At 63.9% G+C, this 109,871-nt stretch carries 114 protein-coding genes, 1 tRNA gene and 1 pseudogene (2 of these 116 cut by a window edge); 32 read left to right on the plus strand and 84 right to left on the minus strand.

The window, feature by feature from the left end; translation table 11 throughout:
• Nucleotides 1-60, plus strand: partial view of a hypothetical protein gene (locus GGR00_RS05595; protein WP_055978476.1) — the 3' end only. The gene continues 135 nt to the left of window position 1, outside the view; only the last 60 of its 195 coding nucleotides appear in the window; the start codon falls outside the window, past its left edge; it ends in the stop codon at nucleotides 58-60.
• A 67-nt stretch (nucleotides 61-127) separates the two neighbouring features.
• Complete coding sequence (locus GGR00_RS05600; RefSeq protein WP_055978475.1) at nucleotides 128-1,630, plus strand: AMP nucleosidase; 1,503 nt, start codon at nucleotides 128-130, stop codon at nucleotides 1,628-1,630.
• Between the two features lie 48 nt (nucleotides 1,631-1,678).
• Here the strand turns inward: GGR00_RS05600 and GGR00_RS05605 are convergent, their stop codons facing one another.
• Nucleotides 1,679-2,281 (minus strand): DUF922 domain-containing Zn-dependent protease, encoded by a 603-nt coding sequence (locus GGR00_RS05605; protein ID WP_055978474.1) that lies wholly within the window; start codon nucleotides 2,279-2,281, stop codon nucleotides 1,679-1,681.
• Between the two features lie 210 nt (nucleotides 2,282-2,491).
• On the opposite strand from GGR00_RS05605, the gene GGR00_RS05610 reads away from it, so the two are divergent.
• Nucleotides 2,492-3,535, plus strand: coding sequence for an endonuclease/exonuclease/phosphatase family protein (locus GGR00_RS05610; RefSeq protein WP_377863269.1), 1,044 nt, complete (start codon nucleotides 2,492-2,494; stop codon nucleotides 3,533-3,535).
• 84 nt (nucleotides 3,536-3,619) lie between these two features.
• Here the strand turns inward: GGR00_RS05610 and GGR00_RS05615 are convergent, their stop codons facing one another.
• Nucleotides 3,620-5,302, minus strand: coding sequence for an electron transfer flavoprotein-ubiquinone oxidoreductase (locus GGR00_RS05615; RefSeq protein WP_184698405.1), 1,683 nt, complete (start codon nucleotides 5,300-5,302; stop codon nucleotides 3,620-3,622).
• A gap of 246 nt (nucleotides 5,303-5,548) precedes the next feature.
• Here GGR00_RS05615 and GGR00_RS05620 point away from each other — a divergent pair, with 246 nt between their 5' ends.
• Both GGR00_RS05620 and GGR00_RS05625 read left to right on the plus strand, forming a co-directional pair.
• Entirely contained in the window at nucleotides 5,549-6,202 is a 654-nt protein-coding gene (locus GGR00_RS05620; protein ID WP_246441284.1) for a hypothetical protein, read from the plus strand.
• A gap of 36 nt (nucleotides 6,203-6,238) precedes the next feature.
• Nucleotides 6,239-7,099 (plus strand): uracil-DNA glycosylase, encoded by an 861-nt coding sequence (locus GGR00_RS05625; protein WP_184698407.1) that lies wholly within the window; start codon nucleotides 6,239-6,241, stop codon nucleotides 7,097-7,099.
• Here GGR00_RS05625 and GGR00_RS05630 read toward each other — a convergent pair whose 3' ends face one another.
• Nucleotides 7,100-7,501: a hypothetical protein gene (locus tag GGR00_RS05630; RefSeq protein ID WP_184698409.1), complete on the minus strand. Its 402-nt coding sequence runs from the start codon at nucleotides 7,499-7,501 to the stop codon at nucleotides 7,100-7,102.
• A 132-nt stretch (nucleotides 7,502-7,633) separates the two neighbouring features.
• Here GGR00_RS05630 and GGR00_RS05635 point away from each other — a divergent pair, with 132 nt between their 5' ends.
• Nucleotides 7,634-8,431: a helix-turn-helix domain-containing protein gene (locus tag GGR00_RS05635; RefSeq protein WP_184698411.1), complete on the plus strand. Its 798-nt coding sequence runs from the start codon at nucleotides 7,634-7,636 to the stop codon at nucleotides 8,429-8,431.
• A 1-nt stretch (nucleotide 8,432) separates the two neighbouring features.
• Here the strand turns inward: GGR00_RS05635 and GGR00_RS05640 are convergent, their stop codons facing one another.
• A complete protein-coding gene (locus GGR00_RS05640; RefSeq protein ID WP_184698413.1) occupies nucleotides 8,433-9,380 on the minus strand; it encodes an EamA family transporter in 948 nt (315 codons plus the stop codon).
• Nucleotides 9,377-11,686, minus strand: coding sequence for a xanthine dehydrogenase family protein molybdopterin-binding subunit (locus tag GGR00_RS05645; protein ID WP_055978415.1), 2,310 nt, complete (start codon nucleotides 11,684-11,686; stop codon nucleotides 9,377-9,379). Before GGR00_RS05645 ends, GGR00_RS05640 begins: the two co-directional genes overlap by 4 nt.
• Nucleotides 11,687-11,838: 152 nt before the next feature.
• On the opposite strand from GGR00_RS05645, the gene pepN reads away from it, so the two are divergent.
• Together pepN and GGR00_RS05655 are read left to right on the plus strand one after the other, a co-directional pair.
• Entirely contained in the window at nucleotides 11,839-14,484 is a 2,646-nt protein-coding gene (gene pepN, locus GGR00_RS05650) for an aminopeptidase N (RefSeq protein ID WP_184698415.1), read from the plus strand.
• Nucleotides 14,485-14,740: 256 nt separating this feature from the next.
• On the plus strand, nucleotides 14,741-17,071 hold the full coding sequence (locus GGR00_RS05655) for a PAS domain-containing sensor histidine kinase (protein ID WP_184698417.1): 2,331 nt from the start codon (nucleotides 14,741-14,743) through the stop codon (nucleotides 17,069-17,071).
• A gap of 42 nt (nucleotides 17,072-17,113) precedes the next feature.
• Here GGR00_RS05655 and GGR00_RS05660 read toward each other — a convergent pair whose 3' ends face one another.
• The 32 genes and pseudogenes from GGR00_RS05660 to GGR00_RS05815 all read right to left on the minus strand — a co-directional run bounded on the left by GGR00_RS05660 (nucleotide 17,114) and on the right by GGR00_RS05815 (nucleotide 46,335).
• Nucleotides 17,114-17,563, minus strand: coding sequence for an EF-hand domain-containing protein (locus tag GGR00_RS05660; protein ID WP_055978412.1), 450 nt, complete (start codon nucleotides 17,561-17,563; stop codon nucleotides 17,114-17,116).
• A 66-nt stretch (nucleotides 17,564-17,629) separates the two neighbouring features.
• Entirely contained in the window at nucleotides 17,630-20,590 is a 2,961-nt protein-coding gene (locus GGR00_RS05665) for a bifunctional [glutamine synthetase] adenylyltransferase/[glutamine synthetase]-adenylyl-L-tyrosine phosphorylase (RefSeq protein ID WP_184698420.1), read from the minus strand.
• On the minus strand, nucleotides 20,591-22,042 hold the full coding sequence (locus tag GGR00_RS05670) for an ATP-binding protein (RefSeq protein ID WP_184698422.1): 1,452 nt from the start codon (nucleotides 22,040-22,042) through the stop codon (nucleotides 20,591-20,593).
• Nucleotides 22,042-22,716 (minus strand): response regulator transcription factor, encoded by a 675-nt coding sequence (locus tag GGR00_RS05675; RefSeq protein WP_055978471.1) that lies wholly within the window; start codon nucleotides 22,714-22,716, stop codon nucleotides 22,042-22,044. Before GGR00_RS05675 ends, GGR00_RS05670 begins: the two co-directional genes overlap by 1 nt.
• Before the next feature lie 191 nt (nucleotides 22,717-22,907).
• Entirely contained in the window at nucleotides 22,908-24,443 is a 1,536-nt protein-coding gene (locus GGR00_RS05680; RefSeq protein ID WP_055978409.1) for a Do family serine endopeptidase, read from the minus strand.
• A gap of 117 nt (nucleotides 24,444-24,560) precedes the next feature.
• Complete coding sequence (locus tag GGR00_RS05685; RefSeq protein ID WP_184698423.1) at nucleotides 24,561-25,028, minus strand: cytochrome c-type biogenesis protein; 468 nt, start codon at nucleotides 25,026-25,028, stop codon at nucleotides 24,561-24,563.
• On the minus strand, nucleotides 25,025-27,019 hold the full coding sequence (locus GGR00_RS05690; RefSeq protein ID WP_055978407.1) for a heme lyase CcmF/NrfE family subunit: 1,995 nt from the start codon (nucleotides 27,017-27,019) through the stop codon (nucleotides 25,025-25,027). The genes GGR00_RS05685 and GGR00_RS05690 overlap by 4 nt, the downstream gene beginning before the upstream one ends.
• A gap of 18 nt (nucleotides 27,020-27,037) precedes the next feature.
• The gene (gene ccmE / locus GGR00_RS05695; RefSeq protein ID WP_055978406.1) at nucleotides 27,038-27,478 is read right to left on the minus strand and encodes a cytochrome c maturation protein CcmE; all 441 of its coding nucleotides are present in this window, start codon (nucleotides 27,476-27,478) and stop codon (nucleotides 27,038-27,040) included.
• A 3-nt stretch (nucleotides 27,479-27,481) separates the two neighbouring features.
• Nucleotides 27,482-28,618 (minus strand): c-type cytochrome biogenesis protein CcmI, encoded by a 1,137-nt coding sequence (gene ccmI / locus GGR00_RS05700; RefSeq protein WP_184698425.1) that lies wholly within the window; start codon nucleotides 28,616-28,618, stop codon nucleotides 27,482-27,484.
• A 97-nt stretch (nucleotides 28,619-28,715) separates the two neighbouring features.
• Nucleotides 28,716-29,162: a hypothetical protein gene (locus GGR00_RS05705; protein ID WP_246441285.1), complete on the minus strand. Its 447-nt coding sequence runs from the start codon at nucleotides 29,160-29,162 to the stop codon at nucleotides 28,716-28,718.
• A 92-nt stretch (nucleotides 29,163-29,254) separates the two neighbouring features.
• Nucleotides 29,255-30,631, minus strand: coding sequence for an ATP-binding protein (locus GGR00_RS05710; protein ID WP_244487874.1), 1,377 nt, complete (start codon nucleotides 30,629-30,631; stop codon nucleotides 29,255-29,257).
• 46 nt (nucleotides 30,632-30,677) lie between these two features.
• Nucleotides 30,678-31,343 carry a response regulator transcription factor gene (locus GGR00_RS05715; RefSeq protein ID WP_055978403.1) on the minus strand — a complete coding sequence of 222 codons (666 nt, stop codon included), beginning with the start codon at nucleotides 31,341-31,343 and terminating at the stop codon, nucleotides 30,678-30,680.
• Between the two features lie 67 nt (nucleotides 31,344-31,410).
• Nucleotides 31,411-31,707 (minus strand): hypothetical protein, encoded by a 297-nt coding sequence (locus GGR00_RS05720; protein ID WP_055978402.1) that lies wholly within the window; start codon nucleotides 31,705-31,707, stop codon nucleotides 31,411-31,413.
• Nucleotides 31,708-31,783: 76 nt separating this feature from the next.
• Complete coding sequence (locus GGR00_RS05725; protein ID WP_055978469.1) at nucleotides 31,784-31,996, minus strand: hypothetical protein; 213 nt, start codon at nucleotides 31,994-31,996, stop codon at nucleotides 31,784-31,786.
• 32 nt (nucleotides 31,997-32,028) lie between these two features.
• Nucleotides 32,029-35,928, minus strand: coding sequence for a baseplate multidomain protein megatron (locus tag GGR00_RS05730; RefSeq protein ID WP_184698427.1), 3,900 nt, complete (start codon nucleotides 35,926-35,928; stop codon nucleotides 32,029-32,031).
• A gap of 20 nt (nucleotides 35,929-35,948) precedes the next feature.
• A complete protein-coding gene (locus GGR00_RS05735; RefSeq protein WP_184698428.1) occupies nucleotides 35,949-36,401 on the minus strand; it encodes an NlpC/P60 family protein in 453 nt (150 codons plus the stop codon).
• On the minus strand, nucleotides 36,398-37,279 hold the full coding sequence (locus GGR00_RS05740; protein ID WP_184698945.1) for a DUF2163 domain-containing protein: 882 nt from the start codon (nucleotides 37,277-37,279) through the stop codon (nucleotides 36,398-36,400). The genes GGR00_RS05735 and GGR00_RS05740 overlap by 4 nt, the downstream gene beginning before the upstream one ends.
• Before the next feature lie 2 nt (nucleotides 37,280-37,281).
• A complete protein-coding gene (locus GGR00_RS05745; RefSeq protein ID WP_184698947.1) occupies nucleotides 37,282-37,920 on the minus strand; it encodes a DUF2460 domain-containing protein in 639 nt (212 codons plus the stop codon).
• A gap of 19 nt (nucleotides 37,921-37,939) precedes the next feature.
• On the minus strand, nucleotides 37,940-38,515 hold the full coding sequence (locus tag GGR00_RS05750; protein ID WP_184698430.1) for a phage tail tape measure protein: 576 nt from the start codon (nucleotides 38,513-38,515) through the stop codon (nucleotides 37,940-37,942).
• Nucleotides 38,508-38,693: pseudogene (locus tag GGR00_RS05755) on the minus strand (phage tail assembly chaperone); the annotation flags it as partial. The gene GGR00_RS05750 and the pseudogene GGR00_RS05755, both read right to left, overlap by 8 nt.
• Before the next feature lie 38 nt (nucleotides 38,694-38,731).
• A complete protein-coding gene (locus GGR00_RS05760) occupies nucleotides 38,732-39,073 on the minus strand; it encodes a gene transfer agent family protein (RefSeq protein ID WP_184698434.1) in 342 nt (113 codons plus the stop codon).
• Nucleotides 39,070-39,486, minus strand: a complete 417-nt coding sequence (locus GGR00_RS05765) for a phage major tail protein, TP901-1 family (RefSeq protein WP_184698436.1) — start codon at nucleotides 39,484-39,486, stop codon at nucleotides 39,070-39,072. The genes GGR00_RS05760 and GGR00_RS05765 overlap by 4 nt, the downstream gene beginning before the upstream one ends.
• A 49-nt stretch (nucleotides 39,487-39,535) precedes the next feature.
• Nucleotides 39,536-39,949, minus strand: a complete 414-nt coding sequence (locus GGR00_RS05770; protein WP_055978395.1) for a DUF3168 domain-containing protein — start codon at nucleotides 39,947-39,949, stop codon at nucleotides 39,536-39,538.
• Entirely contained in the window at nucleotides 39,930-40,121 is a 192-nt protein-coding gene (locus GGR00_RS05775) for a hypothetical protein (RefSeq protein ID WP_184698438.1), read from the minus strand. The genes GGR00_RS05770 and GGR00_RS05775 overlap by 20 nt, the downstream gene beginning before the upstream one ends.
• A complete protein-coding gene (locus GGR00_RS05780) occupies nucleotides 40,118-40,453 on the minus strand; it encodes a phage head closure protein (protein WP_184698440.1) in 336 nt (111 codons plus the stop codon). The genes GGR00_RS05775 and GGR00_RS05780 overlap by 4 nt, the downstream gene beginning before the upstream one ends.
• Nucleotides 40,453-41,022 carry a head-tail connector protein gene (locus GGR00_RS05785; RefSeq protein ID WP_184698442.1) on the minus strand — a complete coding sequence of 190 codons (570 nt, stop codon included), beginning with the start codon at nucleotides 41,020-41,022 and terminating at the stop codon, nucleotides 40,453-40,455. The genes GGR00_RS05780 and GGR00_RS05785 overlap by 1 nt, the downstream gene beginning before the upstream one ends.
• A 109-nt stretch (nucleotides 41,023-41,131) precedes the next feature.
• Nucleotides 41,132-42,388: a phage major capsid protein gene (locus GGR00_RS05790; RefSeq protein ID WP_184698444.1), complete on the minus strand. Its 1,257-nt coding sequence runs from the start codon at nucleotides 42,386-42,388 to the stop codon at nucleotides 41,132-41,134.
• On the minus strand, nucleotides 42,385-43,074 hold the full coding sequence (locus GGR00_RS05795) for an HK97 family phage prohead protease (protein WP_377863268.1): 690 nt from the start codon (nucleotides 43,072-43,074) through the stop codon (nucleotides 42,385-42,387). The genes GGR00_RS05790 and GGR00_RS05795 overlap by 4 nt, the downstream gene beginning before the upstream one ends.
• A complete protein-coding gene (locus GGR00_RS05800) occupies nucleotides 43,064-43,420 on the minus strand; it encodes a DUF6107 family protein (protein WP_184698446.1) in 357 nt (118 codons plus the stop codon). The genes GGR00_RS05795 and GGR00_RS05800 overlap by 11 nt, the downstream gene beginning before the upstream one ends.
• Nucleotides 43,421-43,439: 19 nt before the next feature.
• Nucleotides 43,440-44,609, minus strand: coding sequence for a phage portal protein (locus tag GGR00_RS05805; protein ID WP_377863272.1), 1,170 nt, complete (start codon nucleotides 44,607-44,609; stop codon nucleotides 43,440-43,442).
• Between the two features lie 18 nt (nucleotides 44,610-44,627).
• Nucleotides 44,628-45,908, minus strand: coding sequence for a DNA-packaging protein (locus GGR00_RS05810; RefSeq protein ID WP_184698450.1), 1,281 nt, complete (start codon nucleotides 45,906-45,908; stop codon nucleotides 44,628-44,630).
• Nucleotides 45,838-46,335 (minus strand): hypothetical protein, encoded by a 498-nt coding sequence (locus tag GGR00_RS05815; protein WP_055978386.1) that lies wholly within the window; start codon nucleotides 46,333-46,335, stop codon nucleotides 45,838-45,840. The genes GGR00_RS05810 and GGR00_RS05815 overlap by 71 nt, the downstream gene beginning before the upstream one ends.
• A gap of 260 nt (nucleotides 46,336-46,595) precedes the next feature.
• On the opposite strand from GGR00_RS05815, the gene GGR00_RS05820 reads away from it, so the two are divergent.
• The 4 genes from GGR00_RS05820 (at nucleotide 46,596) to GGR00_RS05835 (ending at nucleotide 51,640) form a co-directional block, all read left to right on the plus strand.
• Complete coding sequence (locus tag GGR00_RS05820) at nucleotides 46,596-48,752, plus strand: transglycosylase domain-containing protein (protein WP_055978385.1); 2,157 nt, start codon at nucleotides 46,596-46,598, stop codon at nucleotides 48,750-48,752.
• A gap of 114 nt (nucleotides 48,753-48,866) precedes the next feature.
• Nucleotides 48,867-49,451 (plus strand): DUF1214 domain-containing protein, encoded by a 585-nt coding sequence (locus tag GGR00_RS05825; RefSeq protein WP_055978466.1) that lies wholly within the window; start codon nucleotides 48,867-48,869, stop codon nucleotides 49,449-49,451.
• Nucleotides 49,444-49,986 (plus strand): DUF1254 domain-containing protein, encoded by a 543-nt coding sequence (locus GGR00_RS05830; RefSeq protein WP_055978384.1) that lies wholly within the window; start codon nucleotides 49,444-49,446, stop codon nucleotides 49,984-49,986. The genes GGR00_RS05825 and GGR00_RS05830 overlap by 8 nt, the downstream gene beginning before the upstream one ends.
• Before the next feature lie 637 nt (nucleotides 49,987-50,623).
• Nucleotides 50,624-51,640, plus strand: coding sequence for a hypothetical protein (locus GGR00_RS05835; protein ID WP_184698452.1), 1,017 nt, complete (start codon nucleotides 50,624-50,626; stop codon nucleotides 51,638-51,640).
• Here the strand turns inward: GGR00_RS05835 and GGR00_RS05840 are convergent.
• The 3 genes from GGR00_RS05840 to GGR00_RS05850 all read right to left on the minus strand — a co-directional run bounded on the left by GGR00_RS05840 (nucleotide 51,627) and on the right by GGR00_RS05850 (nucleotide 54,598).
• Nucleotides 51,627-51,974, minus strand: coding sequence for a DUF1491 family protein (locus tag GGR00_RS05840; protein ID WP_055978383.1), 348 nt, complete (start codon nucleotides 51,972-51,974; stop codon nucleotides 51,627-51,629). The two genes, GGR00_RS05835 and GGR00_RS05840, sit on opposite strands and share 14 nt — an antisense overlap.
• An 82-nt stretch (nucleotides 51,975-52,056) precedes the next feature.
• Entirely contained in the window at nucleotides 52,057-52,851 is a 795-nt protein-coding gene (locus tag GGR00_RS05845; protein WP_055978382.1) for a peptidoglycan-binding domain-containing protein, read from the minus strand.
• Nucleotides 52,826-54,598 (minus strand): sensor histidine kinase, encoded by a 1,773-nt coding sequence (locus tag GGR00_RS05850; protein ID WP_246441286.1) that lies wholly within the window; start codon nucleotides 54,596-54,598, stop codon nucleotides 52,826-52,828. The genes GGR00_RS05845 and GGR00_RS05850 overlap by 26 nt, the downstream gene beginning before the upstream one ends.
• Before the next feature lie 451 nt (nucleotides 54,599-55,049).
• Here GGR00_RS05850 and GGR00_RS05855 point away from each other — a divergent pair, with 451 nt between their 5' ends.
• Together GGR00_RS05855 and GGR00_RS05860 are read left to right on the plus strand one after the other, a co-directional pair.
• Complete coding sequence (locus GGR00_RS05855; RefSeq protein WP_055978381.1) at nucleotides 55,050-55,388, plus strand: DUF5330 domain-containing protein; 339 nt, start codon at nucleotides 55,050-55,052, stop codon at nucleotides 55,386-55,388.
• A 112-nt stretch (nucleotides 55,389-55,500) separates the two neighbouring features.
• Nucleotides 55,501-55,929 carry a SufE family protein gene (locus tag GGR00_RS05860; protein WP_055978463.1) on the plus strand — a complete coding sequence of 143 codons (429 nt, stop codon included), beginning with the start codon at nucleotides 55,501-55,503 and terminating at the stop codon, nucleotides 55,927-55,929.
• On the opposite strand, the gene GGR00_RS05865 is transcribed toward GGR00_RS05860, so the two are convergent.
• On the minus strand, nucleotides 55,917-56,729 hold the full coding sequence (locus GGR00_RS05865; RefSeq protein WP_184698455.1) for a DUF6456 domain-containing protein: 813 nt from the start codon (nucleotides 56,727-56,729) through the stop codon (nucleotides 55,917-55,919). The genes GGR00_RS05860 and GGR00_RS05865 overlap by 13 nt on opposite strands.
• A gap of 1 nt (nucleotide 56,730) precedes the next feature.
• Nucleotides 56,731-57,153, minus strand: coding sequence for a helix-turn-helix domain-containing protein (locus GGR00_RS05870; protein ID WP_343065523.1), 423 nt, complete (start codon nucleotides 57,151-57,153; stop codon nucleotides 56,731-56,733).
• Between the two features lie 216 nt (nucleotides 57,154-57,369).
• Here GGR00_RS05870 and GGR00_RS05875 point away from each other — a divergent pair, with 216 nt between their 5' ends.
• The gene (locus GGR00_RS05875; protein WP_246441287.1) at nucleotides 57,370-57,726 is read left to right on the plus strand and encodes a cytoplasmic protein; all 357 of its coding nucleotides are present in this window, start codon (nucleotides 57,370-57,372) and stop codon (nucleotides 57,724-57,726) included.
• 19 nt (nucleotides 57,727-57,745) lie between these two features.
• On the opposite strand, the gene GGR00_RS05880 is transcribed toward GGR00_RS05875, so the two are convergent.
• Together GGR00_RS05880 and GGR00_RS05885 are read right to left on the minus strand one after the other, a co-directional pair.
• Nucleotides 57,746-58,171: a Ros/MucR family transcriptional regulator gene (locus GGR00_RS05880; protein ID WP_055978379.1), complete on the minus strand. Its 426-nt coding sequence runs from the start codon at nucleotides 58,169-58,171 to the stop codon at nucleotides 57,746-57,748.
• 776 nt (nucleotides 58,172-58,947) lie between these two features.
• Nucleotides 58,948-59,316: an SH3 domain-containing protein gene (locus GGR00_RS05885; protein WP_055978378.1), complete on the minus strand. Its 369-nt coding sequence runs from the start codon at nucleotides 59,314-59,316 to the stop codon at nucleotides 58,948-58,950.
• A gap of 119 nt (nucleotides 59,317-59,435) precedes the next feature.
• Between GGR00_RS05885 and GGR00_RS05890 the strand changes: the two genes are divergently transcribed.
• Nucleotides 59,436-61,535: a S9 family peptidase gene (locus tag GGR00_RS05890; RefSeq protein WP_184698457.1), complete on the plus strand. Its 2,100-nt coding sequence runs from the start codon at nucleotides 59,436-59,438 to the stop codon at nucleotides 61,533-61,535.
• Nucleotides 61,536-61,571: 36 nt separating this feature from the next.
• Here the strand turns inward: GGR00_RS05890 and GGR00_RS05895 are convergent, their stop codons facing one another.
• The 4 genes from GGR00_RS05895 to GGR00_RS05910 form a co-directional block, all read right to left on the minus strand.
• Nucleotides 61,572-62,525 (minus strand): cytochrome c, encoded by a 954-nt coding sequence (locus GGR00_RS05895; protein WP_184698459.1) that lies wholly within the window; start codon nucleotides 62,523-62,525, stop codon nucleotides 61,572-61,574.
• Between the two features lie 9 nt (nucleotides 62,526-62,534).
• A complete protein-coding gene (locus tag GGR00_RS05900) occupies nucleotides 62,535-62,972 on the minus strand; it encodes a c-type cytochrome (protein ID WP_055978375.1) in 438 nt (145 codons plus the stop codon).
• Nucleotides 62,973-63,186: 214 nt separating this feature from the next.
• Nucleotides 63,187-63,783, minus strand: coding sequence for a superoxide dismutase (locus tag GGR00_RS05905; RefSeq protein WP_055978374.1), 597 nt, complete (start codon nucleotides 63,781-63,783; stop codon nucleotides 63,187-63,189).
• Nucleotides 63,784-63,891: 108 nt separating this feature from the next.
• Nucleotides 63,892-64,770: a branched-chain amino acid aminotransferase gene (locus GGR00_RS05910; RefSeq protein WP_055978461.1), complete on the minus strand. Its 879-nt coding sequence runs from the start codon at nucleotides 64,768-64,770 to the stop codon at nucleotides 63,892-63,894.
• A 139-nt stretch (nucleotides 64,771-64,909) separates the two neighbouring features.
• On the opposite strand from GGR00_RS05910, the gene GGR00_RS05915 reads away from it, so the two are divergent.
• Together GGR00_RS05915 and GGR00_RS05920 are read left to right on the plus strand one after the other, a co-directional pair.
• On the plus strand, nucleotides 64,910-65,572 hold the full coding sequence (locus GGR00_RS05915) for a haloacid dehalogenase type II (RefSeq protein WP_184698461.1): 663 nt from the start codon (nucleotides 64,910-64,912) through the stop codon (nucleotides 65,570-65,572).
• A 182-nt stretch (nucleotides 65,573-65,754) separates the two neighbouring features.
• Nucleotides 65,755-66,492: a L,D-transpeptidase gene (locus tag GGR00_RS05920; RefSeq protein ID WP_055978372.1), complete on the plus strand. Its 738-nt coding sequence runs from the start codon at nucleotides 65,755-65,757 to the stop codon at nucleotides 66,490-66,492.
• A gap of 74 nt (nucleotides 66,493-66,566) precedes the next feature.
• On the opposite strand, the gene GGR00_RS05925 is transcribed toward GGR00_RS05920, so the two are convergent.
• A complete protein-coding gene (locus tag GGR00_RS05925) occupies nucleotides 66,567-68,126 on the minus strand; it encodes a helicase HerA-like C-terminal domain-containing protein (protein WP_184698463.1) in 1,560 nt (519 codons plus the stop codon).
• Between the two features lie 139 nt (nucleotides 68,127-68,265).
• Between GGR00_RS05925 and GGR00_RS05930 the strand changes: the two genes are divergently transcribed.
• Both GGR00_RS05930 and GGR00_RS05935 read left to right on the plus strand, forming a co-directional pair.
• The gene (locus GGR00_RS05930) at nucleotides 68,266-68,487 is read left to right on the plus strand and encodes an AbrB/MazE/SpoVT family DNA-binding domain-containing protein (RefSeq protein ID WP_055978370.1); all 222 of its coding nucleotides are present in this window, start codon (nucleotides 68,266-68,268) and stop codon (nucleotides 68,485-68,487) included.
• Nucleotides 68,484-68,873, plus strand: coding sequence for a type II toxin-antitoxin system death-on-curing family toxin (locus GGR00_RS05935; RefSeq protein WP_184698465.1), 390 nt, complete (start codon nucleotides 68,484-68,486; stop codon nucleotides 68,871-68,873). Before GGR00_RS05930 ends, GGR00_RS05935 begins: the two co-directional genes overlap by 4 nt.
• On the opposite strand, the gene greA is transcribed toward GGR00_RS05935, so the two are convergent.
• The 4 genes from greA to GGR00_RS05955 form a co-directional block, all read right to left on the minus strand.
• Nucleotides 68,870-69,340, minus strand: coding sequence for a transcription elongation factor GreA (gene greA, locus GGR00_RS05940; RefSeq protein ID WP_055978368.1), 471 nt, complete (start codon nucleotides 69,338-69,340; stop codon nucleotides 68,870-68,872). The genes GGR00_RS05935 and greA overlap by 4 nt on opposite strands.
• A gap of 64 nt (nucleotides 69,341-69,404) precedes the next feature.
• The gene (locus tag GGR00_RS05945; protein WP_055978367.1) at nucleotides 69,405-70,409 is read right to left on the minus strand and encodes an asparaginase; all 1,005 of its coding nucleotides are present in this window, start codon (nucleotides 70,407-70,409) and stop codon (nucleotides 69,405-69,407) included.
• A gap of 60 nt (nucleotides 70,410-70,469) precedes the next feature.
• Nucleotides 70,470-71,198 carry an SDR family NAD(P)-dependent oxidoreductase gene (locus tag GGR00_RS05950; RefSeq protein ID WP_184698467.1) on the minus strand — a complete coding sequence of 243 codons (729 nt, stop codon included), beginning with the start codon at nucleotides 71,196-71,198 and terminating at the stop codon, nucleotides 70,470-70,472.
• Entirely contained in the window at nucleotides 71,195-72,358 is a 1,164-nt protein-coding gene (locus GGR00_RS05955) for an acetyl-CoA acetyltransferase (protein WP_055978460.1), read from the minus strand. The genes GGR00_RS05950 and GGR00_RS05955 overlap by 4 nt, the downstream gene beginning before the upstream one ends.
• Before the next feature lie 181 nt (nucleotides 72,359-72,539).
• Here GGR00_RS05955 and betI point away from each other — a divergent pair, with 181 nt between their 5' ends.
• From betI to betB, 5 genes are read left to right on the plus strand one after another with little or no spacing between them, the layout of a single operon-like run.
• Nucleotides 72,540-73,133 carry a transcriptional regulator BetI gene (gene betI / locus GGR00_RS05960; RefSeq protein ID WP_184698469.1) on the plus strand — a complete coding sequence of 198 codons (594 nt, stop codon included), beginning with the start codon at nucleotides 72,540-72,542 and terminating at the stop codon, nucleotides 73,131-73,133.
• Complete coding sequence (gene betC, locus GGR00_RS05965; RefSeq protein ID WP_184698471.1) at nucleotides 73,130-74,656, plus strand: choline-sulfatase; 1,527 nt, start codon at nucleotides 73,130-73,132, stop codon at nucleotides 74,654-74,656. Before betI ends, betC begins: the two co-directional genes overlap by 4 nt.
• On the plus strand, nucleotides 74,653-75,654 hold the full coding sequence (locus GGR00_RS05970; protein ID WP_184698474.1) for a threonine/serine dehydratase family protein: 1,002 nt from the start codon (nucleotides 74,653-74,655) through the stop codon (nucleotides 75,652-75,654). Before betC ends, GGR00_RS05970 begins: the two co-directional genes overlap by 4 nt.
• Nucleotides 75,647-77,299 (plus strand): choline dehydrogenase, encoded by a 1,653-nt coding sequence (gene betA, locus GGR00_RS05975; protein WP_184698476.1) that lies wholly within the window; start codon nucleotides 75,647-75,649, stop codon nucleotides 77,297-77,299. Before GGR00_RS05970 ends, betA begins: the two co-directional genes overlap by 8 nt.
• Nucleotides 77,300-77,351: 52 nt before the next feature.
• The gene (betB, locus tag GGR00_RS05980) at nucleotides 77,352-78,815 is read left to right on the plus strand and encodes a betaine-aldehyde dehydrogenase (RefSeq protein ID WP_184698478.1); all 1,464 of its coding nucleotides are present in this window, start codon (nucleotides 77,352-77,354) and stop codon (nucleotides 78,813-78,815) included.
• A 58-nt stretch (nucleotides 78,816-78,873) separates the two neighbouring features.
• On the opposite strand, the gene GGR00_RS05985 is transcribed toward betB, so the two are convergent.
• Both GGR00_RS05985 and GGR00_RS05990 read right to left on the minus strand, forming a co-directional pair.
• Entirely contained in the window at nucleotides 78,874-81,114 is a 2,241-nt protein-coding gene (locus GGR00_RS05985; RefSeq protein WP_184698480.1) for a mannose-1-phosphate guanylyltransferase/mannose-6-phosphate isomerase, read from the minus strand.
• Nucleotides 81,115-81,125: 11 nt separating this feature from the next.
• A complete protein-coding gene (locus GGR00_RS05990) occupies nucleotides 81,126-82,646 on the minus strand; it encodes a phosphohexomutase domain-containing protein (RefSeq protein WP_184698482.1) in 1,521 nt (506 codons plus the stop codon).
• Between the two features lie 204 nt (nucleotides 82,647-82,850).
• On the opposite strand from GGR00_RS05990, the gene GGR00_RS05995 reads away from it, so the two are divergent.
• Nucleotides 82,851-82,927: transfer RNA gene (locus tag GGR00_RS05995), tRNA-Pro, on the plus strand.
• A gap of 70 nt (nucleotides 82,928-82,997) precedes the next feature.
• On the opposite strand, the gene GGR00_RS06000 is transcribed toward GGR00_RS05995, so the two are convergent.
• Nucleotides 82,998-83,267 carry a hypothetical protein gene (locus GGR00_RS06000; protein WP_184698484.1) on the minus strand — a complete coding sequence of 90 codons (270 nt, stop codon included), beginning with the start codon at nucleotides 83,265-83,267 and terminating at the stop codon, nucleotides 82,998-83,000.
• Between the two features lie 75 nt (nucleotides 83,268-83,342).
• Between GGR00_RS06000 and ligD the strand changes: the two genes are divergently transcribed.
• From ligD to GGR00_RS06020, 4 genes are all read left to right on the plus strand, one after another.
• Nucleotides 83,343-84,221, plus strand: coding sequence for a non-homologous end-joining DNA ligase (gene ligD / locus GGR00_RS06005; RefSeq protein ID WP_184698486.1), 879 nt, complete (start codon nucleotides 83,343-83,345; stop codon nucleotides 84,219-84,221).
• A 31-nt stretch (nucleotides 84,222-84,252) separates the two neighbouring features.
• On the plus strand, nucleotides 84,253-84,546 hold the full coding sequence (locus tag GGR00_RS06010) for a ribbon-helix-helix protein, CopG family (RefSeq protein WP_184698488.1): 294 nt from the start codon (nucleotides 84,253-84,255) through the stop codon (nucleotides 84,544-84,546).
• A gap of 204 nt (nucleotides 84,547-84,750) precedes the next feature.
• Nucleotides 84,751-84,954, plus strand: coding sequence for a hypothetical protein (locus tag GGR00_RS06015; protein WP_184698490.1), 204 nt, complete (start codon nucleotides 84,751-84,753; stop codon nucleotides 84,952-84,954).
• Nucleotides 84,944-85,483, plus strand: coding sequence for a GNAT family N-acetyltransferase (locus GGR00_RS06020; protein WP_184698492.1), 540 nt, complete (start codon nucleotides 84,944-84,946; stop codon nucleotides 85,481-85,483). Before GGR00_RS06015 ends, GGR00_RS06020 begins: the two co-directional genes overlap by 11 nt.
• Before the next feature lie 182 nt (nucleotides 85,484-85,665).
• On the opposite strand, the gene GGR00_RS06025 is transcribed toward GGR00_RS06020, so the two are convergent.
• The 4 genes from GGR00_RS06025 to GGR00_RS06040 all read right to left on the minus strand — a co-directional run bounded on the left by GGR00_RS06025 (nucleotide 85,666) and on the right by GGR00_RS06040 (nucleotide 87,513).
• Complete coding sequence (locus GGR00_RS06025) at nucleotides 85,666-85,917, minus strand: hypothetical protein (protein WP_184698494.1); 252 nt, start codon at nucleotides 85,915-85,917, stop codon at nucleotides 85,666-85,668.
• A 90-nt stretch (nucleotides 85,918-86,007) separates the two neighbouring features.
• Nucleotides 86,008-86,298: a hypothetical protein gene (locus GGR00_RS06030; protein WP_184698496.1), complete on the minus strand. Its 291-nt coding sequence runs from the start codon at nucleotides 86,296-86,298 to the stop codon at nucleotides 86,008-86,010.
• The gene (locus GGR00_RS06035) at nucleotides 86,261-86,659 is read right to left on the minus strand and encodes a hypothetical protein (RefSeq protein ID WP_184698498.1); all 399 of its coding nucleotides are present in this window, start codon (nucleotides 86,657-86,659) and stop codon (nucleotides 86,261-86,263) included. The genes GGR00_RS06030 and GGR00_RS06035 overlap by 38 nt, the downstream gene beginning before the upstream one ends.
• A complete protein-coding gene (locus GGR00_RS06040) occupies nucleotides 86,659-87,513 on the minus strand; it encodes a glycoside hydrolase family 19 protein (RefSeq protein ID WP_184698500.1) in 855 nt (284 codons plus the stop codon). Before GGR00_RS06040 ends, GGR00_RS06035 begins: the two co-directional genes overlap by 1 nt.
• A gap of 72 nt (nucleotides 87,514-87,585) precedes the next feature.
• Here GGR00_RS06040 and GGR00_RS06045 point away from each other — a divergent pair, with 72 nt between their 5' ends.
• A complete protein-coding gene (locus GGR00_RS06045) occupies nucleotides 87,586-87,897 on the plus strand; it encodes a hypothetical protein (protein ID WP_184698503.1) in 312 nt (103 codons plus the stop codon).
• Here the strand turns inward: GGR00_RS06045 and GGR00_RS06050 are convergent.
• From GGR00_RS06050 to GGR00_RS06060, 3 genes are read right to left on the minus strand one after another with little or no spacing between them, the layout of a single operon-like run.
• Complete coding sequence (locus GGR00_RS06050) at nucleotides 87,836-89,545, minus strand: hypothetical protein (protein ID WP_184698505.1); 1,710 nt, start codon at nucleotides 89,543-89,545, stop codon at nucleotides 87,836-87,838. The two genes, GGR00_RS06045 and GGR00_RS06050, sit on opposite strands and share 62 nt — an antisense overlap.
• On the minus strand, nucleotides 89,545-90,618 hold the full coding sequence (locus tag GGR00_RS06055; RefSeq protein ID WP_184698507.1) for a hypothetical protein: 1,074 nt from the start codon (nucleotides 90,616-90,618) through the stop codon (nucleotides 89,545-89,547). Before GGR00_RS06055 ends, GGR00_RS06050 begins: the two co-directional genes overlap by 1 nt.
• Entirely contained in the window at nucleotides 90,618-91,247 is a 630-nt protein-coding gene (locus tag GGR00_RS06060; RefSeq protein WP_184698509.1) for a hypothetical protein, read from the minus strand. The genes GGR00_RS06055 and GGR00_RS06060 overlap by 1 nt, the downstream gene beginning before the upstream one ends.
• A gap of 52 nt (nucleotides 91,248-91,299) precedes the next feature.
• Between GGR00_RS06060 and GGR00_RS06065 the strand changes: the two genes are divergently transcribed.
• The gene (locus tag GGR00_RS06065) at nucleotides 91,300-91,617 is read left to right on the plus strand and encodes a hypothetical protein (RefSeq protein ID WP_184698510.1); all 318 of its coding nucleotides are present in this window, start codon (nucleotides 91,300-91,302) and stop codon (nucleotides 91,615-91,617) included.
• Here the strand turns inward: GGR00_RS06065 and GGR00_RS06070 are convergent.
• The 21 genes from GGR00_RS06070 to GGR00_RS06170 all read right to left on the minus strand — a co-directional run.
• Nucleotides 91,614-93,332: a lysozyme family protein gene (locus GGR00_RS06070; protein WP_184698512.1), complete on the minus strand. Its 1,719-nt coding sequence runs from the start codon at nucleotides 93,330-93,332 to the stop codon at nucleotides 91,614-91,616. The two genes, GGR00_RS06065 and GGR00_RS06070, sit on opposite strands and share 4 nt — an antisense overlap.
• Nucleotides 93,332-93,973, minus strand: a complete 642-nt coding sequence (locus GGR00_RS06075) for a hypothetical protein (protein WP_184698514.1) — start codon at nucleotides 93,971-93,973, stop codon at nucleotides 93,332-93,334. Before GGR00_RS06075 ends, GGR00_RS06070 begins: the two co-directional genes overlap by 1 nt.
• A 700-nt stretch (nucleotides 93,974-94,673) precedes the next feature.
• The gene (locus tag GGR00_RS06080) at nucleotides 94,674-95,162 is read right to left on the minus strand and encodes a GNAT family N-acetyltransferase (protein WP_184698516.1); all 489 of its coding nucleotides are present in this window, start codon (nucleotides 95,160-95,162) and stop codon (nucleotides 94,674-94,676) included.
• A 4-nt stretch (nucleotides 95,163-95,166) separates the two neighbouring features.
• Complete coding sequence (locus GGR00_RS06085; protein ID WP_184698518.1) at nucleotides 95,167-95,991, minus strand: hypothetical protein; 825 nt, start codon at nucleotides 95,989-95,991, stop codon at nucleotides 95,167-95,169.
• Nucleotides 95,992-96,771: 780 nt separating this feature from the next.
• Nucleotides 96,772-96,939, minus strand: coding sequence for a hypothetical protein (locus tag GGR00_RS06090; protein WP_184698520.1), 168 nt, complete (start codon nucleotides 96,937-96,939; stop codon nucleotides 96,772-96,774).
• Between the two features lie 438 nt (nucleotides 96,940-97,377).
• Nucleotides 97,378-97,629, minus strand: a complete 252-nt coding sequence (locus GGR00_RS06095) for a hypothetical protein (protein WP_184698522.1) — start codon at nucleotides 97,627-97,629, stop codon at nucleotides 97,378-97,380.
• A gap of 419 nt (nucleotides 97,630-98,048) precedes the next feature.
• Nucleotides 98,049-99,239: a hypothetical protein gene (locus GGR00_RS06100; RefSeq protein WP_184698524.1), complete on the minus strand. Its 1,191-nt coding sequence runs from the start codon at nucleotides 99,237-99,239 to the stop codon at nucleotides 98,049-98,051.
• A 98-nt stretch (nucleotides 99,240-99,337) separates the two neighbouring features.
• Nucleotides 99,338-99,769: a hypothetical protein gene (locus GGR00_RS06105; RefSeq protein ID WP_184698526.1), complete on the minus strand. Its 432-nt coding sequence runs from the start codon at nucleotides 99,767-99,769 to the stop codon at nucleotides 99,338-99,340.
• The gene (locus tag GGR00_RS06110) at nucleotides 99,762-101,090 is read right to left on the minus strand and encodes a right-handed parallel beta-helix repeat-containing protein (RefSeq protein WP_184698528.1); all 1,329 of its coding nucleotides are present in this window, start codon (nucleotides 101,088-101,090) and stop codon (nucleotides 99,762-99,764) included. Before GGR00_RS06110 ends, GGR00_RS06105 begins: the two co-directional genes overlap by 8 nt.
• Entirely contained in the window at nucleotides 101,091-102,956 is a 1,866-nt protein-coding gene (locus tag GGR00_RS06115; protein WP_184698530.1) for a hypothetical protein, read from the minus strand.
• Entirely contained in the window at nucleotides 102,956-103,669 is a 714-nt protein-coding gene (locus GGR00_RS06120; RefSeq protein WP_184698532.1) for a phage adaptor protein, read from the minus strand. Before GGR00_RS06120 ends, GGR00_RS06115 begins: the two co-directional genes overlap by 1 nt.
• A gap of 6 nt (nucleotides 103,670-103,675) precedes the next feature.
• Nucleotides 103,676-104,134 carry a hypothetical protein gene (locus GGR00_RS06125; protein WP_184698534.1) on the minus strand — a complete coding sequence of 153 codons (459 nt, stop codon included), beginning with the start codon at nucleotides 104,132-104,134 and terminating at the stop codon, nucleotides 103,676-103,678.
• Nucleotides 104,131-104,343, minus strand: a complete 213-nt coding sequence (locus GGR00_RS06130; protein WP_184698536.1) for a hypothetical protein — start codon at nucleotides 104,341-104,343, stop codon at nucleotides 104,131-104,133. The genes GGR00_RS06125 and GGR00_RS06130 overlap by 4 nt, the downstream gene beginning before the upstream one ends.
• A gap of 87 nt (nucleotides 104,344-104,430) precedes the next feature.
• Nucleotides 104,431-104,904, minus strand: coding sequence for a hypothetical protein (locus GGR00_RS06135; RefSeq protein ID WP_184698538.1), 474 nt, complete (start codon nucleotides 104,902-104,904; stop codon nucleotides 104,431-104,433).
• A 15-nt stretch (nucleotides 104,905-104,919) separates the two neighbouring features.
• Entirely contained in the window at nucleotides 104,920-105,474 is a 555-nt protein-coding gene (locus GGR00_RS06140) for a hypothetical protein (RefSeq protein WP_184698540.1), read from the minus strand.
• 60 nt (nucleotides 105,475-105,534) lie between these two features.
• Complete coding sequence (locus GGR00_RS06145) at nucleotides 105,535-106,536, minus strand: N4-gp56 family major capsid protein (protein WP_210314954.1); 1,002 nt, start codon at nucleotides 106,534-106,536, stop codon at nucleotides 105,535-105,537.
• Between the two features lie 25 nt (nucleotides 106,537-106,561).
• On the minus strand, nucleotides 106,562-107,560 hold the full coding sequence (locus tag GGR00_RS06150; RefSeq protein ID WP_184698542.1) for a hypothetical protein: 999 nt from the start codon (nucleotides 107,558-107,560) through the stop codon (nucleotides 106,562-106,564).
• Nucleotides 107,557-107,742 (minus strand): hypothetical protein, encoded by a 186-nt coding sequence (locus tag GGR00_RS06155; RefSeq protein ID WP_184698544.1) that lies wholly within the window; start codon nucleotides 107,740-107,742, stop codon nucleotides 107,557-107,559. Before GGR00_RS06155 ends, GGR00_RS06150 begins: the two co-directional genes overlap by 4 nt.
• A gap of 14 nt (nucleotides 107,743-107,756) precedes the next feature.
• On the minus strand, nucleotides 107,757-107,966 hold the full coding sequence (locus GGR00_RS06160) for a hypothetical protein (protein WP_184698546.1): 210 nt from the start codon (nucleotides 107,964-107,966) through the stop codon (nucleotides 107,757-107,759).
• Nucleotides 107,967-107,972: 6 nt separating this feature from the next.
• Nucleotides 107,973-108,191 carry a hypothetical protein gene (locus tag GGR00_RS06165; protein ID WP_184698548.1) on the minus strand — a complete coding sequence of 73 codons (219 nt, stop codon included), beginning with the start codon at nucleotides 108,189-108,191 and terminating at the stop codon, nucleotides 107,973-107,975.
• 26 nt (nucleotides 108,192-108,217) lie between these two features.
• A protein-coding gene (locus GGR00_RS06170; RefSeq protein WP_184698550.1) for a hypothetical protein crosses the window boundary here: on the minus strand, nucleotides 108,218-109,871 show its 3' portion. It continues 722 nt past the right edge of the window; 1,654 of the gene's 2,376 nt are visible here — the last part of the coding sequence; its start codon lies beyond the right edge, outside the window; it ends in the stop codon at nucleotides 108,218-108,220.

Below are 109,871 nucleotides of genomic sequence, written 5' to 3' on the forward strand. Positions count from 1 at the left end.
CCCGCGGCACGCAAGGGCGGCGTCGGCTTCGTGCTGCTGGTCAGCCTGCAGCGGAGCTGAGCGTGGATTTGACGGGAGCCGCCATCGGCCCCCTCCCCACTGTCATGATTGGTCTCTATAATGGGTCATGGAAAAGCGAATCTATCCTGAGCCCATCGAATCCATCTCCTCGCCGCTGCCGTTTCCCAAGCAGAGCTTCAGCGATGCCGGCAAGGCGGTGGCCGCCCTGCAGCAGCTTTACGAACGCAACACCGCCTTCCTGCGCGAGGCCTTCGCTTCGCTTGCCGCGGGCGCCGACACCAATGTGCGCTTCCGCGCCTTCTACCCCGAGGTCGGGGTCACCACGACGTCCTATTCGCAGGTCGATTCCCGGCAGGCCTATGGCCATATGCCGACGCCAGGCCATTTCTCGACGACGATCACCCGGCCCGACCTGTTCCAGAACTACCTGACCGAGCAACTGAAGCTGATCATGCGCAACCATGGCGGACCGGTCACCGTGTCGGAATCGTCGACGCCGATCCCGCTGCATTTCGCCTTCCTCGAAGGCACCCATGTCGACGGCGCCGCCGCCGACCGCATCCAGCGGCCGATCCGCGACCTGTTCGACGTGCCCGACCTCGACGGCACCGACGATCACATCGCCAACGGCACGTTCGAGATCATGCCCGGCGAAGCGCGGCCGCTGGCCGTCTTCACCGCCCAGCGCATCGACTATTCGCTGCACCGGCTGGCGCACTACACCGCGACCACGCCGCATCACTTCCAGAACTTCGTGCTGTTCACCAACTACCAGTTCTACATCGACGAATTCGTCCTGCTGGCCCGCGAGCTGATGGCCAAGGGCGGCGGCGGCTACACCGAGTTCGTCGAACCGGGCGGCGTGGTGACCAAGGCAGGCGCCAGCGCACCGTCCGAAGGCACGCCGCTTGGCCGGCTGCCGCAGATGCCGGCCTATCACCTGAAGAAGCCCGGCCATGGCGGCATCACCATGGTCAATATTGGCGTCGGCCCGTCCAACGCCAAGACCATCACCGACCACATCGCCGTGCTGAGGCCGCATGCCTGGCTGATGCTCGGCCACTGCGCCGGCCTGCGCAACACCCAGGCGCTGGGCGACTACGTGCTGGCGCATGCCTATGTCCGCGAGGACCACGTGCTCGACGACGATTTGCCGGTATGGGTGCCGATCCCGCCGCTGGCCGAGGTGCAGGTGGCGCTGCAGGAGGCGGTGGCCGAGGTGACCGGGCTTTCCGGCTACGACCTCAAGCGCATCATGCGCACCGGCACTGTCGCCACCATCGACAACCGCAACTGGGAGCTGCGCGACCAGCGCGGGCCGGTGCAGCGGCTGTCGCAGTCGCGGGCGATTGCACTCGACATGGAATCGGCGACGATCGCCGCCAACGGCTTCCGCTTCCGGGTGCCCTATGGCACGCTCCTGTGCGTTTCCGACAAGCCGCTGCATGGCGAGCTCAAGCTGCCCGGCATGGCGACGGAATTCTACAAGCGGCAGGTGGCGCAGCACCTGACCATCGGCATCCGCGCCATGGAAAAGCTGGCCGAGATGCCCAACGAGCGGTTGCACTCGCGCAAGCTGCGCAGCTTTGCCGAGACGGCCTTCCAGTAGCCCAGCCGCGCCCGTGAATTTGCGGGCGCGAATGCCTTGGCGCGCCAGCTATTGGCCGTTGACGAAGGTCAGGATCAGGCGGTGGACGTTGCCGCCATCGCCGAGTTCGACGCGGTCGAAGTCGCTGCTTTGCCGGCGCTGGGCGAGCGAAGCTTCGGACAGCGGCCTGATGATCTCCTGCCTGATCTTCTTGCAGCCGGGATCGCCCGGCACCGAGAGGCCGATGGTGGTCTTTTCGATGGTCGCCACCATCTGCTTGATCATCTCGCCATGCACCAGCTCGTGGCGCCTGACGCCTTCGTAGAACACGTCCCAGCGCTGCTGCAGCGCTGCCGGCAAGCGGCCGGCCGGCTTGGGCAAGGTGTAGGTGATGATGAGCTTGGGCCTGGCCGCGACCAGGGTGCAGGCATCGCCCTGCGGCTCGTACTTGCGCTGCCAGGTGAGCTTGAAATTGGTGTGTGCGATGGCGCGGCCGACGCTGGCCTTGGGGCCGCGCTCGCCGATCGAGGCATAGAGCTCGGGCGCCGTGCTCCCCGAGATGGCGTAGGTCTTCGTCTGCTCGACGACCTGACCGTTGGCGCGGGCGTCGGCCGTCGTCGCCAGAAGCAGGACCGCACAAGCCCGCAGCCAGTGATGGGCGGCTGTTTTCATTCCATTCTCCGCAAGGCAGTTGCAGCGTCGAGCAAACCGCCACGAAGGCCGGCGGGTGCGGTCCATCGGTCTCACGGTTCGCCACGGATTTCAACCGGGGCGGGCGATTGCGACCGATGCAAGGGGCTTGTCAACGAAGCCTTGCGGCAAGATACAGGAGGCCCATAATCGATCATCAATGGGCCGCATTTGTCGCGACATGAAGCGGACATGACGACCATGGCTTTTTACAAATTCGGCAGGATCGCCTGCTTCCTGGCGATGATGCTGCTTTCGGTGCCGCTGGTCGCCGGGTTCTTCGGCGCCTGGCATCCGGCGCTCGATTCCTTCGCCCATTTCAGGGTGCATCTGGCGGTGCTGATGATGCTGGCGGCGTTGCCGCTGCTGTTCGGCTCGCTGCGCTGGCAGGCGATTGCCGCGCTGGCCTTTGGCGCCGCAGCACTGTCCACAACGTCGAGTGCGCTGCCGCTGCCCGGCCTGGGACCGGTGCATGCCGCAATCCAGCCGCGCGCCAGCGACCGTCCCGTCTACAAGATGCTGCAGCTGAACCTGCGCTTCAACAGCACCGAGCCGGGCAAGGCGCTGTCGCTGATCGGGCGGACCCAGCCAGACGTCATCACGCTCGAGGAAGTGTCGGCGCAGTGGAACAAGAGCCTCGAGCCGCTGCTTGCCCGCTACCCCCACCGCATCCTGTGCCCCTACCCCAACCGCATCTTCGGCGTGGCGATCCTGTCGCGCCGGCCGTTTGCCGAAGGCAGCGAGCCGCAGTGCTTCGGCGGCGGCGCGCTGGCCATCGCCAAGGTCGATTTCGGCGGCCGGACGGGCGACGTGGCCGCCCTGCATCTCGGCTGGCCGTGGCCGTTCGAGCAATCGCAACAGATCGGCGAGTTGAGCAGCGACCTCGCCTCGCTCGGCGACAGTGCGATCCTGGGCGGCGACTTCAACGCGACACCGTGGAGCGCTGCGGTCAGGCGCATCGCCGAGGCCGGCGGCCTGACGCTGATGCCCTCGGCCGGGCGGACCTGGCTGACCTTCATGCTGCCCGACTTCATGCGCTTTGCCGGCCTGACCATCGACCATGTCATGGCCAAGGGCGACGTGACCGTGCATTCGGTGACCATGGGCGAGGACGCCGGGTCCGATCACCGGCCGCTGCTGGTGGAATTCTCGTTCAAGGACAGCGCCCCCCAGCCCGAAGACAGCGAGTCGCAGACGGTGGTGCTCGAAGCGCCCCCGTCGCCACGCGGCAGCTGAAACCATTCGCCCCAAGGAAACGGCCCGGAAGTCGCGAGGACTTCCGGGCCATTTCCTTGTTACCGCATTGCTGTGCAGCAGAAATCACATATTCGGATAGACGGGCCCCTCGCCGCCCTGGGGCGGGACCCAGTTGATGTTCTGGTTGGGGTCCTTGATGTCGCAGGTCTTGCAGTGGACGCAGTTCTGCGCGTTGATGACGAACTTGGCATCGGCATGGCCGGGATCGCCGGCGATCGAATTGCCGTCGGCATCGACCCATTCGTAGACGCCGGCCGGGCAGTAGCGGCTCGACGGGCCGGCAAAGACGCCGTATTCCGAGCGCTTCTGCAGCTCCATGTCCCTGACCTGGAGGTGAACCGGCTGGTTCTCCTCGTGGTTGGTGTTGGACAAGAACACCGAGGACAGGCGGTCGAAGGTCAAGACACCGTCGGGCTTGGGATAGTCGATCTTGCTGTGCTTGGCCGCCGGCTCGAGCGACTGGGCGTCGGTCTTGCCGTGCTTGAGCGTGCCGAAGGGCGAGACGCCGAACAGCGTGTTGAGCCACATGTCGAGGCCGCCGAGGCCGACGCCGAGGATGGTGCCGAAGCGCGACCACAAAGGCTTGACGTTGCGGACCTTCTTCAGGTCCTTGCCGATGTCGGTCGAGCGCCAGGCCGCCTCGTAAGCGACGAGCTCGTCATTGGCGCGGCCGGCGGCGATGGCGTCGGCGACGTGCTCGGCGGCGAGCATGCCCGACAGCACGGCGTTGTGCGACCCCTTGATGCGGGGCACGTTGACCAGGCCGGCCGAGCAGCCCATCAAGACGCCGCCGGGGAACGACAGCTTCGGCACCGACTGGTAGCCGCCCTCGGTGATGGCGCGGGCGCCATAAGACAGGCGCTTGCCGCCCTCGAAGGTGGCGCGGATCGCCGGATGGGTCTTGAAACGCTGGAACTCCTCGAAGGGCGCGAGATAGGGGTTCTTGTAGTTGAGGTGGACGACGAAGCCGACCGCCACCATGTTGTCTTCGAGGTGGTAGAGGAACGAGCCGCCGCCGGTCTTGAAGTCGAGCGGCCAGCCGAAGGAATGCTGGACCAGGCCCGGCTTGTGCTTCTCCGGCGCGACCTGCCACAGCTCCTTCAGGCCGATGCCGAACTTCTGCGGCTCCTTGCCGGCGCCGAGGTCGTACTTTGCGATCAGCTGCTTGGCGAGCGAACCGCGGGCGCCCTCGCCGATCAGCACGTATTTGCCCATCAGCGCCATGCCGGGCGCAAAGCCAGCACCGCGGCTGCCGTCGCGCTCGACGCCCATGTCGCCGGTGACGACGCCGGTGACGGCACCGTCGTCATTGTAGAGCAGGCCGGCTGCGGCAAAGCCGGGATAGATCTCGACGCCGAGCGCCTCGGCCCTGGTCGCGAGCCAGCGGCAGACATTGCCGAGCGAGACGATGTAGTTGCCGTGGTTGCCCATCAGCGGCGGCATCAGGATGTTGGGCAGCCTGACCGAGCCGGCCGGCCCGAGCACCAGGAAATGGTCGTCGGTGACCGGTGTCCTGAACGGATGGTCGGCATCGTCGCGCCAGTCGGGCAACAGCCGGTCAATGCCGATCGGGTCGACGACAGCGCCCGACAGGATATGGGCGCCGACCTCGCCGCCCTTCTCCAGCACCACCACCGAAAGCTCGGGACTGACCTGCTTGAGCCGGATCGCCGCCGCCAGACCCGCCGGCCCGGCGCCGACGATGACAACGTCGAATTCCATGCTCTCGCGTTCGATATCGCTCATCTGTCCCTCCGCGTTGGCTGGCCCCGTCCCAAGGGCGAAATCTGGCTAAGCGCTGCATAACGCATCATTGGCAAACGTCAAATCGTACCGGTTGCACATCGGCCTTTTGGCAATGACGTCTCTCCCGCACGATGAATTATCTTACGTTAACGTAAAGGTCAAAAGATTTCACCTATCGGCTCCATTCCTCGCCCCGTACTGTCGGATTGCAGGTGTGTTCCACAGCTACTCGTCCATTGATTCTTCATGCGCCCATACGTGCCTTGCAGGACCGGACCGAAGCGCCGTCACCCTAGACGCCACATCCTGGCCGGGGCCGCCCTTCTTATTGCGACATGGCTGAGCAATGAGAGTCGCTCTCAAGAGACCGAAGCAGACCAGAAGGTATGGAACGCCGGCGCCTATTCGTTCTCCGACGAACTGGGCGGCTTTCGCATCACCTCGGTCTCGGGCACCGGAACGCGCAAAGACCCCTTCATCATCCGGGAAGAGCTGCTGTCGGCGACACCGGTGACGCTGACGATCAGGACGACCCGGCCGATCAGGCCCTTCGACAGCTCGGGATTTTACGCCAGCGGGATCATGTTCGTGCGCGTCGAAGCGCTGAACAACAGCGGCCAGGCCTGGGTGGAATTCGAATTCGAGCTGCAGGAGCTGCAAGGACAGGCCAGCGTGTTCGGCGACGGGCTGTCCTTCGACCAGCGCCGGACCGACAACGCCAACATTTCATCGGACAGCTTTGCGCAGTACAGCCGCGACTTCGAGCCCTATGACCGCCTGCGCTACACCGATGGCAAGGTCGACCCTGGCGCTGTGGTCGGTTTCAGCTTCCTGGTGACCGACTACACGCCGCGCTGGCGCTTTTATCTGGTGCAGGACCCGCGCATTCCGTCGTCGTGAACTTGCAAACCGGCGGCGTAACGTCGACAAAGGACCATGGCCTCCATTTCGGGAAACGAACGTCCGGATCTGCGCGATCTGCTCGCCTTCTATGCGGCGGCGGGCGTTGACGATGCCATCCTGGACGAACCCATCGACAGATTTGCCGAAAGCGCGCAGCGCCAGGCAGCCGCGGTGCAAGGGGCAGGGCAGCAAAGTGCGGTTCGCTCCGAGCCGACGCGACCTGACAGGGGCGCACCGCCCCCGCCGCCGCGGCCGGCCGCTTCCGCGGCCGTGCCAGACGAAGCGCAGGCTGCCGCAGCCCGCGAGCTTGCGTCCAAGGCCGCGACGCTCGACGAGCTCAAGCAGATCATGGAGAGTTTCGAGGGCTGCAACCTCAAGGCCACGGCCAAGAGCATGGTGTTTGCCGACGGCAACCCCGAAGCGGACCTGATGCTGGTGGGCGAAGCGCCCGGACGCGACGAGGATCTCGAAGGCCTGCCGTTTGTCGGCCGTTCGGGGCAGTTGCTCGACCGCATTCTCGAGGCGATCGGGCTCGACAGGAAATCCGCCTACATTGCCAATGTGATTCCGTGGCGCCCGCCGGGCAACCGCACGCCGACGCCGCATGAAACGGAAATCTGCCGGCCCTTCATCGAGCGCCAGATAGCACTTGCCAAGCCCAAGGTGCTGGTGACGCTGGGCGGGCCTTCGGCGAAACTGCTCGTCGGCACGCAGGACGGAATCTTGAGGCTGCGCGGCGGTTGGAAGAGCCATGTCACGGCGGATGGCACGGATATCCCTGTCATGCCAACGCTGCACCCGGCCTATCTGCTGAGAAATCCCGCCCACAAGAAACTTGCGTGGCGGGACTTCCTGGAGGTCAAGGCGAAGCTGCGGGAACTGGGCAGCCTCTAGTCAGACAGCGGCGGCGGCAGCAGCGCGGCGGATGCCGATGAACTGCAGTTCGGCGAAGACCGCGACCGCCAGCGCCTGGGCAACCACGAAGGCGATGCCGAGCGCATTCGGCGCCACCAGCCCGCTGATCAGCAAGCCGAAGCTGGCCACCACCCACAGGGCGTTGATGACGATGATGTCGATCATCAGCAGCCTCGACACCGTGACGCGGCGGGCAAGAACCACCAGCATGGCGACAAAGGGCACCAGCACGAGCCCAGCCCAGAACAGCAATTCGCCCGGCAAGCCGAGCAGCGGCGACAGCAACGGCGCGCCGAGCATCATCAGGATGCCCGCGGCGCCGCTGATCAGCGCATCGGCATGGAGAACCTTGCGGAGGAAAGGCGTGACGACGATGGACATGGGAAGCTCCTGTCTGGTTGTGGAGGCTGTCTGCGACCGCCTTCCTGACACCGAACATCTCATCGCCGCTGAGCCAATTCGATTACGCTTGAGGTAATAGCAATCAGAATTCTTCCTGCCTAATGTAAGGCCATGGCAACGACACAAAATCCCGTAGGCGACCTGATCCGCGAATGGCGCACCAGAAGGCGCATGAGCCAGCTCGACCTGGCGATGGAAGCGGAAATCTCGCAACGGCACCTGAGCTTCATGGAAAGCGGGCGCTCGGCTCCCTCGCGCGACATGGTCCTTCACCTCGCCGAACAGCTGTCGATCCCGCTGCGGCAGCGCAACCAGCTGCTGCTGGCAGCCGGATACGCGCCGAGTTTCGGCGAACGGCCGCTCGACCATCCGTCGCTGGCGCCGGCCATGGACGCCGTGCGCATGGTGCTGAAGGGCCACGAGCCCTACCCCGCCATCGCCGTCGACCGGCATTGGAACCTGATCGAGGGCAATGCGGCGCTGGCGCCGATGCTCGCCGGGGTGGAGGACGCCTCGCTTCTGGCGCCACCCGTCAACGTGCTGAGGCTCAGCCTGCATCCGAAAGGTGTCGCGCGCAACATCGTCAACCTGCACGAATGGCGCTCGCACCTGATCGAGCGGCTGAAACACCAGAACGACATAGCGGGCGACCCGGTGCTGAAGGCACTGGAGACCGAGTTGCTCGGCTATCCCGACGGGCCGCGCACGGGCCGGCCGATGCAGGCCGATCCGCTGTCGATCGCCCATCCGCTGAAGCTGCGCACGGGCGATGCCGTGCTGACCTTCATCAGCACGATCACCGTGTTCGGCACGCCGCTGGACGTGACGTTGTCGGAACTGGCGATCGAATCGTTCTTCCCGGCCGACGAGGAAACCGCAGCCCGCCTGCGGGCACTGGCCCAGCAGTGAGCTATTGCGGCGAGGCAGCCTTCTTGGCCGCCTGGCGCTCGATGCCGAGACGTCGCTCGCGCCAGACGATGAAGATGCCGGCGCCGATGACGATGACACCGCCAACAAGCGTGTAGAGCGTCGGCAGGTCGCCGAAGACGAGATAGCCGGCAACGATGCCGAGCAGCAGGGAGGTGTATTCGAAGGGTGCCACCGTCGAGGCCTCGGCGTGGCGGTAGGCCTCGGTCATGAACAGCTGGGCGACGCCGCCGCAGAAACCGCCGGTGACGAGCAGCGCCGTCTGCTCCCAGTTGAGCGACTGCCAGCCGAACGGGATGCTGAACAGGGCCATGACGCTGGCGGTGAGCGAGAACCACAGGACGATCGTCGCCGTGCGCTCGGTGTGGACCAGGTTGCGGACCAGAAGCATGGCGATGGCCGACAGGGCCGCACCGACAAGGGCGGCCACCGCGCCCATCGCCGCCTTGTCGCTCACGCCTCCGGGCGAGGTGAACATCGTCAGGTTGGGCCATGACACGATAAGCACGCCGACGAGACCGATGGCGACCGCGGTCCAGCGGTAGGCGCGGACGTTTTCACCGAGGATGAGGGCGCTGAAGACGACAACCAGCAGCGGCTGGGCATAGTTGAGCGTGATCGCCTCGGGCAGCGGCAGCTGTGTCAGCGCGAAGAAGCCGAAGCCCATCGCCGTCACCCCGGCGAGCCCGCGCATGATGTGCCCGAACGGCCGTTCGGTGACGACCGCCGTGCGCAATTCGCCGCGAAAGGCGAGGAAGACGAGGATCGGAAAGATGGCGAAGAAGGAGCGGAAGAAGACGATCTGGCCGGCGGGGACCTGGCCGGCCAGCTTGATGCTGGTCGACATGCCGACGAAGATCGCCACCGAAATGACCTTGAGCGCGATACCCGTGAGCGGCGAGGAAGCCTGCTGAACGACTTGATGCTTCACTTCACCCGGGCCGCCTCTATCGCTGCCCAGACACGCGCGGGGGTGGCAGGCATTTCAATATGACCGATGCCGTAGGCCCGGTGGAGCGCATCGGTGACCGCATTGAGGGCGGCCGGCGTGGCGCCGATGGTGCCTGCCTCGCCGGCGCCCTTCATGCCCATGGCATTGGTGGTCGAGGGCACGTTGCGCGTCTCGAAATGGAAAGACGGCACGCTGTCGGCGCGCGGCATGGTGTAGTCCATGAAGCTCGCCGACAGAAGCTGGCCGTCCTCGCCATAGACCGCCTCTTCCGACAGCGCCTGGCCGATGCCCTGGACGACACCGCCATGGACCTGGCCCGCCAGCAGAAGCGGGTTCACCGTCATGCCGAAATCGTCGACGATGGTGTAGGCAACGACGTCGGTGGCCCCGGTCTCGGGATCGATCTCGACCTCGCAGATGTGCGTGCCGTTGGGATAGGTCGCCTCGTGCTGGACGAACTCGCCCATCGCCTTGAGATCGCCGGGGTCTTTCGCGGCCGCATGAAGCGCGGCGAAGCCGATGGCACGGTCGGTGCCGACGATGCGCGCCTCGCCGTCTTCCAGCTCGATGTCGGCGGCGGCTGCCTCCAGCTCGTCGGCGGCGAGTTTCTTCAGCTTCTCGGCCAGTGCCGCCCCGGCGCGCGACGCCGAGACGCCGCCGAGCGGGATCGAGCGAGATCCGCCGGTACCGCCGCCGCTGGCAAGCTGGTCGGTATCGCCCTGGTGAACGTGGATCCTGGCGATGTCGAGATTGAGCTTTTCGGCGACGAACTGGGCGTAGGCGGTGGCGTGGCCCTGGCCGTTGGACTGGGTGCCGATGAAGATCGAGACCGAGCCGTCGGCATTGAGTTCGACGCGCGCCGGCTCGGAGCCGGCGAAGGCGCAGGCCTCGATGTAGGTCGCCATGCCGAGGCCGCGGATCCTGCCGCGCTGCTTCGCCTCCGAGAGACGGTCGGGAAAGCTGTCCCAGCCGGCGCGCTGCATCGACAGGTCCATGTGCGCGGCGAATTCGCCGACGTCGTAGAGCCGGCCGGTCTGGGTCCGGTAGGGGAACTGCTCGGGCCGGATGAAATTGCGGCGGCGGATCTCGTCGACCGTCAGGCCGCGGTCGCGGGCACAGGCATCGACCAACTTCTCGACCAGAAGTGCAGCTTCCGGGCGCCCAGCGCCGCGATAGGCGTCGACCGGGCAGGTGTTGGTGTAGACACCCGAGATCGTCACGTCGAGCGCCTGGATGTCGTAGACGCCGGTCGACATGCTGGCGCCGACATGGGCGATGACCGGACCGTATTGCGAGACATAGGCGCCGACATTGGAGAGCAGTTCGACGCGCAGGCCGAGAAAGCGGCCGTTGCCGTCCATCGCCATTTCGGCGGTGACGACGTTGTCGCGCCCTTGCGCGTCGGTGAGGAAATGCTCGGTACGGTCGCTCGCCCATTTGACCGGCCGGCCGAGCCGCCTTGCGGCCTCCAGCACCAGAGCATGCTCGCGATAGACGAACGACTTGGTGCCGAAGCCGCCGCCGACGTCGGGGGTGATGACGCGCAATTTGTCGGCCGAGATGCCGAAGACCTGGCCGGCAAGGATGCTGCGCATGGAATGCACGCCCTGCGACCCGGTGGTCAGCACGAAGCGGTCCTCGTCGGCGCGCCACTCGCCGATGGCCGAGCGCGGCTCCATGTAGTTGCAGATCAGGCGGTTATTGACGAACTCGATGCGGGTGACATGGTCGGCCGCGGCGAAAGCCTTGTCGGCCTTGTCCTTGTCGCCGAGGTGGTAGGTGAAGGCCCGGTTGGAGCCCAGTTCGGGCCAGACCAGCGGCGTCCCCTCGTCAAGCGCCGTACCTGTGCTCGCCGCGGCGTCCTCGCCGTCATATTCGACCTCGATCAGTTCGGCCGCGTCCTGGGCGAGCGCCCTGGCGTCGGCGACGACGAAGGCGATGGCATCGCCGACATAATTGACCCGGTCGCGGCACAGGATCGGGATGTCGCGGGTCGGCGCGCGGGTGCCGTCGGGTTGCTTCTGCATGACCATCGACTTAAGGTCACCGAGATGGGCGACATCGGCGCCGGTCAGCACCAGGCGGACTCCGGGAGCCGCACGCGCATCGTCGACCGAGCCGACCTTGAAGCTGCCCTTGGCGACCGGCGAACGCAAGACATAGCCATGAAGCTGCGATGCCGGGGCGATGTCGTCGGTGTAGCGGCCCGTGCCGGTGATGAATGCCGCATCTTCGAGGCGCAAAACGGATGCGCCCATCCCGAATTTCGGCGTGACGATTGTCATCTCTGCCCCGTGAGGATTGGTGAAGGGAGCGCAGCAAATGTGCGGTCCCCAACAGTTTTGCCGAGGGGGCGTTTCGTGTAAAGAGCAGCGGCCGCATATTTGTTCTACCAGCATGCAGCCAGCGTTCGGACGTCGACAGGAAGGCCCACCACATGCGCACTGATACCGGACAGGTGTTTCGTCTCGAGGATTACCGGCCGAGCGACTACCTGATCCCCAGGACCGAACTCGACTTCCGCCTCGGCGCAGACAACACACGGGTGGTGGCAAGGCTGACGATCGAGCGGCGCACCGGTGTCGACAAGCCGGTGCAACTGGAACTCGACGGCGACGGACTGACGCTGCGCCGCATCGAGATCGACGGCGAGCCCGTCGATGCGGCCGATTTCGATGCCACGCCCGACAGGCTGGTGATCTACACCCCGCCCGCCTCCGGCCGGTTCACGCTGCTGATCGAGACCGAACTTGACCCGTCGCGCAACGAAGCGCTGATGGGTCTCTACCGGTCGAGCAAGGTCTATTGCACCCAGTGCGAGGCGGAGGGCTTCCGCCGCATCACCTATTTCCTCGACCGGCCTGACATCCTGTCGGTCTACACGGTGCGCATGGAGGCGCTTCGTTCGGAAGCGCCTCTGCTGCTTGCCAACGGCAATCCGGTCGAGCATGGCGACCTCGCCGACGGCTGGCACTATGCCGTCTGGCACGACCCCTTCCCCAAGCCGTCCTACCTGTTTGCGCTCGTTGCCGGCGACCTCGGCTGCATCAAGGACCGCTTCGTCACCGCCTCCGGCAAGGATGTGGAACTCGGCATCTATGTCGAGCACGGCAAGGAGAACCAGGCGGGCTATGCGATGGACGCGCTGCGCCGGTCGATGAAATGGGACGAAGAGGTGTTCGGCTGCGAATACGACCTCGACGTTTTCAACATCGTCGCCGTGTCCGATTTCAACATGGGCGCGATGGAGAACAAGGGGCTCAACATCTTCAACGACAAGTACGTGCTTGCCGACGAGGAGACCGCGACCGACGCCGACTTCGCCAACATCGAGGCGATCATCGCGCATGAGTATTTCCACAATTGGACAGGCAACAGAATCACTTGCCGCGACTGGTTCCAGCTCTGCCTCAAGGAAGGGCTGACCGTTTTCCGCGACCACGAGTTCTCCGCCGACCAGCGCTCGCGGCCGGTCAAGCGCATTGCCGAGGTGCGTACGCTGCGCGCCCACCAGTTCCCCGAGGACCAGGGACCGCTGGCCCACCCCGTCCGGCCGAGGCGCTATCGCGAGATCAACAATTTCTACACGGCGACCGTCTACGAGAAGGGCTCGGAAGTGGTGCGCATGATCCGCACCGTGCTGGGCGCCGAGACCTTCCGAAAGGGCATGGACCTCTATTTCGAGCGCCATGACGGCGACGCCGCCACCATCGAGGACTTCCTCAAGGTGTTCGAGGACGTGTCGGGCCGCGACCTGTCGCAGTTCGCGCTCTGGTATCATCAGGCAGGTACGCCGAACCTTAGCGTGACGGCCTCGCACAATGCGGCGGCGGCCGAATTCACCATCGAGATCGAGCAGTCGGTGCCGCCGACACCGTCGGAAAGCCGCAAGCGGCTGATGCACATCCCCCTCGCCTTCGGCCTGGTCGGCGCCGACGGCAAGGATCTCGCCCATGGCGGCGCCGAGGGCGCGACCGTCGAGAACGGGGTCATCCATGTCCGCAAGCGCAAGCATGTGGTGAGGTTCTCCGATGTTGCCGAACGGCCGGTGCTGTCACTCAACCGCGGTTTCTCGGCGCCGATCACGCTGAGCGTCGAGCAGCGCACGGAAGACCAGATCTTCCTCGCCTCGCACGACAGCGACGCGTTCTCGCGCTGGCAGGCGTTCAACACGCTCCTGACCGACGCCACCATCGGCGCCTTCCGCAACATCCTGGGCGGCAAGCGGCCCGCCTTCAGCGCCGACCTTGCCGCACTGGCCGGGCGCATCGCCGGCGACGGCGCGCTCGAACATGCGTTCCGGGCGCTGGCGCTGGCGCTGCCCGGCGAGGCCGACATCGCCCGCGAGATCGGCAAGAACATCGACCCCGATGCCATCTTCACCGGGCGCGAAGCACTGGCCAAGTCGATCGCAGAGGCGAATAGCGGAGTCTTTGCGCAGCTTTACGACGATCTGCGCATCCAGGGCAGCTTCTCGCCGGATGCCGCCAGCGCCGGCCGCCGGGCCCTGCGCAACACGCTGCTCGACTATCTGGCCATCCTGCCGGGCGGTGCTGCGCGTGCGGCAGCGCACTTCACCGCCGCGACCAACATGACGGACCGTGCCGCCGCCCTTTCGGTGCTGGCGCATCGCCATGCCGGCAGCGAGGAAGCAAAGGAGGCGCTGGCCGAATTCGACAAGCGCTACCGCAGCGATCCACTGGTCATGGACAAGTGGTTCATGATCCAGGCGACGGCCCCCGGCGCCGGCGCGGTCGATGCCGTCAAGGCTCTGACCGAACACCCGGCCTTCTCGATCGCCAACCCGAACCGGGTGCGCTCGCTGATCGGCGGCTTTGCCAGCGCCAACCAGACCGGCTTCCACCGCGCCGACGGCGCCGGCTACACCTTCTTCGCCGAAACCGTGCTGACGGTGGAAAAGCGCAATCCGCAGGTCGCCGCACGCCTTGCCACCGCGCTCAGGTCATGGCGATCGCTGGAGCCCAAGCGCCAGGCAAAGGCGCGTGCGGCGCTGGTGACGATCCAGGCCAAGGAAGGGCTGTCGGCCGACCTTCGCGACATCATCGAGCGCACGCTGGCCTGATCCAGGCCGCGTGGAATTCAGGTGGGGCCGGCCTATCCTGAAAATTCGCCTGCCAAGGCAATGCTCCAAACGGCGGCCTCCGAAAACGGAGCCGCCATTTTGCCGCGCCGCCCATTGCGCCGACTTTTAGCCGAATTTTAATCTTTTTCGCCCGGCCCACTGGACAAGGCGAATCAGCTTTGATTCTTTAAGGACGATTCGGAAGTTCGGTGTATGCCGGATCATCTACCAGGAAACGGGATTTGGGGAGCCATTTATGGCCAAGGCGGACGCGTGGGGCGCGCCCGATGAGACTGCTTTTGGCCGTCGCAGGCAGGCGCGTGGCGCTGGCCTGTCGGGCAATGCACGTCTGATCGCGGAGCCCGCGTACCGCCGGCTCCTTGCCGCCGAACCGCTGCTTCGCCGCTCCATTCCGACGCTGATCGTCATCTTCCTGATCGTCGTTGCAGGCGCACGCTTCCTGTCGATGATGGCGCTGCGCGACGACGTCGAACGCAACGCCAAGGCGATCCTGGCGCTGTCGGCCGGCGAACTGGTCAACTCGCTGATGGCAGGTGCCACGGCCGACGTGCCCTTCGCCACGGCCAGCCAGGACCTGCTCGAACGCACGAGCCAGCAGGGCACGCTGAGCCGCAGCCATGTGATCGCGCTGACCGACGGCAATTTCCGCATCGTCGCGGCGAGCCCGCAATCGACCGGCTGGCAGGGCCAGTCGCTCGACGCCATCATCTCGGGCGGACAACCCCTGTTCATGTTCGGCGACCGGGCCGGCGTGATGGACATCCGCATCGGCGGACAGGACTGGCTGGCAGCCGTCAGCCTCGCCGACGACAAGCGGGCGGCAGCGGCCGCCATGGTGCCGATGGATGCCGTGTTCGCCGACTGGCGCAAGACTGTGTCGCTCAATGTCGCGCTGTTCGTGATGACGGCCGGCATCCTGATCGTCATCCTCTACGCCTATTTCAGCCAGGCGGCGCGCGCCCAGGCCGCCGACGGCATCTACCTCGAGGCGCATGAGCGCATCGACCTCGCCCTTGTCCGCGGCAAGTGCGGGCTGTGGGACTGGGACATGGTGCGGGGCAAGATGTACTGGTCGGGCTCGATGTACCAGTTGCTCGGCTACGAGGCCTGCGAGGCGATGCTGTCGTTCGGCGAAGTGGCGCGCATCATCCACCCCGAGGACGGCGACCTGTTCGAACTGGCCAACCAGGTGGTGGCCCGCGAAGTCGACCATATCGACCGGGTCTTCCGCATGCGCCATGCCGACGGCCGCTGGGTGTGGATGCGTGCCCGTGCCCAGGTCGTCGATCCCGAAGCACCCGAAATCCAGATGACCGGCATCGCCGTCGACATTACCGAGCAGCGGCACCTGGCGCTGCGCTCGGAGGCCGCGGACCAGCGGCTGCGGGCGGCGATCGAGAACATCACCGAATCCTTCGTGCTGTGGGACGCCAGCGACAGGCTGGTGATGTGCAATTCGAAATACCAGCATGACAACGGCCTGAGCGACCGCGACGTGCTGCCGGGCACTGCCCGCGAAGACCTCGAAGAGCGCATGGTGGCCTTCGCTTCCGAACGGCGGCTGGCCAACGTCAACGGCCCGCGTGCCGGCGCGACCTATGAGCGCCAGCTCGCCGACGGCCGCTGGCTGCAGGTCAACGAGCTCAAGACCCGCGACGGCGGCATGGTGTCGGTCGGCTCCGACATCACCCAGATCAAGCAGCACCAGGACAAGCTGATGGAGAGCGAGCGCCGGCTGATGGCGACGATCCACGACCTCAGCCTGGCCCGCCGCTCGGAAGAGGAGCGCTCGGGCGAACTGGTCGAGCTGAACCGCAAATACATGAAGGAAACCGAGCGCGCCGAAGCGGCCAATCGCGCCAAGTCGGAGTTCCTCGCCAACATGTCGCACGAGCTGCGCACGCCGCTCAACGCGGTCATCGGCTTTTCGGAACTGATGGAGGGCCGGCTGTTCGGACCGCTCGGCTCGCCGCGCTACGAGGAATATGCCCGCGACATCAATTCCAGCGGCAAGTACCTGCTGGGCGTCATCAACGACATCCTCGACATGTCGAAGATCGAGGCCGGCCAGTTCTCGATGGACCGCGAGGAGATCGACCTGTGCCCGCTGATCCGCGAGACGGTCCGGGTCGTCTCGCTGCAGGCGGCGCAGAAATCGATCACTGTCGAGACCCAGATCGCCGAGCAGATGACGCTGTTCGCCGACCGCCGCGCGATCAAGCAGATCGTCATCAACCTGCTGTCGAACGCGGTGAAGTTCACCGGCCAGGGCGGGCGCATCACCGTGCGGGCACGCAACGCCTCGGGGGCGCTGACGCTGAGTCTCGAGGACAATGGCTGCGGCATCCCCAAGCACGCGCTGGGCAAGCTCGGCCGGCCTTTCGAGCAGGTGCAGAACCAGTTCTCCAAGAACCACGAAGGCTCCGGCCTCGGCCTCGCCATTTCGCGGTCGCTGGCCGAACTGCATGGCGGCGCGCTGAAGATCCGTTCGACCGAAGGCGTCGGCACGATCGTTTCGGTGCGCATACCGGTGCGCCGCATCGAGCGCCTGGCCAAGGCGGCATAAGGCCAGCCCCGGAGGCCAGAGCCCCCGGGACGGCAGGCTGCGTTACTGCTGGAAGCGCTTGCCGTGGCCATTGCGGCCCGGCATCTCGTCCTTGACGATCTTGCCGTCGTCGTTGCGATCCATCAGTGCAAACATCTTCTTCTGGCGCGATTCGATCTCGGCCTTGGTCAGTTCGCCGTCGCCATTGGCATCGAAACGCTTGATGAGACGCTCGGCCATGCGCTCGGCGCGCATGCGCTGGATCTGGTCGGCCACCTCGGCGACGGTGATCTTGCCGTCCGTGTTGCCGTCGGCGTTCACCAGCCGCTCGTTCATCGCAGCCGCGAACTCCTCGAAGGTGACGTCACCGCTCTTGTCGGCATCGGCCCGCTCGAAGCGCATCTGCGGCTTCATGCCCTGGCCGCGCGACGGCTGTGCGACGGCAAAGGCGGAGGTGCCGGCCGTGCCCGCGAGGGCGAGAAAGGCGATGGCGATCTTCGTTGACTTGCTCATGGGGTTTCTCCTGTTGCATCGACACCCCCGATGCTGATCGAAGCCCAAGCGTGGCGTCCCACCGCCTCACTTGCGCTTCGCCCGAAGCAAACGGTCGAAATGCGTCCTGACCGTTTGCGACGTCTCCTTGAGATGGGCCTCCAGCACGCTGAAATCGGGAAGGTCGGTTGCCGCAAGCAGCAAGTCCGACAGCCCTGGCGGAACGTCGTTCCGCTCGAACGCACCGGTGAGGCACAGCCTCGTCATCTGTGTAATGGCCGCATAAAGCCCATAGGCCTCGACCAGATCCTGTCGCACCTGCGCGTCGGCAAAGCCGGGCGCGAGACGGTGAAGCGTATCGGCCGTGCCGGTGGCATGGCGCTCGCCTTCGATCCTGCCGGTCAACACCGCCACCTGGGCGATGAATTCCAGGTCGATCAGGCCGCCAGGCACAAGCTTGATGTCCCAGAGGTCATGCGGCGGCTTTTCGTCCTCGATCATCTGGCGCATGTCGCGCGCCTCGGCGGCAACCTTGGCGGCATCGCGCGGCAGGGCGATGATGGAGGCCACCTCGGCCTCGACTTCGGCGCACAGGGAGGCATTGCCGGCAATGGGCCGCGCGCGCGTCAGCGCCATGTGTTCCCAGGTCCAGGCTTCTTCGCGCTGGTACTTGCGGAATGACGAGATGTGGGTTGCGACCGGCCCCTTGTTGCCGGATGGGCGCAGCCGGAGATCCAGCTCGTAGAGCACGCCTTCGGCGGTCGGGGCGGAGACTGCCGCGATCAGGCGCTGGGTCATGCGGGCATAGTAGTGCGACGGGGCAAGCGGCTTGTCGCCGTCGGATTCCTCGGCCTGCTCGTGGTGGTCGTAGAGCAGGATCAGGTCGACGTCGGAACCTGCGGTCAGTTCGCGGCTGCCGAGCTTGCCCATGCCAAGGATGGCCACGCGGGCGCCGGCGACCTTGCCATGGCGGCGGGCGAACTCGGCCTCGACAGCCTCCAGCGCTGCACCAACAGTCAGGTCGGCGAGGTCGGAGAAGGCCTTGCCGGCGCGGGCCGGATCGATCGCGCCGGCAAGCAAGCGCACGCCGATCAGGAACTTCTGCTCGGCGGCGAAGATGCGCAGGCGGTCGAGCACTTCCTCGTAAAGCCTGGTGCTTTCGAGGAAGGCCGAGAGACGGGTTGCGAGATAGGCGCGGTTGGGCAGTTCGGACAGCAATGCGGGATCGAGCAGGCCGTCGAAGACATGCGGCCGGCGCGTGATGATGCCAGCAAGCCGAGGCGCCGCGCCCATGATGGTGGCGAGCAGCTTGAGCAGCGCCGGGTTCGACTGGAGCAGCGAAAACAGCTGGATGCCGGCAGGTAGGCCGGCCAGGAACTCGTCGAAGCGCATCAGCGCCTCGTCGGCCCGGCGGGTCTTGCCGAAGGCTTCGAGCAGCGCCGGGGTGAGTTCGGTCAGGCGCTCGCGGGCTTCGGCCGACTGGGTGGCGCGATAGCGGCCGAAATGCCAGCTGCGGATGACCCGGCAGATGTCCGAGGGCCGCTGGAACCCGAGCTGGCGCAGCGTGTGCAGGGTGTCGGGATCGTCGACGTCGCCGGTGAAGACGAGATTGCCGATGCCGGCGGAAAGCTCGGGCGCTGCCTCGAACAGCGCCGCATAATGCCGCTCGACCTCCTGGAGCGAGGCACGAAAGGTTTTGGAGAAGGCTTCTGCGTCGGCAAAGCCGAGCATGTGGGCGATGCGCTCCAGCCCCTCGTCGTCCTCGGGCAGAGTGTGGGTCTGTTCGTCGGCGACCATCTGGATGGCGTGCTCGACGCGGCGCAGGAACCAGTATTGCCGTTCGAGCGCGTCGCGGGCTTCCATGGTGATCCAGCCGCGCACGGCGAGCTGGTCGAGCATCGGCACGGTGGCGCGGCCGCGCAATTCGGGAAAGCGGCCGCCGGCAATCAGCTGCTGGGTCTGGACGAAGAACTCGATCTCGCGAATGCCGCCCCGGCCGAGCTTGACGTTGTGGCCTTTGACGGCGACCTCGCCGTGGCCCTTGTGGGCGTGGATCTGGCGCTTGATCGAATGGACGTCGGCGATGGCCGCGTAGTCCATGTATTTGCGCCAGACATAGGGCTGCAGCTCTTTCAGGAAGGCTTCGCCGGCCGCGATGTCGCCCGCCACCGGGCGCGCCTTGATCATGGCGGCGCGTTCCCAGTTCTGGCCGCGGCTTTCGTAGTAGTGCAGCGCGGCATGGACCGAGATCGCCAGCGGCGTCGAACCCGGGTCGGGGCGCAGGCGCAGGTCGGTGCGGAAGACATAGCCGTGCTCGGTGCGGTCCTGCATGATGCGGACCAGGCGGCGCGTCAAGCGCGCGAACAGTTCGGTCGCTTCGAGCGGATCGACGATCGCCGGCGCCTCGGGGTCGAAGAACACGACGAGATCAATGTCGGAGGAGAAATTGAGCTCGTGGGCGCCGAGCTTGCCCATGCCGAGCAGGATCCAGCCGGAGCCGACGGTCGGGTTTTCGGGATCGGGCAGCTTGAGCTTGCCCTGGTCATGCGCATCCCTGAGCAGGAAGTTCACCGCCGCGCTGGTGCACAGGTCGGCCAACTCGCTCAGGCGGTAGACGCTGGCCGCCGCGGTTGCCTCGCCGGAGAGATCCGCAAGCGCGATGAGGAAATGCGCCTCGGCCTTCAACCGGCGCAGCCGCATCATCAGCGTTGCCTCGGTCACCCCCTCTTCACGGGCGGATGCCGCAATCGCCTCGCCGATCTCCTGAAGCCGCTCCTCGATCGTGAGGTCAAACAGCCGGTCGAGCATTTCCGGTTGGCGCCTGGCGCTGTGACGCATGAAATCCGACAGGTCGAAGACCGCTGCAAGCAGGCCCTGGGCCGGGCCCCTGACGTTCAGCGACGTTGCGAGCCTGTCGAGGCCCTCTTCCCTGGCCACGACCGCGAGGTCGGCAAGCTCCTGCCAGGCACGTTCGGGATCGAGAGGCGCGAGGTCGATCTTGGGGTCGAGCCGCCATTCGGTCGCTTTCTGTCCGGCAGCAGTTTTCATCTATTCGTCCTTCGGTCCGGGGAAGCCCATCAGGACCGATAATCCGGGATTGCCGGGCTGGAGATCAAGCCGGCCGTTGTGAAACTTCATCACGGCCTTGGCGAGACTGAGGCCGAGGCCGGAGCCGGGCTGCGACCGACTCTTCTCCAGCCTGACGAAACGCTCGGTGGCGCGGTTGCGGTCGCCTTCGTCGGGAATGCCTTCGCCATTGTCGGCAACCTGGAGCCGTATCTCGTCGCCCTCGCGCCGCAAGGTGACGTCGACATGCGGCTTTTCAACCGCGCCGGCGGAATATTTGATGGCATTGTCGACGATGTTCGAAAGGGCCTGGGCGACAAGCTCACGATTGCCGCTGACGACAAAGTCGCCCGAGATCGTCGCTTTAAGACCGACGCCAAGCTCTTCGGCGACAGGTTCATAGAGCTCGACGACATCGCGAACGACGGCGGCGAGGTCGACCTTGGCCACGCTCTCGGCGGAATAACCCGCCTCGAGCCGCGAAATCATCAGGATGGCGTTGAAGGTGCGGATCAGCTGGTCGGATTCGGCGATCGTGCCTTCCAGCGCCTCGCGATAGTCGGCTCCGGTCTTCTTGCCCGACAGGGCCGCCTCGGCGCGGTTGCGCAGGCGCGTCAGCGGCGTCTTGAGATCGTGGGCGATGTTGTCGGAAACCTGCTTCAGCCCGTCGTTGAGATGGGCGATGCGGGCCAGCATGGCGTTCAGGTTCTCGGACAGCCGGTCGAACTCGTCGCCCGCGCCGGTGACCGGCAGGCGGCCTGTCAGGTCGCCGCCCATGATGCGCCGGCTGGCTTCGGAAACGCCATCGATGTGCTTCAAGGCGCGGCGGCCGACGAAATACCAGATCAGCAGGCCGCCAAACGCCATCATGCCGAGCGCCAGCATCAGCGAACGCTGGATGACGTCGCGGAAACGCTCGGGCTCGCCGAGGTCGCGGCCGACCATCAGGATCATCTGGTTGGGCAGCCGCAGCACCACGGCAATGGCATTGTGCCCGACTTCGGTGGCGGCTTCCGCTTCACCCTGCTCGCCCGCGCCCTGGGAACGCCTGCCGGACGCCTCGCCATAGCGCTCGTAGGAGAACGGCAGCGCGGTCCAGCCCTCGCGCTGCAGGACACCAGGCTGGATGCTCTGGACATTGCCCGACAGGATGCGGCCGTTGGGATCGGCCAGAAGATAGAGATTGGCCCCGGGCTGGCGCGAACGCTGTTCGACCACCCGCACGAGAACCGGGATGCCGCCGCGCTGGTAGCCGCGGCCAAGGCCCTGGACTTCCTCGTTGATGGTCTCCTGCGACTGGGCCATCAGCATGCGCGCCGACAGCGAAGTCATGTAGAAGACCAGCAGCACCGCGCACAGCGCGAACAGCAAAAGATAGAGCGCCGAAAGGCGCGCCGCCGTGGTCTTCATGATGGCCGGCAGCCTGAACGCCATCAGCCGGCCTTGAGCATGTAGCCGGCACCACGGATGGTGTGCAGGATCGGCTTGTCGAAGCCCTTCTCGATCTTGCCGCGCAGCCGCGAGACATGGACATCGATGACGTTGGTCTGCGGATCGAAATGATAGTCCCAGACGTTTTCGAGCAGCATCGTGCGCGTGACGACCTGGCCGGCATGGCGCATCAGGTATTCAAGCAGGCGGTATTCGCGCGGCTGGAGAGTAATCTCCTGCGAAGAGCGGCGGACCGAATGGGAAAGCCGGTCGAGTTCGAGGTCGCCAACCCGGTAAAGCGTCTCGGATTCGCGCGCCGGGGCGCGGCGATTGAGCACCTCGACGCGGGCGAGCAGTTCGGAAAAGGCGTAGGGCTTGGTCAAATAGTCGTCGCCGCCGGCGCGCAGGCCGGTGACGCGGTCATCGACCTCGCCCAAGGCCGACAAGATCAGGACAGGGGTGGTGTTGCCGCGCGAGCGCAGGCCGGCGATGACCGACAGGCCGTCGCGGCGGGGCAGCATACGGTCGACGACCATGACGTCGTATTCGCCGGCATCGGCAAGCGCGAAGCCGGAATCGCCGTCGCCCGCCACATGGGCCGTATGTCCTGCCTCGGCGAAGGCTTTCTGCAGATAATCCGCCGCCTCGCGGTCATCTTCGATGACGAGAATCTTCATGCCGCCGTTATACGCGATTTTGCCGGAGATCAGAGGCGCCATGTCATACTCCTCTTGCATGCGAAAGCGGCAGCGGGCGATGGGAAGTCCGCTGCCGCCGGGGCCGGAACTAACACTGACAAACTATCCGGCACCGTCAGCTCCCACCGGGCGGCTCGGGGGTGATGAAACCGCCCGACGGGAACTACCGTTCAGCCCTGGCCGACAGGCAGGGCGACGAAGCGGTTGGTGTCTTCGCGGCTGATCTGGAAGAGCACCGCCTTGCGGCCGGCTTTCGCCGCCTGCTCGATGGCAGCCGAGACGTCCGCCGCGCCCTTGACCTCGACCGCGTTGACCGAGGTGATGACGTCGCCGGCCTGGATGCCGCGATCCGCGGCATCGCTCGACGGATCGACATCGGTGACCACGAGACCCTTGCCGTCCTCGGACGGCGTGACGGTCAGGCCGAGATCTGCCAGCGAGGTCGGCTCGCCGGGTTCAGCCTGCTGGTCGGCAGAGGCCTGCTTGTCGCCGCCCGGAATCTCGCCCAGTCCGACCTTGATCGTTTCGGCCTTGCCATTGCGCCAGACGGTAATGTCGACCGACTTTCCGGGCGTGATGCCGGCGATCAGGCGCGACAGCTCCTTGGGCGAGGCAACGTCCTGACCGTCGACGGCAGTGATGATGTCGCCGGCGGCGATGCCCGCCTTCTTGGCCGGGCCGGTGTCCTGGGCGCTGGCAACCAGGGCACCCTTGTCACTCTTCAGGCCGAGGGACTCGGCGATGTCGGACGTGACGGGCTGAATTTCCACGCCGAGCCAGCCGCGCTGGACACTGCCGCTCTTCATCAGGTCCTGGACCACTTGCTTGGCGGTCGAGGCCGGAATGGCGAAGGCAATGCCGACATTGCCGCCCGACGGCGAGAAGATGGCGGTGTTGATGCCGACGACCTCGCCATTCAGGTTGAAGGCCGGGCCGCCTGAATTGCCGCGGTTGACCGCAGCGTCGATCTGCAGGAAGTCGTCATAGGGACCGGCGCCGATGTCACGGCCGCGGGCCGAGACGATGCCGGCGGTGACGGTGCCGCCGAGGCCGAACGGATTGCCGACGGCCACCACCCAGTCACCGACGCGCACCTTGGCGTCATCGGCAAAGCCGACATAGGTGAACTTGGCGTCGGCATCGACCTTGAGCACGGCAAGATCGGTGCGCGGGTCGGTGCCGATCAGCTTGGCGTCGTATTCCTTGCCGTCGTCGGTGACCACCGTGTAGGCGCTGCCGTCTTCGACGACGTGGTTGTTGGTGACGAGATAGCCGTCCTCGGAGATGAAGAAGCCCGAGCCCTGGGCAACCGGACGCGGCTTCATCTGGCCACGGTCACCCCGATTGGAGCGCGGACCGCGATTCTGGCTGCCGTCTTCGCCAAACTGGCGGAAGAAGCGCTTGAGCGGATGATTGTCGGGAAGGTTGTCGAAATCACCCGGGTTCGCGAAAGGCGAGTCGCCGCGGTCGGAGGCCGGCGCGATCTTGGCCTTGACCTGGACGCTGACGACCGCAGGCGAAACCTGGGAAACGACATCGGCAAAGCCTGGCGCCTGGGGCGCCTCGACACGCACGGCTTCGGCGAAAACCGGTGCGGTTCCGCCGGCAACGGCGCCAATGCCGATCGCGCCAGCGAGGGCAACGGAAGCGGCGGCGGCCATGAAACGCTTGCGCGAACGCGAAAGGGAGGTGGGAGCGTTGCTCATTGTCTCTGATCCTCTTGAACGGGATGCCTTGGATTCGCATCCGATGGCTCAAGAGATAGAGAGGCTCACATTACGGTACCATTTCCGAAGCATGAAACTTTCGTAATGTTGGCGGCGTCAGGCGTCCTTGCGCAGGATGGCGTCGAGCGCTTCCTGCTCGTCCTTGCTGAGAGCTGCCGGTTCCTGCCTGCGCCGCGAGCGGGCCGACAGGAGAACAAAAGTCCCGCCGCCGAGCAGCAGCAGCAGCGGCGTGGCCCAGAGCAAGGCGTTGCGAAGGTTGAACTGCGGCTTGAGCAGCACGAACTCGCCATAGCGCGAGACGATGTAGTCCATCACCTGTTCGTCGCTGTCGCCGGCGACGAGCCTCTCGCGCAGCAGCACGCGCAGGTCGGCTGCCAGTTCGGCGTCGGATTCGTCGATGGACTGGTTCTGGCAGACCATGCAGCGCAGCTCTTCCGACAGCAGGCGCGCCCGCGCCTCGAGCTTCGGATCGGCAAGCATCTCGCTGGGCTTCACGGCGAGCGCTGTGCCCGCGACAAGGAAGGCGGCGAGGAAGCCCGCAATGGCCGGCAGTTTGGTCTTCATGTCGCAACCGGGCTCGGTTTCTTGTCGGTGGCCTTGCGCTTCGCCGGCGCACCGACGCGCAGGCGACGGTCCATCAGCGATACGAAGCCGCCCGCCATCATCACCAGCGTACCGCCCCAGATCAAGGTGACCAGCGGCTTCCACCAGACACGCACGACCACCGATCCCGATCCGTCGGTCGTTTCATCGCCCAGCGAGACGTAGAGCTGGCTGAGACCGATCGTCTTGATGCCGGCTTCCGTCGTCGGCATCTGCCGGACGGGATAGAAGCGCTTGGCCGACATGATCTCGGCGAACGGCTGCCCGGCAGGGCTCAGCAGCGAAAAGCGCCCCTGGTCTTCGGTAAAATTGGGTCCGCGCACGGGTTGAAGGCCCTCGAAACGGAGGCGATGGCTGGAGATTTCCAGCACCTGCCCCGGCTTCATGACGAGGATCGCCTCTTTCTCGAACGACAGCACCCCGACAATGCCGAGCAAGGTCAGGCCGAGGCCGAGATGAGCGAGCGCCGTGCCGAACACCGATCGCGGCAGGCCGAGGAAGCGGCGCAGCGCAACCTTCGGCGCCACGTTGCCGATGCCGGCCTTGAGGGCGAGGTCGGTGAGCGCACCCAGCACCAGCCAGGCGGCCAGGCCCGATCCGAGGGCGGCAAAGACCGACGCGCCGTCGATGAACAGGAAGGTGACGAGGACGACCAGCAGGGCCGCGCCGAAGGCGAACATCAGCCTTTGCGCCACCGCGGCAACGTCGCCGCGCTTCCAGGCAAGCAACGGCCCGAACGGAACGAGCGCCAGAAGCGGCAGCATCAGCGGTCCGAAGGTGAGGTTGAAGAACGGCTCGCCGACCGAGATCTTCTCGCCGAACAGCGCCTCGACCACCAGCGGGTAGAGCGTGCCGATCAGCACTGTGGCGGTGGCGGTGGTCAGGAACAGGTTGTTGAGCACCAGCGCGCCTTCGCGCGAGATGGGATGGAAGATGCCGCCCGCGGTCAACGACGAGGCGCGCAGCGCAAACAGCGCCAGCGAACCGCCGATGAAGACGGTCAGGATGCCCAGGATGAAGACGCCACGGCTCGGATCGCTGGCAAAGGCATGGACCGAGGTCAGCACGCCAGAACGCACCAGGAAGGTGCCGAGCAGCGACAGCGAGAAGGTCAGGATGGCGAGCAGCAGGGTCCAGATCTTCAGCGCCGAACGCTTTTCCATGACGATGGCCGAATGCAGCAGCGCGGTGCCGGCAAGCCAGGGCATGAAGGACGCGTTTTCGACCGGATCCCAGAACCAGAAGCCGCCCCAGCCGAGTTCGTAGTAGGCCCAGTAGGAACCCATTGAGATACCGCCGGTGAGGAACACCCAGGCGGCGAGCGTCCACGGACGCACCCAGCGCGCCCATGCGGCGTCGATGCGGCCCTCGATCAGTGCCGCGACGGCAAAGGAGAAGCAGACCGAAAAACCGACATAGCCGAGATAGAGCAGCGGCGGATGCACGGCGAGGCCGATGTCCTGAAGGATCGGGTTGAGGTCCTTGCCTTCGATCGGTGCCGGAACCAGGCGCGCGAAGGGGTTGGAGGTGATCAGGATGAAGAGCAGGAAGGCGGTGCCGATCCAGCCCTGGACGGCCAGCACATTGGCCTTCAGCGTGGCCGGGAGGTTGCCGCCAAAGGCCGCGACCAGGGCGCCGAAGAAGCTGAGGATCAGCACCCAAAGCAGCATCGAGCCTTCGTGATTGCCCCATGTGCCGGTGAACTTGTAGATCATCGGCTTGAGGGAGTGCGAATTCTCCCAGACATTGACCAGCGAAAAGTCGGACTGGACATAGGCGATGGTGAGCACCGTAAAGGACAGCCCGATCATCGCAAATCCGGTGACCGTCACCGGTCCGCCGACCGCCATCAGCCGGGCATCGCCCTTGTGTGCGCCGTAGAGCGGCACCAGCGACTGCACCAGCGACAAGACCAGCGCCAAAACCAGCGCGAAGTGACCCATTTCGACCATGTCAGCGCCGTCCGCGGTTCATTGCGTGGTTTCCTGCCAGACGCCCTTTTCCTTCAGGCTGTCGGCGACTTCCTTGGGCATGTAGTTTTCGTCGTGCTTGGCAAGCACGCTGTCGGCGACGAACACGCCGTCGGCACCGAACGTACCCTCGGTGATCACGCCCTGCCCTTCCCGAAACAGGTCGGGCAAAATGCCAGTGTAGCGCACTTTGACCGTTTCCTCGGAATCGGTCACCCCGAACGCGACCTCGGTGCCCTGGCCGCGCACGATGCTTCCGTTCTCGACGAGGCCGCCGAGACGAATGCGCTGCCCTGGTTCCAGGGTTGCCGCCTGCAGGTCGGCGGGCATGTAGAAATAGGATGCCTTCTGGCCAAGCGCATAGAAGGTCAGTGCTGTCGCCGCGCCGAGAAAGACCAGCGCACCAGCGATGACCGACAGGCGTTTCTGCTTGCGCGTCATGGGTTACTCCGTGACCTTCAATCCGAGCGAGCCAGCCAGTTCGGTGAGCTTGCGGCCGTCCTCGCTGTCGCGGCCGAGTGCGGTGTAGGCACGCCCCAGCGCGTCCTGGGCCAGGTCGGTCTTGCCGAGCACCTGATACGAACGCACCAGCCGCAGCCAGCCTTCCGGATCGCGCGGATTCTGGCGCAGTTTCTCGTCCAGCGTCGCCACCATGCCTTCGATCATCGCCGTGCGATCATCCGTCGACATGGAAGCGGCGGCATCAATGTCACCCTGGTTCGGTCCGGGTGCTGCCGCCGTTGCGTCGGCGGGGGCGCCACGCGCCTCGGCCTGGGCAACGGCCTGTTCGGCGACCGAACGCCACGGCGAATCCGTCGGCACGCTTGCGGCCAGCTGACGCCAGGCAATGGCGGCCTCGGCAAACTTGCCTTCCTGCGCCAGGGCGACGCCGAGGAAATAATGCGCCTTTGGATTTGCCGGCTCGAGCTTCAGCGCCGCCTCGAATGCCACGCGCGCATCCGACGTGACGATGCCATCCGATACGCCGGCAATCGCCTCGCCAAGACCGGACTGGCGCGCCGCGGTGGAGCCTTCCAGGCGGATCGCGTTGCGATAGGCGGTGACTGCGTCGTCGGCGCGGCCCATGCGCTGGTAGATGGGCGCCAGCACGTCCCATCCGCGGCCGTCGGAGGGGTTGGCGACCAGATGCGCCTCGGCCCGGGCGATCAACTCGTCGACTGAACTGTCGGCCGGCTTCTGCTCGAGACGCGCCTTCAAGGGCTGCGACGGGACATCGGGCGAACCTATCGAGGTGTAGATGCTCCAGCTCAGCACGGGAATCGCCAGCACGGCAACGACGCCGACCAGCCGCGGCGCGAACTGCGAAGCGCCCTTCATCTTTGCCCCGCCTTCCGCATCGAGCTTGATGATGCGGCGCGCGATTTCGGCGCGTGCCTGCTCGGCGTCGACGGGCGCGATCAGCCCGCGCGCGGCATCCCTGTCGAGCTCGGCCAGCTGGTCGCGGTAGACTTCGAGGTCGTGGCTGGTGTCGGATTCGCCTTCGACCTGTCGCGTCAATGGCAACAGAACCGCAAGGCTCGCACCGAGTGTCAGAAGAGCGGCTATGACCCAGAACAGCATGGCACCTAAATAGCCAGCAGCCGCCGGGCTGCCAACATCCCCGTCCTGCGGCTTATTGACGGTCCGCGTCGTTGACAAAGCAACAACGCGTGAGAATTCAGGTCAGAGGCGTCCAGCTGCCATCCGCATTGCGGCAAGCGGTCCCGCGGGCGACCAGTGGCGTCCCTGTCGTAAACACGGTCTGCGAATACTGGCGGCAGTCCTGCGAGCCGACACGATATGGCTGTGCAGCGACGACCTCACCGGAACGGCCGTCTCCCTTCCAGGCGACAGCTTGTCCGCCCTGACCATATTCCAGCGCGCGGTACTCGGCTTCAAGCGCCTTGCGCCGGTCGCTGCCGCTCAGCCCATTGCCGACCGTGCCGCCGATCAGGCCGCCATCCATCGCGTTGATGATGCGTGCCGCGACCTTGCCGTTGGAAGCACCGCTGTCGCCGCCGCCGAGCGCCGGCACGATCCCACCGCCGCTGCTCAGGCCCGACGTCGTGCATCCAGAGACGGCAAGCAATCCCGCAACCAGTGCCACCCGAAGTCTCATGCTCATCACCGGTTCCGAATTTGCGTCCGCTTACAAGGGCTTGGCGCCGCGTTAGATTGCATCTTTGGCCGAAATGGGGCCGATTCGGCCAGCCATTTCTATTGCACGCCGCGCAACTCGATGACGGCCTTCAATCCGCCCATCGCTGATCGCTCCAATCGAAGCGTTCCGCCATACTCCTTGACCAGATCGGCGACGATGGCGAGGCCGAGGCCCGTGCCCGGTTTTGTTTCGTCGAGGCGCTTCCCGCGCTGCAGTGCTTCGCGCGCCTTGTCCTCCGGAATTCCCGGGCCGTCGTCCTCGATCCGGAGCAGGAAACGCGGCGGCTCCTCGCCGGCTGGCGGCACCGGCTCAACCGAAACCTTGACGGCACTGTGCGCCCATTTCATCGCGTTTTCGAGCAAATTACCGACCACCTCCTCGAGATCCTCCCGTTCGCCGGCGAAGACCACTTCGGTTTCCGGCAGGGAGAGGGTGATCCTGGTGCCGCGGGTCAGCTTTTCCATCACCCGTACCATGCGCTGCAACAGAGGCGTGACGGGGGTGCGGTAGACGACGCTCTCGCGTTGTGCCGCCACCCGCGCCCGCTGGAGATAGTGGTCGATCTGCTTTTGCATCGCCGTCGCATGGTCGGCAATGAGTTGCCCCTTGGTCCCGCCAAGCGCACGCCCCTCGTTGAGCATCACCGCAAGCGGCGTCTTCAGCGAATGCGCCAGATTGCCGACCTGGGTGCGCGACCGCTCGACGATGCGGCGGTTGTTTTCGATCAGCGCATTGGTCTCGTTGGCGAGCGGCTGGATTTCGGCGGGAAAACGCCCGGTCAGGCGTTGCGCCGTGCCCTCGCGGACCATGGCGAGCGCGTTGCGGACCCGCGTCAGCGGCTGCAGGCCGAGAAGGATGGCAATGGCGTTGATAGCGATCATGCCCAGGCCGAACAGCGTCAGGTAGGTGAACAGGCGCCATTCGAAGCCGCTGATCTCGTCCTCGAGCTCGGTGCGGTTGCCCATGACGCGGAAGCGCGCGATGCGGTTCTGCGAATCCAGCACGAACTCGGTCTCGAAAACCTCGAGTTCCTCGCCGACGATGCCGTCGACCCGGTAGTGGCGTTGGAACTCGGCATCGAACGGCGCGTCATTGACGCTCGGCGACGCCACCGGCTCGGTCATCGACGACGAACGCAACTGCCCGACAAGCCCCTTGGAGACCGGCTCGACAGACCAGTACCAGCCCGATTCCGGCTCCGAGAACCTGAGGTCGCCGAGATCGGGACCTCCGGTCAGCGTGCCGCTGTCCGACACGCCGACGGAGCCGATGAGGTTAAAGAGGTGCGCCGACAGCAGGCTGTCGAAACCGCGCTCGCTGGTCTGGCGGTAGAGCGAACTGATGACCGTGAAGATCAGCGCAAAAGCCAGGATCGCCCACACGGTCGAAAACGCGATGACGCGGAATGCCAGCGAACGCGGGCCAAGGCCCAGCACGTAGCGCTTCCACCGCCCCAGTCGTTTGCGAAGCTGTTCCGCCTTACGCCTCCGGCTCGCGCATGCGGTAGCCCATGCCGCGGACGGTTTCGATCATGTCGATACCCATCTTCTTGCGGAGGCGACCGACGAAGACCTCGATCGTGTTGGAATCCCTGTCGAAATCCTGGTCGTAGAGATGCTCGACCAGTTCGGTGCGGGAGACCACCTCGCCCATGTGGTGCATGAGATAGGCGAGCAGGCGGAATTCGTGCGAGGTCAGCTTCAGCGGCACGCCGTTGACGTCGGCCTTGGACGCTTTGGTGTCGAGCCTGACCGGCCCGCACGACAGTTCCGACGAGGCGTGGCCGGCGGCGCGGCGTATCAGCGCCCTCACCCGCGCCAGGACTTCCTCGATGTGGAACGGCTTGGTGACGTAGTCATCGGCACCGGCGTCGATGCCGGCAACCTTGTCGCTCCAGCGGTCGCGCGCCGTCAGCATCAGCACCGGCATCTTGCGGCCTTCACGGCGCCAGCGTTCGACGACGCTGATGCCGTCCATCTGCGGCAGGCCGATATCGAGCACGATCGCGTCGTAGGGCTCGGTATCGCCGAGAAAATGCCCCTCCTCGCCGTCAAAGGCCTTGTCGACGACATAGCCGGCGTCGGTCAGCGCCTCGGAGATCTGGCGGTTCAGGTCCTTGTCATCTTCGACGACGAGTATGCGCATGCGATTTTGCGACCAGTGGAACGATGGCAGAAGATATAGGCGATTCCGGGCGTGCGGGAAATCCGGGCTAGTTGGCCGGCACCACGACCTCGACGCGGCGTGGGCGCTGGCCATCCTTTGCAGGCACCAGCACCACGATCACGCAGACCGACTGTCCGCCCTGATTGGATTCGGACGCCCGTGCCAGGGTGCCGCCCTGCTGGTCGGCCACCTGCTGGCCGATCGAATAACAATCTGCGGCCGCCACCAGGATTTCCCCGCCTTCCGCCGTGCGCAGGGGCGCGGCGTTCGCCGACACGGCGAAAAGGCCGGCGGCGCAGAGCGCTGCAATCGTTGGCCGGAATATGGAGCGAAGCGTTTTCATGTCGTGGTTTCTAATACGCCAGTGCTGAACGTGGAATGAACGATGAATTCATGCAATCGACGCCATTGCAAGTCTGCTAGCCTTTGCCAATGCGTTGCTTGGCCGCCAGCCTGCCAAAGATCGCAACCAGTCCAGAAAGGGCGGTGATCGCCTGCAGGATGGTGTCGGTCAAGGCGGAGTTGTCGATGCCGTCGAGCGGCAAGCCGGCAAGCCCGGCTCCGCCCACCAGCATGGTCACCACCGAGGCCCAGATCGTTCGCGAGAGATACCAGGGTTTCAGGTTCAACATGTCTGCTCCTTTCAACTGCATGAGCGCCCGCCTCAGGCGAGCGAAAACCGTCCTGAGGTGGGCAGGCCCGGGCCGGCGGCAACGCTCAATTGGCGCACGGTAATGTCGAGCGCTGGCGGCGGGCTGCCGAAATCGGCGACGATATCCGCCGCTGCGTAGATCCAGGCCGCTGTCGACACGGTTGCCGACCGGCGCAGCCCGCCGCCCACAGCCGACACCTCGACGCGATATTCCTCCCGCTCCTCGCCGAGCGGAATGTCGCTGGCTTCCCAACTGTCGGCATCGATGCGTCCGCGCCTGGTCCACGTCAGCGAAAGATCGCCACCTTCGGCCCTCGCCCTGAGGTGAACGGGAGAAAGCGGCATCAGCGCGCGCTTGCCGCCTGTCTCCGTCGACGCAGCGAAACTGGCGCTGGAGAAATCCGCGCCAAGCGGGCCGACGCGCCAATTGAGTTGCAAGCCGGCTTCGCCGGCCAACAGACCCGCGGACACCACGCCTTCGTCGAGGACGACAAGGTCTGCGCCGAGCGCGGCGCCGGCGGATGCGGCATCGCCAGTCCCGAACTGCCCGCGCAACAATCCGCGCAATCGCCATATCTCGGGTGCAATTTCCTCCGCCGTCTCGAACTGCAGCACTTCCCATGCCCCGATGGCAGACCGCACAGCCACGAGGTTCGCGCCGTTGAGCAGTTGCAGTCGGCTGACACTTGCCAGTTCGCCTTCGTAAAGCTCGGCGGTCACGGTAGCCGCCCGATCGAGCCTGCCTTCCATCCCCGGCGCCAGCGCAGCGGTGAGCACGCCCATGTCGGCACGACGGCCGACCGAGCCGCGCAGCGCAAAGCCGGTCTCCTCCGGCGATACGAACAGCGCCTGGCTTTTCCACGGCGTCTGCGTCACCGCTACACGAAATTGCAGATGCGGATTTGCCGTAGTCCCATCCATCATCGGCAGGTCGAGGAACACGGCGTGAGGCTGTCCGGCAACCACCGGAGCGGTGGCTGCAACACCAGGATTCGATGACCGCCATGGCGTTGGCACCGATCGCGCCATCTGCCGCGCGGCAACCTTGCGCACCAGCCCCTGTTCGATCTCGGTGACGAGGAATTCAGACGTGCTGCCGGAAGCTGGAAGCTTGATGATCGTGCCAGGCTCGACATCGGCCCGCGGCTCGGCAAGGGCGAAGCTGACAATCTCGCGCTCTTGCCAGGCCCTTCGCATCCAGTCATCGGCAAGCATGCGCGCCTGTCCTGCGTCCAGAACGCCGGGAAAAGACAGGAGATGCTGGCGGCTGCCCGTCGCAGCAAATCTCCTGCTCCTGACCGATGCCGATTGATAGTCGGCAACCGGGTCGCGGAATCCGAGTATCGCCTCCGCCGGCAGGTCGTGATCGGGGCTGCGTGCAGTCTCGGTCACGGCGTTCTCGCCGTCGAATGCCAAGTCAGTCAGCTCGATTGCGGTGGCGTTCGATGTCGTTGCGCGCCTGAATGCCAGTCCCTCCGGTCGCTGGCTGGCGGAAATGCCAAACATGTCGATAAGCGGTTCGAGCGAGCCCCGTGCCGAGGCCGGGTCGGCGATCACATAGCCGGTCACCGTTCCGTCGACGCCGTCCACATCGGCCGGAGGCAGTCCGTGATCGTGCAGGATGGCATTGACGAGATCGGCCACCGTCGGACTGCCGAATCGGCCGTTCAGCCAGTGGCCGCGATGCCAGCCGGCACCATCCGACCAGACCCGCGACTGCAGCGGGAAGACCGGATAGGGACGCGCGTCCCACGCCCAGACATAGCTGCGCGCCGCGTCGACCATGCGACCGCCATAGACCGGCGACAGCGGATTGTGCGCCCCTTCGAAGCCGGCGGCGGCCGGATCCCAATGCATGGCGTGTGCCTCGAGCAAGCGGCGCTGTGCAATATCCGACCGGCCGCCGTTGGAAAAATGGGGCGTTCCATTCTCGGACGATTTGACGTCCGGAAACATGTTGGGCTGGTTGGGGCCCTTGTCGATCGCCGGGCCTCCCAACTCGGTGAACCAGATCGGCTTGCTGCGCGGCACCCACGCCGTCGGGGTCGCCGCTTCCACGCCGCCGGGGCGATTGTGGTGCTGATTGCTCCACCAGCCGACCAGGTCCTTGTATCGAAACACCCAAGGCTTGCCATGGGTGCCATCGCTGATCGGCGTTCTCGATCGCGACAGCCTGGCCGCGAAGTCCGCATAATACCAGTCGAAGCCCTCGCCGCCGGCGATCATCGCACCCAGCGCCGCCGGATCGTAGGGCGAAGCAAATCCGTCTGGATTTCCGCCGGCATAGTCGGCGTCGCGCCAGTCCGACAGCGGCATGTAGTTGTCGATGCCGACCGCGTCGATCGCCGGATGCGCCCAAAGCTGATCGAGATGGAAGTAGACGTCGCCACTGCCGTCGCCGGGCTGGTGGCCGTAATATTCGCTCCAATCGGCGCCATAGGTGATACGGCATGCCGGTCCCAGCACCGCGCGAGCATCAGCAGCCAGAGTGCAAAGCTCCTCGACGAACGGAAACGCGTTGCCGCCATCGCGCAATGTCGTCAGGCCCCGCAACTCGGTGCCGATGAGGAACGCATCGACCCCACCCGCAACCGCTGCGAGGTGTGCGTAATGCAGGATGAAACGCCGGTAGCCCCAGTCGTTCGGGTTGCCCCAGTAGGCGATCGTGTCGGCGGCAGCGGCAAACTGGGTCCGCAGTGCGGCTCCCGCGAAGGCATCTACCTGGCTCCGCGCCGCCGCCGTGCGATCCACGGTGCCGGGGAGCAAAGGCGCCGGGGTGCAGGTGATGCGCCCGCGCCACGGATAGCTTGGCTGGCTGGCATGGCCATAAGGATCGGGCAGGCTGTTGCCCTCGGCAATGTCCATCATCACGAACGGATAGACCGTCACCTTCAGGCCGCGTGCCTTGATCTCGGCGATCGCCTCCCTGACGCTCTTGTCAGATGGCGTCCCGCCATAGGCCGGGCCGCCGTCGTGGCTCGACACCACCAAGGCTTGCGGACGGGTCACGCCGGAAACCAGCCAGTCCGACGACAGGCCGGATGGCGATGATTGCGTGACGCCGGGCCGGATCAGGCATTGCCCTGCCCGCAGATCGGTGCCGAACCAGGCGACGACAAGCGCCACGTTCTCCAAGTTTGGGCACAGCATCTGCAGTTCGTCGAGCGAAGCGGCAATGTCGGTGCCGGCGTAGAGCACGTGGCGATTGACCGCCTCGGTGTCGCCGGGCCGCCTCTGGCGCCGGACCAGGCTTGTCGACAGGCCATATTCGGTGGCCCCCGGTATCAGCGAGATCGCGCGCACTTGATTGCGCAATTGGCCGATCGGACGGATCACCTCGAACTGCATCTGGGGAATGCGGTTGCCGTATTCGCCGATGTCCAGGTTCTCGACCACGGCATAGGCCACGCCGCGATAGGCTGGCGCGTTGCCGGTGCCCTGCTTGGCCGCAATCAGCGGATCGACGACCTGGTTTTCAGCGCCAAGGTGGATGCGCAGTTCGATCGTGTTGCGGTCGATCTCGCGGCCGTCGGCCCAGACCCGGCGAACTCCGGCGATCTCGCCTTCGCAAAGCGCAAAGGCGGCATTGCCGTAATAGGCATACTCGGTAACCTTGGGGCCCATCTTGCCCTGGCGCCGCGTCGTACGCGTCTCCCGGAAGCGCGTCACCCAGATCAGCGTGCCTCCGACACGCGCCGTGCCGTAGATCCGCGGAAGCGAGGCGCCCTCTTCGGCTGTGAACGGCCGCGCTCCCGCAAGGCGCGGACCTTCGATGCGCCTCGTGCCGTCGATCAGCGCGCGGTCGACGACATAACCCGCCAGCGCGCCCGCGGCCGTGCCGATGGCGGTGCCGATCGGCCCGAGCATGCCGCCGAGAAATGCCCCGGCAGCCTGCAATAGAATGGTCGCCATCGGCGGTCTCCGCTAATCGGCTATGTCAGACATGGAAAGGCAAAGGCAGCGGCGATGCGGCGGCGCCACTGCGGCACCAGCCGTGTCAGCGTCACGCCGTGGTCCTGATAGGCATGCACGAAGTTATCCGGTTCGATCAGGATCGCCGCGTGCTTGGCCGGCAGATGCGGCCGCCAGCGGAACACGATGAGATCGCCGGCAGCCATGGCCGAGATCGGCTTGTCCTCGAAATGCCGGCGCAAGCCCTCGAGCAAGCGCTCCTGTCCGGTGGCTTCGGCCCAGTCGGGCGCATAAGGTCCCGGCGGCTCCAGTTCGCGCCCGTAGATGTCACGCCACACGCCCTGCACCAGTCCCAGGCAATCGCAGGCCACGCCCTTGCGGCTGCCCTGATGCCTGTAGGGCGTGCCGACCCATTCCAACGCCGCCGAAACGACAGACGCGGCAATACGGTCCCTGCCAGCATTCCCGCTCATGACACGACCGGCCCGCCATCGAAATTGCCGCCCTCCGTGACGTAGGCATAACCGGCATCATTGCCAGGCAGATGCGGAAACCCGCGGAAACTCAGCGCGTTGGAGAATTTCGCCTTGCAGGTCGCGAACGTCTTGTCGCAACCGGCGCGAACCGAGAAGCCATCTCCCGCCGACGCCGGGGAACCGGCATGCGACCCCATGACGAGCGTCACGCCCAAACCATCCCGACGATGGTCGACGATCCTTTCGCTGCGGCCGGCTCTGGTCCCGCTGGTCCAGGTCAACGTGCCGTGCCCGAACCATCCCGGCGCAAAACCATTCAATCCCGAAACGGTCAGCATGTCCGGCTCGGCAGCGGCCAAGACCGTCCCGCTGCCCGAAAACTGAGGCTGGTTCAGCGCCACGCCGCAGCGCTGGTCGCCTAATTCGGCGTCGCATGAGCGGCTGACATAGCGCCCCCGCACCTGGTCGACCGCGTGCGTGGCGCTCTCCAGTTCGGCAACGAAGCGCTGGTCGCTCCGGGTGATCTTGCCCACGGTCGCCGTCCGCAGCAGTGCAAATTGCCCGGGGGCTATCCAGTTGACCAGGAACGTCTCGACGGTCGCGCTGTCGTACAGTCCGGCTGCGATGTCATCATCGCGGATCCGGTCCGAACTCAGTGCGCCCTCGACATCGACCGTGTCGACCGCAAGGCCGAGTGAGCTGCGCGCTTCGCTGGCGCTCAACCCGGATCCAGGCTCAAAGGTCGTGCCGTCGAATGCAAGCGGCCGATCGTGGTCGGTGTAACCGCTGACGACACCATCTTTCCTGGTCAGTCGCCAACAATGGCAGACGCTGGTCACGGCTCGGCCGAGATGATCGGCCAGTTCCACGGGCATGGTCACAGGCGCACCTCCACCAGCGGGATCGACGGGATCTGCCCTGCCTTGAAAGCCGTCAGGCTCAGCGACAAACGCTCGACATCGAAGCGCACGGGCACATGGAATTCGAAACCTGCCGTGACCAGGGTGCCGGTGCCCGGGATGGATCCAGGCGAAAACACGACATCACCGGTCGCGCCATCGAACGAGAACTCAGGCGAAAATCGTTCGACGCCCGCGACAGCGACACGAAGACTGGCCAGGACCGGTTTGGCGATAAGGCGCTTGTACGCATCGACGCCGGAACCGTAGGCTTTCACCAGGCCGAAGCGTGCCCTGGTTCCGTCTCCCGAACCAAGCAACTGGTCGAGCATGGTCGGCTGGTCTCCAGGCCGGCACGACTTCATGTCGAAGGGATCGCGGAAACGAAATGCATGCAGCGATCCGCGCCGCGCCTCGAAAAACGACAGCACGTCGTGCAGATCGTCCAGCGACTTCACGCCGCTGCCGACGTCGTAGTGATGGCGCGACTGCGAAAGACGCAGGTTGCGCTTCTCCCGCCCCGAGGTCAGCGAAACGATCTCGTTGCGCCGCTCGGGTCCGCCTGTCGCGCCGAAAGACACGGCGAGCGGAAAGATCTCATCATGAAAACTGGCCAGTTCCGACACGATCCCTCCCTCAGAACGTTCTCGCGCCGCGCGAAACAGCCCGCGCCAGCATGCCTGTGATCTGTGCTTCGGATTTGCGGAACGATGCAGCGTCCTGCGCCGTGACGTTGAAGACGACGTTGACGGCGCCACCGCCGCCGGGTGCCGCGACGCCGAGGCTGCCGTCAGCCCCCCGGCGCAGCGGCAGGATGGCCTCGGGACCAGCTTCGCCCATCAGTCCGATGTTCCTGCCGGCCGGAAAATAGGTAGGCGATGACACCACCCCGCCGGAGGCAAACGGCGTCACGCCGCCAGTCACCCCGCCTTTCGCGAAGGGAAGAACGTTTTGCAGGCCTTTCAACAAGTTCTCGAACAGAGACGCGCCCTGTGCCTGAAGCGGCTTCAGGCCGTGCCCCAACGCCATGCCAGCGAGATTCATTCCCAGGTTTCGCAGCACGTCCTCGAGTTCGCGGCCGCCGACGGTTGCCATCCTCAGCGCGCTGGTAAGATGAGCACCAAAGCTGTCGGATAGCTTTTCCAGCGACTTCAACGTCTCCACGAACGAACTGTCGTCCGCCTCTATCCTGACCTCGACCTTCTCAGCCAATTTGGCTCTCCGTTTGATCCGGAAACCGGTTCATCAATTCAATCAGTTGCGCCTTGCCCGGCGCTCCGGTTCTGGCTGTCGCGATAGTGCTCATCGCCCGCTCCAGTTCGCGCGGCGTCATTGCCCAAAAATCTTTCGGCGATAGCCGCAGCAGGCCGAACCCCGTGGCCATCGCGCGGTCCCAGGGAAATTCGGCAGCTGTGCCCGCTGCGGCGGCTAAGGGTTTGGACCATCCTCGGCCTTGGGCGCAGCGCCGAAGGTCGTGGTCAGGAGGTCCGAAACGATCGCGGCAAAGCCGGCGACGCCACCTTCGGCCCGCATGCTGCCCACCTCGTCGTCGGAAAGCTGATGTCCGGCACCGCGCAAGCCGGCGCCGATGATACGGATCATGTCGGTGGCGGACAGCCTGCCGGAGGAAAAGCGCTGCACCAGCGCAGTCAAATCATCGGCGGCATAGCTCGCCTCGAGCTCGGCCAGGGCGCCCAGTGTCAGGCACAGCCGGTGGCTCTTGCCGTCCAGTTCGGCGGCAATCTCGCCGCGTCGCCTGTTCACCGTCATGGCGCCACCGTGAAGCCAACGACGCCGGCAGACTCCAGCGCTACCTCGAACGTCACCTCGCCGTCGTGGTTGCCGGTGTATTCCAGCGCGGTGATCTGGAACGGCCCGTCGACGACGCCGAAATCCGGCACGGCCAATTGCCACCTCACGATCTCACTGCCAAAGAAGCAGGTGCGGATCCTGGCATCGGACTGCTGGTCCTTGAAGATGCCCGAGCCGCTCACCGCCGCCCGCTGCACGCCGCTCCCGGCCAGCAGTTCGCGCCAGCGCCCGGCCGACTCGGCATCGGTGATGTCGACCGTCTCGCTATTGAAGGCGATGCGTTTTGAGCGCAGCCCAGCAACGGTGACGAAGCTGCCAAGACCGTTGGTGTCGATCTTGAGCAGAAGGTCCTTGCCCTTCTGTGCGACCATTCGTTGGTCTCCTGAAATGTCTTGAGAAAGATACTGGAGAGGCCGCGCGTCAGGCAGCCACCGGCTCGGTCACGGCGCGAAAGCGCAACAGGCCGTGCTGCACCGACAGCCGGTCGTCGAACCGGGCCTCGGAGAATTCGAGCCGCATGCTGACCAGATGCTGCGTGCCCAGGTTGAGCGTCGCGTCGTCGAGCAGGCCACGCACCGCTTCCATGATGTCGAGCGCTTCGCGCTTGCCTTGCGACTTCGACCAGACATGGACCGAAAACAGCTGTTCGGTGCCGCTTTCGGTGTCGGTGCTCCAGTCGTAGACGCTCGTCCGCCCGAAGGTCAGGTAGGGAAAGCCGACATTGGCGGGCGCCTGATCGTGTATCTTCGGGCCGCCCAGGAGCGCCACCAGCGCGGCGTTGCCGCGGAGCGCCGCAAACACCGCCTTCTGCAACTCAGCGGCCGGGGCGGTCATCGTTTCGCTCCCTCTTGCTTCTCGCTCGTGCCCGCAAGGACGGCACATCGGCCAGCCTTTTGGCGGGCGTTGCGTCACGGTAGCCCTGTTCGGCGTTCTCCGCCAGTTCATGCGCCTTCCAGCGCAACGCCCGCTTCAGCCCATCCAGCGTCAGCTTCATCGTCACGTTCATGCACCTTGCTCCCTTGTGCGGCAAACGAGGTAACGCTGTGTTTCGTCGGGGTCGTGCACGGTCACGATGTCCAGCACGCGCGTGCCCCGGCGCAGGCGCATCCCGCTTTTCAAGCCGACCCGCCACCGCACCGTCACTCGATGCGTCGCCGTCTCCAGCGATTGGTCGGCGCCGAACAGGCTGTGCGCCGAAACCGGCTCGACCCGCGCAAACAGGGTCGCCAGTTCGACCCAGCTTTCCGCATGGCCGCCCATGCTATCCGGCGTCGTCACGCATTCTTCGAGCGCAAACTCGCTGCGCAGCGCGCCGGGGTCGATGAAGCTCGCGCGCATCAGAGCCTCCGGGCCCGATAGCCGGACAGCAGCCGGTCATATCCACCGGGGTAGGAAACCGGCTGGTCGACAGGACCGAAGCTGCTGCGGAACTCGTAACAGTGCGCCACGAGCAGGAGCATCGCCCGTTTGAGCAGATCGGGCACGTCGGTCCCCGCCTCGCCGAAACCGGTGCGAAAATCGATCTCGACGCCATTCATCGTGCGCAACCGCTGCGGTGCGCGCTCGAAGTGGATGCGCGCCGGCCGCGACAGCGTGTCCAGTTGGTAGTCGCCGGGATTGACGACCGACGCCTCGCCCTCGCTGCCGAAGGTCGTCACCGAAATCACCTGGCGCACCGGGTGCCGCGTCAGCATCACGAAGTTGTCGGCCGGCCAGCGATCGAGCACCAGCCGCCAGGTCTGGTCGATCAGGGCCATACCCGTCGTGCGCTCGACATCCTCGCGCGCGGCGCGGATCAGGCCGCTCATCAGCGCGTCCTCGCTGGTGTGCGATATGCGCAGATGTGACTTGGCGTCGACCAGCGTCACGGGCTCGACCGCCGGCGCGACGGTTCTGATCAAGGTCATTCATCACCTGTGTCTGGCATGGAAAGGGAGCGGCCCCGGAGCGGGGTGGGACACCGGGGCCGCAACGGCACTGAGCGGTCGACGCGAGGGATATCCCGGTCTGGCCGGCTTACGCGGTGCCGTATTTGAGCAGCTTGATCGCGCTGAAGTCCTGGACGCCGCCGCCGACGCGCTTGGTCGTGTAGAAAAGCACGTAGGGCTTGGCGGAATAGGGATCGCGCAGCACGCGCACGCCAGTGCGGTCGACGACCAGATAGCCGCGCCCGAAATCACCAAAGGCGATCGGCGTCGCGTTAGCCGCCGCATCCGGCATGTCTTCGGCCTCGACAAGCGGGAAGCCCATCAGCATGGCCCGCTGTCCGGGTGCCGAAGGCGGCTGCCAGAGATAGTTGCCGTCGGCATCCTTCAGCTTGCGGATCGATGCCTGGGTCTTGCGGTTCATCACCCAGCTGCCGTTCTGCCGGTACCCTGCCTTCAGCGTGTAGACGAGGTCGATCAGGATGTCCGAAGGGCTCGACGCGGGTAGCGCGCCCGATACGCCGGTCACCAGGTAGCCGATATCGCCCCAGGCCCAGCTCGCCTCGGCCACCTTGTTGTAGTCGAGGAAACCCTTGGGCCTGTTGACGCCGTTGCCATTGACGAATGCGGTGCCTTCCTGCTCGGCAAAGGCCGTCTCCACCTCGGAGGCGATCCACTGGTCGAGATCGACGACGCTGTCTTCGAGCAGCGACGCCGTGGCCGCCGGCATGGCGTAGAGCTCCATCGTTGGGAACTGCAGCTCGGCCAGGACAGGCGTCGCCGTCTGCGGCCGCGCAGCCGTCTCGGCAACCCAGCCGACGGCCGGTCCCGTGGTGGTGAACGGCTTTTTCAGCACGGCGGCCGAAACCTGCCTCACCGAGGCGATCGAACGCAGCGGCGACAATGTCGAGAGCCGGCGGCCGATCTCGGTTTCCGTCTCGTTCGGCACCAGATAGCCGCCGTCCTGGCCGGAGCCATACGACATCGCCTTGGTGTCGAGGGCGCGTAGCTGACGGTCGTCGCCGTTGCGCATGTAGGCATCGAATGCATCCTTGTGCTCGCTCGGCATCGACCGGCCATCGCGCCCAAGTGCCGGCCGCAGCCGCTTCAGCGACAAGCCGTCGAGCGTGCGCTTCTGTTCCTCGAGCGCACGCGAGATGCGATCGACCTTGTCGCTGGTCACCACGTCGGCGCCGAGCTTGCCTTCCAGCTGCGCCAGGCGCTCATCATTGCTGTCCTTGAAGGCTTCGAAAGTGGTCATGAACTCGCCGAAGGCATCCTTCAGGTCGAGGTTGTCGCCGGCAGCCGTCTTGATTTCGGGGGCGCGCGGCGCGTTGGTCTCGTTCATACGCTGCTTCCTTTTTGCTTGATCATGCGCGTGGCCTCGCGGATGCGTTCGGCGAGGCCGCTCTCAGGTCCCCATGCGGCGTCCCGCTTGCGCACGAGGCTGGCAAAACCCTCGGCGATGACCGCCCGGGCGTCGCTCCTGGTCAGCCCCGCATCCCGCGTGAGCCAGCCTTCGAATTGTCGAGTGGTGGGCAGCCGCCCCCTGCCCTTGACCGTGTCGATGCGCGCTTCGGGCAGCATCGGGAAGGTGACGATCGAGATCTCCCAAAGATCCGCCTCGAGGATATGGCGGACACCGCTCGCCTGTTCCTTTCGTGCCTTCACGGCGCGAAAACCGATCGACAGGCCGTCGAGCGCACCGCCGCGCAGCAGGTTGTGCACGTCGCGGGCCCGCGCCACGTCCTTGGCCAGCCGGCCACGCACGAACAGACCGCGGCTGTCTTCCTTCAGCTCGGTCCAGGTGCCGATCGGCTGGTTGGGATCATGCTGAAACAGCATTCGGATGCCCGCCGCGCCGCGTGTCCGAAGCGATTTGGCGAAGGCGCCGCGCTCGACAACGTCCTTGCCGAGATCAACCCGCCCAAACAGGCTGGCATAGCCCGAGAAATTGCCGTCGACGGCGACTTCGTCGAGCACCAGGTCGACGAGCTTCCGCTCGCCGTGCCGCATTGCTGCCTCATGCACCATCAGCGCCGTTCCTCTTCCGTCGGTCGTCGAGCCACCGGCCGACGCGGTTGCCTTCAAAGGCGCGCATGACAAAGCCGAGCGCCCACCAGGCACACAGGCTTGCGGCTGCTGCTCCCATCATCGTCATCTCGGTCGGGCTGATCAGTTCTTCGATGCCCAGTTCGGCGGCGATCTTCAGGCCGACGGTACCGCCGAACACCAGGCCGCAGACCACGCCCACGGCAAAGCGCGCCGCGGCCTCGCGCCGGCCTTGCGGCAGAATGTAGGCAAGCGAGATCGCCGAACCGGCAATCGCGCCACCGCCCTTGGCCAGCCACAGCCAGCCGGGGTTGGATATGTCGGTCATCGTTCAGGTCCCAGATTGTTCAGCCGCGCGGCGGATAACCCACCGCCTCGCGCTTTTCGTCCTCGCTGAGGAAATCGGCGGCCCTGAGCCGGGTCCACAGGGCATCGCGCTCTCCAGCGAGCCCCTCGACCTGATCGGCGTCGTACCAAAGCCGCAGGCCGCTGCCGAAGGCCGGCGCCAGCCATGCCGACAGGTCCTTCGCCGTCCGTGCCACCAGCGGCAGCACCGTCAAGCGATAGAAGGCGCGGTTCGCCTCCTGGTAGTTCGCATAGGTGTTGTCACCCGGGATGCCGAGCAGCATCGGCGGCACGCCGAAGGCGAGCGCGATGTCGCGGCTCGCCGAGTGCTTCGCCTCGATGAAATCCATGTCCTTCGGCGTCAGCCCCATCGCCTTCCAGTCAAGACCGCCCTCGAGCAGAAGCGGCCGGCCGGCGCGGGTCGCTCCGGAATAGCCCTCTTCCAGCTCGGCCTTCAGCCGGTCGAACTGGTCGTCGCTCAGGTTGCCGCCGTCCTTAGGCGCATAGACCAGCGCCCCGGATGGTCGCGCCGAATTGTCGAGTAGCGCCTTGTTCCAGCGCCCGGCCGCGTTGTGCGTGTCGAGGGCGATCAGCGCCGCTTCGAGCGGCGGGAAGCCGTAATGATCGTCGAGCGGATGAAACAGCGTCAGATGTGCAGCGCCACCCTGGTCCGACAGGCCGAGCGCGATGCGTCGGCGCGCGCCACCTTCGCGATAGTCCAAGGCCGTCGGCCAACCGCTTGCGTCGCTTGCCACGGCGACCCGGTCGGGCCGCAGCAGATGCAGTTCACGCGCACCGCCACCGGCCTCGACCATTTCGACATAGGCGTTTCCCGACAGCAGCAGGTGACCATAAAGCGCTTCCATGAAACTGCCGCCGGCCTGGCGCTCGTTCGGCCGCTCGAACAGGTCGAGCAAGGCGTGGTCGCCCAGTTCGGTGGCGCCCTCGTAGAGCAGCCAGGGTATCGCCGACGCCGTTTCCGAGATCAGGCGCACCGAACGATGCACGATCGGATTGCGCATGAAACCTTCACGCGCCAGCCCGGCATAGTCGCGCCGTGTCCAGCGCGCCTCGCCCTGGGCATGGAGGGCGACAAACCCGGTCGGTCCGCCGCTCTTGCGTTCGGGCACGACGCTTCCCTTCCCGGTCCGCCAGAACCAAGGCCAAGTCACAGCCATATCGCTTCCTGTTCAGAGAAAATCGCGGATTCGCGGTTCGGTCGACCAGTCCGGCATCAGTTCGCCGATCGCCCAGACCAGCGCATCGACGCGGTCGGGAGAGCGGCCATTCGACAGCCCGTTCGGGCCGAAGTCGCACATTTCGTCTTCCAGGGCCGGAAAACGCCCTGCATGCAAGACCTTGCCTTGCGGATAGAGCGCAGCGATCGGTTCGGCGCGCAGCCATTTCGACCGCTTCGCCCGCACCGCCTTTACCGGCACCGCCGGATCGACGGTTCGGATCACCGCCGTCACCATCTCGCCGCCCTGGTTGGTCTCGGCGACGATGCAGTCAGCCTCCAGCCGATGAAACAGCCGTACTGCCGCGCCGGCCCAATCCTGCGGTTTCGCTGCCTGGACCGTGGCATCCGCCAGGACCACTGCCCGGCCGGCCGCATCGAGCCCGACCGCGACGATGCCGCAGGCATCCGATGTCTTGCGCGAACTCGCCGGCGGGTCGACCGCCACCACGATACGACGCAAGTCGGCGGCTTCCGCGACGAAGGCCGCTTCGAGCATGTCGCGCGACCACAACGCGTCGGCGCGGTCCTCGATCAGTTCGCCATCCAGTTCCTGCCGTCCGAGCACACTGCCGCCATAGCGGCCGCGGATCGCGCCCAGAAAACCCGGCGCCAGGTTAGCGATGTTGTCGTCCGACCGCATGCGCGTTACCGCAACACCAGGATCGGCGAGCAGACGCTTCAGCAGCGGTACGGGTCGCGGCGTCGTGGTGATGACCTGGCGCGGCCTGTCGCCGAGCCTCAGCCCGAACTGCAGCATGTCGAAACAGGCATCGGCATGTTTCCACTTCGCGAGCTCGTCGCACCATGCCGCCTCGAACTGAGGCCCACGCAGGCTGTCGGGATCTTCGGAAGAAAATATCTGCGCCACCGCGCCACTGTCCCAGACCAGCCTCTTGCGGCTCGGTTCGAAACGGGGCCTGTCATGGCGCGAAATCGTTGCGATGCCCGACGGCCCTTCGATCATCACCTCGCGCACGTCGGCAAGGGTTTCGCCGACCAGGGCTATCTGCGAATGCCGCCTCGATGCAAAGGGAGAAAAACCGCGCACCAGGCTGTTGACCCATTCCGCCCCGAGCCGGGTCTTGCCGGCGCCGCGTCCCCCCATCACCAGCCAGGTCGCCGGTTCGGCCTCGAGCAGGTATTGCTGGATCCGCGCCGACCTAAACCACTCCTTCGCGATCAACCTGCCTTGGCGCAGGGTCAGTCCCTGCTGCGCAAAGCACTCGCGCATAGTCTCTGGCAAGTTCGACGATGCGTTGGTCGATCCTTGCGAGCACGTCTGCCATTTCTGCATCTCTGTCCGTCTGGCTCACTTTCGCTGCCTCGCCTCCCCGCATCAATTCGGTAATCTTCTCGACCGTCCTGATGATCGAACCCACCATCTCCACCTGCGCCTTGTCGAAACCGTCCTCGTTCTCCAGGCGCAATGTCTCGACCTGAGCGACAAGTGAATCGGCCAGCCGTGCCAACCGCTCGGCGAAGTCGCCCGGGGCGGCAGCAATCCAGCCTTCCCGCGCCGACCGCCTTTCGATCGAAGCGACCGCATAGCCGCTTGCCACCGAGAGGAGTTCGACGTCCGCCGTCGCACCCTCATGGAGCGCGCGCAGCGCCCGCCATCGCTCGTCCGCTATCGCGACCAACGAAACCTCCAGCTTCATGATTGGGAAAACCGCCCGCCGTGTGCCCGTTTGGCTACACTTCTTTGACGATATCCGGACACTATCAAAGCACCGTCACGCTGTCAAGAATATATTCCTATGTCGATGCTTTTTCTCTTCCCGGGATGCTGTCCGCCACCCTCTTGTCGCGGCGTCGAAAATCGGGGACAAGTCAGTCATGGGCCGAGGGACGCGCGCCCTGAATTCGCCAGCAATCCCATTTTGATATAAGCTGCAGTCACGCGCCGGACCCGTCTCGAATGGAAAATCCCGTAGAACCACGCAAGAAAAGAGGCCGCCTGGCTGCGGGCCTGCTCGCCCTCGATGCCTGGCTCGACTCCTCGCTCTACGAACTGCGTTTCCGCGCGCAGCAATTCTGGGAAAACGCCACGATTTTCTTCCGCCGCTTCCGCGTCAAGGGCTGGCGCCGCGGCATCATCGAGGTCCTGAGCGAAGGGTTCACCATGGCCGCCGGCGGCTCGGTGGTGATGCTCGCGCTCGCCATGCCGGCCTTCCAGGAGACAACCGGCAACTGGCGCAACCAGGACGACTTCGCAGTCACCTTCCTCGACCGCTACGGCAACGAAATCGGCCAGCGCGGCATCATCCAGCGCGACTCGGTTCCCGTCGACGAAATGCCCGACCACGTCATCAAGGCCGTGCTGGCGACCGAAGATCGGCGCTTCTTCGACCATTACGGCATCGATTTCCTCGGCCTGATCCGCGCCATGTCGGAAAACGTGCGCGCCAACTCGGTCGTCCAGGGCGGATCGAGCCTCACCCAGCAGCTCGCCAAGAACCTGTTCCTCACCAACGAGCGCACGGTCGAGCGCAAGGTCAAGGAAGCGTTCCTGTCGCTCTGGCTCGAATCGAACCTGTCGAAGAAAGAGATCCTGCAGCTCTACCTCGACCGCGCCTATATGGGCGGCGGCACGTTCGGCATCGCGGCCGCAGCCGATTTCTATTTCGACAAGCAGGTCAAGGACCTCAACCTCGCCGAGGCGGCGATGCTGGCCGGCCTGTTCAAGGCCCCGACCAAATACGCCCCGCACATCAACCTTCCGGCCGCCCGCGCCCGTGCCAACGTCGTTCTCAGCAACCTCGTGCAGGCAGGGTTCATGACCGAGGGCCAGGTGCTGTCGGCGCGGCTGCGTCCCGCAGACATCGTCGACCGCGGCGACCGCAAGAGCCCCGACTATTTCCTCGACTGGGCCTTCGACGAGGTCAAGAAGATCGCGGCCAAATCGGGCATCCATTCGCTCGTCGCGCGTACCACGATAGACATGAACATCCAGAAGGCGGCGGAAGAATCCGTCGAATTCCATCTCCGCCAGTTCGGCAAGGAGTACCACGTCACCGAAGGTGCAGTCGTGGTGATCGAGACCAACGGCGCCGTGCGCGCCATCGTCGGCGGCCGCGACTACGGCGCCAGCCAGTTCAACCGCGCCACACGGGCGCAGCGCCAGACCGGTTCGTCCTTCAAGCCCTATGTCTACGCCACCGCTATGGAAAACGGCTTCACGCCGGAATCGGTCATCTCGGACGGCCCGATCAGCTGGGGCGCCTGGTCGCCCAAGAACTACACGCGCGGCTATTCCGGCCGCATGTCGCTGACGACCGCGCTGGTCAAGTCGATCAACACCGTGCCGGTGCGCCTCGCCAAGGATCATTTGTCGATACCGCCGATCAAGGCGATGACCGAGGCGATGGGCGTCGAGTCTCCCGTCAGCTCGCACAAGACCATGGTGCTCGGCACGTCGGGCCTGACGGTCATGGACCAGGCGACCGGCTACAGCGTGCTTGCCCAGGACGGCATCGTCGGCACCCGCCACGGCATCACCCAGCTGGTCACGCATTCCGGCCAGCTCATCTACGACTACAGCAAGGACGCCCCGCCGCCCCACCGGGTGCTGTCCGAGCAGGCGGTGGCGTCGATGAACTCGATTATGGTGCAGATCCCCGAGGTCGGCACGGCCCGCCGGGCCGCACTTCCCAACATCCGCTCCGCCGGCAAGACCGGAACCACCCAGTCCTATCGCGACGCCTGGTATGTCGGCTACACCGGCAACTATACGGCCGCCGTCTGGCTCGGAAACGACGACTTCTCGCCGACCAACAACATGACCGGCGGTTCGCTGCCGGCCATGGTCTGGCAGCGTTTCATGGCCTACGCCCACCAGAACATCGACCTGAAGCCCATCCCCGGCATCAAGAACCCCTTCGTCGATCCGGCGACCATCGCCAAGGCCGAGGAAGCGGCCAAGAGTGGAACCCAGCAGCCGGCAGCCGACACCGTCGACAGGCCTCCGGTCCTGTCGAGCACGACGACGCGGGCATTGCGTGCGATCGCGGACGTCTTCCGTCAGGCGCCCGCCATCTCCCCGCCGGCCGAACCCGAGACGCTTTCAGCGCTGTGATTGCTTGAAATTGACGGGTCAGCGATCATTCCCGCACCGGCTGCAGCCCTTCCCGGCTTGCCTTCGGGTCGCATGGCGGGATATTCCTCCGCCAACTCCATCCTGCGGCGGCTCATGCTGAAACAATCGCTCCTGATAGTTATCGCCCTCGCGGTTGCGGTCGGCGGCGGTGCCGCCAGCGTGGCGATGGTGCTCGATTCGCAGGAAGGCATCGGCGCCGTCGCGGTCGGCCCATGGACCGCCTTTCCCGACATAGGCACCCCTGACGCAGATCCCTATTCGAAAGCCCGTGTCGCGCGCGATGGCATGCTTGCGCTGGGCCGCGCCGAGGGCCTCAGTTTCGTCGCGGACCGGGACTCGGGCGGGGTCACCTTGAGAAGCGAATGCAGCTATCGCGTCGAGGGATCGTTGCCGGTTGCCAGGTTCTGGACCTTCTACGCAACCGACAAGGCGCAGATGACGCTCAAGTCGGGGATGCGCCGTGATCCGTCGATGCATTCTCTTGAAATTCTGCACCAACCCGACAATTCCATCGAGATTGCGGTCGGCGCGCGGCCGCACCCCGGCAACTGGCTGCCGGTATCGGGCGCCGGCGAAATGAACCTGGTGCTGACCCTCTACGACACGCCCGTCGCCAGCAGCACCGGCCTGTCGGGCATCGAGATGCCACGCATCGTCAGGGTCCAGTGCAATGCGTAGGCTGTTCCACGCCCTCGCCATCGGGCTGGTCGGCGCCGGCATCGCCCATATCGCCATTCTGCTGCTGGTTCCCAGCTTTTCCGAACGGGATGCCTGGTCGCGCCTGGCCATGGTCGCCGGTCCCAACAAGGTTGTCCGCCTCGACCAGGAAATTGGCGGCGCACCGGTGGTGAAATCGCTCGATCCGTCTTTCTACGAAGCCGCCTGCCGCTTCGATCTGGGCGAAGGCGTCGTCCGCATCGACAACGCCGGCAGGGTCCCCTACTGGTCGGCTTCGGTCTATGATCGCAGCGGCCAGAACATCTACAGCTTCAACGATCGCACCGCGACTGACGGCAATCTCGACTTCGTCGTGCTCACGCCGGCGCAGATGATCGACCTGCGCAAGGAGCTGCCGCCTGAGTTCGAAAAATCGATCTTCGTGGAAACGCCGATCGACGAAGGCATTGTCGTCGTGCGCGCATTTGTTCCCGACGACAGCTGGAAACCGATCGTGTCGCGCTTCCTCGACGGCGTCAGTTGTGAAATCCAGTAGACGCGCAGCCCGTCGGAAGCGTCAACCACGTTGCCTGTGACCGGTTCGGCTCCGCGTCAATGCCGCGGCAACGGATCCTTGCGGCGATTGCTGCCTTCCGCCCGGTGTCCAGGCGGCGAAGCCGTGTCGACGGTGCGCTCATAGCGCACGCCGGGGAAGATGATGATGGATGCCGATGTATCCGCCGTATGTTGGGACCGGCGGGTGGCCGCTGGACGCGGCATGAATGAAACTATGCTGCCCATGGTTCGCGATTCCCTCTCGGTTGAACCGGAGTAAGCACGCAACGCCTCCATCTCGATAAGGCCAGTAGAGGGTTAACAGCCGGTTACTTCATTGCATTTGCTTCAATTGAGGACTGCCGTTTCGCTTTCGACAGTGCATTCATACCCATGCGGCGTGAGCGGTCTGTGAATGCAGCAGCATTGCCACGTCACGGATGCCCGGCTGAAAACGGGCAATTCGGACCTTGCGTCACGATTTGACTATAAGCCTTTGTTAATACACGACTTCCTTAACGCCAAAGTTAACAGTCCGCTAACAAATCTTCGCTAAGTTTATGTTCACCTTCGGGAGCACGGATGCAGCAGCGTTCGCATCCCAGGGCAGTGCAAGGTTGTGTCAGGCGTATCCGTTCGTGTCAGCATCGGACTTCAGGCAAATCGCCATCGGTCGCGAAACCGGAAAGCCCGAGCGGCTCTTCCGGGCAGCGGTTTCCGCCTTCTGCGCGCTGCCCCGCCCCTCGCGCCGCGAAATCGCACAACTTGAAGACCTCACCCTTCCACTTTTCGACAAGGTGTCGGTGGAGGCGCGCCGCTATGTCTCCGCTGCGCTTTCAGAAACCGAATATGCGCCGCCCGGCCTCGTTCGCCGCCTGAGCGACGAAAGCGTCGATATTGCCGCGCCGCTGCTGATCCGTTCGCCCATGTTGTCGGATGTCGCACTCATCGCGTTGATCGGGCGCCACGGCCTGCCGCATGCGCGCGCGATTGCCCGTCGCCCCAGCCTCAACCAGACGATCGCCGACCTGATCCGCGTGCTCGAACGGCCACGACTGGTGTACCCCGAGATGACGGAACAGGATCAAGCATCGGCCACTGCGGCAACCGCTCCGACGACAATCGAGGCGGCACAGGACGCGTCGAACATCCCAGCCCCGGGCGAACTGGCCGAGAACGTACGCCGCCGCCTTCGCTCGATGATGGCCCCTAACACAGCGCACCAATCGGCGCCGGGCGAAGGACAGACGCGTGGGCCGGCCTACGAACGGCTCAAGTCGACTGCCCTTACCGGCAACGGCACCTTCTTCCAGACCGCCCTCGCCGACGCGCTGGAGATCGACTTCCAGACGGCCCGTGCGATCACGGAAAAGTCGGGCTACTCCTCGCTTATCGATGCGCTCAAGGCGCTCGACCTGTCGGAAGAACAGGCCTTCCTGCTGGCGGCGACGACGTTTCCCAGCCAGTTCGCCCATGCCGAAGCCGTCAGGCTTTTCCTTGAGCGCTATCGTCTGTTGCATCGCGACGTAGCGCTCGACCGGGTGCGCGACTGGAAGGCAGCCGCAGTTGGCGCCAGCATCCGCGGCAATGCCGAGAGACTTCAGCCGAAGTCAGGGGCAGCCGGATCAAAGAGCGACCAGCTCAGGGCGTCGTAAGCGACACCAGATCCTTGATCTCGGTCTGGCCCGGCTCGATCTCGACCACCCAAATGTCCGGATCGAACCGCCGCTCGCGCTCGAGCCGCTTGTCGATCGCCGCTCCGTCGTCGTCGCTTTCAAGCAGGCTGAACTGGCGCTCATCAGGCCGCGCCATGTCGTAGCTGGTCTGCGGCGCGGGTCCGTACAGGCTGGTGCGGCCGAAACGATCGCGGGTCAGGATGAAGACGGCGCCGGCTTCTAGTGCGCCCCGGCTGAGGATCGCGCCAAAGCCGCCTTCGCCGAAAATCCGGCGCAGCAGGGCAGATACCCAGAAATCAGTGGTTACGCGCATTGCCCGGCCCGATCGCAATTTCGATCCGGCCTCTATAGCGGCTAGTTCGGAAGGCGCACAGGCCAAACGATACCGGTCAGGCTCAGTTGGTCAGGCCGATCTCACGCATCTTGACGTAGACGGCGGGGTCGGGCTCGCCCGTTTCAGGCAGGCCGAACAAAGCCTGGAACTCGCGGATGGCCGCCTTGGTCCTGGCGCCTGGAACGCCATCGATGTCGATGCCGTCGTTGCCGAAGGCCTTCAGTCCGGCCTGGATCTTCATGATGCGCGCGCTGGGATCGGCGTTGACCGCAGGTTCGGCGCGCACAGGTGCAGGCGTGGCCGCGCCGGTGCGCGGGCTCGACGCCGGCGTCGCCTGCGCACGCGGCGTCGGTGTCGGCGCAATTCCGGCGGTGGTTTCGGAAGCGCCAAGCTGTTCAAGCAGCGCGCCGTCGACATCGCCCGTGGCCGTCAGTCCTACCTTCTTCTGATAAGCCTGGATGGCACTGCGCGTCGCCGGTCCGTTCAGCCCGTCGACCGCGCCGTCATAAAAGGCAAGATCCTTCAGGATGCTCTGTATCTGTTCGATCTGCGGGTCGCCGCTGGGGCGCACGACTTCGGCCTGCGGCCGCTCGATCTTGATCGTGGTTTCTGCCTCGCTCTCGCCCATGTCGGGGAACTCGACTGCCTCGCGAGTGGAGAAGAAGGCACCCTTGTGCGCATATGGCTGATACCACAACGCATTCGCGGAGACGTAGAACAGCGCCACCAGAAAGGCGGTCGAACCGCCGACCAGCATCGGATTGCGAGCAATCATCCCGCCGAGCGCCACCGCGCCATCCTGCAGCGGGCTGCGCTCTTCGACGACCCGCTTAGCTTGCTTTGCGGAGCGGGCCATTGCGCATCTCCCTGATCCTGTCCGCCGGCAGTCGCATCACTTCGCCCTTCGTAGGCTCCGGACGGAATGCCGGTCCTTCTATCGGCAGGCTGATGGTAACCGTGGTCCCCTCGCCCGGCGCGCTCTCGATCGACATCGTGCCGTCGTGCAACGCGACCAGTCCCTTGACCAGCGAGAGCCCAAGGCCCGTGCCTTCGAAACGTCGGGTGTAATCGTTCTGGATCTGCGTGAATGGCGTGCCCAGCCGCGACAAATCTTCCTGGGCAATGCCGATGCCGGTGTCCGACACCCAGAAATGCAGCCGCGAGCCAAGACGCTTGGCACCGATCTCGACCCGACCACCGTCGGGGGTGAACTTTGCCGCATTGGACAGAAGGTTGATCAGCATCTGCTGCACCGCGCGACGGTCGGCCTTGACCTCGCCCGTGCCGGCTGCAACTTCGACAGCCAGATCAAGCGCCTTGGCCTCGATCTGCAGCGCCATCATCGAAGCGCACATGTCCACCGCCTCGCGGAACCTGAACGGCTCCGGATTGATCGCATAGCAGCCCGACTCGATCTTGGTGACATCGAGGATCGAGTTCACCACATCGAGCAGGTGCTGGCCGGACTCGCGGACGATGCCGACATATTCCTTCTGGCGTGGCTCCTGGAACTTGCCGAACATCTCGTGCAGCAGCATGTCGGAAAAGCCGATGATCGCGTTGAGCGGCGTCCTGAGTTCATGGCTCACCGCTGCCAGGAAATTGCTCTTGGCGAGTTCCGCGCTCTTCACGGCGTCCGTGGCCTTGGCCAGTTCGCTGCGCAGTTCGGCGACGGTGTCGTTGTTGCGGACGATCGCAATGAACTCGACACCGGTCCTGATGAATTCGAGTGCGAAGGGCCGGAAGTTGTCGCCCGCGTCGTTCTCGGTCTGCCTGGGCAGGCGCAGAAGCAGCTCGACCTGACGCGATTCGGCTCCATCGCGCATGTCTGCCAGCGCGCAGAGATAACCGACACGGTCGGCGACGTGGATGCGCTCGAACAGGGCAGTGCCCAGGAGCAATTCCGGCTGCAGGCGCAACAGCGTCCGCGCCTGCTCGGAGACATCGACGACATCGCCATTCTGCGCGACGCGCAGCACGACAGCCTTGAGAACCTGCTCCAGCGGAGCGGCCGGCAGAGCCGCCTGTTCGGCGCCATGGCTGGCAAATTGCACCGCACGAACGACGAAGGTCGCCAGCCAGGCGACAGGCAGCAACCAATGCCATGCCGATGCAGTCGCATTTTCGGCAAATGGCATGACGCCGAGTAAACCTTGCAGCAGCAGTGCAGCAACGGCGGCGATCGCGCCGAACATGGCCGCCTTCCGCGTCCGCCAGACCCACAGCGCCTCGAGCGGAAGGGCTGCTGCGAGAAGCGCAGCCGGCGAGGTCAGGCCGCCTGCGGCAGCAATGATGGCGCCAGCCGTGGCGGCGCCGACGCCAAGCGATGCGACACCGATCAACGCGCCCCTGCCGGTCGCGGCAACCAGCAGCGCCGCCAGCCAGCTCAGGCTGAAGGCGGCGAAGATGACGGCAAAGGTCGGAGCCGCGCCAAGATTGGCCGACACGAGAACCACACCAGCACCGGCAACGAGGAAAGGTGCCGCCAGCATCAGGCCGACGAGGCGCCGTTGGCGCGACCGTTCGGAACCATCGATCGACGGATGGACCAGCCGGTCACAGCCGCCGGCGACCGCGCCGGAAAACTCACCGTATCTGGTCATGACAAAACTCAACGCTACGCACTCTTCCGTGGCTCGCTTTGCGGCTCTTCTCTGGTTGGTCTCCAAACTCGCACCGAGCCTTTAATGAAGGAATAAAGCCAGCCGACCGAAACCCCGGCTCATGGCGAATATCGGGATCGCGGCGCCGACATTCGACAACAGTTCTCGCCATGGTAAATGGAGAGTTATTTGCCTACTTCGGCTGCCCGAATCTGCGCGAAATGCGCGATCTCGCAGTTTCGCAATTTAAATCAATTGCTTACGAGTTTCGTGAGAGATTGCCTCTGCGCACCGGCCCGCAAGCCGGACCAGTCGGTTAAACTTTGGTGAAAAGCCTTCGCGAAATGCCACCTTTTGCAGCAAGCGCTCCTTTGCTCGTTCATGCCATTGTCGGCCTGGCAAGATACGTGGCCGCATAAATTCGGCCGCGACAGACCACACGAGGCTTCCCATGGGCTTTCTCTTCAGAACCGCTTTCTGGTTCTCACTCGTCCTGCTCCTCCTGCCGCTCGGCACGGGTCCCGACGGCGAGAACAGCGTGAGCCCGCTGCAGGCCATTTTTGCCGCGCGCGAGGCCGTTGGCGACCTCGCCGGCATCTGCGAACGCAAGCCCGATGTTTGCGAAACCGGCAAGGCGGCGATGCAGACCATCGGTGTCAGGGCGCGCGAGAGCGCCCGTATCGCCTATGAGGCGCTCGACCAGCAGTTCGGGCAGCCCGACACGGCGACCCAGACCGGCAGCGTTCCCGCAACGGACGACGAACCGGCCGTCGAGGCCCCGGCACACTGATTGCGACTTTCGGGCAGATACCAATGCCCCGCCGCAGAGCCCGCCTCCGGCACCTGCGGCGTATTTCTTTTTTCGTGACGGGCCGCAGCGCTGGCACTATATCCAGATCACCATGACGACCTCGATAGACACCATCCGCGACGACTTCTCCTTCCTTGACGAGTGGGAGGACCGCTACCGCTATGTCATCGAGTTGGGCGAGGCACTTCCCAGCTTCCCGGAGAGCGCGCAGACCGACACCAACAAGGTGCAGGGTTGCGTCAGCCAGGTCTGGCTCGTTACCCACAAGGACGAAGGCGCCGATCCGGTCATCCGCTTCGAGGGCTATTCCGACGCCCATATCGTCCGCGGGCTCGTCGCCATCATGCTCGCCCTGTTTTCGGGTCATCGCGCCAGCGAGATCATGGCGACCGATGCCGAAGCCACGCTCAAGTCGCTGGGCCTCAACGAGCACCTTTCGCCGCAACGCGCCAATGGCTTGCGCTCGATGGTCAAGCGCATCAAGCGCGACGCCGAAGCTGCCCTGCATCAGGTCGCCTGAGTTCCGCTCATGCGCGGACGATAATCCTCGGCCCCCCAATGCAGGACCTTGCGGCCAGCGGAAGCGGGGTGAGGATTGTAGTGCCTGGCCAGCACGCCAAGTGCCGACTTGAGCATGACCTTGGCCGACCGCACCGGCCAGCCGCGCTCGGTTTCGACACGTTCCAGCCCCTTAAGGAAGCAGCAGACGTCGATCAGGACGCCGGAGAGTTCCGGCCCGACCGCATCGATGGCCCTGTTGACGCGCTGCCGTGCGGCGAGCGCCGCATCCGTCAGTTCAGCCACGCCGCCGCCGGCACTGCGCTTGCCACAAGAGACGCTTGCCACCCAGTTGGCGCCCATGCGCGGCATGATCTGGCCGCGCGTATAGTCGGAACGCAGCCGCTCGCCAGCCACGAACTCGCTATTGTTCAGGAACGGCTGGCCCGCCTTGCTCTTGCGTCGGGCGAGTTGGCCGAGTGGCGACTCCGAAAGATTGATCAGCGCGGCTTGTCGCCCGGTAGCGGTGTCGACCATCGCCGTGTCGAGGTCGCGGTGCTGGCTCTGGAACGGATCGGTCGGGCTCTCCTGTCGGCGCGCGGCGGCTTGTCCGTCCGGCGTCAGCCGCAACGTGCGGCCAGCGCAAACGACAAGCCCTTGCCGGGATAGCACCGCAAGCACGTCGGCGCCGACAGCGATCCTGTCACTCCTGTCGTTCTCCAGCACCATCTTGCCGCCGGTCGCGGCCGGTTCGCATTCTGCAGCGCCCTTGGCCAGCAGTGCGAGCACGCGTTTCTGTGCCTTTTCGCCATCGATGCTCATGTCATCCCTCCAGCCGGTCGCGAAATGCTGCGATAGCCACCCGCTCCGCCAGCGCCACGATCCGGTCGAACTCGGCGTCGTCGCGCAGGTCCTCGACAGTATGGCAGGCGTAAAGCACCGTGGTCCGGTCGCGCCCGAAACCACGGCCGACCTCGCGCATGCTGAGGCGAAACACGACATGGGCGACATACATGGCAATCTGCCGGAGCCGGCTGATGTCGTTGCCGGTTCGGCCAACGCGGCGAATCTCCCTGCTCGGCACGCCGAAAAGCGCCGCCATGAGGTCGATCATCGCATCGCAACGCTCCACCACCTGGTCACGACGCCGGCCGGCGATCAGCTCTTCAGCGGATCGCTCTTCCCTGGCGGCAGCGGCGCGCGCCTCCTTCTGCCGTTTAACCAATGTTGCCGACGTGGATCCCACCGAACTCTTCCCCTCTCAATATAGGAATAAGTTCTTATATCCGCCGTGCCGCAGGGTGTGAACAAAAAAAGAACAAGCGAATGAAGGGGAAAACTTCAACACGCTGTAATCATTGTTTTATTTATTCCGCCCTGATGAATTCTTGGCGCAGTTTCTCCCCACCCCTCGAGGTGGCTGCATCATCGCACGATCACAGTCACATCAGGCAGGATCGCGATGCGGGATTTTTCGAATGAGATTGCAGCCTTCAAGCAGAACAAGCTGTCCGAGTTCACCGACGCCCGGCAACGGGCAGCGCTGCAAATCTGTTGCGGGATCGAGCTTTCACATGCGTTGTCCGCCGAGCCGACATCGACATTGGCGCTGCTCAAACGCCTCGAACGGGCGATCGAGCGTGAACGGCTCAGGGGCGTCAACCGCCACTGGAGCTACGATCTCAACCGCCACATCGCGCTCAAGCAGGTGCGCGACCGGCTGAAAGGCGTCTTCCCCGACCAGCCTGGGCGACTGTCGCTCAGGCCGCGCCGGCGTCGGCCCAAAAGCAATACGGCGCCCGAAGGCGCCGCTCGCTGAACGTCTGTCAAAGGGAGTATTACTTGCCCTTGCGCTTGCGGCCCAGGCCCATTTTCTTGGCCAGTTGCGAGCGAGCTGCCGCATAGTTGGGCGCGACCATCGGATAGCTGGCGTCGAGGCCCCACTTCTCGCGATACTGGTCGGGCGTCATGTTGTAGTGCGTCATCAGGTGACGCTTGAGCGATTTGAACTTCTTACCGTCTTCCAGGCAGATGATGTAGTCGTCATGTACCGAGCGCTTCGGATTGACGGCTGGCTTCTGCTTGTCGGCGGGCGGTGTGTCGGCGACGTTGCCGACGCGGCCGAGGGCGGCGTGAACGTCGGCGATAAGCCCCGGAAGTTCTCCCACCGGGACCGGATTGTTGCTGACATAAGCGGCCACCACGTCGGCGGTCAGCTCGATCAGCGTTTCGCTATTTGATGCAGGCGTTTCGGAAGTATCCATATGCTTCAGGCCCCAATGTGACTGGTTGTTTTTTGCCCGATATTGCGACCGGGATGCGGCGCGATCTTGTATCGTAATTTGCCATTACGAGTCGCGTTCCATCACTTTAATGAGCCTGCAGCGATAACAAGTCAATTCACTATTCTTTGCAACTTCAAGAACAATGCATTCATCACTTCTCTAACAAATGAGCGTTTTTGACAGGGCAATGTCATCACACGAGATTAAGTTACACAACGCTAAAAGCTTCTCATCGGGGTCATTGTCGGCGTTAGGTGGCGATATCGCGGTTGTTCTTGTCCCCCGCCACAGTTTCAGGAGAATCGTCGCCGGGTTTCCCCTGCCACGGCGAAATCCGGCCGAATAAGTCGCGCTGGCAAGAAAATCGACCGAAATCGGCGCCGTCAGCACCAATAACGCTGCTTCGACCAGCCTCGCAGTGCCGTGGAAAGTTCGCCGACATACGTGGCAAGAACGAATGACGTGAGCCATGAATCAGGTGTCAGATATCGCGCAGGTGCAGCAGTCCCGAAGGCCGCTCAAGGCAAGCAACGCACCCGTCGCGATCAGGCCTCCAGCAAGATAATCACCAGCACGGCCGTTCACGACAGGTCTTCTTCAGTCTCTTGCTCGGGAATGGAAGCCGCCGCCGGTCAAAAGAGAGGGAAGGCAACAAGAGCGAGAAAGCCGACGAGCAACGCGCCGTAGCCTCAATCATCACCAGGCAATCGAGGTCGAGCCTGAACCGATACGACGTGACGGGCAGTATCGCTCGTTCAATACGGCGTGATGTACTTGCCGTAGACCCAACCGGTGGCAAATTGCCCGTTCTGGGCCGGATCATGCCAGACCTGGCACCAGCGATAGCGCACACGCTGTGCCTGCTTCCATTCCGGCAAATGCGTAATGTCGAACAGATCGAGCCCGCCAGTGCATTTTCCCGTCATCTGCAGCACGGTGCCATTGGGATAGGCAGCCTGCTTCTGCGACCCGCTGGACGGATACTTGCGGATGTTCAGCGTGTCGCCGAACGGCACATCGCTCACCTGCCAGGCAGCAAAGGCAGATGCCTGGACCTGACCGGCGAACACCGCAACGGTCGAGGCGACAGCGAGGGCGGCGGCAGTCTTCAACAACGTACTCATTTCTCTCCTCCGGGCTCGCCGGTCATTCGGAACGTTGACGCACAATGCAACTCAGCCCTTGAACCCGCCCTGATCGCCGTGTTCATTCGCCATTCAAGATTCACGCCCTGCGAGACCCAATGACCCGACCTGCCATTTTCGCCGACATCGCCCCGCCGTCGACCGAGCGTCGCCCCGTTTCCGACACCCGGCACGGCATCACCCGCATCGACGAATATGCCTGGCTGCGCGCCGACAACTGGCAGGAGGTCGTCCGCGACCCGAGCCTGCTCGATCCGGTAATCCGCACGCATCTCGAAGCAGAGAACAGCTACCAGGCCGAACTGATGGCCGGCACGGCAGACCTGCGCAAGAAACTGTTCGATGAAATGAAGGGACGCATCAAGGAAGACGATTCCTCGGTGCCGATGAAGGACGGCCCCTTCGCCTACGGCTCGTCCTACAAGAAGGGCGGCGAGCAGCCGCGCTATTTCCGCCTGCCGAGCGAAGGCGGCGCGGAAGAGATCATCCTCGACGGCGACAAGGAAGCCGAGGGTCACGCCTATTTCCGTCTCGGTGGCATCGACCACTCCTCCGATCATGCCCGCCTGATCTGGGCGTTCGATGACAAGGGATCGGAGTTCTACACCTTGCGCGTCCGCGACCTGGCAAGCGGTGCCGAGCTCGCCGACATCGTCGGCGATACTGGCGGCTCGGGCGAGTGGGATGCGGCCAATGCCGGCTTCTTCTACACCCGCCTCGACCCCAACCACCGGCCCTCGAAGGTGTTCTACCATGCGCTCGGCAGCGACGTTTCGGCCGACCGCCTGATCTACGAGGAGACCGATCCCGGCTTCTTCATGAGCGTCGGCGGCACCCGCAGCAATGACTGGATCATGATCTCGATCAGCGACCATGAGACCTCGGAGTACCGGCTGCTTCCCGCCAGCAATCCCCTCGCCTCGCCGGCTCTCGTTGCGGCGCGCGAAACCGGCCTGCAATACGACCTCGAGGAAGGCGGCGACATCTTCTTCGTACTGACCAATGCCGACGGCGCCAAGGACTTCAAGATCATGACCACGCCCGCGGCAAATCCGGAGCGCGCCAACTGGAAGGAACTGGTCGCGCACGAGCCAGGCCGGCTGATCCTGTCGGTCATCGGCTTCAGGGATTTCATGGTTCGCCTGGAACGCAAGGAAGGCCTGCCGCGCATCGTCGTGCACGAACGGTCCACCGGTGCGGAGCATGTCATCTCCTTTCCGGAAGAAGCATTTTCGCTCGGCCTGTCGGGATCTTATGAATACGACACCGAAACCATGCGGTTTTCCTATTCGTCGATGACGACACCGACGCAGCTGTTCGACTACAACATGCGCACGCGCGACCGCGTCCTGCTCAAGACGCAGGAGGTTCCCTCCGGCCACAATGCCGAGGACTACGTCACGCGGCGGCTGATGGCGCCGGCGCCCGATGGCGAACTGGTGCCGATCTCGCTGATCCACCATCGCGACACCCCGTTGGACGGCACGGCACCATGCCTGCTCTATGGCTATGGCTCCTATGGCATGACCATTCCGGCCTCGTTCAACACCAACTGCCTGTCACTGGTCGATCGCGGTTTCGTCTATGCCATCGCCCACATCCGTGGCGGCAAGGACAAGGGCTACGCCTGGTATGACGACGGCAAGCGCACGGCGAAGACCAACACTTTCACCGATTTCATCGCCTGCGCCCACCATCTCGTCGCCGAGCGCTACACGGCGCATGACCGCATCGTTGCCCAAGGCGGCTCGGCCGGCGGCATGCTGATGGGCGCCATCGCCAACATGGCGCCGGAAGCCTTTGCCGGCATCATCGCCGAAGTGCCTTTCGTCGATGTCTTGACCACGATGCTCGACGACGCCCTGCCGCTGACGCCGCCAGAATGGCCGGAATGGGGCAACCCGATCGCCTCGGAAGACGATTACAAGACCATCGCCGCCTATTCGCCCTACGACAATGTGGCGGCGCTCGACTATCCGCCAATCCTGGCCGTGGCCGGACTGACCGATCCGCGCGTCACCTACTGGGAGCCGGCCAAATGGGCCGCGCGCCTGCGCGACCGCAAGTCGGGCAGCAGTCCGGTGCTGTTCAAGATCAACATGGATTCGGGCCACGCCGGCGCCTCGGGCCGCTTCTCCAGGCTGGAGGAGATCGCCTTCAACTACGCCTTCGCATTGAAGGTTGCCGGGCGCGCTTGACCGCCACAGACCGGCGGCCATTGGCCGCCGGTTTCCTCAACCAGCCGGCTTGGGCTGTGGCGCGGGGTAGCCGTTGGGATGGGGCGGCGTTGCCTTGAGATAGGCGGCAATCGCCTCGCGGTCTTCGGCGCTCAGCCGTGCCATGTTCTTCTGCACCTCGACCATGGTGCCGCCGACAGAATCGAACTCCGGCGTAAAGCCGGTTTCGAGGTAGCTGGCGATGTCGCTCTCCGACCAGCCGCTGATCCCGCTGCCTTCCGGCGTGATGTTGGGCACGATGCCTTGGCCCTCGGCGGCCGCGGCCCCGGCAAGCCACCGGGTCCTGTCGGCCCCGCCCGCAGGGCTGCGCGGCGTGTGGCATTCGCCACAATGCCCTGCCCCTTCCACGAGGTCACGACCGCGCAGGACCTTGTCCGGCGTGCCGTCGGCAAAGGCGACCACGGGCTGGTCGCTCAGGTAGAGCAGCTTCCACAGCCCAACGCCCGACCGGATGCTGACCGGAAATGGCAGCGTGTGGTCTGGCGCACTGCCCGCGACAGACGGCAGCGTTTTCATGAAGGCGTAGAGATCAGCGACCTCCGCGGGCTTCATGCGGGCATAGGAGGCGTAGGGAAACGCCGGGTAGAGGTGCTGTCCCTCTCGCGACACGCCCCTGAGCATGGCATTGGCGAAGTCTTCCAACGACCATGCGCCGATGCCGTCGTTCGGGTCGGTGGAAATGTTCGGCGCCACGAAGGTACCGAACCCTGTCTTCAGTTCAACGCCGCCGGCAAGCAGAAGCCGGGCTTCGCCATCGGATTTCGGCTTGGCGTGGCAGGAGGCACAACCGCCGGCGTCGAAGATGCGCTGTCCCCGTGCCGCGTCGCCGGTTCCCAGGGCAGCCACGGCATTAGGGCTCAGCCGTTCCGGCAGCGCCAGCCACCAGAGAGCCGCGGCTCCGGCGCCGCCAAGCGCCAGAGCCGCCACTGCGAACTTTTTGAAAGCTCCCATGCGAAGGGATCAGCCCTTCTTGACGCGGAACGCCTCATGGCAGGTGCCGCACGTCTGCCCGATGGTGCCGACCTGCGCCTTCAAGGCATCCAGGTCCTGGGCCGGGGCAGCGACTGCGGAAGCCGTCACCGCCTTGAACTTGTCGACCTCAGCCTGGAACCCGGCGGCGTCCTCCCAGATCTTGGGCGAAGCGGTGGTGTCGCCCTGGTCACTTCCGGCAGGGAAGGATGCGGCAACGTCGATCTTCTGGACATTGTCATTGAGTGCCGTCAGAGCCGCTAGGACAGCGGCAGCGTCGAAAGCAGATTCGCCCTTGACCATCTTGACGAGTGTTCCGACTTGCCTTGCGTTCTCCTTCATTACCGCCTGACGGTCGGTAATCACATCGGCGAATGCCGCAGTGGTAGCGAGTGCGATCGCTGCGACGGCGAGTACAAACTTTCTCATCAGGTCTCCTCTCGGTTGCAATAAGCTGCCTAGCGCGAACGGCGAAACTGGCCCAATTCGTCCCGGAATTCTCTTCACGCTTGCGTGACTGTTAGTCTTTTTCAAACATTGCCACGCAAATGCAAAAACCCCGGCCATGGCCGGGGTTCCTGGAAAAGTCGCGTTGTTGCCGCGCGCTGCATCGGGAGATGCGGCCGGCCACGATTGATGGGGCTCAGGCCTTTTCGTAGAGCTCGAGCACATAGTCCCAGTTGATCAGGCTGTCGACGAACGCCTCGAGATACTTCGGACGGGCGTTGCGGTAGTCGATGTAATAGGAGTGCTCCCAGACGTCGACGCCGAGGATCGGGGTTGCGCCGTGAACCAGCGGGTTCTCGCCGTTCGGGGTCTTGGAGATGGCGAGCTTGCCATCCTTGACCGACAGCCAGGCCCAGCCCGAGCCGAACTGCGTCGTGCCGGCGGCGATGAAATCGGCCTTGAACTTGTCGTAGCCGCCCAGGTCGGCATCGATTGCCTTCTGCAGCGCACCCGGCAGCTTGTTGCCGCCGCCGCCCTTCTTCATCCACTTCCAGAAGTGGACGTGGTTGTAGTGCTGGGCCGCGTTGTTGAACAGGCCGGCGTTCTTGCCGAACGACTGCTTCACAACCTCTTCCAGCGACAGCTTGTCCATGCCCGCTTCCGCAGCCAGCTTGTTGCCGTTGTCGACATAGGCCTTGTGGTGCTTGTCGTGATGATACTCGAGCGTCTCCTTCGACATGAAGGGCTGCAGCGCCTCGTAGTCGTAGGGCAATTCGGGCAATTCAAAAGCCATGGATCATACTCCCTTGCTGGCAATTTCGCGGCATGACTATGCCGTCTACAGATAGGTCGTCATCATCGTGTGACAACAGACGAAAGACGCTGTTTTTCTTCGCTACACTCAAGCCTTGCCGGTCGAGTGCGCCCACTCCCAATATAGCTCGCGAGACTTTTTTGCTACCGGTCCCGGCTGCAGAATTCGATCCTCGATGCGGGTGACCGGAACAACCTTGGAATGGTTGCCGGTGGAGAAGATTTCATCGGCCTCCAGGAACTCGCGCACCGAAAGCGTCTTCTCGACGACTGACATGCCGCTTTCGGCAAGAAGCGAGATCGTGCGGCTTCGGGTGATCCCGGAAAGGAACGTTCCATTGGCAGCCGGGGTATACACCTGCCCATTCTTGACCAGGAAGATGTTGGACGAAGCGGTTTCGGCAACGTTGCCCAGCATGTCGAGCACCAGGGCGTTGTCGAACCCGCGCATCTTGGCTTCGAGAATGGCCCTGCCATTGTTTGGATACAGGCAGCCGGCCTTGGCATTGGTGGGCATGGTTTCGAGGGTTGGCCGGCGGAACGGTGACAATCCGATCGAAAAGCCGGTGGGCGGAAGCATCGGTGATTCGTAGAGGCACAGGCAGAACCGGGTCGATGCCGGGTCGGCCGGCACACCCATGTAGCCCCCGTGCTCGGCCCAATACATTGGGCGGATATAGACCGCCGTCTTGCCGTCAAACTTCTTGAGCCCGTCCCAGGTCAGCCCAACGATCTGCTCGGGACTCATGGTCGGCTTCATGCCCAATGCGATGGCCGAGGAATTGACCCGGCGCGAATGCGCCTCGAGGTCGGGGGCGACGCCTTCGAACCAGCGGCCGCCATCGAAGACGGTCGAGCCGAGCCACATGGCATGGCTTCGCGGGCCAATGATCGCAACGTTGCCCTCGTGCCAGTCGCCATCGACAAAGCTCCAGGTCGTGGATTGTGCAGCCGCCGCGAGCGTCATGGTGTTTCCCATCCATCTTGTTGATCGCCGGTATGGAAGAGGCTTTGGCGCGCCCCGTCAATCGGCAGCACGGCGAAATGTTGGAGCCAGCCGATAGTTGCGCTTGCGCTCGGCGCCAAGCCGTTGGAAAACCACAGGCATGCGCCACGCCGCCTACATATTCGACGCCTATGGCACGCTATTCGACGTCCATGCGGCCGTCCGCCGCCATTCGGCCGACATCGGCCCCGAAGGCCAGCTTCTGTCCGAGATCTGGCGGGCCAAGCAGCTCGAATATTCCTGGGTGCGGACGCTCATGGGCTCCTATGCCGACTTCTGGCAACTGACCGAGCAGGCGCTGGACTTTGCCTTCCGCAAGGTGCCTTCGGTCGATCCCGCGATACGCAGCAAGCTGCTCGACGCCTATTGGCGTCTCGACTGCTATCCCGAGGTTCCGGGGGTGCTGCGCAACCTGAAAGAAAACGGCGCCCGGCTCGCCATTCTCTCCAACGGCTCTCCAGCCATGCTGGAAGCAGCCGTACGTTCGGCCGGGCTGGACCTTATCCTCGACGAAGTGTTTTCGGTCGACAGCGTCCGCCGTTTCAAGACGGACCAGTCGGTGTACGACCTCGTCGCCAGCAGTTGGCGGCTTTATCCGGAAGCGATGTCGTTTCAGTCGTCCAATCGGTGGGACATTGCAGGGGCGGCGAAATTCGGCTGCCGCACCGTCTGGATCAACCGCAGCGACCAGCCGGACGAGTATCGCGATTTGCCGCCATCGCTCATCCTGCCGTCGCTGGAAGGTTTAGTTACAATTGGTTAGCTATCCTTGGGTCAGTATTGTTGCCATAACGCAACAGTGATTGGCCTGTCACAGCTTCGCCATGCTTTGTCCACCCTAAGGTCTGAATTTGACCCGCCTATCTCCGCGAGCGTTAAGGGGCGACGCAGTTCGTTTCCTCTCAATTCACCATTTCTTTCGAACTGGAACTCTAGATCGCAGTCATGTCCACATTCACAGAATCACGTCCGCTCAGCCGTCGCGGCTTCTTGAACCTGGCGGCAGCGGGCGCCGCGTCGGCAGCGCTTTCTGCCTGCTCTACCGTTGGCGGAGGCGGTCAGATCGTCGATGCCCGCCCGATCGCGCCGCCGCCGGTCAGCGTAGATCCCGCCTTCGGCGACTTTGCTAACATGTATGCCCCCGTCACAGACGAGGGTTATGAAATCCCCGGCATCCCGCTCAAGAAGGTGAAGCCGCAGTTCCTGCGCCAGATCGTCCGCGATCCCACCGGCGAGCGGCCCGGCACCGTGGTCGTCGACACCTCGACGCACTTCCTCTATCTCGTCCGCGAAAACGGCGAAGCGATGCGCTATGGCGTCGGCCTCGGCCGCGCCGGATTTGCCTGGCAGGGCCGTGCTGTCATCCAGTGGAAGCGCAAGTGGCCCAAGTGGACCCCGCCGGACGAAATGATCGGCCGCCAGCCCGAACTCGAAAAATACAGCGTCAGGAATGGCGGCATGGCACCGGGCCTCAACAACCCGCTCGGCGCGCGCGCCCTCTACATCTTCCAGAACAACGAGGACACGCTCTATCGCGTCCACGGTTCGCCGGAATGGTGGACGATCGGCAAGTCGGTTTCGTCGGGCTGCGTGCGCCTGATGAACCAGGACATCATCGACCTCTACGATCGCGTCCCCGGCAAGACACCGATCCTGGTCACCAGCGGTCTCGGCACGGCCTGACCCTGAGCTTGGTCACCAACGAAAAACGGCGCGTCGATGACGCGCCGTTTTTCGTATTGCCATGGCTTTCCTGTTCAGAAGCCTTTCTTCAGGCTCCCGAGAATTCCGCGCACCAGCGCGCGGCCGACCGACGATCCCACGGAGCGCACGACCGACTTCAGTGCCGCTTCGGTCACAGTCTGCCGGTTTGAAGTTCGCGGCCTCGGCGCGTTGCCGGTGTTGCGGCCGCCCGAAGCCGGCGGCGCATCATTGCCAAAGCCCGGAATGGTCCAACCGCCGCCACCGCCACCGGTGTTCGCCTGCTGGGCCTGCTCCTGTGCCTTCTGTGCTTCGAGCGCCTTCTTCTGCAGCATTTCGAACGCCGATTCGCGGTCGACCGTCTCATCGTACTGCCCGGCGACCGGACTCTCGTTAATCAGCTTCTGGCGCTCCTGCGGCGTGATCGGGCCAAGCCGCGAGGCCGGCGGGCGTATCAGCGTCCGCTGCACCATCGACGGAACGCCCTTGGCTTCGAGCGTCGAGACCAGCGCCTCGCCGGTTCCGAGCTGGGTGATGGCCTTGGCGCAATCGAAATCGGGATTGGGGCGGAAGGTATCGGCTGCCGTCTTGACCGCCTTCTGCTCGCGCGGGGTGTATGCCCGCAGGGCATGCTGGACGCGGTTGCCGAGTTGGGCCAGCACGGTTTCCGGGACGTCGAGCGGGTTCTGGGTGACGAAATAGACGCCGACGCCCTTGGAGCGGATCAGGCGCACGACCTGCTCGACCCGGTCGACGACGATCTTCGGCGCCTCGTCGAACAGCAGATGCGCCTCGTCGAAGAAGAACACCAGCTTGGGCTTGTCCGGGTCGCCGACCTCGGGCAGCACCTCGAACAGCTCCGACAGCAGCCAGAGCAGGAACGTCGCGTAAAGCCTGGGGTTCATCATCAGCTTGTCGGCGGCGAGCACGTTGATGGCGCCGCGACCGTCGCGCGTGGTGCGCATGATGTCGGCAATCTTCAGCGCGGGCTCGCCGAAGAAGTTGTTGCCGCCCTGCTGCTCCAGAACCAGAAGCGAGCGCTGGATGGCGCCCACCGACGGCTTGGTGACATTGCCGTAGCGCGCACCGATCTCGTCGGCCCGCTCGGCGACATTGGCCAGCAATGCCTGCAGGTCCTTCATGTCGAGGAGCAGCATTCCTTCTTCGTCAGCGATGCGGAAGGCGATGTTGAGCACGCCTTCCTGCGCCTCGCTGAGGTTCATCAGCCGCGACAGCAGCAGCGGTCCCATTTCCGAGATGGTCGCGCGGATCGGATGGCCCTGTTCTCCGAACAGATCCCAGAAGATGACCGGGAATTCCTGGAAGTCGTACGGGTCGAGCTTGATCGCCTCGGCACGGGCAGTGAGAAAATCCTTGGCCTCACCCATCATCGCGATGCCGGACAGGTCGCCCTTGATGTCGGCGCAGAACACCGGCACGCCAGCATTCGAGAAGCCCTCGGCGAGTATCTGCAGCGTCACCGTCTTGCCGGTACCGGTGGCGCCGGTGACGAGACCGTGGCGGTTGCCGTATTTCAACAGCAGTTCCTCGGGCCTTTGGTAACTGTCGTCGGGCTTGCGGCTGGCACCAATGAAAATGCTGTCGTCCTGCGCCATGGGCGTTGTCTCCGGCAATGCTATTTCCCGACCGCGACGCGGCCACCTGCAAGGTATAGTGGCCGCCCGCCCGAGCGACAATGGCTTGGTTCGAGCGTCGGCCCATGTTATACATGAGTTATAACATGGAGACTGGGCCATGAATGTGACGGTTCGCAAGATCGGAAATTCGGAAGGCGTAATCCTGCCGAAGGAAGTGCTCGACCGCCATAATCTGCGGGCTGGAGATACGCTGGAGATTGTCGAGACCAAGGACGGTTTGACACTGAAGCCAACCGACGACGTGTTCGAGCGGCAAATGGAAGCCGCCAGCAAATTCATGGACAAGTACAAGGTAGCGCTTCAGAAGCTGGCCGAATGAGCGCGCTCTTCCTGTCCCGGCGTGTTGTCGAAGCGATGCACGCCGAGCAGCTCAGACGCCATGGCGGCGCCCAAGGGCTTCGCGACGAAAATGCGCTTGAGTCGGCCTTGGCACGAGCAGAGAACAAGGCCGCCTACGGCGAGCCCACGATCATCGAACTCGCCGCGGCATATCTCTTCGGCATTGCCCGCAACCATGCCTTCGTCGATGGCAACAAACGGACGGCCATCGTAGCTGCCGGCACCTTCCTCGCCGTCAATGGCTACGAATTGACCGCCGACGATGGCGCGCTCTACCTATTTGTCATGGGTATCGCCGCAGGCGAAATCGATGAAGCAGGTGCGGCCGCGTTCTTCCGCGACCACACGGTTGCCGTTGAAGACTAGACCTGGATTTCGACGATTTCCCAGTCGCGGCCGTTGACGGTGGCGACTTCGCCGACCGCCTTGCCGAACATGGCCTGGGCCATGGGCGAGACATGCGAAATGCTGCCCTTGGCCGCGTTGGCCTCGTCCTCGCCGACGATGCGCCAGGCGTGACGCTTGCCGTCATCGTCCTCGATGCTCACCTTCATGCCAAAACGGACGACCGACGTGTCGGGTTCGGGCACCGAAACCTCGGCGTTTTCGCGCCGTGCCTGCCAATAGCGCAGGTCGCGCGATACAGTCGCGATCCGTTCGCGGTCGGCATCGGCCTCGGCCTTTGCCAGATCCTCGCGCAGGTTCGCGAGTTGGGCTTCGATATGGACGAGGCCTTGTTCGGTCACGAGATTTCGCGACGAACTGACCGGCCGCTCGCCGATATCGGCAATGACGTTTTCGCTGTCATCTTCGCGGGTGAAAGCTCTGCTCATGAATTGAACCTAGGTGTTCATAGCTCCGATAACAAGCCAGCCAAACTGACCGACCATTTATGCTTCAGGCAAACGCAGAAGTGGGGCGAAGCGATGCGACTTCGATCCCGTTCCAGTTCTTCAGCACCGGCCTCGCCGCCTTGGCCAGGGTCGAGGACAACGCCTCGTCGCCAGCCAAAAGCCTGGCAAGGACCGCCGCGATCATAGCCTCGGCAGCCCTGCCCGCGCCGTCGTCGCATTTGAGCGCGATGCCGAGCCCAAGTTCCGGCACAGCCGCGCAGAAAACGCCTTCGGCGCCGACCTTGACGAAGATTCGTCCTGGTGCAGCCTGCATCAACTCCGTGTCTGCCCTGTCGGTTCCAGCGACCTGGAAAGGTTCTGCCATGCAGGCCGACATCAGCCGCCGCGCAGCCTTGGCCCTTTCCGCATCCAGGCCATTGCCGGTGACCATGCGCGCAAAGCCCCGCGCCAGGTTCTGCAACGGCACGGCAAAGGTCGGGATGGAGCAGCCGTCGGTTCCCCGGTTCGTTTCATTGTGGGGCGCACCGGTGACGGCTTCCATCGTCTCGCGGATCATTTGCTGGAAGCGGTGCTCCGGCCTGACGTAGCCGAGATGGGCGATGCCGAGGTGACGGCAGGTACAGACAAAGGCCGAGTGCTTGCCCGAACAATTGTTGTGCAAGGCGCTCGGCGATGCGCCGCTGCGCGCGAGCGCTATCGTGGCCGCATGGTTGGAAGGCCAGTGAGCTCCGCACTCCAGCGCGTCCGGCCCGAGGCCGGCCCTGGCAAGCATTGCATTCGCCAGTTCGGCATGAGCCGGCTCGCCCGAATGCGAGGCGCAGGCGAGGGCCAGTTCCCGATCGCCGAAGCCATAGGCATCGGCCGCACCGCTTTCGACGAAGGGCAACGCCTGGATCGCCTTGACCGCCGAGCGCGGAAATACCGGCTGGTCGGCATCGCCGGCGGCAAAAACGGTCTTGCCATCGCCATCGACAACGATGACTGCGCCACGATGTGCGCTTTCAACGAGGTCGCCGCGCAGCACCTCGACCAGAACCGGATTCGTCATTGTTTGCGTGCCTTCTTGCGAATCGAGGTTGGGCCACGTCCGCCACCAGTCAGCCAGGCGTCATGACCTGTCCCCCGATAACCCACCGGCGAGAAATCCGCCATCCACGGCGAGCGTGTGGCCATTGATGTAGCTGGCTTCCGGCGACAGCAAGAAAGCGGCGGCGGCGGCAATCTCATCCGGCTCGGCACCGCGGCCTTGCGGCACATGATGCCGTGCGATGCCGCCATTGCCTGCAACGTCCATATCCGCAGGCCCAGCGGCGATGGCGTTCACGCGCACCCCGCGGCCGGCATATTCCAGCGCCAGCACTTCCGACATGAGCTTGAGCCCTGCCTGCGACGCGGCGACGGCCAATTGCCCGTGATGGGCCCGAAGCCCGGCCACCGTGCCGATGCTGACGATCGAGAGCGAGGCGCCCATCCGCTCGAGCGCTGCCCGTGCCGCGATGAAGGGGGCAACGAGGTTGACGTCGAGCGCCTCCCGCAGCATTTCGGCGCTGGTGTCCTCGATGGCAGCACTGCGGGCGAAACCCGCCATCGAGACAAGCCCGCCAACGAGGCCAAGCCTGTCGACCACTTGGTCGAACGCCTCGGCGATGTCGTCCTCGTCGGTCGGGTCGGCTTCGATGAAGACGACGTCGTCGTTGTCGATCTGGTCCTCGGCCGCTTCGAGAGCGCCGCCGTCGTCATCGATCACCGCCACCGGCCATCCGTCCGCTATCAGGCGCTCGGCCACTGCAAGGCCGACGCCCGACGCGCCGCCGATGACCACGGCGGAATGCCTCATCTGATGCGATCCAGGATCGAGACATAGTTGGCGACAGCCGCGCCGCCCATGTTGAAGATGCCACCGAGCTTGGCATCCTTGACCTGGATGCCGCCCGCCTCGCCGGCAAGCTGCATGGCGGTCAACACGTGCATCGACACGCCGGTGGCGCCGATCGGATGGCCCTTTGACTTGAGGCCACCGGAGGGGTTGACCGGCAGGCGGCCGCCCTTGGCGGTGATGCCCTCCATGGCGAGGCGGGCGCCCTCGCCGCGCGGCGCAAGGCCCATCGCTTCATATTCGATCAGTTCAGCGATGGTGAAGCAGTCATGCGTCTCGACGAAGGACAGGTCGTCGAGCGCAACGCCCGCCGATCTCAGCGCCTGGTTCCATGCCAACTCGCACCCTTCGAACTGGAGGATGTCGCGCTTGGACATCGGCAGGAAGTCCTGCACATGCTCGTTGGCACGGAAGGCGATCGCACGGCGCATCCTCAGCGCGGTCCTGCTGTCGGTCAAGACGAGCGCCGCAGCCCCATCCGACACCAGCGAGCAGTCGGTCCGCTTCAGCGGGCCGGCGACAAACGGGTTCTTCTCGCTTTCCTGGCGGCAGAAGTCGAAGCCGAAATCCTTGCGCATTTGGGCGTAGGGATTGTCGACGCCGTTCTTGTGGTTCTTGGCGGCGATCATCGCCAGCGCGTCCGACTGGTCGCCATAACGCTGGAAATAGGCCTGGGCGATCTTGCCGAACACGCCGGCAAACCCCGCCGGGGTGTCGCCATCCTCAGGCAGGTAGGAGGCGCGGAGCAGGTTTTTACCTATTTCCGGCCCCGGCGTCGTGGTCATCTGCTCGGCACCGACCACCAGCACGATGCGCTGTCCGGCGTTGACTGCGCGAATGCCCTGGCGCACCGCAGCCGAACCCGTCGCGCAGGCATTCTCGACACGCGTCGCCGGCTTGAAACGCAGGCGGTCGTCGGCCTGCAGGACCAGGCTCGCAGTAAAATCCTGGGCGGAAAAACCGGCGTTGAAATGGCCGAGCACGATTTCGTCGACATCGTCGGGCCCGATGCCGGCATGCGCCAGCGCCTCGGTGGCAACCTGCGTGATCAGGCTTTCCAGCGTCTCGCCTTCCAGCTTGCCGAAGCGCGAATGCGCCCAGCCCACGATGCATGCGGTCATCTTCGTCTCCATCGCCATTGGCATGTTGCGCCATTTGCCGGGCGATTCCAACGCCCTTCAATTCCGTTCAAATATGAACAATTACCGGCCACTTTCAATGGCGCATTCGAGACGAAATGCGCCGTGTTTTTTATTGATTGATGCGTCAATTAAAAATACCCTGAACATTGGAGGAGCTTGCATGCCCAAGGTCGGAATGGAGCCGTTGCGCCGCAAGGCGCTGATCGACGCGACGATCTCGGCGATCGGCGAACGCGGCAGCCTTGACGTGACCATGTCGGAAATCGCCGGCCGTGCTGGCGTGTCTTCCGCCCTCGCCCACCACTATTTCGGCGCCAAGGAAGACCTGCTCGCCGCCACCATGCGACATCTCCTGTCCGAACTGCTGATCGACACGACTGCGGCACTGCGCGTTGCCGAGACCCCGCGTGCGCGCGTTTCGGCCGTCATCTCGGTCAATTTCTCCGAAAAGCAGTTCCGCGCCGAGACCATCGCCGCCTGGCTTGCCTTCTATGTCGAGGCGCAGAAGTCGCCGGCCCTGCGCCGCCTGCTGCGGATCTACGCCCACCGCCTGCAATCGAACCTGATGAGCGGGCTGACACGGCTGCTGCCCCGCACGGACGCCGAACACGTCGCCGAGGCGACAGCCGCGCTGATCGACGGGCTCTACATTCGCCGGGCCCTGCGCGACGGCATCCCCAACGCCGCGTCTGCGATCGCACTGGTCGAGGACTATCTGGAAACCAAGCTCTCGCAGGCGGCCCGCGCACGATGACCAGGAAGCCCAACATTCTCATCGTCATGGTCGACCAACTGGCCGGAACCTTCTTCCCCGACGGTCCCGCCGGCTTCCTGCATGCCCCGCACCTCAAGGCGCTGGCGGCGCGGGCGGCACGGTTCAGGAACAACTACACCGCCTCGCCGCTCTGCGCGCCAGGCCGCGCCGCCTTCATGAGCGGACAGCTGCCGTCGCGCACCGGGGTCTACGACAACGCCGCCGAATTCACGTCATCGGTCCCGACCTTCGCCCACCATTTGCGCGCCGCCGGCTATCACACCGTGCTGTCGGGCAAGATGCATTTCGTCGGGCCGGACCAGATGCACGGCTTCGAGGAGCGGCTGACGACGGACATCTACCCCGCCGATTTCGGCTGGACGCCCGACTACCGCAAGCCGGGCGAGCGCATCGACTGGTGGTACCACAATCTCGGCTCGGTCACCGGCGCCGGCACGGCCGAGATTTCCAACCAGATGGAGTATGACGACGAGGTTGCCTTCCTGGCCACCCAGAAGCTCTACGACTTCGCCCGCGTCTCCGATCAGGCCGAGCCTCGCCCGTGGTGCCTCACCGTCTCCTTCACCCACCCGCACGACCCCTATGTCGCGCGCCGCCAGTACTGGGACCTCTACGAGGATTGCCCTGCCCTCGAACCGGAGATCGGCTTCATCCCCGAAGACAAGCAGGACCCGCATTCGCAGCGGCTGTACCTCGCCAGCGACTACGCCAGCTTCGACATCACGCCCGAGCAGGTGCGCCGCTCGCGCCGAGGCTACTTCGCCAACATCACCTACATGGACGACAAGGTCGGCGAGCTTCTGTCGGTGCTCGAGCGCACCAACATGCTCGACGACACCGTCATCCTGTTCTGTTCCGACCACGGCGACATGCTCGGCGAGCGCGGCCTGTGGTTCAAGATGTGCTTCTACGAGGGCTCCGCGCGGGTGCCCCTCATGGTCGCCGGCAAGGGGGTCACGGCTGGATTGATCGAGGCGCCGACGTCCAATCTCGACGTTCTGCCGACGCTGTGCGACCTCGCCGGCATCGACCTCTCGGCCATTGCACCCTGGACCGACGGCCAGTCGCTGCTGCCGCTGGCGCGCGGCGAACAGCGTACCGCTCCGGTGCTGATGGAATACGCAGCCGAAGGTTCCTACGCACCGCTGGTCGCCATCCGCGACGGCCGCTTCAAGTTCGTCCATTGCGAGATCGACCCGCTGCAACTGTTTGATCTGGAATCGGATCCCCGCGAACTCGACAACCTCGCCGCAGATCCCGCTCACGCCGATCTTGTGGCCGGCTTCATGGCCAAGGTCCGCGCCCGCTGGGACATGGCGGCGTTCGACGCTGCCGTGCGCGAAAGCCAGGCGCGCCGCTGGGTGATCTATCCCGCGCTGCGCAACGGCGCCTACTACCCGTGGGATTTCCAGCCGCTGCAAAAAGCATCCGAACGCTACATGCGCAACCACATGGACCTGAACGTGCTCGAAGAGAGCAAGCGTTTCCCGAGAGGCGAATGATGACCACCACAGTTCCGAGCCTGGACAGGCTGCGCCAGGCCTATGCCGAAACATCGCGCGCGACGCAGCTGACGCCGCTGCTCGAATCCGCCGCGCTCGCCCGCGAGACGGGTGCTGCGCGCGTCTTCGTCAAGGCCGAGTCGCTGCAATGGGCAGGCTCCTTCAAGGCGCGCGGCGCCTATTGGCGGCTGAAGCAGCTCACGCCTGACGAAGCGCAGCGCGGCGTGGTCGCCTACTCCTCCGGCAACTTCGCCCAGGGCCTTGCCGCCGCCGGCCAGGCGCTGGGCATTCCCGTCACCATCGTCATGCCCATCGACGCTCCCGCAGCCAAGCGCGAGGCGACCAAGGGCTACGGCGCCCGCGTCGTGCTGACCGACCATGGCGAGCGCGCCCGAGAAGAAGTCGCCGCCGCAAAGGCACGAGAGATCTCGGAGACCGAAGGCCTCGCCTTGCTCCATCCGTTCGACGATCCGGAGATCGTCGCCGGCCAGGCCGGTGCAGGCCTCGAAGCACTCGACCAGCTGGCGGCAAAGGGCGTTGCCGCCGACGTCGTGCTCTGCCCGGTCGGCGGCGGCGGGCTCATCGGCGGCGTGGCGCTGGCCTTCCACTACCTCTCGCCATCGACGCAGGTGTTCGCGGTGGAACCGCAAGGCTTCAACGGGATGGGCTCGTCGCTGGCCCATGGCGCGATCGAAACCATGCCGCTGGGTCCGAAGTCGATCTGCGACGGCCTGATGGCACGCAAGCCGGGCGAAGCGCCCTATGCCGCGGTCACGACGACCAATGTGCGCGGGTTGACGGTCGAGGACGCAGCCGTCCGCGGCGCGATGAAGGTGGCCTTCGAGCGCCTGAAGCTCGTGCTCGAGCCATCGGGTGCCTCGTCGCTCGCGGCACTTCTGGGAGGAAAGGTCGACGTGGCCGGCAAAACCGTGCTCGTCGTCGCAACCGGCGGCAATGTCTCGCTCGCCGATTTCATGGTCCATGTGAACAATGCTTGAAGCAGATTTCGTAATCGTCGGCTCCGGCTCCGCCGGCTCGGCCATGGCCTATCGCCTGTCGGAAGACGGCAAAAACTCGGTGATCGTCATCGAATATGGCGGCACCGACTTCGGCCCGCTGATCCAGATGCCGTCGGCGCTATCGATCCCACTCAACATGAGCCGCTACGACTGGGGCTATTCGAGCGAACCCGAACCGCATCTCGGCGGCCGCGTGCTCGCCACCCCGCGCGGCAAGGTGCTCGGCGGCTCGTCGTCGATCAATGGCATGGTCTATGTCCGCGGCCATGCCCACGACTTCGACCATTGGGCCGAACAGGGTGCCACCGGCTGGGGTTATGCCGACGTGCTGCCCTACTTCAAGCGCATGGAGCATTCGAACGGCGGCGAGGACGGCTGGCGTGGCACTTCGGGTCCGCTCAATGTGCAGCGCGGCCCGCGCAGGAACCCGCTCTACCAGGCCTTCGTCGAGGCGGGCCATCAGGCCGGCTTCGAACTGACCGACGACTACAACGGCTCCAAGCAGGAAGGCTTCGGCGCCATGGAGCAGACCATCCATGGCGGGCGCCGCTGGTCGGTCGCCAACGCCTATCTGCGGCCGGCGCTGAAGCGCGGAAATGTCCGAGTCGTCAATGGCTTCGCCCGGCGCGTGGTGATCGAGAATCAACGCGCCGTCGGCGTCGAGATCGAAGCCCGCAAGAAGATCCAGGTCGTCAAGGCACGACGCGAGGTGATCGTTGCCGCGTCCTCGATCAACTCGCCCAAGCTGCTGATGCTGTCGGGCATCGGCCCCGCCGAACACCTGAAGCAGCACGGCATATCAGTCGTGGCCGACCGGCGCGGCGTCGGCCAGAACCTGCAAGACCATATGGAGCTCTACATCCAGCAGGAGGCGACCCAGCCGATCACCCTGCATTCGGTCTTCAATCCGTTCTCCAAGGCGCTGATCGGTGCCGAATGGCTGCTGTTCAAGACCGGCCTCGGCGCCACCAATCATTTCGAGGCGGCAGCCTTCGTCCGCTCGAAAGCCGGTGTCGACTATCCGGACATCCAGTTCCACTTCCTGCCCGCCGCCGTGCGCTACGACGGCAAGGCAGCCGCCAAGTCGCATGGCTTCCAGGCGCATGTCGGGCCGATGCGCTCGAAGTCGCGCGGCACGATCACGCTGCGGTCGAACGACCCGTGGGCCAAGCCGGAGATACGTTTCAATTACATGTCGCATCCCGACGACTGGGAGGATTTCCGCCACTGCATCCGCCTCACCCGCGAGATCTTCGGCCAGTCCGCCTTCGATCCGTTCCGCGGCAGCGAGATTTCGCCCGGCAGCCACGTGCAGTCCGACGACGAGTTCGACGCGTTCATCCGCGAACATTCGGAGAGCGCCTACCACCCCTGCGGCACCTGCCGCATGGGCCGCGCCGACGACCCGACAAGCGTGGTCGATCCGGAATGCCGGGTGATCGGCGTCGAGGGCCTGCGCGTCGCCGACTCCTCGATCTTCCCGCGCGTGACCAACGGCAACCTCAACGGCCCGTCGATCATGACCGGCGAGAAAGCCGCCGACCACATTCTGGGCCGGACGCCACTCGCGCCGTCGAACCAGGAGCCGTGGATCAATCCGCGCTGGCAGGTCTCCGACAGATAGAGCATCATCCGGCCACCCGTCCGGACACTGAAAATACAACTGGAGCAAACGCATGCGCGCCCAGCCAAAAGCCTCGCATTATGTCAACGGCCGCTACATCGACGACGATCGCGGAGCCCTGATCCCCGTCATCTATCCGGCGACGGGCGAAGCTATCGCCGAGTTGCGGTCGGCAACGCAGAACATCGTCGAGTTGGCGATCGAGGCCGCGCGCGAGGCGCAGCCGGCCTGGGCGCGGCTGAAGCCCATCGAGCGCGGCCGCATACTGCGCCGTGCCTCGGACATCCTGCGCGCCCGCAACGAGGAGCTGTCGCGGCTGGAAACCCTCGACACCGGCAAGGCGATCCAGGAGACGCTGGTGGCGGACGCGGCTTCGGCCGCCGACTGCCTCGAATTCTTCGCCGGCGCGATTGCCGCCTTCAACGGCGACTATGTCGATCTCGGCGGCCCCTTTGCCTACACCAAGCGCGAGGCGCTCGGTGTTTGCGTCGGCATCGGCGCTTGGAATTATCCGATCCAGATCGCCGGCTGGAAGTCGGCACCCGCGCTCGCCATGGGCAACGCCATGGTATTCAAGCCCTCGGAGAACACGCCGCTGTCGGCGCTGGCGCTGGCAGAAATCTACACCGAGGCTGGCCTGCCGGACGGGCTGTTCAACGTCGTCCAGGGTTACGGCGACGTGGGGGCGGCACTCGCCTCGCATCCGGTGGTCGACAAGATCTCGCTCACCGGGTCGGTGCCCACCGGCAAGAAGGTGCTGGCGCTCGCTGGCTCGCACATGAAGCACGCGACGATGGAGCTCGGCGGCAAGTCGCCGATCATCGTCTTCGACGACGCCGACCTCGAAAATGCCGTCGGCGGCGCCATGCTCGGCAATTTCTACTCGACCGGCCAGGTCTGTTCCAACGGCACCCGCGTCTTCGTCCAGAATGGCCTGCACGACCGCTTCGTCGAACGGCTGGTCGAACGCACCAAGTCGATCCGCATCGGCGATCCGCTCGACCCCGAGACGCAGATGGGCCCGCTGGTCAGCAAGGCCCAGCACGACAAGGTCCTGGACTACATTTCCATTGGCATGAACGAAGGCGCAGAATTGCGTTGCGGTGGTGGGGTGCCGTCGCTGCAGGGCTTCGAAGGCGGCTCCTTCGTCGAGCCGACTGTCTTCACCGGCGTGACCGACAACATGCGCATCGCCCGCGAGGAGATATTTGGCCCGGTGATGAGCGTGCTCTCCTTCGACAGCGAGGACGAGGTCATTGCCCGTGCCAACGACACCGAATTCGGCCTTGCTGCCGGCGTGTTCACCAACGACATCATGCGGGGCCATCGCGTCATCGGCGAACTCAAGGCCGGCACCTGCTGGATCAACGCCTACAATCTGACGCCTGTCGAAATCCCCTTCGGCGGCGCCAGGCAGTCTGGCATCGGCCGCGAGAACTCGCTTGCCGCCCTGTCGCACTACTCGCAGCTCAAGACGGTTTATGTCGAGACAGGCGACGTCGCCAGCCCCTACTGACTGCGCACAGCCTGAAGAGAAAAGCCGGCCAATTGGCCGGCTTTTCGTTGGTTCGGAGTTAGTGCGCGACGTCCTCTGTCTTGTCGAGATACTGCGTCAGTGCAGTCACAAGATGATAGAAGATGCTGGCCGGCACTTCCTTGGCCAGCGAGCGGCCGCGCTCGTCGATCTGGTCGATCCACAAGCCCTCCGGCGCGGGGTCGATGTGCCAGCGGAACAGCCGCCCGACACGCGCCTCGATCTCCGGCTTGAGGTCCGGACCGCCGGTTCCGTCGAGCGCGACAGCTGCCTTGACGGCTTCTGTCTGCGGCCAGCTGCGCGAGATGCGGTCGAGTGGCAGGCCGTGCCGCGAGACTGCACCGTAGGCCAGCCCCGTTGCACGGTTGAGCCCGTTGGCCACCGCCGAGGCATAGAGCTTGCGCCCGAAGGCAACGAGGTCCTTCTGGCCGCTCTTGTCGGCGAAGTCGACCAGCAACGACGCCCATTCGAAATGATGTCCCGGCTCGGTCCATTGCCCTTTATCGTCGGGCGCTGGATGCCAGTCGCGGTCGAAGAATTCGCCCAGCGTCCAGCTGTCGACCTCGAAGAAATGACTGCGGAACAGGTCGATGATGCGGGCGGCACGGCGCAGGTAGGTCCGGTCGCCCGTCACCGCGTGCCAGGCCAGAAACGCCTCCAGGAGGTGCATGTGCGGATTGGACCGCCGCACGCCCTCGACACCGGGGCTTTCCATGAAGCCGGTCATGCGCTCGTCCTCGAGATGCTTGTCGAGGAAGGCGAAGGTCTCTTCGGCAAGGCCCAGCGCTTCGACATTGCCGACGCGATGGGCATGCGCCAGCGCCAACAGCACGCAGGCGTGGTCGTAGGCATCCTCGACCGGGTCGACGACGCTGCCATCCGGGTTCAGCGCCCGGACCCAGCCGCCACGGTCGGTGCGGCCCTTGTCGGCCATGAAACGGATGCCGTGATCGATCAGCCGGTCGGCACTGCCGTCCCAGCCGCGCTGCTTGGCAACCGCAAAGGCATAGATCTGGCGCGCCATGGTGCGCATGCGCTTGGGTTTGGCGAGCGGCCGCGCATCGAATCCCAGCGCCTCGTGGAAACCGCCGAACTGCTCGTCCACACCTGCCGTGGACCACAGCGGCAATGTCTCTTCCATCAACCAGTGCTGCACCCGCCGGCGCCAGGCGCCATTGGCGAGAACACGGCCATGCGCCGGCGTGAACTTGGTCTCCAGACGCCCGCTCTTTTCGAGCTGCTCTACGATCTTCTTGACGTTCTGGCTGTGGCTGACAGGCGCCACGAACGTCGCGTCCGAGGTCGAGACGATGGCGACGTCCTTGAGGCCGATGGCGGAAAGCAGCCGCCCCTCGCCTCGCAAGTAGGAGTTCTCGCAGTCGATGGCGACGACGTCGCCGACGATAACGTTACCGTCCTTGTCGGAATGGCTGACATCAAGCAGCGACTGCCAAGAGCCGAGGTCGTTCCAGCGGAAACTCGCCGGTACCATGGCAATGCCGTCGACACGCTCCATGATGGCATAGTCGATCGAATTGGACGGAATGGCCTGGTAGAGCTCCAGGGGCATGTAGACGCCCGAGAGGTCTCTGGTAGCCACCTTGAATGCAGACTCTGCCTTCTGCCAGATTTCCGGCTGGTGCTTCATGAAGGCGTCGCGCATGGCGCTCGCCTTGAACAGGAAGATGCCGGCGTTCCAGAAGAAGTTGCCGGCGGCGAGATAGCCCTCAGCCTTCTTGAGATCCGGCTTCTCGACAAAGCGCGTCACGTCGGAAATACCGCCAGTCTCGGCACCGGCCTCGATATAGCCGTAACCCGTCTCAGGCGCGGTTGGGCGGATGCCGAACACCACCATGCGGTCGGCCTTGGCCGCAGGCACGCCGCGTTCGACGGTTTCCCAGAACTGGCGCTGCGTCGAAATCTCGTGATCCGACGGCACCACCAGCACGATGCCGTCGCCATAGGCCTTGATCGTCTGCAGTGCGGCGATCGCCACAGCCGCGGCCGTGTTGCGGCCGGTCGGCTCGAAGATCGCGCCGCCGCCTGCGAGATCGATCGTGGCCAGATCGGCGCGCACGCGTTCGGCATGGCGCTCCGACGCGATCAGGTAGATCGGTGTTTCGCCCTCGTCGCGCGCGGCAAGCCGCTTCAGCGTCTTGACCAGCATCGAGCCGTCGCCCGACAGATCGTGGAACTGCTTGGGGTTGTCCTCGCGCGACAGCGGCCAGAGCCGCGAGCCCACGCCGCCGCTCATGACAAAACTGACGATCCTCTCGGCCATGCCCATGCCCCTCAGAAGGTCTGGTTATAAGCGCCAACGGATGGATTGCGCCTCAACACTTCGTCAACCGCCTCGAACATCTCGCGTCGTCGTTCGGATGATACCGGGCTTTCGACCACCACGACCAGTTCCGGCTTGTTGGAGGAAGCCCGGACCAGACCCCAGGTGCCGTCCTCGGCAACGACACGCACGCCATTGACGGTCACCAGATCGACGATCTTCTGGCCGGCGAAGACCTCGCCATTGCGCTTCATCGCCTCAAAGTCGGCAACCACCTTGTCGACGACGCCATATTTCAGCTCGTCGTCGCAATGCGGCGACATGGTCGGCGTGCCATAGGTCAGCGGCAGGTCGCGATAGAGGTCAGCCATCGACTTCCCAGGGCTGCGGTCGAGCATCTGGCAAACGGCGATGGCCGTAACGATGCCATCGTCATAACCCCGGCCGATCGGCGGGTTGAAGAAGAAATGGCCGGACTTCTCGAAGCCGGCGATGGCCCCGAGTTCGGCGACCCGCCGCTTGAGATAGGAGTGGCCGGTCTTCCAGTAGTCGGTCCTCGCACCGTTGGCAGCCAACACCTTGTCGGTATTGAACAGGCCCGTCGACTTCACGTCGACGACGAAGGTCGAGTCCGGGTAGAGCGCGGAGATGTCTCGCGCGAGCATGACGCCCACCTTGTCGGCGAAGATCTCGTTGCCTTCATTATCCACCACGCCGCAGCGGTCGCCGTCGCCGTCGAAGCCAAGCCCGACATCGGCGCCGGTTTCCAGCACCTTGTCCCGGATGGCATGCAGCATCTGCATGTCCTCGGGGTTGGGGTTGTAGCGCGGAAACGAGTGGTCGAGCTCGACGTCGAGCGGGATGACCTCGCAGCCGATGCGCTCCAGTGCTTCCGGCGCAAAGGCCCCCGCGGTGCCGTTGCCACAGGCCGCAACGACGCGCAGCTTGCGGGCAATGCGCTTTTCCGCCACCAGATCGTCGAGATAGGTCTTGCGGAAATCCGGCACGAAATCGTAGGAGCCGCCGCCGATCAGATCGAAGTCGCCGTTGAGAACGATCTCCCTCAGCGCCGACATCTCATCAGGCCCGAAGGTCAGCGGCCGCTGCGCGCCCATCTTCACGCCGGTCCAGCCGTTTTCATTGTGCGAGGCCGTCACCATGGCGACCGACGGCGTGTCGAGCGCGAACTGGGCGAAATAGGCCATCGGCGATAGCGCAAGACCGATATCCTTGACGCGTGCGCCCGCCGCCAGCATGCCCGACACCAACGCCAGCTTGATGGACAGCGAATAGGAGCGGAAATCGTGGCCGGTGACGATATCGGGGCCGGCGCCGAGACGGCGAATCAACGTGCCGATGCCCATGCCGAGCGCCTGCACGCCGATCAGGTTCAGCTCCGGCTCCTTGTCCGAACTCGGATGGCCAAACCACCAGCGCGCGTCGTATTCGCGAAAACCGGTAGGCTTTACCAGCGCGCGCGTCTCGAATTCGAACGTATTGGGCGAGAGATGCCCGACTGGCTTAATGTTCACAACGTCACTCCGAGCATTCGCAAGATGGCGAACCGATGGCTTTCGAACGGTCTATCGCAAGTTCGGAGCGGTGTCCTCAGCCGCAGCACAGGAACAAAGCCGAAAAAGCTCAATAAGATAACTCACTTGCGAAAAATTACGCCAGCCAATCCTTTGCCGCTTGCAGGAAGCGGAAGTGGCGGCTATAAGCCCGCCGACTGGTCACGGAGTGTAGCGCAGCCTGGTAGCGCACATCGTTCGGGACGATGGGGTCGCAGGTTCAAATCCTGCCACTCCGACCAGTGAAATCAAAGGCTTGAGCAGCAAGCCAATCCCGAACCCCACAGATTTCCCCACAGATTGAGTCGGTGTCTACCGCCGCCCATTCGCATTGTTCTTGAACGGGTTCGGCTGATCCTTCGGTGTACCGTGGCTGAGCGTCAGACCGATATCCTTGCCAGCGCATTTCTCACACTTGAGCTTCGGCACGAGGTCGTTGTGCAGGGTGGAATGATCGAAGCCCAGCCGCTCGCCTAGCTTCTGCAGGTCCAGCACAGTGTGATGCCGGCAGCCGTTGCAGTGCGCCCGCAGCGTGTGCGGGTGATCGATCAGGGCTTGGATATGGTCGAGGCTGATGGTCATGAGAACGGACTAAGAACAAACGCACAGCCCGTCAAATCACATTGACGCCCCGCCGGGCTGTGCCACGCTAGGGCCATGGGCCAGTTCATCCCACCATGCATCCCCACGCTGACCGACAAGCCACCCGAAGGCGATGCCTGGACGCACGAGATCAAATACGACGGCTACCGCACCCAGATCCATCTCAGCGCCGGCAAGGTGCGGGCGTTCACCCGCAACGGGCACGACTGGTCAAAGAAGTACCTGTCTGTGCTCTCCGACGCGCGCGACCTGATCAGCCGCGATGCCATCCTCGATGGCGAGATGGTCGTGCAGGACGAAACCGGCCGCTCCGATTTCAAGAAGCTTGCGAGCGCTATCCGGTGGGAAGGTGCCAGCCTGGTCTTCTATGCCTTCGACCTTCTAGGGCTCGATGGCAATGACCTCCGCCGGCAGCGCTGCGACGACCGCCGGCAGCGCCTGCGTGATCTACTGGGCGATCCCAAGCTCTCGTCGCGCATTCAGTTCAGCGAGGAATTCGAAGGTTCGGGCGCCGAGTTCTTTGCCGCGGTCGAGAAGATGGACCTTGAGGGGATCGTGTCTAAGCGGCGTGCCAGCCTCTATCGGGGTGGAGACAGCAAGGACTGGCTGAAAACCAAAGCCTATATCTCGGGCGAATTCGTCGTGATCGGCTACGAGCGCAAGAAGGGTGCGGCTCCTTCCCTTTTGCTTGCCGAGGAGACTGACGCCAGCCTGCGCTATGTCGGCCGGGCAATTCCGGCGGTGCCAGGCGAGCAACGAGAAGAACTGTGGCAGGCGCTGGAGTTCCTGCACGCCGGCACCTGGGCCGCGAATGTCGGCCCGGGGAACAAGGCAGCGGTTCCCGTCCAGCCGATCCTCCGCGTCATAGCCAAGCACCTGCGAGGCGAGGAGAAGCTACGCCACGCGACCGTGACAGCGATCCTCGCCCCTTGAAATGCTCGTCTGTGGGGCTACGCTGCCACGCATGACAACGCGCATCGACTTCGCCGAGGAACTGGAGAGCGCTTCTGATCGGATCGCCGACATCAGCCGGCCCGATCTGCAGATCATGCTTCGAAGGGCCGCCCTCCGGCTGCGCAACACCGAAGGCATCGTGCTTGAGCCCGACGTCGACGAGGCCATTGACGCGCTGGCGGCCGATCTCAAGATGAACCGGAAAGACCTGTTGCGCGTCATCATCCGCGAATGGCTGGAGAAAGGCGCCTATCTGCCGGTGCGGATGCTTGAGGAAGGCGACGAGACTGACGGCAGCGCTTAGAGGCGCGCCATGGATTTGAAAATAAATTTTTGAGCTTTGGCGGCCTCTAGAGGTAAGTGCCATGCACAGAGGCACGCGCCTCGTAGCACCATTTTTCCAAAAAATCAATACCTCACCTGGCTAATTGACACCCTGTCAAGAAAAAATAGATATGAATGGTACCTGATGAGTACCTTGCAAAACCCAAACAGGAAAGGAGACGATATGAGCATCAAATCCTCAGCATTCGGCGGCGTCACCTTGACCGGCAAGGACGCAAAAAAGTTTGTGGCGCAAGTGCAGAAGGGAAAGCCCAATTCCGCGGCTGCTCCCGCTGTTGCACGTGGCGTTAAGATGGCCAAGGCCTACGCCGCTACAGGTGTTGTAAAAATCCGCATGAAGGACGGCAAGTTCGTTCATGCCGAATGACGATCCTGAGGAGGTAGTCATTCGCAGTATCGAGCCCGGGGATAACCTCCCCGGGTTTGTTTTGGCCGGGAAAACCAATCGACCCTTAAAAAGCTTTCTCAGGAAGGAAGCTATCCCCTATGAAAATTTTAGCCTTGCCCGAACTTGGGTAGCGGCTCTTGCCGGCAGCCCCGATCTATTGGGCTTCATCACCATAGTTTCCGGAGAGGTGAGCGTTCAGAAAACGGCCGTCCCCAATGACGACGGAACTCGAAAGTTTCGGTACCCATATTACCCTGCCATCAAGGTTGCTCGCCTCGCAGTAGACGACCGACATGGAGGTAAGAAACTTGGGTTGGCCTTGGTAGACTTCGCCCTGGGCGTTGCCAAAGCGCAAATTTGCCCAATGGTAGGGTGCAGATTTGCAATCGTAGACTCCAAAACCCAATCGATTGGGTTTTATGAGAAGTGCGGCTTCACGCTTCTCGACACCCCAGAGAATCGCGGTTTAGAGCATCCTTTCATGTATCTGGATCTCCACTGGCACTGAGAATCCGGCCAATGATCGGATGGATCGTTGCCGCCGGGGCCAACATCGCGGCGATGTGGCTGATGTGGCCGAGCCTCTAAACGAAAAAAGCCCCGCTAGCCGAAGCCAGCGGGGCGATCTTATGGGTTTATAGCCGAAATCAGCTATAAATGATCAGGGCAGCTTGAAGCCTCCGCCCATCGCTAGGTCGGCGGCGGTTTAAACCATCCCAGGATTTTCAGCACCGATTCCCATAGCAGAACGAAACCGAAGAGCAGGCCGGCGAAAGTGATCGTGAGCCATTTCGTCACTTTTCCGAAGCCGATCACCATCCTAATGATCGGGAGCCCGCTCTTGATGGTCGCGATATCCTCCGGGCTTAGGTCCGAAAGGAATTCGCGTGTCTTCGGCGGCAATTCCGCCATGCGTTCGGCTGGCTGGGATTGCTCACTCAACGAAACGCCCTCCCCAGCAAGAAGCCAAGGATAGCCACCACGATGGCCACTTGAACCGTGGACATCGGGACGATGATCGCCGCCGCAGTTTCAGTCATTGCCCAAGCCCTTTCGATAGGTTTCGTCCCATGCCCAACAGCGGGCAATTCGTGCATTCGCGCGGCTGAGCGCGCGATCGGTCTTCACGAGCGCTATATCGAGGCGGTCGTTCAGCTTGACCCCGGATCGCTCGGTTGAGCGGCAATCGGCCGGTTTGTCCGGAACCTTGGCGGCTTCCTGCAGCGCATTTCGCGTGGCTTGGGCCGTCGCTTCGGCTTGTTTGGCGGCGGACAGACGCGCCCGGTCACCGGTTGCGCAGCCGGTCAAAGAGAGGCTGATCAACAGCAGTGCCAGGTACCTTGGACCGGAGTTCTTCGAGATCATCGGATAGCCCCTCGTTTGCTCGCTCGGCGGCAATGCGAGCGTCTTCGAACCGTTGATTTGCCTCAGCCAGGGAAGCAGCCTTCCCTTCCATGAAGGCCCGAGCGGTCTTCTCCGCAGCCAGTTGCGCCTCGAGCGCATCGATCTCGGCGCCGGCCACGAGTTCCGTGACGGCCTTGTCGACCGCCTTTCGGACTGCCGATGACTTGTCGAAATGGACCCAGATGCCGACGGCGACGATCAGCGCCAGTGGAATCGGGATCATGATGGTGAGCACCCGCCAAGCGGCGAGCGCGAATGGCTTCAGGGCAAGCCAGGCCATCACAGGCCCTCATGCTTCGCGATGAACAGCCGATCTCGGAAGATGTAGACGAGCAGCACGAACACCGCGACGAGAAGAACCAGAGTGAAGAGGCTGATCCCAAGCGATGTCGAAATCGATTGACCGCTCTCGATCGCACTGGAGACCTCATATAGCTGACTGCCGATGCCGGAAGACGCCAGACCACCAGCGAACAGGCTGGCTTTGCCGATGTTCGAACGTGACGCAGGTTTTCCGATTTCCGAGACCTCGCCCTCGCCCCAGATCGCGACAGCGCGGCGGAAGGCGGCGCGGCGGTCAGCCAGACCGTTGTATCCGCCGTTGACCTTGCGGGTGACGCCGCGGATGTCGTTTCGGTCGGCCGGCGCGTTGCAGCCGTTCATCACCCAAAAGGCAATGGCGGCGCGGACCCCGTTCTTCGGGTCGAGCAGCAGGTCGGGGTCGCCTTCGAGATCGAGCCCCATTTCCCGGCCGATGGCGCGGTAATTGTCGCGTCCGGTGATCTGCTTCGGGCCGCGGCCCCGATAGCGCCAGCCGTCGCCAGGCTTCTCGTTGCCCATGCGACCGCCGTAGACCTTGTTGGCCAACGCCTGCGGGTTGTTGGCGAAGGGTTCGGCCGATTGCAAGGTCGGGAACCGCTTCGGCCAGACCGCGCACAGCCGGGAAGCCGAGTACCTGAGATTTTCCTCAGCCACCCGAAGCCCGCCGCTCTCGACGAATATCTGCGCCATGAAATGGCTGATGCGCAGCGGCGTATCGATGCCAGCAGCTTCCATTGCCGGCCAGGCATCGGCCAGCGCCTTGATGAGCGCCGGCTTGCCGCCGGGCGCGAACGCCTTCAGCTTGTTCAGCATGTCAAAATCCTGATTGGTGGGGAAAGGCGGCCGCTTTCGGCGCGGCGCGAATTCGGCTATATGTCAGCTCTCATGGCTGAGCGCGATTTCGACAAGCAATTCGACCTTGAACCTTCCGAGTTTCGCCGGGAGGATCAGCCCGAGCCGTTTTTTGGCTTCGGCGCGCCGGACTGGTCAGTTCTCGTGATCCAGATCGGGATCGGAATTTATGTCGCCAGGTGGTCGCACTGGCTTGTCGATACGCTAACCGACAAACACGGGCTGTTGGTTGGACTCGCTATTTTCGGCGTGATCGCTTGCGCCGGGATTTACGCGCTCAAGCTCATCGGCGATCTGATAATCTTTCTCGTACCCGCTCCTCGGCCGCCACGCCCCCCGCAATAAACGGTCGGGCATGATTTGGTAGCGCCGGCGCGGTCGCGGTACTCCCGCCGGTCACAACACCATCACGCAGTCGCTCGACAGCCGTCAGGGCGGCACGATCCTTCGCTGCCCCCGCTGCGGCGCCGGCCAGCGGAACCACGATGTTGCCACCCGGGAACATGCTGCCGACAAGCTGCCCAAGCGTGATGCTGACCGGGCCACGCGGCGCGAACTTCGACAATGCATTGACGACCTTGGACGGCGAGCCACCCTTGGCCATCTGCCGGATCAGGGAGACCTCGGCGTCGGAAAAGCCTTTGACCTTTCCCTTCTGGATCTGGGTGTAGAGCGATTCCATCTCGGACCGCACCGCATTGGCAAAGCCGGATTGGGTGTACTTGCCGGAGCCCTTGCGCTCGGCGTTGTCGAGGATGTTCTCGACGATCTCGGTCTTTTTCGCCTGAGCCCAGGTTTCGCGGGCTTTCTTCAAGAGCTTGATGCCGTTGCCATCACCGGTGAAGTCCGTCGATCTGGCGTTGTCGGCGAAGTCGTCCAGAACCCGCTTCATCGCGCCAAGTGTGCGGGCATCGTTTGCGCTGGCGCCCTTGATCTCCTTGCCGAGCACCTGGCGGAATTCCTCGAAATCTTCGAGCGACATCTTGCCGGTGAAAAGGTCATCCATTTCGTCAAGGTAGCCGGCCGTCTTCGGCCGCAGCTTTTCGTTGGGCTTGCCGACAGCAAGCTTGAGACGCTTCCCGAGCCGTTCGACTGCGGTATCGTTGAAATCCACCCCGGCCATTTCCGAGGCGGCAAACTGGTCGCTGGCGGCATCCTTGAGCTCGCGCGACGTCGTCGCAGCAGTCGAAGCCGGCGCGTTCTTCTTCGCCAGAAGCTGCGAAATCTTGCTGCCAACAACTTCCATGGTTCCCCCTGTCGCCGCGCCAAAGGCAGCACCAGCCAGCCCGCCAGAAATCCGCTCTCCGGGGTCGGCTTCACCGGAACCGTAGAGCGCGCCGTAGCCGGCACCCTCAAGCGCGGCCGCGCCGGTCTTGCCAACCAAGGGCAAATCCTTTCCGGCGACGGTGACGCCGCTTTTCGCCAGCGTGCCCCCGAGTGCCAAGCCGCCGGCAGTCTCACCTACGCCCGATGCTACCGGGAAGGCATCCCGGCGAGCGTCCTTCCGGTCGTCTAGCTGTTCCTGCTTCCTGGTATAGGCGCGGCCCATATCGAAGCCCTCGCCTTTCACAGCGTCTATCGCAGCGTCGATCGGCGACAGAAGGGCCGCGGTGATCTCGTCGTCGTAACCGCCGAAAACGCCGGCATGCGAGCCCTCAGTGACAGCATCGAAGCGCGAGCCTCCGTAGGCATCGGCTTTCGCCTTGTGAGATGCCTCGGCCTGTTCGCGCGCGGCCCTGATCTTGGCGCCGGCGCCCGCCATCCATTCGGTCTCGAAATCCCGTTTCCCTCCATCGACCAGTGCCTTGCCGGTCTCGATGAGGCTATCCGGGATGGGCGACTGGCGATCTTCGTCCGAGAGACCTGCTGAACCGCCGCCATACTTCTCCCACGGCTTGCCTGCGCCACCGGTGGCCAAGGGCATAGCATCCGATCCAGTCTGGTCGGCCGTTTCACCGCCCGTCTTGGCGTACTTGTCCCAAGGTCCGGCCATCAGCGCGCGATCTCCCAATTGTTCTGGTCAGCCGGGTCGCCGCCCTTGAAGCGATAGCCGCCATCGATCGTGCCGACCTTCGGAGCGCCGGCTGTCGCCACCGAGGGGAACAGCGGGTTCTGCTCGCTCCACGATGCCAGTTCTTCATCGAACCCGGCGTCGATCCGGCCCTCGTTGCCCTTGGCGTAGTCGCGGGCCAGCTTTGCGATCTGGATCTTGCGCTGGGCGATCTTCTTCTGCACCTCGATCAAAGCACGATTACCCTGAGGGGTATTGCCCAACGTCGGCACCTGGTCGGTGACGAAATCGCGGTCGGCGTTCGAAAAGCCCGACCCAAGCGACCCACCCATGCTGTCGAGCGCTGCCTGCTTGGCCATGGCGTTGAAGGTTTCGGTTGACGAAACCGATTCCGGGTCAGCACCCATGGCGACCGCAGCCCGCTTCAGTTTGGTGACGATCTCGGCGCCGCTTCCCGAGTAGAAGTTCGGGTCTTCCATGGACTTCGCCATGACATTGAGGGCAGTAATGGTGCGATTGGCCGCCTTCTCGTCATCCTGGGATGCCATGAAGCGCTTGCCGTATTCTTCGCCGACGGTCTTGTCGTAACCGCGCTCGCCGCCGACATTGACCGTGGTCCCCTCGCCGCCGACCGCCGAAATCTTGCCTTTGGTCTCGCCGGATTCATCGATCTGGTATGCCTTGCCGGCATCGAGACCGGCGGCCTTCTTCTCCTCGGCGGTGAGGAGCCGAAATCCAGCCTTCGGTGCCACGGTGACAGCCTTGCCGCTCGCGTCGGTCAATTCTTCGACGCGCGAGCCTTTCCTGACACCATACTTGCCGCCACCCATGTCGATCAGGTCGCCCTGGGCATTTTCGCGCTGGAACGCTCTGGTTTTTTCGTTCTCTTCAGCGTCGAAACGTCGGGCGGTGGCGGCTTCGTCCGAGCGGAATTTCATCTCCCGCTGGGCGCGCACCTCTTCAAGCGCAGCCTCGCGCTGAGCCTTGGCCTGTTCCAGTTGAGCGGAACCATAGCCCTGCATGGCGCCGCCGGCGATCATGGCAAACCCGACCATTACTGCATGCCCTCCATGAGGCCGCCATGCGGCGCGTTCGTTCCCGGATCGGCCTGTACTTCGCGGGGCTCGTCGCCGGCCGCATCTTCTTCTGACAGGCGACGGAACATCGCCTCGAGCTGTCCGTCCTGGTCAGCCCTCATGAGCTGATCCAGGTCCTGCGCAACAGCGGCTTCGTCGAGTTGACCGGATTGCTGCAGCATCTCGCGGTAGAGGTCGAGCGCCTTGAAATACGCACCTTCCAGCCCGTCGCGATCCTCGCCGAAGTCATGAATTCCCGCCTCGGAAGCGAGATTGGCGAGGTCTTCGAACACAGCCGTACCGGCGTGAAGCAGGACGTCGCCGGAAAGTTTGGTGCCGGCCTGCTGAGCCGCGCCAGCCACTCGCCCGATGATCATCGTTGCGGCGCGCGCCAGCCCTTCCTTCGGGTCGCCTTCGCCCTGTAGAAGACCAAGCACCTGCGGGAGCATTTGCTGGTTGTAGATCAGTTCGAATGCGCGCCCGATGAACCGTTCGTAGTCTGCCTGTTCTTCGGGGCTGGCTTGCACGGATTCGCCGAGCCCGCCCTGTACCGGCTGGGCACCATCAGGCATCGGCGCTGGCGCGTTAGCCATGTCTTGCTGATCCATGTCGGCAGTCCTTTCAGATCAACTGATTTCGATGTATTTTGGAGCGATGAAGATGCTTCTCGCCTCGATTGCCTTGCTTACCAGCGCCGCATCGGCCTCTGCCGGTTGCGCCAACTATGAGGACGGGTCGACCGACGGCCCGGCTCCGCGAGCAACGATCTGCATCGGAGCGGCTTGCGAAGAGACAACCGTCACGTTCCAGTGTGGCAACATCAACGGCGCCCAGTATGGTTTTGCCAACGGGCTGCAAGTCGATTTCGACAAGGACGGGAAGGCCTCGGCGTCGCGCCAAACATCGCCCGTCGATCCGGCGTCCCTGAAATGCACCGAAATCGACCCCGACGCCTGCTTCCCTGCCATCAAAGGCTAGGACTGCCCTGACACACTGAAACCGGCGCCCCATTTTTCGGCCGGCGTCGGACGCTTCACCGGGTCCACGAATGCGAGGTAGGTTTCCTCGAACCTTTCAGGCGTCGGCGGCGTCACCTTCTGGTCATCCTTTGGCTTCTTGACACGGTCTGGCCGGTCGCTTCCGCCTGATCCCATCAGGACCGAGCCATTCTTGCCGCCACCATTCGCGAAATCGTCGGCGATCCGCTGTCCGATTGTACGGTTGCCGGTGAGTGCCAGGCCAGCATTCAGAACGGTTGCCGCGGTCCCAACTCCAGGGAGCATGCCGGCCAAGACATCGATGCCATTCGCCAGAATAGGCGATCCGGGCTTCTGGACCGGGTCTGGGACGGGCATTGCGTCACCAACGACAGGGCCAGTGCCGCCGCCGGTGGCCGCACGGTTGGGGGCAGACACTGGTGCTGGCCGCGGCACGGTTTCAGCGACGCGCGTCACAGGATTGATCGGCGCGAAACCCCGGTTTAATCCGTAGTCTTCATAGGCCGCGACCTGTTTCGGCGAAAGGCCACCACTTGCCTTCGATCCGCCGAGGTAGCTTTCGGCGAACCGGTCTGCTGATGGCCGCGCCGACGGAAGGCTCGCGACCGTCGAAGGAAGATCAGGCGACGACCGGCCGTTGGTCCGAACGGACACGATACCATGGTCAACAAGGTCCTTCGCCATACCCCTGACGGTCGCGTAGTCAACGCCCGCCTTGTCGATGCCGTTCCTGTCGTAGTAGCTCTTCCCATCCTTGGTCGCGAGGGATGCCCACTCCCTGGCGAGCTCATTCGCGAACGCATCGACGTCGATCTGGCCGTTGACCGTGGCGCGGTCGGCGCGCTGTTGGAAGAGCTCCTGAGCGAGCTTGTCCTGCATTTCCGGAGTGAACTTTTCATCGAGCACCCCGAGTTTCGTTGCGGCGTTGGCAAGAGTTGTGTTCTTGAACTGATACCCGCCAAGCACATTCGAGAGGTGGCCTTGCGCTTTGAGGCCGCCAGCCATCGCAATGGCCTCCCGAACCGTCAGGCTCGTGAGGTCCGCATAATCGTTCGGGCCGCCGCCAACGAGGCGATTATAGGGGTTGGTGACGCCTGCCTCGGCACTTCGAATGGTCGCCAGCGCGCTTTCGCGAGCCAGATCCGCCATCGACTTGTTTTCAGCAGCACGTGCCCTCGAAGCCAGGTCCGTTGCCCGATACTGGCCATAGTCCTGCATCGACTTGATTTCAGATGCCCTCGCAGAGGTCATCAGCCCGCCGGTAGGTGTTGCGGGCGTCGTCCTGGCGCCAAGCGACCTGTCGATCTCGCGTTCCGTGGCATGACCGCCTATCGTCGGCGAAAACCCCGTGGCTGTCGTGGTCCTGTTGGACGACGACATCGGGCCGGCACCAGTGGCGCGGTTGCCGGCCGAATTCAGGCCAGTGCTACGCTCCGAACCAACCGAGCGTTCGCTGAGCGATCGGTCGATTTCGCGTCGATCGGAGCCGACAGACGACGTTGACGCCCGGTCGGGCCGATCACTGCTCGCCGAACTCGACCGGGAGGTCGTCGAGCGGCTTCCTGTCGACCTGTCGATCTCGCGTTCCGAAGCATGGTTGCTGGTGCCGCCACCGCTGGATTTGGTGCCAGATGACGACGATTTGCTCGTCGACTTGCTAGACCTGTTCGCGTTTTCCGCGTCGAGCATACCCATCAGCCGGCCACCCTTACGATGCGCTTCGACTGCGGATCGTAGTCATAGCGGAAGCGCTGGGATGCGGCCTTCGGCGCGCCTGGCATTGCCTGTGCTGCAGGCTGCTGTGGTGCCGTTGCAGCCGGCGGCGGGGTGGTGTTGCCGGCAAAGGCTGCATCCGGCACGTTGTAGGAGTCCGTGATCCTCTGTTCCTTGGCGCGCAGGAACCCGCGGTCTTTTTCCTGCTCTTCGGAATAGGCGTCGAGCTTGGCCTTCTCCATCAGACCTCCGCCGATTCCGGAAATCAATCCGGCTCCGGTTTCCGATTTCAGGAAGTCGAGCAAGCCACCCCCAGCCTTGCCAAGCGGCGAAAGCCCCGTGGCAGTCGCGGCCGGCGCGAGCCCTGCAGATGAGAACAATCCGCCTGCCGCCTGAGCCATGCCAGGCGGACCGAACAGATTGCCGGCGATCTTCGAGGCACCACTCAGGATATTGCCAAGCACCCCGCCGCCGCTGGCGATGCTGCCGAGCCCGCCGGCACCTGCCGCAGCGCCACCGGTGAAGACGGATGCACCCACGCCAAGAACCGCCTTTCCGACCTTGGCCACGCCGGAAACGACGGAGGTGAAAGCCTTTCCGATTGATGAAACCACACCGCTCATTCTCTATCCCTACCTATTCTAGCCATCGCCAAGTCTTGCGATACATAATGTCCCCGATAGTCGCCCGGTTGACGCCATAGCGCGCACCGATTTTGGCGAATGACATGGTGCCCCTCATTGTTCGAATCTCTCTGACAGAATCGCTCGTGAGCACGGCATTCCATACTTTCTCGCCGCGAACCTCTGTCCCATGCACCAGCCTATCGGCCATGTTTTCCGTTTGGGTAGCCCACCGCGTATGCAATGGTGCACAACAGCCGTCTCGGCCTTTCCCGCAGTTATGTGCGGCTAGATGATCAGGGGTTGGTGGAGGCCCGTTTACAACTTCGCACGCCATCCGATGAACTGGTCGATCCTTTGACTTGCCGTCCCAGATAAAGCCGTAGCCGTGCGTGTTTCTTTGGAACGGCCAAATCAGGCATTCATCGCCGACATACGGGACAACCACTTCCCTGAAAAAACGCTGTGATGCGCCCTTCTCAGTCCCCGTGAATTGCAGCGGATCGCCGTGCGTCCTCCATCGACCATAGTGGAGGCGACACCATCCACGAGAAAGATGTCGCTTGCCGCAACCGGGAATCGAGCATATTCGGGAATTAGCCATCTGACACCTCATTCGTGTTGGCTTGGTTAGGGCTGAGGCGGTGTTGCAAGCACCAAATCAGCCCGCTATTGATAGCATTTTCAGTGTTTTTTTCAATCACTTACGCAGTTCGAGCCGGCTGATCAGGCCGTACTGCTTGAAGCCGATCTGCGCCAAAAGACGCGACGTGACGGCCGGGTCATCGGCAATAATCGCCGTGGTGCCGCAATGGACCTCGACAACGGCAGGATTGGCTTCGGCCCATCCGACCATGCCCTTCATGAGGCCTATCGCATCGCGCGGGTCCGCATGTTCATTGACCAGCCAGAACAGGTCGGTTGCCATCAGCCTGTTGCCGATCGAGTACACGCGGGTCAGTGTGCCAAGGATCAGCCCGTCAATGCTGGCGCCGCTATCGACAACACAGACCCAACATGCGCCGCCGTGCTTCTGGCCGTGGCGCTGGATCGAGGCCAGGAGAAGCCGCTTCGCTTCGGGCTCATCGATCTCGGCGATGCCGGTACGAGCGTAATGCGTCTTCATGTACGATTGCTGCAAAAGACGCACGATTGCCGGAATATCAGAGAATGTCGCCGGTCTGATCATAGTATTACCATTTAATATCGATGTCATACATCTGTTCGACGAACGACAATTGCTTGTCTCGAAGCGCCTTTGCCGCATTGAGTTGCTGCGTCCTCTGCGTCGCGTCGAGAGCTGTATTTGCCATTATTGACTGCTGCGACCTGTTGAACATGTCCTCCATCGAAGTTAAAAACTGCGCCGCCGCGTTGCGATCCGACGAGTTGAGGTTGAGCGTCGCGATCCTCTGCTGCAGATCGCGGTCAAGCTTGTTCTCGGCGGTTCGAAAGCCGATGTCCTTGTCGACCAGCATGGTCTGAAGCGCGCGGTCGGCGGCGGCGAGACCCTCACGGGATGCGATGTCGCGGATCTGCTGGCTTTCCGCCGCGGTGATCGACGATGCCTGCATCTCGCGCTGCAGTGTCCGGTCGAGGCCTGCCTGGGTACCAGCGAAGGCCTGCGCATCGTTCTGCGCTGCCATCGAGTATTCGAAGTTCCGGGCGTTTTCGTTGCGGGCAAAATCCTGCGAGGCATCCTGAGACGCGATCGGCAGCACGTTCTTGATCACGGCATCCTGCGCGGCGCCGACGGCCATGGACGAGTTCAGCAGGCCGCGCCGGTTGGCCGATTTGAGGCCTTCGGTGCGCGCCATTTGGTTGAGCTTCGAGTCCTGCGACGACAGAGCCGTCACCTTGTCGGCAACGCTGTCATTGACCTGCTGAGGGGCAATCGACGGCATGGCCTCGCTGTCGCCCTTGGCAGCGTTCCACTGGTCGAAGGTCTGCCCGCCCGCCTTGGCGGCGTCGAACAGCCCGGGAGCCTTGATCGGTTTGGCCATCAATAGTGCTGCCATCGCAACCTCCTGATCTTTGTGGTACAAATAGCGAACCCGCCGAGCGTTGGCGCGCTGCGACGGGTTCTAACCAAGCCAACCTGTCATGAGGTCGAAATGGCTAATTCCCGAATATGCTCGATTGCAGGGTGCGGCAAGCCGCATAACGCTCGCGGATGGTGTCAGGCGCACTACCGCCGATGGCAGCACCATGGGGATCCGCTAGGGGGCGGCACGCCCAACGGCGCGCCTATGCGCTACTTCCGCGAGGTCGTCCTACCCTATGTGGGTGATGACTGCTTGATATGGCCGTATTACCGAGACGCCGCCGGCTACGCTCAAGTCAACGTTCAATTCGCCGATGAGCCACGCAGGCCAGTCCACGTTCATCGGCTGGCCTGCGAACACGTAAACGGACCACGTCCATCGCCTGATCACGAAGCGGCTCACAACTGCGGCAAAGGCCTTTTCGGATGCGTCGCCCCACTTCACACCCGATGGGCGACGCATGCTGAAAATATGGCTGACATGGTCGCGCACGGCACAAGTCACAAAGGCCAACGGCACCCCATGGCCAGATTAACCGAAGATGACGTTCGGGCCATTAGATCGATGAATGGCAGCGCCAGCCATCGAACTATCGGGGCGCAGTTTGGCGTCAGCAGAGAACAAATCCGCGACATTCTCAACCGAAAGAAATGGTCGTGGCTCGCATAGGCTTCAACGGATTGGGCGCGACCATGCGCGGCTCCTTTCAGTGAGCGATAGGCCATTCGCGGCCGATGTCAGGAAATTCTAGGATCAGTCCTTGGACTGCTCGCGCTCGCGGCGTTCAAGCTCGCGTTCGATGGCCGCCCGGATAAGGTCGAGGCGATCCTCGCCATCTTTCAGCAGCGAATCCATCCGCGCCTTTGCCCCTTCGGGCAAGGTCAGGTTGATGTTCTCGCGCCAAAGCTTCTTTCGTCCCACATCGCAGTCGAAACACACCGAAGCGCCCCGAGTCAAATTCACCTTATCATGTACACGATATTGATTTTTTGGCAGCAGTCGCCATTATCGTATCATGTACACGATATTTCGAGCACTCTTGACGCTTTCTCTGCTGTCGTCACCCGCCCTCGCCGGTCGCGAGGACCCGACATGGAACCCGCCAGCCCGCTTTGACTTCACATACCCCGGCAGGATGATCATTCGATACATGCCGCAGCGGATGGTCGTCGAAGAGTGCCATCGCCTTTCCAAGGGGCAGCGCGAACGGGCGATGGACCAGCGTGGCTGCGCCAAACGGCTATCCCCCAAGGTCTGTGTCGTGGTGATCGTGGACAAGACCTACAAGCGGGCAACCCCGAGCGCGGTTCTTCGGCACGAACGCGGTCACTGCAATGGATGGCCCGGCACCCACCCAGACTAACTCGGTGAGAACGAAGCGACTGTAACCGCATTCAAGCCATTGGTGCTTTCAAACGGCGAATAGGAGATGGACCGGGCCGCCTCCTGCGGCATCATTAAATCCCATCCCCAGCTGTGGCGTCTTTGCAGCGCGCCATCAAAGAGGATTTCATCGCCTATCTCGGTGAGATTAGTCCATGTGATGGCATCATTGCGACCGCGTTTGACGTTCCCCACGATCAGACCATTGGATGGGACATCGAGGCTCACCGTGCCTGAACCGCTCGTCGCGCCGCTCGTTGCGAATGCGGATGACAGGTCGTACCCAATGACCCTGGCCACGACTATGGCGGTCGGGAGAGAGTTCCACGAAACCACTACCGTGCCAGAAGTTCCGCTAGGTTGGGCGCTGAAGATTGCCGCTCCTGAGGCAGAACCTCCGCCACTGCCCGTTGTTCGTGCAACGTGCCTCGTGGCGGGCACACCGCCAATCGTTGCGGTAGGCGTCGTGCCAGGGTCCGTTGGTGTACCGTCATGATGGGCAAACAATAGCACCCAGCTACCGGCAACGGCTGGCCCCCACTCAACGTCCGAATGAGGAGCCGCCAGCGTCGAGCGAACATCTGTCTGGGTGATCGAGCGCAGAACCCCGGACGCGAACCCGGCCACGGGGCCTGTCATGCCGGGGATCATGGCTTTTTCACCACTTGCGAGGACACGGCAAAATGGGTCGTGGTGATGCACCGGATCGTCAGCAGATACCACTTGGTGCTGTCGCAATCGGTGATCGTCGGGACGTCGCCCAGAAACTGGTTGCCGAAAGTGATGGTGCGGTCTGTCGTATCGTTACCCTGGATGAGGATCGTGCGGTAGGTGCCGGGCTGACCGTTGGTCGGATTGCCGATGGCGCGGTTGCCAGCGGCGGTCAAGGTGCGGTTGATACCGGCATCCCAGTCAACGGCAACGGTAGCGGCATCGCTCAGCGCCACGGAAGCCGAAGCAGTCTCGATCAGGTCTGCCGCAATGTACTTGTCGGCGGTCGCGGCATAGACCTCGGCATCCGTCGCCTTTTCAACGATACCCTTGGCCGTCGTTGACGCATCGAGGCCGGTCGGAACCACGCCAAATGCCGTTCCTGTGCCGAGGGTCTTGCCCGTCAGCGTCTGCGTGCCGCCGACGGTGACAGCGCTTGCCGAGTTGGTTCCGGCCGTTGTGATGCGCAGATCACCGGTGCCAAGGGTCAGGACGCCGCTGGAATGGGTCAGGACGACGTTTGCGGCCGCGAAATCGATCACGGCGCCGGAGGCGAGGAAGAGATCACTCCAGGCGGTTCCCGAGACACCGAGCGCAGCGCCATCATTCGCCGCTGGCTTGATCGGCCCATCGGCAAAGCTGTAGCCGTTCGTCGTCGCCCCGGCGAAGGCAAGCGCATTGGTGCTGTGGGTGATCGTGACATCGCCGACACCGAAGTTAACGGCGGTAGATGCGGCGAGCAGCAGGCTCGCATCGAAGCTGTAGCCGCTCGAAGCGCCGGCGAATGCCAGGGCGTTCGCGGAATGGGTCGCGGTGACGTCGCCGGCATTCCAGTTGATGACCCCACCCGAGGCAAGGAACAGATCCGACCAGGCTGTACCGGATGCACCGAGCGCGCCACCATCATTGGCCGACTGGAGAAAGGCCCCGGTGGATGTCATTGTTCCGGCAGCAACGACATTGCCGTTCTTGTCGACATAGAACCTGTCGGAGCCGCCGATCTGCAACGTCAGAAGCCGCGATCCCGCCGCCGAGGCGGAGTCCGTGGCATTCATCTTGATCGCGTGATAGGTCGTCCCTGCGTCGTTCCACAGGTCGGTCAGCGAATGGATATAGGCGTCAGCCATTGAGTTTCAGCCTCTGAGATAATCGGGAATGGCGCGTAGAAGTGCGCCGAGTAGATTGAGCCAGAACCGCAGGCCCTTGGCGGGCTCCTTGGGCGCGCTCACAGCTTCGCAGCCGTCAGAAAAAGCGTGTCGACCATCTCGTCCGCGAGCCCGAGTTCGATCGAGAGCGCCCAGAGATATGGATGCCCTCTCGAGATGTAAGTCGCCTTCCGCCACCAGATACGAACAGGTTCGTAGGGATAGGCTTCGATCAGCGCATTCACGCGGCCAAGCAGGATGCCGTTGTCGTGCTGGTAGAGCGCGATCTCGGCCTGTGCAGGCGAAACCCGATCTGGAATTCGGACTACCGGGCCCTCGACATCATGCACTGCAAGTACATCGGTTAGATCGGATTCGCTCTTGATAGGGGTGACTGGCGTCCCCTTCGGCACGCTCTCGACGTAGCCCCTGGCTTTGCTTGACCAGATGCGAGCGTCTTCCCCCACCGACCAATACCAGTTCTGTGGTGTGTAAACGGGAAGATCAAGCATACTGCCCGCCCGTTGCAGTCGTGCCGGCCACGTTGCCGGGGAAGTAGTTGGCGCCGCCGCCGAAGGTGTTGACCACTGCGTTCAGCGCGGCATTGTAGCGCTTCCCTGTCGCGGCACCCGAGAACGTGGCGCTGAAGACTGTGGCGCCAGATCCGTTCGATGCATCAATGAAGGAGACGCCCCATGCCGGCGTCCCGGTGATCGTGATCGTCTGCCCCGACAGGACCAAAGCTCCGTAATTCAGCAGCCAGTGGTAGTTGGTTGCGCCACTAATCGTGTAGCCAGAATTGACGTTGACCGTGCCGCCCGTATTGATCTCCAGATGGGAGCGAGTGCAGGCCGCAAAGGCCATGTTGCCCGAGATGTTCAGGACGGCATTGTTCTGGACAAGGATGCCCTGCCCGAGCGAACTAGCTGCCGAGTTTTGGACCTGAAAGCCGCGAACGCTGAGGATCGACGCATTCGAGACGGAAAACGCGCCATAGGCGTTGTGCGAGATGACGCAGTTCGCCGGGGTTGTGGTATCCCCGGCCAACGTTACCTGGCCGCCGAAGAACGGCGTGTCGACCGATATCGAGCCGGTGTACGTCCCTGTCCTGACCTGGATTGTCACGCTGAAACCGCCGAGATCGAGCGTCTTGGCGACATCAATCGCCTTCTGGATGGTCAGGAACCCGCCTCCGGATGAATCCACAAGTCCGGTATTGCTGTCTGATCCGTCCGTTCGGACATAATAGGTGCGGTTGGCGGTCAAGACCTCGCGGGCCGTCGCCCATTCCGGCGCGGTCAGGGCTGCGTTCTGCCGCAAGACCTGAAGGGCTGTGCCTTTTGCCAGTTTGACCAGGGTATCCGCCCCGGTTGCGTAGAGCATATCGCCGGCAACAAGGGCCAGGCCTTCAAGTGTCTCGATTGTCGGATAGGATGCCCATTCCGGTGCCGTCGCCCCGGCGTTCATCCGCATATGCTGTAGCGCGGTGCCTTTGGCGAGACGCGCCCAAGTCGCCGCTCCATTCGAATAGATCAGATCGCCAGCAACAGCTGTTCCCAATCCGGCAAGGGCCGTGAGATCGGTATCAAGGGGCTGATACGCTGCCGCAATCGCCGCCGGCGTCAGAAAGTCCGTGCCGGCCTCAAGATTTACGCCCGCCTTGAACGCCGCTTCGTTGGCAAAAGTCAGGAACGACCGGCCGTATGGCGTGGTCGTCAGCGCCGCGATGTCGGTCAGGTTCTGGTTGAGCGGCTGATAGGTGCCGGGAAGACCCCCTTCCAGTTCCTTCAGCCTTGCCAGAACCTTGATCAGTTCGGCGCGCCAGAATGCCATCTAGCGCACCAGCCCGCGCATGGCGAAGTTGATCGTCGCCGAGGAAAGGGTGTGCTGGCGCTTGTCGGACTCTTCCGAAACCAGGGTCGCGGCAAAGTTCTCGCCGAACCCGTCGATATGGGCTTCGAAACGGCCTTCGGTCGCCTGCGTCCAGTCGATGGCGTCGTATAGCCCGGTGGTGATGATCGGCGAGCCAGCATCGATCGACTGACCTGCTGTCGATCCGCCAAGGCCCCGCGCATAGTCGATATCGAAGGTATGCCCCAAGGTGATATCGTCCGGGGTATCGATGTCGACCGAGAACTTCTTGAACACCTTGCGCTGCGTCGGGCTGCCGATCGAGTTGAACGGCAGTCTGACATAGGCCTGGATCGCGGCCCCATCGAATGAGAGCCCACGATTGAGCTCGTAGACGTAACCGTCGGTCGATCCGACGAAGAGCCGGTCGCCGGCACCGGCCGAAACTTCGCCCGAACAGGCACAAAATGCGGTGATCGGCAGATTGAACGGCAACGTCTCCGGTGCCTTGCGGCCGATATAGACCGTGACGCCTGTCCCATCATCGAAGAACAACTTGTATTGGTCCTTGGCCTTGACCCTCATCGAGGCCGCGGCGCGGACGCCGGCATCGCGCTTGGCCCGGATCAGGGGCTCGATGAGCTGCGTCAATGTTCCAGCCCGCCAGTCGCCATAGGCTGCAGTCGAGCCCAGATCACGGACACCGGCGTCGTCGAGGAAGAATGGCCGATCCATCATCTGGATACTGCCCTCGGCGCCGCCGCTGCTGTCGCTGATCGGCAGCATCTGGAAATCGCTTGCATCGTTGCCGGCGACGTACTCGATGCGGTTCTGGCCGAAGATCACCAATGAGGCAGCGGCTGCCGAAAGCATGCCTGTTGTGGCATCGCCAAAGGTGAATTCGCCCGCCCCTGTCGTTGTGATGTATTGCAGCGGTTCCCCGATGCTCGAAAACAGCACCGACCCCGAGAGGAAGCCCAGAAACAGGTGGTTCTTGTACTGGGCGATGTGCGTTGGGCGGTCGAACTGTGCCCGCATGATGACGACATCACCGCCACGGGTAAGGATGCGGTCGCCGTCGCGCTCCAGCACGTTGATGGTGTCTTCGAGGATGCCGGCCTGCGTTCCGGTACGGATCGGCGACAGCGAGTCCCCTGTCCATTCGAACGCGGTCCCCTGCCCGTTGGAGAAGTAGAGCGCGGGCTGTCGAGCGGCGCCATAGAAATTATGGACCACGAAGCTGTATTTGCCGCCAGACGAGATCACCACGGCATAGTTCGGCGAACCAGTAGCTGAGCCCGAATCGCTCGTGACGGTTTCTGTCTGGAATGTGCCGTTCACATTCGACAGCACCAGAAAACCGGTCGCGGTGCCGTCCCAGGCGCCGGAACTCATGACTACGCGCTCGATTGTGCCGGTGGCCGTCGACGTGCCGCCTACCAGCACCTCGCCCTCGAAGAATTCCGCAGTGCCTGCCGTGAAATCGACGATCTGGCCGAATGTGACCTCCTGCCAGCCGGCGGACGTGTCCCGGTGCATCTTGCCCGCACCGTCGATGCTGTCACGGAAGGCGTAGATGTTCCCGGCGAAGACATAGACGCCACGAACCGGCCCCGTCCCGGGCACGGCCTGAATTGCTGCCCGACGGGCTGCAATTTCGACAGGATCGCTGCTGTCGGATGGTCTCGGCCGGCCGTCGAAGCGCTCATAGCCACCATGACGGGTATAGCCGGCAACGTCGGGCTCATAGTTGATCGCCGCGATGCACTGGCCGGCCGGAATCGCCAGCGGCGGCGTGACGAGGTTCAACCCGCCGCGAAGCAGGAATGTCGTGGTCTGCTGCGACATCAGGCCAGCGTGTCGCCGAGGCTCATGCGCGGAAGCTGGTCGCGCTCGAGGTTGCTGAATTTCTCCGACTGGCGCATCCGCCAAAGCGGGATCTGCGTCGGGGCCTCGTCATGCGTGCCGAGCAACATCAAAGCGATGTCGACGATGACGTCATGGAAACGGGTCGGCAGCTCCGGGATGTCCGCATCGGCGGCGAGAACCTGGGTGTCCTTCCGATACCTGCCCCGGATCGTGTAGACCTTGTCCGGGGTCCACGACAGAACGATCTTGCTGTCGGGCGCAATGGCGAACATCGAGGGCTTGCCCTCGCTCTGCGTCCCGCGAAGCTGGGTCCGGTAGAACCATTCCCAGTCACGGAAGATCAGCGCGCCCTCGTCCGCAACACCAATCGACGGATCATAGATCGTGATGCCGCTGTCGACGTCGTTGGACGAATAGATCCAGTCCGCAAAGCGGGTGATCGTGCTTGCAGTCGCCAGATCGTTGAAAGCCGAGTAGGCGTAGCGCTGCTGAGACGCCACGGTCGGGCCGTAGAACTCTGCCTGCATCCAGAGCCACGTCGAATGGGCGTTCTGGATCTGCCGCCAGGCGTCATCGACCCACCGCACGATCTTGGCCAGACGGTCGACCTGGCCAACAACGGTAGTCGGTTTGACCCCGGAGACTGTGCCAGACTCCGAGGCAACGCGCTGGCAGAGGGCAAGATAGTTCATGATCGATCAGCCGAGGATCGAAAACGGGTGCGTCGGCACCAGCGTCGGATTGATCGGCTCGTTGTTCGGCCCCTTGTCGTACTGGACCTTGTTGGCATTCTTGAGCACTTCGACGACCTCGGACGGCACATCGACCGCAATGCCGCGCTTGATCAGGTAGACCTTGCCGTTGACCCCGACCGGAACCGCTTCCTTGCCGGCGGTGCTGCCGGGGATGTCCTGGTTCGGGATCATGATCTTGATCATCTTGGCCGGCGCACCACCATCGGCCTGGGGCTTGGCGGTCTGCGCCTTGGGCGCCTGATCGTCGGCAACCTCGATATGGTCCTTGTCATAGCCGACGGCAGCCATCGCGGCCTTGATCGCGGCCGAGCCCTTGCGATAGTCGATATCGAGCCCGAGGGAGACGGTTGCGAACTGCGCAAGCTGCGTTGCGGTCGCGTCGTCAATGCGGATCTGTTTCATTTTTCGGCTCCCTTGGCGCGCTTGGTGGGGGCGTCGACACGGACGGCGTTCGCCTCGTCGATCAGTTTCAGGACCGAGTTGAACGCCTTTTCGGCGCCAATGGCCTGCTGGACGACGTTGGCCGCCTGCTGGATCATGGCTTGGGCTTCGCGACCTTGCGCGCGAACGGCTTCGAGCTCGCGCTCGACATGCGATCGATCGATCATCATGGGGTGATGGACCTTGGAGTTTGGGCGGCTCGGGATTGAGCGGCCGGGGAATGGGCCGGGCGAGGTCTGCACCGCCCGGCCTTGGTCTTAGGACAGGGCCACGGAACCGGTGTTCACGACGACGTTGCCCACAAGAGCTTCATCGAAAAACACAACCAGGCTTTCTGCCGGGGCATTCAGCGTGGCAATCGTGTTGGTACCGTTGAACGTCGCGCCGCCACCAAGGGTGAGGGTGTGCGCCGCCGTGCCCGACGCCGACGTATCCGTGACGGTGAACAGGCCAGGCGACGGGGTGAAGGTGGCCGCAATCACGACAGTCGCGTGATTGAGCCGGAGGTTCTTCACGCCGGCGGTCACGGCGGCGGTTGCGGTGAGTTCCTGGGAAAACCCAGTCGCGTCGGCCGCCCGGTTGATCTCGGCGGCAGTGGCGGTGACCGCCGTGCCGCCGACGTAGTTGAAATCGCCGTTGACCAGCGCCTTGAGAACATCCGCGAGGTCTTTGAGCGACCCGTTGCGGATGGCCTGAATGGCCTGGTTGGCGACAGTGTTGGTGAGAGCCATGATTGAGCCCTCCCCTTACTGCTCGCCGCGCCATGCAGCATAGCGAAGCAGCTTGGCCTCGGTGGCGATCGCCGAGCCGATGGTGAAGCCCTTGGCGTCGCCGCCAAGAGTACCTTCATACCGGGAGATCGCCGAGGTACCGGTGGCCGAAGCCGCCGCCGTGGTGATCGCGCAGTTATGGACGACGTTGGCCGTCACCGTGGCATCGTTGATGCCGGCGGTGCTGTCGCTGTCGACATAGACGTTTTCGGAACCGAACGTGCCGACCAGCGAACCCTCAAGGAGCTCGATGAAGCCGGCAGCGTCGCCGCCAGCCCAGGTGCCGGAATAGAGCAGCACCTGGCGGACAACACCGGTGGCGGCGGAAGTCGCCCCCTTGATCTTGTCGCCGGCCGTGATCTCCTTGGTGCCGCCCGAAGTGAACGGGACGACCCAGGAAAGATACGCGATGGTGTACGGCGTGCCGTCGGTCGCGTTGTAGAGGTGGACACATTCCGGCACGAAGCCGAGTTCGATGTTGAGGGTGGCGCCGTTGCCGACCGCGCACCCAAAGACGGGCTGACCCTTCATGGGATCGATCCTTTCAAGGATTGGGGAGAGGAAGCGGGGCCGGAGCCCCGCCGATCAGCATCAGAGGGCGGTCGAGGCTGTCTCAAGCCTTGCCATCCACAACTGGTTCAAGATCAGCGCCAGGTGCCAGAACTTGTAGCCGGCATAGCCACGCTGGCCGAGCGGGTCGTCCTTGGTCTTCTGGCCGACAGGGATGATCGAGGGCGAAACCGAGCCCTGACCGCGCAGGGGGACCATGCCCCATGCTTCCTTGCCGAAGAACAGGACCGGGTAGACATCGGCGGACGTGCCCGAGGTCGACAACATCGTGACCTTGGCGCCGCCGGCATCGGCAAAGGCGCCGAGATCGGCCGACAGCATGTAGCGGACGGTTTCCACCGAGCCGATTTCATGGGGCGAGATCACCGAGCGGCGGCCGTATTCCGCGACCGGCAGGAAGCCGGGCATGTTGCGGATGTCGGAGTCGAGATCGGTATGGCCGACCGCGATGTAACCGCCTTCCACCGGACGGGTCGCGTAGTTCGGCGAGCCGTCCAGAACGTTGGTGATCTTCATGGCCTTCTGGGCTTCGAGAGCACGGATGACCGCACGCTGCTTGGTCAGCGAAATCGCCGTGTTGACGTCGGTGCGCTGGGTGCCGTTGGCATAGAAGACATTGGTGCCACCACGAAGGGCTGCGTAGTTCAGCGCTTCCTGGGTGCGGCCGATGTTCTCGCCAAGCTGCACGGTGATGTCGTTCAGTACCGGGTCTTCGTGGGTGTCCTCGATGACGTCGGTGACTTCGGCGACCATGCCGTACTGCGACAGCGAGCCCGCGACGTCTTCATAGCGGAAGGACGTCGAGGAAGGGGTGACGCCTTCCTGCAGCGGGATCGTGGATGCCTCGAACGGCACCGGGCGGCGGAACTTGATGTTCACGCCCTTGTTGGCCGGCATCGGCTTGATCAGCGGGCCGGTCTTTTCCAGCACAAGCTGGGGCTCGGCATGCTTGAGCATCTGGCGCTCAGCATACACGGTGGTGCGCTGGGAAATCCCAGGGCTGGTGGAGGTATTGATGCTCATTGCAACGATCCTTCGAGCGAAGCGCTCAACGGGTCAGGCGTTCCTGGGCATCGAAGGCATCCCAAATAGCCTTCGCATCGCCCTCTTCGGGGATACCGGAGACAGTCGGCCGGCCGACCTTCCCTTGCGGTGAGGCCGAGCCTTGGATCTGGCGCTGGCGCCTGTCGTCGAGCTTGGGTTGGGGAGCGGGCTGCGGTGCGGGGTCCGGCGTTGGCGCCGGGGTGTCCTTGACCAGCCCGAGATGCTTCTTGAAACCTTCCACGACCTTGATCGCGGCGTCGCTGTCGGCGATGACGTTGGCGTTCTGATGAGCGGCTTCGCGAATGGCGCGGGGTTGGTCTTCAACCCAGGCGACAAAGGCACGTCCGTTCTTGTTCAGGACATCCACATAATCGGGATGGACGGCGAGAAGTCTGTTGGTTTCGGCGTCGACCAGATCGTTTAGCTCGGACTGGGCGGATTCGAGATCGGCCTTTTCCGAAGCTGAAAGTCGGTCAACCTTCCCGTCAAGCTTTTCCAGCGCCTTCGAAAGGGGCTGGGCAATGTCGGGGTAATCTTCCTGGATGCCGGCGATTTCATCGCGGGCGTTTCCGATGTCGCGGCTCGGCTTGTCCTGAGCGGCGTTGATCTTGCGCTGGAGCGCGCTGATGCGGCCCGATGCGGACCTGCTGCGCTGCTCGAACTTGGCCCGCTCGGTCACGGCCTGCTCGTAAGCGGCGCGCTGTTCCGGCGTGGCGTTGGCCCAGATGTCCGGTTTCGGCGCTTCCGCGGCCGGCGCATCGGGCTTGGGGGTATTCTCGTCGACGGCAGCGGCTGGTGCGGCTTCCGCCTCTGGCTCGGGATCATCTTCGACGGTCTTGGCCGCCGGGTTGTCCCTTGCGTTTTCTTCTGCCTGGATTTCGTTCCAGAGCTCGGCCTCGTCCTTGACCGTATCGGCGAGACGCGGATCGATCAGGCTGAGGTCATCCGCCGTGATGGCGGCAGTTTCGGCGGCGGCTGGCGCGGCCTGGGTCTGTTCAGTCACTTCTTGGCCTCCGATCCGACGGCGTCGATTGCCTTCTTCATTTCGGCCTGCTTTTTCATCGCGGCCTTGAGGCGGGCCGGATCGGCCTTGACCTTCTCGGCGTTGATCAGGGTGCGGAGGTCATCCTCGGCTTCCCACTCCTTCATGTCGGCCGAACTAGGGCCGCAGATGCCTTTTGCCATTTCTGGGTTCCTTCTCAGTACGGCACGTTGGTGACGATCTCGGGCTTGGGCTTGTCGCTTCCGAGAGCGAGAATTTCGCGCAGGGCCTTGATCCTGCCGCGCTCGATGTCGGTTTCGGATGCGTTGAGGTGGGCGCCTTCAAGCCTGTCACGGCTGGCCTCGACCGCCTTCTCGGCATGGTCGCGCACCGCCTGCCATGTGGCGCTGTTCAGATCGATCGACATGTGGATTTAGGCCTGACGCCAGCCATCGAAATGATGGCGTAGTTCGGCGCGTGAGTAGACCAGCCCTTTTGGGTCCTTCCACCCACCAGAAGTTCGAAACTGCGCTCTGCTGGCGGGCACCATGCGGAAGTTCTGATCGAAGCCGGCTGGCCGGATGTATTCGAAGACCATCCCCTGTCCTGACCCCTTGAATGCCTCGATAGTCATTCCGCCACGCGGCTTCATGGGCAGTTCCAACATTGGCGCTAGTTTCATACCGCTGATCCCTCGGGAGCATCGCCGCCGGCCGAGATGTAGCCGCCGCTGCCCTTCGGCTCTTCGCCGCGAGCCCGGGCCGACTTTGCGTTGACTGCCTCAACGGCTGCTTCTGCGGTAAACACACGTTCCTTGGAGTCGATGGTCTGTCGATGCATCTGCATCCGCGCATCGATCTGGTCCAAGGTGATATTGCCCTGCTGCGCCAGTTTGATGAGTTCGGTCTCTTGCTGCAGGAGAGCAATCCGCTCCTTGGATTCGTTCTCCATGTTCGAAATGGCGACCGTGGCGTCGAGCTTGGCGAGTTCCAGATCATGCTGCTGCTGCGCAAGGTCGGCCTTCTTCGCCTCGGCCTGGGCCACGGCATCGTTTGCCGCTGCCTGCGCCATGATGGCGTCGATCTCGGTGTCGGTCAGCACGACGTCTGCCGACGGGATCATCAGCGCCTGGAACAGCTTGCGCAGGATTTCGCGGTTCTTGAGCATCGGGCCATAGATCGGATGGCCGCCAAGCTGCGTCGCCACCGCCATCAGCGTCTGGGCCTGCATCTCGCGCACCAGAAGGACCGAGGAACCGCGGGCATCGACGTCATAGTCGCCCTTGATCTCGTCCTTCGGATTGAACTGCATGTTCCAGTCGTAGAAACGACGGATGTCCGGCGTTGTGACGTCGTCATCGAAGTTCTTGACGATGCGGCGGAAAACCACGTTCGCCGAGTTCATCAGAAGCGCCATGCCCTGCACGGTTTTCGTCGTGTTGCCCTGCTCGCCTTGGGCGATCTGAGGCATTGCCGTCATGTCGTCGATGAACTGCTTCGACAGGGCGATGATGTTGGCGAACTTCGCCTGATTGTTCGGAATATCGAAGGTTTCGAAGACGCGGTGTCCAGTCGGGACGCCTTCCTTCGCCTTCCAGATTTTCGTTCCGCCACCGATGGTCCAGTCGCCGTCGGCCGGTTCGACTTGGCTGGTGGCGACAACGATCTGTGGCCCGGCGCTGTTGCCGGCATTGTCCATCATGGCGCGCCACGAGGCATTGAGCGACTTCTGCGGATCTCGCATCACATAAGGGACGCCATAGCCGAAGACCGAGCTTTCGTCCTTGATCAGGTTGAACACCGAATAGAGGCATTCGCCCGAGTCATAGGGATAGATCGCGAACTTGAGCAGTTCGCCGTCGCAGAACCAGACGATGGCGTTGAGGGTGTCGAGCGGATCGGCATCGGCCAGGTCTTTGACCGTCGCATCGTCACCCATCGCAAGGGCAAGATCCTGCATGTCCTCGGCGCTCAACTGCCCGGAATACTCCCAGACGTGATAGAGGCCGCTCGTCACCTGCTGCTTGTCGCCGGTGATATCGCGGATCGACGCCAGATATGACGGTGCCGGCGCTTTGGGCTTACCGGCCAGCAGGCGGCGGATGGCGCCCTTGTCGAAGCCAGGCAGGCGCGCGAGTTCGCGCAGCTTCTTCTGGTTCATCAGGTGCCGCTCGAGGTTGCCCTCGCCGTCCTCGATGTTGCGGACGTCCATATCGGGGAAGAACGACCAGATGTCGACGTAACGCATTGCCGGCTGGTCGCCGTTCGACATCTGCAGCTTGTAGGCGTCGGCCATGACCGGCTTGCCGTCAAGCCCGATCTGCGGCGTGCCG

The organism is Aminobacter aganoensis (genome assembly GCF_014206975.1).
In the GTDB taxonomy this organism is placed as follows: Bacteria; Pseudomonadota; Alphaproteobacteria; order Rhizobiales; family Rhizobiaceae; genus Aminobacter; species Aminobacter aganoensis.

What these genes read in the sequence shown, in the direction of transcription:
- GGR00_RS05900 (WP_055978375.1), bottom strand. Translation starts at nt 62,972, where the DNA reads ATGAGAAAGTTTGTACTCGCCGTCGCAGCGATCGCACTCGCTACCACT.
- GGR00_RS06020 (WP_184698492.1), top strand. Translation starts at nt 84,944, where the DNA reads ATGCCGAATGACGATCCTGAGGAGGTAGTCATTCGCAGTATCGAGCCC.
- GGR00_RS05685 (WP_184698423.1), bottom strand. Translation starts at nt 25,028, where the DNA reads ATGAAGACCAAACTGCCGGCCATTGCGGGCTTCCTCGCCGCCTTCCTT.
- GGR00_RS06085 (WP_184698518.1), bottom strand. Translation starts at nt 95,991, where the DNA reads ATGGCAGCACTATTGATGGCCAAACCGATCAAGGCTCCCGGGCTGTTC.
- GGR00_RS05845 (WP_055978382.1), bottom strand. Translation starts at nt 52,851, where the DNA reads ATGGCCCGCTCCGCAAAGCAAGCTAAGCGGGTCGTCGAAGAGCGCAGC.
- GGR00_RS05950 (WP_184698467.1), bottom strand. Translation starts at nt 71,198, where the DNA reads ATGAGGCATTCCGCCGTGGTCATCGGCGGCGCGTCGGGCGTCGGCCTT.
- ccmE (WP_055978406.1), bottom strand. Translation starts at nt 27,478, where the DNA reads ATGACGCGCAAGCAGAAACGCCTGTCGGTCATCGCTGGTGCGCTGGTC.
- GGR00_RS06100 (WP_184698524.1), bottom strand. Translation starts at nt 99,239, where the DNA reads ATGGCTGACGCCTATATCCATTCGCTGACCGACCTGTGGAACGACGCA.
- GGR00_RS05705 (WP_246441285.1), bottom strand. Translation starts at nt 29,162, where the DNA reads ATGAGCATGAGACTTCGGGTGGCACTGGTTGCGGGATTGCTTGCCGTC.
- GGR00_RS05615 (WP_184698405.1), bottom strand. Translation starts at nt 5,302, where the DNA reads ATGAGCGATATCGAACGCGAGAGCATGGAATTCGACGTTGTCATCGTC.
- GGR00_RS06060 (WP_184698509.1), bottom strand. Translation starts at nt 91,247, where the DNA reads ATGGATCAGCAAGACATGGCTAACGCGCCAGCGCCGATGCCTGATGGT.
- GGR00_RS05760 (WP_184698434.1), bottom strand. Translation starts at nt 39,073, where the DNA reads ATGACGGTGAACAGGCGACGCGGCGAGATTGCCGCCGAACTGGACGGC.
- ccmI (WP_184698425.1), bottom strand. Translation starts at nt 28,618, where the DNA reads ATGCTGTTCTGGGTCATAGCCGCTCTTCTGACACTCGGTGCGAGCCTT.
- GGR00_RS05675 (WP_055978471.1), bottom strand. Translation starts at nt 22,716, where the DNA reads ATGAAGATTCTCGTCATCGAAGATGACCGCGAGGCGGCGGATTATCTG.
- betC (WP_184698471.1), top strand. Translation starts at nt 73,130, where the DNA reads ATGACCAGGAAGCCCAACATTCTCATCGTCATGGTCGACCAACTGGCC.
- GGR00_RS05910 (WP_055978461.1), bottom strand. Translation starts at nt 64,770, where the DNA reads ATGACGCTCGCGGCGGCTGCACAATCCACGACCTGGAGCTTTGTCGAT.
- GGR00_RS05890 (WP_184698457.1), top strand. Translation starts at nt 59,436, where the DNA reads ATGACCCGACCTGCCATTTTCGCCGACATCGCCCCGCCGTCGACCGAG.
- GGR00_RS06165 (WP_184698548.1), bottom strand. Translation starts at nt 108,191, where the DNA reads ATGAAGCCGCGTGGCGGAATGACTATCGAGGCATTCAAGGGGTCAGGA.
- GGR00_RS05955 (WP_055978460.1), bottom strand. Translation starts at nt 72,358, where the DNA reads ATGACCGCATGCATCGTGGGCTGGGCGCATTCGCGCTTCGGCAAGCTG.
- GGR00_RS05930 (WP_055978370.1), top strand. Translation starts at nt 68,266, where the DNA reads ATGAATGTGACGGTTCGCAAGATCGGAAATTCGGAAGGCGTAATCCTG.
- GGR00_RS06160 (WP_184698546.1), bottom strand. Translation starts at nt 107,966, where the DNA reads ATGTCGATCGATCTGAACAGCGCCACATGGCAGGCGGTGCGCGACCAT.
- GGR00_RS05920 (WP_055978372.1), top strand. Translation starts at nt 65,755, where the DNA reads ATGTCCACATTCACAGAATCACGTCCGCTCAGCCGTCGCGGCTTCTTG.
- GGR00_RS06015 (WP_184698490.1), top strand. Translation starts at nt 84,751, where the DNA reads ATGAGCATCAAATCCTCAGCATTCGGCGGCGTCACCTTGACCGGCAAG.
- GGR00_RS05785 (WP_184698442.1), bottom strand. Translation starts at nt 41,022, where the DNA reads ATGACCTTGATCAGAACCGTCGCGCCGGCGGTCGAGCCCGTGACGCTG.
- GGR00_RS05865 (WP_184698455.1), bottom strand. Translation starts at nt 56,729, where the DNA reads ATGAGCATCGATGGCGAAAAGGCACAGAAACGCGTGCTCGCACTGCTG.
- GGR00_RS05660 (WP_055978412.1), bottom strand. Translation starts at nt 17,563, where the DNA reads ATGAGCAAGTCAACGAAGATCGCCATCGCCTTTCTCGCCCTCGCGGGC.
- GGR00_RS05800 (WP_184698446.1), bottom strand. Translation starts at nt 43,420, where the DNA reads ATGACCGACATATCCAACCCCGGCTGGCTGTGGCTGGCCAAGGGCGGT.
- GGR00_RS06110 (WP_184698528.1), bottom strand. Translation starts at nt 101,090, where the DNA reads ATGGCATTCTGGCGCGCCGAACTGATCAAGGTTCTGGCAAGGCTGAAG.
- greA (WP_055978368.1), bottom strand. Translation starts at nt 69,340, where the DNA reads ATGAGCAGAGCTTTCACCCGCGAAGATGACAGCGAAAACGTCATTGCC.
- GGR00_RS05925 (WP_184698463.1), bottom strand. Translation starts at nt 68,126, where the DNA reads ATGGCGCAGGACGACAGCATTTTCATTGGTGCCAGCCGCAAGCCCGAC.
- GGR00_RS05895 (WP_184698459.1), bottom strand. Translation starts at nt 62,525, where the DNA reads ATGGGAGCTTTCAAAAAGTTCGCAGTGGCGGCTCTGGCGCTTGGCGGC.
- GGR00_RS05725 (WP_055978469.1), bottom strand. Translation starts at nt 31,996, where the DNA reads ATGTTGAACCTGAAACCCTGGTATCTCTCGCGAACGATCTGGGCCTCG.
- GGR00_RS05810 (WP_184698450.1), bottom strand. Translation starts at nt 45,908, where the DNA reads ATGCGCGAGTGCTTTGCGCAGCAGGGACTGACCCTGCGCCAAGGCAGG.
- GGR00_RS05765 (WP_184698436.1), bottom strand. Translation starts at nt 39,486, where the DNA reads ATGGTCGCACAGAAGGGCAAGGACCTTCTGCTCAAGATCGACACCAAC.
- GGR00_RS05875 (WP_246441287.1), top strand. Translation starts at nt 57,370, where the DNA reads ATGCGGGATTTTTCGAATGAGATTGCAGCCTTCAAGCAGAACAAGCTG.
- GGR00_RS05775 (WP_184698438.1), bottom strand. Translation starts at nt 40,121, where the DNA reads ATGAACGTGACGATGAAGCTGACGCTGGATGGGCTGAAGCGGGCGTTG.
- GGR00_RS06065 (WP_184698510.1), top strand. Translation starts at nt 91,300, where the DNA reads ATGCTTCTCGCCTCGATTGCCTTGCTTACCAGCGCCGCATCGGCCTCT.
- GGR00_RS05935 (WP_184698465.1), top strand. Translation starts at nt 68,484, where the DNA reads ATGAGCGCGCTCTTCCTGTCCCGGCGTGTTGTCGAAGCGATGCACGCC.
- betB (WP_184698478.1), top strand. Translation starts at nt 77,352, where the DNA reads ATGCGCGCCCAGCCAAAAGCCTCGCATTATGTCAACGGCCGCTACATC.
- GGR00_RS06045 (WP_184698503.1), top strand. Translation starts at nt 87,586, where the DNA reads ATGGCTGAGCGCGATTTCGACAAGCAATTCGACCTTGAACCTTCCGAG.
- GGR00_RS06135 (WP_184698538.1), bottom strand. Translation starts at nt 104,904, where the DNA reads ATGGCTCTCACCAACACTGTCGCCAACCAGGCCATTCAGGCCATCCGC.
- GGR00_RS05665 (WP_184698420.1), bottom strand. Translation starts at nt 20,590, where the DNA reads ATGAAAACTGCTGCCGGACAGAAAGCGACCGAATGGCGGCTCGACCCC.
- GGR00_RS06055 (WP_184698507.1), bottom strand. Translation starts at nt 90,618, where the DNA reads ATGGTCGGGTTTGCCATGATCGCCGGCGGCGCCATGCAGGGCTATGGT.
- GGR00_RS06035 (WP_184698498.1), bottom strand. Translation starts at nt 86,659, where the DNA reads ATGGCCTGGCTTGCCCTGAAGCCATTCGCGCTCGCCGCTTGGCGGGTG.
- GGR00_RS05735 (WP_184698428.1), bottom strand. Translation starts at nt 36,401, where the DNA reads ATGAGCGGGAATGCTGGCAGGGACCGTATTGCCGCGTCTGTCGTTTCG.
- GGR00_RS05830 (WP_055978384.1), top strand. Translation starts at nt 49,444, where the DNA reads ATGCGTAGGCTGTTCCACGCCCTCGCCATCGGGCTGGTCGGCGCCGGC.
- GGR00_RS05790 (WP_184698444.1), bottom strand. Translation starts at nt 42,388, where the DNA reads ATGAACGAGACCAACGCGCCGCGCGCCCCCGAAATCAAGACGGCTGCC.
- GGR00_RS05605 (WP_055978474.1), bottom strand. Translation starts at nt 2,281, where the DNA reads ATGAAAACAGCCGCCCATCACTGGCTGCGGGCTTGTGCGGTCCTGCTT.
- GGR00_RS05610 (WP_377863269.1), top strand. Translation starts at nt 2,492, where the DNA reads ATGACGACCATGGCTTTTTACAAATTCGGCAGGATCGCCTGCTTCCTG.
- pepN (WP_184698415.1), top strand. Translation starts at nt 11,839, where the DNA reads ATGCGCACTGATACCGGACAGGTGTTTCGTCTCGAGGATTACCGGCCG.
- GGR00_RS06040 (WP_184698500.1), bottom strand. Translation starts at nt 87,513, where the DNA reads ATGCTGAACAAGCTGAAGGCGTTCGCGCCCGGCGGCAAGCCGGCGCTC.
- GGR00_RS05850 (WP_246441286.1), bottom strand. Translation starts at nt 54,598, where the DNA reads ATGACCAGATACGGTGAGTTTTCCGGCGCGGTCGCCGGCGGCTGTGAC.
- GGR00_RS06145 (WP_210314954.1), bottom strand. Translation starts at nt 106,536, where the DNA reads ATGAGCATCAATACCTCCACCAGCCCTGGGATTTCCCAGCGCACCACC.
- GGR00_RS06050 (WP_184698505.1), bottom strand. Translation starts at nt 89,545, where the DNA reads ATGGCCGGACCTTGGGACAAGTACGCCAAGACGGGCGGTGAAACGGCC.
- GGR00_RS05630 (WP_184698409.1), bottom strand. Translation starts at nt 7,501, where the DNA reads ATGTCCATCGTCGTCACGCCTTTCCTCCGCAAGGTTCTCCATGCCGAT.
- GGR00_RS06010 (WP_184698488.1), top strand. Translation starts at nt 84,253, where the DNA reads ATGACAACGCGCATCGACTTCGCCGAGGAACTGGAGAGCGCTTCTGAT.
- GGR00_RS06130 (WP_184698536.1), bottom strand. Translation starts at nt 104,343, where the DNA reads ATGATGATCGATCGATCGCATGTCGAGCGCGAGCTCGAAGCCGTTCGC.
- GGR00_RS05860 (WP_055978463.1), top strand. Translation starts at nt 55,501, where the DNA reads ATGACGACCTCGATAGACACCATCCGCGACGACTTCTCCTTCCTTGAC.
- GGR00_RS06155 (WP_184698544.1), bottom strand. Translation starts at nt 107,742, where the DNA reads ATGGCAAAAGGCATCTGCGGCCCTAGTTCGGCCGACATGAAGGAGTGG.
- GGR00_RS05670 (WP_184698422.1), bottom strand. Translation starts at nt 22,042, where the DNA reads ATGGCGTTCAGGCTGCCGGCCATCATGAAGACCACGGCGGCGCGCCTT.
- GGR00_RS06120 (WP_184698532.1), bottom strand. Translation starts at nt 103,669, where the DNA reads ATGAACTATCTTGCCCTCTGCCAGCGCGTTGCCTCGGAGTCTGGCACA.
- GGR00_RS06140 (WP_184698540.1), bottom strand. Translation starts at nt 105,474, where the DNA reads ATGAAGGGTCAGCCCGTCTTTGGGTGCGCGGTCGGCAACGGCGCCACC.
- GGR00_RS05635 (WP_184698411.1), top strand. Translation starts at nt 7,634, where the DNA reads ATGGCAACGACACAAAATCCCGTAGGCGACCTGATCCGCGAATGGCGC.
- GGR00_RS05880 (WP_055978379.1), bottom strand. Translation starts at nt 58,171, where the DNA reads ATGGATACTTCCGAAACGCCTGCATCAAATAGCGAAACGCTGATCGAG.
- GGR00_RS05825 (WP_055978466.1), top strand. Translation starts at nt 48,867, where the DNA reads ATGCTGAAACAATCGCTCCTGATAGTTATCGCCCTCGCGGTTGCGGTC.
- GGR00_RS05645 (WP_055978415.1), bottom strand. Translation starts at nt 11,686, where the DNA reads ATGACAATCGTCACGCCGAAATTCGGGATGGGCGCATCCGTTTTGCGC.
- betI (WP_184698469.1), top strand. Translation starts at nt 72,540, where the DNA reads ATGCCCAAGGTCGGAATGGAGCCGTTGCGCCGCAAGGCGCTGATCGAC.
- GGR00_RS06075 (WP_184698514.1), bottom strand. Translation starts at nt 93,973, where the DNA reads ATGAGCGGTGTGGTTTCATCAATCGGAAAGGCTTTCACCTCCGTCGTT.
- GGR00_RS05795 (WP_377863268.1), bottom strand. Translation starts at nt 43,074, where the DNA reads ATGGTGCATGAGGCAGCAATGCGGCACGGCGAGCGGAAGCTCGTCGAC.
- GGR00_RS06080 (WP_184698516.1), bottom strand. Translation starts at nt 95,162, where the DNA reads ATGATCAGACCGGCGACATTCTCTGATATTCCGGCAATCGTGCGTCTT.
- GGR00_RS05715 (WP_055978403.1), bottom strand. Translation starts at nt 31,343, where the DNA reads ATGCGCATACTCGTCGTCGAAGATGACAAGGACCTGAACCGCCAGATC.
- GGR00_RS05815 (WP_055978386.1), bottom strand. Translation starts at nt 46,335, where the DNA reads ATGAAGCTGGAGGTTTCGTTGGTCGCGATAGCGGACGAGCGATGGCGG.
- GGR00_RS05840 (WP_055978383.1), bottom strand. Translation starts at nt 51,974, where the DNA reads ATGCGCGTAACCACTGATTTCTGGGTATCTGCCCTGCTGCGCCGGATT.
- GGR00_RS05600 (WP_055978475.1), top strand. Translation starts at nt 128, where the DNA reads ATGGAAAAGCGAATCTATCCTGAGCCCATCGAATCCATCTCCTCGCCG.
- GGR00_RS05915 (WP_184698461.1), top strand. Translation starts at nt 64,910, where the DNA reads ATGCGCCACGCCGCCTACATATTCGACGCCTATGGCACGCTATTCGAC.
- betA (WP_184698476.1), top strand. Translation starts at nt 75,647, where the DNA reads ATGCTTGAAGCAGATTTCGTAATCGTCGGCTCCGGCTCCGCCGGCTCG.
- GGR00_RS05885 (WP_055978378.1), bottom strand. Translation starts at nt 59,316, where the DNA reads ATGAGTACGTTGTTGAAGACTGCCGCCGCCCTCGCTGTCGCCTCGACC.
- GGR00_RS06070 (WP_184698512.1), bottom strand. Translation starts at nt 93,332, where the DNA reads ATGGGTATGCTCGACGCGGAAAACGCGAACAGGTCTAGCAAGTCGACG.
- GGR00_RS06125 (WP_184698534.1), bottom strand. Translation starts at nt 104,134, where the DNA reads ATGAAACAGATCCGCATTGACGACGCGACCGCAACGCAGCTTGCGCAG.
- GGR00_RS05780 (WP_184698440.1), bottom strand. Translation starts at nt 40,453, where the DNA reads ATGCGCGCGAGCTTCATCGACCCCGGCGCGCTGCGCAGCGAGTTTGCG.
- GGR00_RS05720 (WP_055978402.1), bottom strand. Translation starts at nt 31,707, where the DNA reads ATGAAAACGCTTCGCTCCATATTCCGGCCAACGATTGCAGCGCTCTGC.
- GGR00_RS05770 (WP_055978395.1), bottom strand. Translation starts at nt 39,949, where the DNA reads ATGACCGCCCCGGCCGCTGAGTTGCAGAAGGCGGTGTTTGCGGCGCTC.
- GGR00_RS05625 (WP_184698407.1), top strand. Translation starts at nt 6,239, where the DNA reads ATGGCCTCCATTTCGGGAAACGAACGTCCGGATCTGCGCGATCTGCTC.
- GGR00_RS05855 (WP_055978381.1), top strand. Translation starts at nt 55,050, where the DNA reads ATGGGCTTTCTCTTCAGAACCGCTTTCTGGTTCTCACTCGTCCTGCTC.
- GGR00_RS05970 (WP_184698474.1), top strand. Translation starts at nt 74,653, where the DNA reads ATGATGACCACCACAGTTCCGAGCCTGGACAGGCTGCGCCAGGCCTAT.
- GGR00_RS05680 (WP_055978409.1), bottom strand. Translation starts at nt 24,443, where the DNA reads ATGAGCAACGCTCCCACCTCCCTTTCGCGTTCGCGCAAGCGTTTCATG.
- GGR00_RS05730 (WP_184698427.1), bottom strand. Translation starts at nt 35,928, where the DNA reads ATGGCGACCATTCTATTGCAGGCTGCCGGGGCATTTCTCGGCGGCATG.
- GGR00_RS05740 (WP_184698945.1), bottom strand. Translation starts at nt 37,279, where the DNA reads ATGCCCGTGGAACTGGCCGATCATCTCGGCCGAGCCGTGACCAGCGTC.
- GGR00_RS05820 (WP_055978385.1), top strand. Translation starts at nt 46,596, where the DNA reads ATGGAAAATCCCGTAGAACCACGCAAGAAAAGAGGCCGCCTGGCTGCG.
- GGR00_RS05945 (WP_055978367.1), bottom strand. Translation starts at nt 70,409, where the DNA reads ATGACGAATCCGGTTCTGGTCGAGGTGCTGCGCGGCGACCTCGTTGAA.
- GGR00_RS06000 (WP_184698484.1), bottom strand. Translation starts at nt 83,267, where the DNA reads ATGACCATCAGCCTCGACCATATCCAAGCCCTGATCGATCACCCGCAC.
- GGR00_RS06115 (WP_184698530.1), bottom strand. Translation starts at nt 102,956, where the DNA reads ATGTCGCAGCAGACCACGACATTCCTGCTTCGCGGCGGGTTGAACCTC.
- ligD (WP_184698486.1), top strand. Translation starts at nt 83,343, where the DNA reads ATGGGCCAGTTCATCCCACCATGCATCCCCACGCTGACCGACAAGCCA.
- GGR00_RS05620 (WP_246441284.1), top strand. Translation starts at nt 5,549, where the DNA reads ATGCGCCCATACGTGCCTTGCAGGACCGGACCGAAGCGCCGTCACCCT.
- GGR00_RS06105 (WP_184698526.1), bottom strand. Translation starts at nt 99,769, where the DNA reads ATGCTTGATCTTCCCGTTTACACACCACAGAACTGGTATTGGTCGGTG.
- GGR00_RS05985 (WP_184698480.1), bottom strand. Translation starts at nt 81,114, where the DNA reads ATGGCCGAGAGGATCGTCAGTTTTGTCATGAGCGGCGGCGTGGGCTCG.
- GGR00_RS05905 (WP_055978374.1), bottom strand. Translation starts at nt 63,783, where the DNA reads ATGGCTTTTGAATTGCCCGAATTGCCCTACGACTACGAGGCGCTGCAG.
- GGR00_RS05690 (WP_055978407.1), bottom strand. Translation starts at nt 27,019, where the DNA reads ATGGTCGAAATGGGTCACTTCGCGCTGGTTTTGGCGCTGGTCTTGTCG.
- GGR00_RS05655 (WP_184698417.1), top strand. Translation starts at nt 14,741, where the DNA reads ATGGCCAAGGCGGACGCGTGGGGCGCGCCCGATGAGACTGCTTTTGGC.